Source organism: Aminobacter sp. AP02, assembly GCF_003148805.1.
Classification (GTDB): Bacteria; Pseudomonadota; Alphaproteobacteria; order Rhizobiales; family Rhizobiaceae; genus Aminobacter.
Window position 1 is genome coordinate 1 of sequence record NZ_QGGX01000016.1, and the last position, 115,343, is coordinate 115,343.

At 61.9% G+C, this 115,343-nt stretch carries 99 protein-coding genes, 1 tRNA gene, 1 rRNA gene, 1 pseudogene and 1 riboswitch (1 of these 103 running past the window's edge); of the genes and pseudogenes, 56 read left to right on the top strand and 46 right to left on the bottom strand.

All coding sequences use genetic code 11. The features are described from left to right. A 5S ribosomal RNA gene (rrf, locus tag C8K44_RS19535) occupies nt 1–88 on the top strand; the annotation flags it as partial. Between the two features lie 337 nt (nt 89–425). Beyond that, nucleotides 426–502 (top strand) — tRNA-Met (locus C8K44_RS19540). A 464-nt stretch (nt 503–966) separates the two neighbouring features. Here C8K44_RS19540 and C8K44_RS19545 read toward each other — a convergent pair. The 6 genes from C8K44_RS19545 to C8K44_RS19575 all read right to left on the bottom strand — a co-directional run bounded on the left by C8K44_RS19545 (nt 967) and on the right by C8K44_RS19575 (nt 9,336). Continuing rightward, the gene (locus tag C8K44_RS19545; protein ID WP_158282765.1) at nt 967–1,743 is read right to left on the bottom strand and encodes a class I SAM-dependent methyltransferase; all 777 of its coding nucleotides are present in this window, start codon (nt 1,741–1,743) and stop codon (nt 967–969) included. Between the two features lie 94 nt (nt 1,744–1,837). Continuing rightward, the gene (locus C8K44_RS19550; protein ID WP_109577456.1) at nt 1,838–3,637 is read right to left on the bottom strand and encodes a glycosyltransferase family 4 protein; all 1,800 of its coding nucleotides are present in this window, start codon (nt 3,635–3,637) and stop codon (nt 1,838–1,840) included. Beyond that, a complete protein-coding gene (locus C8K44_RS19555) occupies nt 3,634–5,766 on the bottom strand; it encodes a glycosyltransferase (protein WP_158282766.1) in 2,133 nt (710 codons plus the stop codon). Before C8K44_RS19555 ends, C8K44_RS19550 begins: the two co-directional genes overlap by 4 nt. A 656-nt stretch (nt 5,767–6,422) precedes the next feature. Further along, entirely contained in the window at nt 6,423–6,803 is a 381-nt protein-coding gene (locus C8K44_RS19565) for a response regulator (RefSeq protein ID WP_245417555.1), read from the bottom strand. A gap of 62 nt (nt 6,804–6,865) precedes the next feature. Next, complete coding sequence (locus C8K44_RS19570) at nt 6,866–7,477, bottom strand: response regulator (protein ID WP_109577459.1); 612 nt, start codon at nt 7,475–7,477, stop codon at nt 6,866–6,868. A gap of 8 nt (nt 7,478–7,485) precedes the next feature. Continuing rightward, nucleotides 7,486–9,336 carry an ATP-binding protein gene (locus C8K44_RS19575; RefSeq protein ID WP_245417556.1) on the bottom strand — a complete coding sequence of 617 codons (1,851 nt, stop codon included), beginning with the start codon at nt 9,334–9,336 and terminating at the stop codon, nt 7,486–7,488. Between the two features lie 322 nt (nt 9,337–9,658). Here C8K44_RS19575 and C8K44_RS19580 point away from each other — a divergent pair, with 322 nt between their 5' ends. From C8K44_RS19580 to C8K44_RS27975, 5 genes are all read left to right on the top strand, one after another. Next, on the top strand, nt 9,659–11,002 hold the full coding sequence (locus C8K44_RS19580; protein WP_158282767.1) for a DUF1254 domain-containing protein: 1,344 nt from the start codon (nt 9,659–9,661) through the stop codon (nt 11,000–11,002). A 30-nt stretch (nt 11,003–11,032) separates the two neighbouring features. Next, on the top strand, nt 11,033–12,496 hold the full coding sequence (locus C8K44_RS19585; RefSeq protein ID WP_109577461.1) for a DUF1254 domain-containing protein: 1,464 nt from the start codon (nt 11,033–11,035) through the stop codon (nt 12,494–12,496). A gap of 357 nt (nt 12,497–12,853) precedes the next feature. Beyond that, on the top strand, nt 12,854–14,488 hold the full coding sequence (locus C8K44_RS19590) for an arylsulfatase (protein ID WP_109577552.1): 1,635 nt from the start codon (nt 12,854–12,856) through the stop codon (nt 14,486–14,488). 273 nt (nt 14,489–14,761) lie between these two features. Beyond that, a complete protein-coding gene (locus tag C8K44_RS19595) occupies nt 14,762–16,954 on the top strand; it encodes an autotransporter outer membrane beta-barrel domain-containing protein (RefSeq protein WP_146203973.1) in 2,193 nt (730 codons plus the stop codon). A gap of 1,033 nt (nt 16,955–17,987) precedes the next feature. Continuing rightward, nucleotides 17,988–18,185: a transposase gene (locus C8K44_RS27975; RefSeq protein WP_245417557.1), complete on the top strand. Its 198-nt coding sequence runs from the start codon at nt 17,988–17,990 to the stop codon at nt 18,183–18,185. Between the two features lie 270 nt (nt 18,186–18,455). Here the strand turns inward: C8K44_RS27975 and C8K44_RS19620 are convergent. The 5 genes and pseudogenes from C8K44_RS19620 to C8K44_RS19640 form a co-directional block, all read right to left on the bottom strand. Continuing rightward, nucleotides 18,456–19,129, bottom strand: a pseudogene (locus C8K44_RS19620) (IS5 family transposase). A gap of 174 nt (nt 19,130–19,303) precedes the next feature. Beyond that, nucleotides 19,304–20,227 carry a branched-chain amino acid transaminase gene (locus tag C8K44_RS19625; RefSeq protein ID WP_245417558.1) on the bottom strand — a complete coding sequence of 308 codons (924 nt, stop codon included), beginning with the start codon at nt 20,225–20,227 and terminating at the stop codon, nt 19,304–19,306. 199 nt (nt 20,228–20,426) lie between these two features. Further along, complete coding sequence (locus C8K44_RS19630) at nt 20,427–21,455, bottom strand: ABC transporter substrate-binding protein (RefSeq protein WP_245417559.1); 1,029 nt, start codon at nt 21,453–21,455, stop codon at nt 20,427–20,429. A 626-nt stretch (nt 21,456–22,081) separates the two neighbouring features. After that, nucleotides 22,082–23,146 (bottom strand): beta-eliminating lyase-related protein, encoded by a 1,065-nt coding sequence (locus C8K44_RS19635; protein WP_109577464.1) that lies wholly within the window; start codon nt 23,144–23,146, stop codon nt 22,082–22,084. A gap of 103 nt (nt 23,147–23,249) precedes the next feature. After that, nucleotides 23,250–23,966, bottom strand: a complete 717-nt coding sequence (locus C8K44_RS19640) for a GntR family transcriptional regulator (RefSeq protein ID WP_245417560.1) — start codon at nt 23,964–23,966, stop codon at nt 23,250–23,252. A gap of 205 nt (nt 23,967–24,171) precedes the next feature. Here C8K44_RS19640 and C8K44_RS19645 point away from each other — a divergent pair, with 205 nt between their 5' ends. From C8K44_RS19645 to C8K44_RS19660, 4 genes are all read left to right on the top strand, one after another. Next, entirely contained in the window at nt 24,172–25,092 is a 921-nt protein-coding gene (locus tag C8K44_RS19645; protein ID WP_109577465.1) for a 3-hydroxyacyl-CoA dehydrogenase, read from the top strand. Between the two features lie 5 nt (nt 25,093–25,097). Beyond that, entirely contained in the window at nt 25,098–26,030 is a 933-nt protein-coding gene (locus C8K44_RS19650) for a 3-keto-5-aminohexanoate cleavage protein (RefSeq protein WP_108606935.1), read from the top strand. Nucleotides 26,031–26,184: 154 nt separating this feature from the next. Further along, on the top strand, nt 26,185–26,568 hold the full coding sequence (locus C8K44_RS19655) for a carboxymuconolactone decarboxylase family protein (protein WP_199227151.1): 384 nt from the start codon (nt 26,185–26,187) through the stop codon (nt 26,566–26,568). Nucleotides 26,569–26,615: 47 nt separating this feature from the next. After that, complete coding sequence (locus C8K44_RS19660; RefSeq protein ID WP_109577467.1) at nt 26,616–27,392, top strand: SDR family oxidoreductase; 777 nt, start codon at nt 26,616–26,618, stop codon at nt 27,390–27,392. 146 nt (nt 27,393–27,538) lie between these two features. On the opposite strand, the gene C8K44_RS19665 is transcribed toward C8K44_RS19660, so the two are convergent. Beyond that, on the bottom strand, nt 27,539–28,900 hold the full coding sequence (locus C8K44_RS19665) for a cytosine deaminase (protein WP_109577555.1): 1,362 nt from the start codon (nt 28,898–28,900) through the stop codon (nt 27,539–27,541). A 246-nt stretch (nt 28,901–29,146) separates the two neighbouring features. Here C8K44_RS19665 and C8K44_RS19670 point away from each other — a divergent pair, with 246 nt between their 5' ends. From C8K44_RS19670 to C8K44_RS19685, 4 genes are all read left to right on the top strand, one after another. Next, nucleotides 29,147–31,105: an acetoacetate--CoA ligase gene (locus C8K44_RS19670; RefSeq protein ID WP_109577556.1), complete on the top strand. Its 1,959-nt coding sequence runs from the start codon at nt 29,147–29,149 to the stop codon at nt 31,103–31,105. Next, nucleotides 31,102–32,136, top strand: coding sequence for an NADPH:quinone oxidoreductase family protein (locus tag C8K44_RS19675; RefSeq protein WP_245417561.1), 1,035 nt, complete (start codon nt 31,102–31,104; stop codon nt 32,134–32,136). Before C8K44_RS19670 ends, C8K44_RS19675 begins: the two co-directional genes overlap by 4 nt. A gap of 48 nt (nt 32,137–32,184) precedes the next feature. Beyond that, the gene (locus C8K44_RS19680) at nt 32,185–33,801 is read left to right on the top strand and encodes an AMP-binding protein (protein ID WP_109577469.1); all 1,617 of its coding nucleotides are present in this window, start codon (nt 32,185–32,187) and stop codon (nt 33,799–33,801) included. A 116-nt stretch (nt 33,802–33,917) separates the two neighbouring features. Further along, entirely contained in the window at nt 33,918–34,682 is a 765-nt protein-coding gene (locus C8K44_RS19685) for a glucose 1-dehydrogenase (protein WP_109577470.1), read from the top strand. Nucleotides 34,683–34,909: 227 nt separating this feature from the next. Here C8K44_RS19685 and C8K44_RS19690 read toward each other — a convergent pair whose 3' ends face one another. Together C8K44_RS19690 and C8K44_RS19695 are read right to left on the bottom strand one after the other, a co-directional pair. Then, complete coding sequence (locus C8K44_RS19690; protein ID WP_245417563.1) at nt 34,910–35,893, bottom strand: ABC transporter substrate-binding protein; 984 nt, start codon at nt 35,891–35,893, stop codon at nt 34,910–34,912. Nucleotides 35,894–36,485: 592 nt separating this feature from the next. After that, a complete protein-coding gene (locus C8K44_RS19695) occupies nt 36,486–37,484 on the bottom strand; it encodes a LysR family transcriptional regulator (protein ID WP_158282768.1) in 999 nt (332 codons plus the stop codon). A gap of 444 nt (nt 37,485–37,928) precedes the next feature. On the opposite strand from C8K44_RS19695, the gene C8K44_RS19700 reads away from it, so the two are divergent. From C8K44_RS19700 to C8K44_RS19765, 14 genes are all read left to right on the top strand, one after another. Then, on the top strand, nt 37,929–38,729 hold the full coding sequence (locus tag C8K44_RS19700) for a creatininase family protein (protein ID WP_108606943.1): 801 nt from the start codon (nt 37,929–37,931) through the stop codon (nt 38,727–38,729). Between the two features lie 23 nt (nt 38,730–38,752). Beyond that, nucleotides 38,753–39,541 carry an ABC transporter ATP-binding protein gene (locus C8K44_RS19705; RefSeq protein ID WP_245417564.1) on the top strand — a complete coding sequence of 263 codons (789 nt, stop codon included), beginning with the start codon at nt 38,753–38,755 and terminating at the stop codon, nt 39,539–39,541. Beyond that, on the top strand, nt 39,528–40,367 hold the full coding sequence (locus C8K44_RS19710; RefSeq protein WP_109577557.1) for an ABC transporter permease: 840 nt from the start codon (nt 39,528–39,530) through the stop codon (nt 40,365–40,367). The genes C8K44_RS19705 and C8K44_RS19710 overlap by 14 nt, the downstream gene beginning before the upstream one ends. Nucleotides 40,368–40,382: 15 nt before the next feature. Next, nucleotides 40,383–41,741, top strand: coding sequence for an FAD-binding oxidoreductase (locus C8K44_RS19715; protein ID WP_109577474.1), 1,359 nt, complete (start codon nt 40,383–40,385; stop codon nt 41,739–41,741). 39 nt (nt 41,742–41,780) lie between these two features. Continuing rightward, nucleotides 41,781–42,815: an ABC transporter substrate-binding protein gene (locus C8K44_RS19720; protein ID WP_245417565.1), complete on the top strand. Its 1,035-nt coding sequence runs from the start codon at nt 41,781–41,783 to the stop codon at nt 42,813–42,815. Between the two features lie 37 nt (nt 42,816–42,852). Then, on the top strand, nt 42,853–43,812 hold the full coding sequence (locus C8K44_RS19725) for a PDR/VanB family oxidoreductase (protein WP_109577476.1): 960 nt from the start codon (nt 42,853–42,855) through the stop codon (nt 43,810–43,812). 3 nt (nt 43,813–43,815) lie between these two features. Further along, the gene (locus C8K44_RS19730) at nt 43,816–44,475 is read left to right on the top strand and encodes a TetR family transcriptional regulator C-terminal domain-containing protein (protein WP_109577477.1); all 660 of its coding nucleotides are present in this window, start codon (nt 43,816–43,818) and stop codon (nt 44,473–44,475) included. 61 nt (nt 44,476–44,536) lie between these two features. Further along, nucleotides 44,537–44,920, top strand: coding sequence for a carboxymuconolactone decarboxylase family protein (locus tag C8K44_RS19735; protein ID WP_109577478.1), 384 nt, complete (start codon nt 44,537–44,539; stop codon nt 44,918–44,920). 106 nt (nt 44,921–45,026) lie between these two features. After that, nucleotides 45,027–45,446 carry a RidA family protein gene (locus C8K44_RS19740; protein ID WP_109577479.1) on the top strand — a complete coding sequence of 140 codons (420 nt, stop codon included), beginning with the start codon at nt 45,027–45,029 and terminating at the stop codon, nt 45,444–45,446. Nucleotides 45,447–45,468: 22 nt separating this feature from the next. Continuing rightward, complete coding sequence (locus C8K44_RS19745; RefSeq protein WP_109577480.1) at nt 45,469–46,431, top strand: D-2-hydroxyacid dehydrogenase family protein; 963 nt, start codon at nt 45,469–45,471, stop codon at nt 46,429–46,431. Between the two features lie 964 nt (nt 46,432–47,395). After that, nucleotides 47,396–48,184, top strand: a complete 789-nt coding sequence (locus tag C8K44_RS19750; protein WP_109577481.1) for a citryl-CoA lyase — start codon at nt 47,396–47,398, stop codon at nt 48,182–48,184. Nucleotide 48,185: 1 nt separating this feature from the next. Beyond that, nucleotides 48,186–49,487, top strand: coding sequence for an AMP-binding protein (locus tag C8K44_RS19755; RefSeq protein ID WP_109577482.1), 1,302 nt, complete (start codon nt 48,186–48,188; stop codon nt 49,485–49,487). A gap of 64 nt (nt 49,488–49,551) precedes the next feature. After that, nucleotides 49,552–50,142 (top strand): VOC family protein, encoded by a 591-nt coding sequence (locus C8K44_RS19760; RefSeq protein WP_109577483.1) that lies wholly within the window; start codon nt 49,552–49,554, stop codon nt 50,140–50,142. A 19-nt stretch (nt 50,143–50,161) separates the two neighbouring features. Then, on the top strand, nt 50,162–50,854 hold the full coding sequence (locus tag C8K44_RS19765) for a glutathione S-transferase family protein (RefSeq protein ID WP_109577484.1): 693 nt from the start codon (nt 50,162–50,164) through the stop codon (nt 50,852–50,854). A 45-nt stretch (nt 50,855–50,899) separates the two neighbouring features. Here the strand turns inward: C8K44_RS19765 and C8K44_RS19770 are convergent, their stop codons facing one another. From C8K44_RS19770 to C8K44_RS19810, 9 genes are all read right to left on the bottom strand, one after another. Next, nucleotides 50,900–52,525 (bottom strand): GMC family oxidoreductase, encoded by a 1,626-nt coding sequence (locus tag C8K44_RS19770; protein ID WP_109577485.1) that lies wholly within the window; start codon nt 52,523–52,525, stop codon nt 50,900–50,902. Beyond that, nucleotides 52,522–54,048: an FGGY-family carbohydrate kinase gene (locus tag C8K44_RS19775; protein WP_109577486.1), complete on the bottom strand. Its 1,527-nt coding sequence runs from the start codon at nt 54,046–54,048 to the stop codon at nt 52,522–52,524. The genes C8K44_RS19770 and C8K44_RS19775 overlap by 4 nt, the downstream gene beginning before the upstream one ends. A gap of 22 nt (nt 54,049–54,070) precedes the next feature. After that, nucleotides 54,071–54,913 carry a class I fructose-bisphosphate aldolase gene (locus C8K44_RS19780; protein WP_109577487.1) on the bottom strand — a complete coding sequence of 281 codons (843 nt, stop codon included), beginning with the start codon at nt 54,911–54,913 and terminating at the stop codon, nt 54,071–54,073. Then, entirely contained in the window at nt 54,904–56,616 is a 1,713-nt protein-coding gene (locus C8K44_RS19785; RefSeq protein ID WP_109577558.1) for a glycerol-3-phosphate dehydrogenase/oxidase, read from the bottom strand. The genes C8K44_RS19780 and C8K44_RS19785 overlap by 10 nt, the downstream gene beginning before the upstream one ends. 19 nt (nt 56,617–56,635) lie before the next feature. Then, nucleotides 56,636–57,631 (bottom strand): aldo/keto reductase, encoded by a 996-nt coding sequence (locus tag C8K44_RS19790; protein ID WP_109577488.1) that lies wholly within the window; start codon nt 57,629–57,631, stop codon nt 56,636–56,638. Next, nucleotides 57,628–58,608, bottom strand: coding sequence for a sugar-binding transcriptional regulator (locus tag C8K44_RS19795; protein ID WP_109577489.1), 981 nt, complete (start codon nt 58,606–58,608; stop codon nt 57,628–57,630). Before C8K44_RS19795 ends, C8K44_RS19790 begins: the two co-directional genes overlap by 4 nt. Nucleotides 58,609–58,628: 20 nt before the next feature. Then, nucleotides 58,629–59,612 (bottom strand): ABC transporter permease, encoded by a 984-nt coding sequence (locus tag C8K44_RS19800; protein WP_109577490.1) that lies wholly within the window; start codon nt 59,610–59,612, stop codon nt 58,629–58,631. Between the two features lie 19 nt (nt 59,613–59,631). After that, nucleotides 59,632–61,170: a sugar ABC transporter ATP-binding protein gene (locus C8K44_RS19805; protein WP_109577559.1), complete on the bottom strand. Its 1,539-nt coding sequence runs from the start codon at nt 61,168–61,170 to the stop codon at nt 59,632–59,634. Nucleotides 61,171–61,256: 86 nt separating this feature from the next. Beyond that, entirely contained in the window at nt 61,257–62,288 is a 1,032-nt protein-coding gene (locus tag C8K44_RS19810) for a substrate-binding domain-containing protein (RefSeq protein WP_109577560.1), read from the bottom strand. 383 nt (nt 62,289–62,671) lie between these two features. Continuing rightward, a riboswitch (cobalamin riboswitch) is annotated at nt 62,672–62,868 on the top strand. Nucleotides 62,869–63,168: 300 nt separating this feature from the next. Here C8K44_RS19810 and C8K44_RS19815 point away from each other — a divergent pair. The 4 genes from C8K44_RS19815 (at nt 63,169) to C8K44_RS19830 (ending at nt 67,173) form a co-directional block, all read left to right on the top strand. Continuing rightward, the gene (locus C8K44_RS19815) at nt 63,169–64,212 is read left to right on the top strand and encodes an ABC transporter substrate-binding protein (RefSeq protein WP_109577491.1); all 1,044 of its coding nucleotides are present in this window, start codon (nt 63,169–63,171) and stop codon (nt 64,210–64,212) included. Between the two features lie 74 nt (nt 64,213–64,286). After that, the gene (locus tag C8K44_RS19820) at nt 64,287–65,393 is read left to right on the top strand and encodes an iron ABC transporter permease (protein WP_109577492.1); all 1,107 of its coding nucleotides are present in this window, start codon (nt 64,287–64,289) and stop codon (nt 65,391–65,393) included. Continuing rightward, nucleotides 65,390–66,163 (top strand): ABC transporter ATP-binding protein, encoded by a 774-nt coding sequence (locus tag C8K44_RS19825; protein WP_109577493.1) that lies wholly within the window; start codon nt 65,390–65,392, stop codon nt 66,161–66,163. Before C8K44_RS19820 ends, C8K44_RS19825 begins: the two co-directional genes overlap by 4 nt. After that, nucleotides 66,163–67,173, top strand: a complete 1,011-nt coding sequence (locus C8K44_RS19830; RefSeq protein ID WP_109577494.1) for an LLM class flavin-dependent oxidoreductase — start codon at nt 66,163–66,165, stop codon at nt 67,171–67,173. Before C8K44_RS19825 ends, C8K44_RS19830 begins: the two co-directional genes overlap by 1 nt. Before the next feature lie 6 nt (nt 67,174–67,179). Here the strand turns inward: C8K44_RS19830 and C8K44_RS19835 are convergent, their stop codons facing one another. After that, on the bottom strand, nt 67,180–68,424 hold the full coding sequence (locus C8K44_RS19835) for a TCR/Tet family MFS transporter (RefSeq protein ID WP_109577495.1): 1,245 nt from the start codon (nt 68,422–68,424) through the stop codon (nt 67,180–67,182). 216 nt (nt 68,425–68,640) lie between these two features. Here C8K44_RS19835 and C8K44_RS19840 point away from each other — a divergent pair, with 216 nt between their 5' ends. Further along, nucleotides 68,641–70,089, top strand: a complete 1,449-nt coding sequence (locus tag C8K44_RS19840) for an aldehyde dehydrogenase family protein (RefSeq protein WP_109577561.1) — start codon at nt 68,641–68,643, stop codon at nt 70,087–70,089. Between the two features lie 103 nt (nt 70,090–70,192). Here C8K44_RS19840 and C8K44_RS19845 read toward each other — a convergent pair whose 3' ends face one another. The 3 genes from C8K44_RS19845 to C8K44_RS19855 form a co-directional block, all read right to left on the bottom strand. Then, nucleotides 70,193–70,864, bottom strand: coding sequence for an MBL fold metallo-hydrolase (locus C8K44_RS19845; RefSeq protein WP_109577562.1), 672 nt, complete (start codon nt 70,862–70,864; stop codon nt 70,193–70,195). Nucleotides 70,865–70,914: 50 nt separating this feature from the next. Continuing rightward, nucleotides 70,915–72,081 carry a diphosphate--fructose-6-phosphate 1-phosphotransferase gene (locus tag C8K44_RS19850; RefSeq protein ID WP_109577496.1) on the bottom strand — a complete coding sequence of 389 codons (1,167 nt, stop codon included), beginning with the start codon at nt 72,079–72,081 and terminating at the stop codon, nt 70,915–70,917. A 107-nt stretch (nt 72,082–72,188) separates the two neighbouring features. Then, on the bottom strand, nt 72,189–72,935 hold the full coding sequence (locus C8K44_RS19855; protein ID WP_245417566.1) for a L,D-transpeptidase: 747 nt from the start codon (nt 72,933–72,935) through the stop codon (nt 72,189–72,191). Nucleotides 72,936–73,109: 174 nt separating this feature from the next. Here C8K44_RS19855 and C8K44_RS19860 point away from each other — a divergent pair, with 174 nt between their 5' ends. The 3 genes from C8K44_RS19860 to xylB all read left to right on the top strand — a co-directional run bounded on the left by C8K44_RS19860 (nt 73,110) and on the right by xylB (nt 76,734). Continuing rightward, nucleotides 73,110–73,733, top strand: a complete 624-nt coding sequence (locus C8K44_RS19860; protein WP_109577498.1) for a LysE family translocator — start codon at nt 73,110–73,112, stop codon at nt 73,731–73,733. Nucleotides 73,734–73,746: 13 nt separating this feature from the next. Next, the gene (locus tag C8K44_RS19865; protein WP_109577563.1) at nt 73,747–75,066 is read left to right on the top strand and encodes a tetratricopeptide repeat protein; all 1,320 of its coding nucleotides are present in this window, start codon (nt 73,747–73,749) and stop codon (nt 75,064–75,066) included. A gap of 204 nt (nt 75,067–75,270) precedes the next feature. Next, nucleotides 75,271–76,734 carry a xylulokinase gene (gene xylB, locus C8K44_RS19870; protein WP_109577499.1) on the top strand — a complete coding sequence of 488 codons (1,464 nt, stop codon included), beginning with the start codon at nt 75,271–75,273 and terminating at the stop codon, nt 76,732–76,734. A gap of 22 nt (nt 76,735–76,756) precedes the next feature. Here xylB and C8K44_RS19875 read toward each other — a convergent pair whose 3' ends face one another. Continuing rightward, a complete protein-coding gene (locus C8K44_RS19875; protein ID WP_109577500.1) occupies nt 76,757–77,116 on the bottom strand; it encodes a nuclear transport factor 2 family protein in 360 nt (119 codons plus the stop codon). Between the two features lie 151 nt (nt 77,117–77,267). On the opposite strand from C8K44_RS19875, the gene xylA reads away from it, so the two are divergent. The 3 genes from xylA (at nt 77,268) to C8K44_RS19890 (ending at nt 79,732) form a co-directional block, all read left to right on the top strand. Then, entirely contained in the window at nt 77,268–78,578 is a 1,311-nt protein-coding gene (gene xylA / locus C8K44_RS19880) for a xylose isomerase (RefSeq protein ID WP_109577501.1), read from the top strand. 102 nt (nt 78,579–78,680) lie between these two features. After that, nucleotides 78,681–78,911 carry a hypothetical protein gene (locus C8K44_RS19885; RefSeq protein WP_109577502.1) on the top strand — a complete coding sequence of 77 codons (231 nt, stop codon included), beginning with the start codon at nt 78,681–78,683 and terminating at the stop codon, nt 78,909–78,911. 29 nt (nt 78,912–78,940) lie between these two features. Further along, on the top strand, nt 78,941–79,732 hold the full coding sequence (locus C8K44_RS19890) for a TIGR01458 family HAD-type hydrolase (RefSeq protein ID WP_348626339.1): 792 nt from the start codon (nt 78,941–78,943) through the stop codon (nt 79,730–79,732). Here C8K44_RS19890 and C8K44_RS19895 read toward each other — a convergent pair. Continuing rightward, entirely contained in the window at nt 79,729–80,709 is a 981-nt protein-coding gene (locus tag C8K44_RS19895; RefSeq protein ID WP_109577504.1) for a GlxA family transcriptional regulator, read from the bottom strand. The genes C8K44_RS19890 and C8K44_RS19895 overlap by 4 nt on opposite strands. 76 nt (nt 80,710–80,785) lie before the next feature. Here C8K44_RS19895 and C8K44_RS19900 point away from each other — a divergent pair, with 76 nt between their 5' ends. From C8K44_RS19900 to C8K44_RS19925, 6 genes are all read left to right on the top strand, one after another. After that, nucleotides 80,786–81,703 (top strand): 3-keto-5-aminohexanoate cleavage protein, encoded by a 918-nt coding sequence (locus C8K44_RS19900; RefSeq protein ID WP_109577505.1) that lies wholly within the window; start codon nt 80,786–80,788, stop codon nt 81,701–81,703. A gap of 180 nt (nt 81,704–81,883) precedes the next feature. Further along, nucleotides 81,884–82,969, top strand: a complete 1,086-nt coding sequence (locus tag C8K44_RS19905) for a carnitine 3-dehydrogenase (protein ID WP_109577506.1) — start codon at nt 81,884–81,886, stop codon at nt 82,967–82,969. Nucleotides 82,970–82,973: 4 nt separating this feature from the next. Beyond that, nucleotides 82,974–84,137, top strand: coding sequence for an acyl-CoA dehydrogenase (locus C8K44_RS19910; RefSeq protein ID WP_109577507.1), 1,164 nt, complete (start codon nt 82,974–82,976; stop codon nt 84,135–84,137). A 76-nt stretch (nt 84,138–84,213) separates the two neighbouring features. Then, entirely contained in the window at nt 84,214–86,508 is a 2,295-nt protein-coding gene (locus C8K44_RS19915; RefSeq protein ID WP_109577508.1) for an acetate--CoA ligase family protein, read from the top strand. Between the two features lie 101 nt (nt 86,509–86,609). Further along, complete coding sequence (locus C8K44_RS19920) at nt 86,610–87,392, top strand: carnitinyl-CoA dehydratase (RefSeq protein ID WP_109577564.1); 783 nt, start codon at nt 86,610–86,612, stop codon at nt 87,390–87,392. A 15-nt stretch (nt 87,393–87,407) separates the two neighbouring features. Continuing rightward, a complete protein-coding gene (locus C8K44_RS19925) occupies nt 87,408–88,349 on the top strand; it encodes an alpha/beta hydrolase (RefSeq protein ID WP_109577509.1) in 942 nt (313 codons plus the stop codon). A 9-nt stretch (nt 88,350–88,358) separates the two neighbouring features. On the opposite strand, the gene C8K44_RS28230 is transcribed toward C8K44_RS19925, so the two are convergent. The 12 genes from C8K44_RS28230 to puuE form a co-directional block, all read right to left on the bottom strand. Then, complete coding sequence (locus tag C8K44_RS28230) at nt 88,359–88,466, bottom strand: type II toxin-antitoxin system RelE/ParE family toxin (protein ID WP_348626340.1); 108 nt, start codon at nt 88,464–88,466, stop codon at nt 88,359–88,361. A gap of 2 nt (nt 88,467–88,468) precedes the next feature. Continuing rightward, a complete protein-coding gene (locus C8K44_RS28235; protein WP_348626341.1) occupies nt 88,469–88,660 on the bottom strand; it encodes a type II toxin-antitoxin system RelE/ParE family toxin in 192 nt (63 codons plus the stop codon). Further along, nucleotides 88,650–88,895 (bottom strand): type II toxin-antitoxin system ParD family antitoxin, encoded by a 246-nt coding sequence (locus C8K44_RS19935; protein WP_109577510.1) that lies wholly within the window; start codon nt 88,893–88,895, stop codon nt 88,650–88,652. Before C8K44_RS19935 ends, C8K44_RS28235 begins: the two co-directional genes overlap by 11 nt. A gap of 37 nt (nt 88,896–88,932) precedes the next feature. Further along, nucleotides 88,933–90,591: an ABC transporter ATP-binding protein gene (locus C8K44_RS19940; protein ID WP_109577511.1), complete on the bottom strand. Its 1,659-nt coding sequence runs from the start codon at nt 90,589–90,591 to the stop codon at nt 88,933–88,935. Beyond that, nucleotides 90,584–91,414, bottom strand: coding sequence for an ABC transporter permease (locus tag C8K44_RS19945; protein WP_109577512.1), 831 nt, complete (start codon nt 91,412–91,414; stop codon nt 90,584–90,586). The genes C8K44_RS19940 and C8K44_RS19945 overlap by 8 nt, the downstream gene beginning before the upstream one ends. Before the next feature lie 10 nt (nt 91,415–91,424). Further along, nucleotides 91,425–92,384 carry an ABC transporter permease gene (locus C8K44_RS19950; protein ID WP_109577513.1) on the bottom strand — a complete coding sequence of 320 codons (960 nt, stop codon included), beginning with the start codon at nt 92,382–92,384 and terminating at the stop codon, nt 91,425–91,427. 16 nt (nt 92,385–92,400) lie between these two features. Then, complete coding sequence (locus C8K44_RS19955) at nt 92,401–93,984, bottom strand: ABC transporter substrate-binding protein (RefSeq protein WP_109577514.1); 1,584 nt, start codon at nt 93,982–93,984, stop codon at nt 92,401–92,403. Between the two features lie 142 nt (nt 93,985–94,126). After that, complete coding sequence (locus C8K44_RS19960) at nt 94,127–96,133, bottom strand: CocE/NonD family hydrolase (protein WP_109577565.1); 2,007 nt, start codon at nt 96,131–96,133, stop codon at nt 94,127–94,129. A 90-nt stretch (nt 96,134–96,223) separates the two neighbouring features. After that, a complete protein-coding gene (locus tag C8K44_RS19965) occupies nt 96,224–96,817 on the bottom strand; it encodes a nucleoside deaminase (protein WP_109577515.1) in 594 nt (197 codons plus the stop codon). A 4-nt stretch (nt 96,818–96,821) separates the two neighbouring features. Further along, nucleotides 96,822–97,322 (bottom strand): ureidoglycolate lyase, encoded by a 501-nt coding sequence (locus tag C8K44_RS19970; protein WP_109577566.1) that lies wholly within the window; start codon nt 97,320–97,322, stop codon nt 96,822–96,824. 21 nt (nt 97,323–97,343) lie between these two features. Further along, on the bottom strand, nt 97,344–98,186 hold the full coding sequence (locus tag C8K44_RS19975) for a bifunctional allantoicase/(S)-ureidoglycine aminohydrolase (protein ID WP_109577516.1): 843 nt from the start codon (nt 98,184–98,186) through the stop codon (nt 97,344–97,346). A 6-nt stretch (nt 98,187–98,192) separates the two neighbouring features. Further along, complete coding sequence (puuE, locus tag C8K44_RS19980; protein ID WP_109577517.1) at nt 98,193–99,626, bottom strand: allantoinase PuuE; 1,434 nt, start codon at nt 99,624–99,626, stop codon at nt 98,193–98,195. Between the two features lie 180 nt (nt 99,627–99,806). Here puuE and uraH point away from each other — a divergent pair, with 180 nt between their 5' ends. Genes uraH through xdhC form a run of 4 tightly spaced genes read left to right on the top strand, consistent with a single transcriptional unit; the run spans nt 99,807 to nt 104,957 of the window. Further along, on the top strand, nt 99,807–100,172 hold the full coding sequence (uraH, locus tag C8K44_RS19985; protein WP_109577518.1) for a hydroxyisourate hydrolase: 366 nt from the start codon (nt 99,807–99,809) through the stop codon (nt 100,170–100,172). 3 nt (nt 100,173–100,175) lie between these two features. Beyond that, complete coding sequence (gene xdhA, locus C8K44_RS19990; RefSeq protein WP_109577519.1) at nt 100,176–101,657, top strand: xanthine dehydrogenase small subunit; 1,482 nt, start codon at nt 100,176–100,178, stop codon at nt 101,655–101,657. 1 nt (nt 101,658) lies between these two features. Next, nucleotides 101,659–104,019 carry a xanthine dehydrogenase molybdopterin binding subunit gene (xdhB, locus tag C8K44_RS19995; protein ID WP_109577520.1) on the top strand — a complete coding sequence of 787 codons (2,361 nt, stop codon included), beginning with the start codon at nt 101,659–101,661 and terminating at the stop codon, nt 104,017–104,019. Next, nucleotides 104,016–104,957 (top strand): xanthine dehydrogenase accessory protein XdhC, encoded by a 942-nt coding sequence (xdhC, locus tag C8K44_RS20000; protein WP_109577521.1) that lies wholly within the window; start codon nt 104,016–104,018, stop codon nt 104,955–104,957. Before xdhB ends, xdhC begins: the two co-directional genes overlap by 4 nt. Nucleotides 104,958–104,970: 13 nt before the next feature. On the opposite strand, the gene dps is transcribed toward xdhC, so the two are convergent. Beyond that, entirely contained in the window at nt 104,971–105,456 is a 486-nt protein-coding gene (dps, locus tag C8K44_RS20005; RefSeq protein ID WP_109577522.1) for a DNA starvation/stationary phase protection protein Dps, read from the bottom strand. 111 nt (nt 105,457–105,567) lie between these two features. Beyond that, a complete protein-coding gene (locus tag C8K44_RS20010; protein WP_109577523.1) occupies nt 105,568–106,080 on the bottom strand; it encodes a helix-turn-helix domain-containing protein in 513 nt (170 codons plus the stop codon). A gap of 123 nt (nt 106,081–106,203) precedes the next feature. Between C8K44_RS20010 and C8K44_RS20015 the strand changes: the two genes are divergently transcribed. Together C8K44_RS20015 and C8K44_RS20020 are read left to right on the top strand one after the other, a co-directional pair. Beyond that, nucleotides 106,204–106,680 (top strand): SRPBCC family protein, encoded by a 477-nt coding sequence (locus C8K44_RS20015; RefSeq protein ID WP_109577524.1) that lies wholly within the window; start codon nt 106,204–106,206, stop codon nt 106,678–106,680. Between the two features lie 33 nt (nt 106,681–106,713). Further along, nucleotides 106,714–108,060: a serine hydrolase domain-containing protein gene (locus C8K44_RS20020; RefSeq protein ID WP_245417567.1), complete on the top strand. Its 1,347-nt coding sequence runs from the start codon at nt 106,714–106,716 to the stop codon at nt 108,058–108,060. Between the two features lie 27 nt (nt 108,061–108,087). Here the strand turns inward: C8K44_RS20020 and C8K44_RS20025 are convergent, their stop codons facing one another. Beyond that, nucleotides 108,088–109,008, bottom strand: coding sequence for a LysR family transcriptional regulator (locus tag C8K44_RS20025; RefSeq protein WP_109577526.1), 921 nt, complete (start codon nt 109,006–109,008; stop codon nt 108,088–108,090). Nucleotides 109,009–109,156: 148 nt separating this feature from the next. Between C8K44_RS20025 and C8K44_RS20030 the strand changes: the two genes are divergently transcribed. From C8K44_RS20030 to C8K44_RS20045, 4 genes are all read left to right on the top strand, one after another. Beyond that, nucleotides 109,157–110,377, top strand: coding sequence for a urate hydroxylase PuuD (locus C8K44_RS20030; RefSeq protein ID WP_109577527.1), 1,221 nt, complete (start codon nt 109,157–109,159; stop codon nt 110,375–110,377). A gap of 115 nt (nt 110,378–110,492) precedes the next feature. After that, entirely contained in the window at nt 110,493–111,812 is a 1,320-nt protein-coding gene (gene guaD, locus C8K44_RS20035) for a guanine deaminase (RefSeq protein ID WP_109577528.1), read from the top strand. A gap of 60 nt (nt 111,813–111,872) precedes the next feature. After that, nucleotides 111,873–112,379, top strand: coding sequence for a heme-degrading domain-containing protein (locus tag C8K44_RS20040; protein WP_109577529.1), 507 nt, complete (start codon nt 111,873–111,875; stop codon nt 112,377–112,379). Nucleotides 112,380–112,397: 18 nt separating this feature from the next. Then, complete coding sequence (locus tag C8K44_RS20045) at nt 112,398–113,663, top strand: glycerate kinase (protein ID WP_109577530.1); 1,266 nt, start codon at nt 112,398–112,400, stop codon at nt 113,661–113,663. 12 nt (nt 113,664–113,675) lie between these two features. Here C8K44_RS20045 and C8K44_RS20050 read toward each other — a convergent pair whose 3' ends face one another. Beyond that, a complete protein-coding gene (locus C8K44_RS20050; RefSeq protein WP_109577531.1) occupies nt 113,676–115,064 on the bottom strand; it encodes a glutamine synthetase family protein in 1,389 nt (462 codons plus the stop codon). A gap of 30 nt (nt 115,065–115,094) precedes the next feature. Then, nucleotides 115,095–115,343 carry the end of an aspartate aminotransferase family protein gene (locus tag C8K44_RS20055; protein ID WP_109577567.1) on the bottom strand. 1,134 nt of this gene lie beyond the right edge of the window, so the window shows 249 of its 1,383 coding nt (coding positions 1,135–1,383); its start codon lies off the right edge, out of view; it ends in the stop codon at nt 115,095–115,097.

Consider the following 115,343-nt stretch of genomic DNA (forward strand, 5'->3'; position numbering starts at 1 on the left):
CCCGATCCCATTCCGAACTCGGCCGTGAAACGCTCCAGCGCTGATGGTACTTCGTCTCAAGACGCGGGAGAGTAAGTCGCTGCCAGGTCTGCCAAGCGCACGTTTATCAAAACATCGCAAACCAGCGATGCGAAATCTTCTCGATACGATAAAGGCCCAAAAGCCTTCAAGGGCCGCCAGTCATTACCGATTGGGCGGTCCGTTGCTTTGGACCAAACAGAAATCGACATCTTGCCAACGCAAATGTCCGGAGTAAGTGGACATTTTGCCTGCGGCAAAAGTCTGGGAATAAGGGACATCTTGCTTCCGCAAATGTCCGGTGGCGCGGGGTGGAGCAGCACCCTTCCGACGCAGAAGCCAAAGGCTTCGACGACGGAAAACGACAAAAGTCCGGGCTGCCCGGCCGACGAAAGTCGATAGGTTGACGCGGGGTGGAGCAGCCCGGTAGCTCGTCAGGCTCATAACCTGAAGGTCACAGGTTCAAATCCTGTCCCCGCAACCAATCCTTACAAACAAACGGGCTCTATCGCTGGCGGGAAGCTCCGCTTCCCTGGCGATGGTAGCTCCTCGTCCTCACGGACCATAACCTGAAGGTCACAGGTTCAAATCCTGTCCCACCAACCAATCCTTACAAACAAACGAGCTCTATCGCTGGCGGGAAGCTCCGCTTCCCTGGCGATGGTAGCTCCTCGTCCTCACGGACCATAACCTGAAGGTCACTGCCGATCGCATTCCGAAGTGTGGACGTCGTCTTTGGGTCATTAGGGACCCTCAATCCCACCGGGTTCAATGTCCGCAATCACCATTTCGGATTCCGAAAGCTGCTAGTCAGCTTGCGGCCCCAAAACAGGACGGTTCGGCACCAATTTTGCGGCATTAGGAAGCACAGAGTTTTTTGGTAATGCCGGATAACTCTGCCCAATCGACCGTGTCGGTATGCTTCTGCCTTGCCAATGTTCAGCATGCTCACATCTTCACCAGACGCGCAAATACGGCGTCTACGTGAAAGTCATCCAGGGTGTACCGACCAGAATGAGTAGCCAAAGCGACATTGGCCTGGGATTCATCGAAGTCTTTATCCAGCCGTTCATCCCACGTGTCGATGACGAAACTTGATGACAGCGCTATCCGCTTCGACTCGGATGAAGACAAACGTGACAGATCGGGACGTGCGTAGATCATGCGAACGCAGTCCTCGATATCAAAGGGCAGATCTTGAACCGTTTTCAGGTAGGCCCGCATCTCGTCTGCATCAAAACGAATATGTTCATACGAATTAAGCACGTTGCGAACCGCCGGATCACTGTGTCTGAAATGATGCCCGGTCTTGGATGACCAGAATGGCGCTTGGAAAAAAGCGTAGGTGCCGCGTGGCGCGAGCAAAGCATGAACCACCGAAAGAAATCTTTCGAGTTGCGGAATGTGCTCCATCAGCGCGATCGAGAAGACGAAATCGAATAGCTCGTCGGCAAAAAATCTGTCGAGGGCGTTGATCTTGATGAAGTTGACATTTGGCAGCGCCGCAGCGAGCGAGACATTTGCGATCGCCTTGGCTTCGTATCGAAAATCCACCGACACAAATTGCTTGTTTGGGTGTCTTATCGCGAGTGAAATCACTCTTGAGAAGTCTCCCCCGCCGATCTCCAAGATGCGTTCCGCACGCATGAATTCGCCCTGCCGCTCCATCAGGCGACAGCCCCAGTCAGGTGGAAAGTCGAGCGCTACCACTTCATTGGATGCCATGCTCCCTCGCATTGGCGAACGCTGAGTGTGACGGCATCTGCCAATCTAGAATGGATGTCCAATATGCAGGCGTCCACAATATGGTCATCCGCGCTTAGGTTGGCACCGAGGCGCGCAGCCTTCGGGACCTTTTCGACTTGGCTTTGGGTGTGGTGACAGGCGTTGGCGGGGCAACCCTTTGACCGTCCACGTTTGCTTGCCGTCCGGCGATTTCGTGCGGACCGGCACGGTCCGGCCAATCGCATTGCGCAAACATTTGCCGAACGGCGGCGGAAAAGGCCTCAGGTGGACGGAACGCCGCGGTTGCCGCGGCCGACTGCCCCATCGCCTCGCGCATCCATTTTGGCGAGTGCAACGCCCGCTCGATGGCCTGCTCGAGCCCCTGCGCTTCAAGTGGCTGATACAGAAAGCCCTGGCTGCCGTCGCGGACCAGGCTGATTACACCCTGATGCGCCGGTGCTATGACCGGCACGCCAAACGACAGCGCGAGCAAAAGGCTCCCGGACGTAGTCATCTGCTCGAAGGGCATGACGGCGAAATCGGCCGCGGAATAGAGCAAGCTGAGCTTCTCGTCATCGATGTGACCATCGATGCAATAGCAGTTCTCCGGCGGAGCCCCGCGGGGGTCATAGCTGCCGGATCGCCCAGCTATTACGAACGTGGCACGGCCAGCAACGCTCGGCGCTAGGTTCAACAGCTTGTCGATACCCTTGTATCGGCGAATGTTGCCGAAGCAGAGGAATATCGTCTGTTCGTCGTCCAGGCCTAAGCTCGCCCGCGCGGTAGAGCAGCTTGCCTTTTCGGGATAGCAGTTCGCGTAGGACGGATGCTCGATTGTCACGATCTTCGCGTCGGTTGGTGCAACATGCGCTATTCTGCGAGCGATCCAGTCATCATGCACGTGGATGCAGTTCGCACGCATCACCAGTTGCTTGGTGAACTCCAGGCTCAGGTCCTGATCGACGCTATCGTGTGGAGTCAGATTGTGCACCGTCCAGAAAAATCTACCGCCATATGCCTTCAGCCGGTCAAGACAGGCGATGAAATTCGCCATGACGTCAGGGACATCTTCGCTGCGCACCCCGCGCACGATCGCATCTTCCCAATGCAGGTGGAGTGTGACCGGTTCGTGCCGCGCCAGAGCTGCCGCTTGCTCCACAGATCCGAAAGAGCAGTCGTAGTCATCTTGCAGATCCCCATACATCATCTTGATGTATGGATTTGCCTCGGCGTAGTCGGGGTAGATGATCAACCGGGACTTTTGGCCGAAACCGGGGAACGCGTCAGCCTGAGGCATCAGGCCGCTGTCAACGAAATGCGCTATTCCCCATTTCGCGGCGATGAACTCGATCCTCTTTTGTCGCCACGTTTTGTAAGCGTGGGAATCGCCGGAAAATTTGTCCGGCGGAACAAGATATTCGAAGATGTAGCCATGCCGCAGGAACGGCGCAAAATGGGTCGAGGTTGTGATGAAAATCGGAGCAAAGTTGCGTTTGGAACGCTGGGCGAGAAACACCGAACGTACCAGGAGGCCGATCTTCTCCGGCTCTCCTCCGTCGACAATATATCCAACCGTGACATGTGGCTGGACCTGTAGGAGAGCCGAGCCATGCCCGGGGTAGACGGGCAAGCTGGATTTCCCGGCTGCGATGTCCCGGTTTGCCCAATCTGCCTTTGGCAGTAATGAATAAGTCGGCGAGAAGTAGGCTTGCGCGCGCCGCAATGAACCGAAACCTCTTCGCAAAGGCGCTGGCAAGCCATCTCGCTTTGCAGCGGAGTCAGCCTGTTCGTCCGCGTTGAACAAGGCTTGCGCATTCGCCTCGAGGTCGCGGAGCGCACGCACCAGCATCCGTTGCGCGCTCGGGGACATTCCAAAGGTTTGATCGGCGGTCATCTCGCCAACTCCGCTATGACATCTGCGACCTCTCTGGCACCGTTTGATGAGCCCAGTCGGCTGCAATTCTGCCTCATGGTTTCACGGGTCAGCGGAGACATCATCTGCTCAACGAGATCTGGCAGCGGTGACAGGTCATCGTCCTTGAGCGCGAATCCACAACCCATCGCCTTTGCGTAGGTGGCTCTGCCATATTGATCATCGAGTTCCGAAGTCATGCTGACGACGAAGATCGTCGGCAGCGCGCTCGTCATCAACTCGTGGAAGCTGTTGTAGCCAGCGGCCGAAACAGCAAAATCAAAGGCGCGCAGATATCGGGCCACAGGATAGGCCGCAACATCGTTCACGCGATTGAAGCGGTTCACCGGGTAGCGGCTGATTGGTCCATTCAGATTGACGATCTGCAGATCAGGCTTGCTCGCCAACGTCGAGAGGATCCGACCCATCGTAATGGTTGAGTCTCGCCGGTTGCCTGTCCCCAACTGGATTAGCGCGGCCGGGCGATCAGGCAACAGCTCAAGTTCGGATCGTGCCTCTTCGCGCGAGAGCTGCTCGCTGGGGTCGATCAGACAGATTGGCTCCACAAGCAAGACGTCGCCCCGCCGGCTTGCGGTAGCTCCGACGTCATTTGCTCCAGCCAGATCGGATGGTTCGACGATCACATCGAAAAACTTTTCCTTCGCTATGACAGGAGCGTTGTCCTGCTCCTTTTGCCACATGCCACGCCGAAGCCAGACATAGGCTGTCGTCCGGCGGGTCGCGACAATGTCTGTCATGAAGCCATACGGGTTGCCACCGTCGAAAACGAAGACGCTCGGCTCGTGGCGAGCAAGGATCTCGGCCAGTTCTTCGGCCATCCATGGATATGCAAGGCGCTCTTCGAGGTTTGCATAGCGGTGCGACGCAATCATTTCGACATGATAGCCGGCGTCTTCGACAACGCCGATTCCAGCGCTGAGCGACGCAAAAACCGGGGTCACGTCTCCGGGCAGCTTGCGGGCTATGGCAAGAAGGCGCGTGAGGTGTCCCAGGCCGTCACCATTGGAGGAGAAGAAAAGAACAGGACGATTGCCGCGAGGACGAAAAGGCTGCCGTGATCCGTTCAGCCAGAAGCGCATGCGTCTTCTATGTGCCTCCGTTGCATTAAACCTCGGCGTGGAACGGCGGGGGTCTCCATGGATTTCGGCATGTAGCACCTGTGCCAGGTTCCCGATGCTCGTGTAGTTCGGGCCCTTGCCGAGCACGGGCTTGAGGTGCTCTGGAAGAAAAACCGGGATGTCGCGTGCAAGGCAGCTGCCAATCGCTGTCACCGGAATTTCTGCTGGCCGCTCATCGGGATAATAGAGGAATGCGTCGAGGCCGCAGGCAAACCGCACATGCGAACGTTCGTTTGGAGACAGCACTTCCCAGTCGCGTGTCACATCGGCATTGGGAGGCTGCCCGATCACTCTGACGCGGTAACGTTCACTGTCCCATATCTGCTGCAGCTGCTCGTGCCTGGATGGCCAGTGCTCGATGGATTCGTCCGTCGCAACCCCGATGATGGGCCGCCGTCCTTGGGCATGGAGATTGCGATATAGAACGTGCCCGGCATGCCCGAATGCTTGCCAGATAGTGCCGAGAGTTGGCATGCCGCTTTCGCGCAGTTGATCGAGTGCATCGTAGGTCGTCGCCGTCCATGAGACGACATCCCCAAAGTATTGGATCAGCTGCTCGTTCTTGACCGTCAGCCTCTGTTTGGAGGACGGGCTATCTACAATTGCCAGCACCCTATCAGCAAAGAGGCGCACGGGCAGCCGAGGGCGCTTGTCAAGGAGCGTGGTGGGACCGACTAGGATTGCCAAGGCGGCCTCGGTCACGGTGCTGTAGTCGAGCGACAATGCCAGTTCGCTTGTGACAACCTCCATGATGCCACTGTCGATCACGCCGTCGGTATCGTCTGCAGCTATGTGAACGAGGCCGGTGCGCCAACCGATTTCGGCATTCAGCAGTACCTCTTCGACAACGCGCCGCACGGCGTCGCATCGTTTTCGAAAGTCGCCGACATAGACCACGTCGAACCTGTTTGCCTCGCCACCAGCGAACATCTTTGACGCTGCAGTCGACATCCCGTTGGCCAGTCCGTCCATCGCCATCCCTCAATATATTGGATTGGGTCCGCCGATGAGATTTCCGGGCAATGGTACGGGTATGGCCAGCGGAGGTGAGGGCGTAGGCGACACAGGCGTGGGCGTTGGAGAGACAGGCGACGGCGTGGGCGAGACTGGCGTGGGCGAGGTAGGATTTGGCTCTTGGTCCCGCCCCTGATACTCGCCCTGTCCGCGCAGGCCTCCGCCGCTCACCATGGCAGCGTCGACTGCTCGACACATGACATCCGGCGCGAGCGTGCTATCTGGGTACATGCGTAGAAATGCAGCATACGCGGCTTCATTCGGCTGCTGCTGACAAAGCCTGTATAACTCAGCCTCGGAAGGTTGTTGCGCCGATGCCGGATTGACAAGGGCGACTGATGCCCTGGCCAACGCCAGGGCTGCGAAGAATCGTGCTCTCTGGTCCATTCAAAGCCTCCAGCAAATGCATGACAGTTTGCTATTGGCCCAACCCACCGCAGGAATTATTGGCGGTCCCACTGGTGAAGTTATCCCAGTTGTTCCTATCGTTGATAGTTGGCCTTTGGCCCAACTGGTGGAGCCCTCCAAATCATGCATTAGGCATAGCTAATTCTATTCGTCGCTCAATCGATGCATTCTCTGAGAGCATTGGGCGAACGACCAGATTTCCCGGCCTAGCCTGCGATCGCTGCCTCGATCACGGTCGAAAGCACAGATGACTCCAGCGGCTTGACCAAATAAGCGGCAGCGCCAGCCTTGATACACTTTGCACGCATGCCTGGCTGGTCGAGTCCGGTGATGATGATAACAGGCATAGCCAGCCCTTCACTTCGCATGCGTCCCAATACATCCAGGCCATTCAGGTTTGGCATATGCTGATCCAAGATGACGCAGGACGGCACCATGTCGAGCAGGCTGGCCAGAAACTCTTCGCCGGAAGCATAACCAACAGACTGGTAGGAAAGCGACAGGACAAGCCGGCGCAATGCGCGACGCACTGCGCCATCATCATCCACAATGGCTACGACAATTGGTGCAATTCCCATCTTCGACATGTACTGCAACGCATCGCGCTGACGTAGTTGGACTTGGGTCCAATGTGCCGGTGAGATGTGTGTCAGCCCTGTTGCCGCGCGACAAGACGGACGAGATCGGCTACCGTACGCACGCCCATCTTGTTCATCATTCGCCCACGATGGACCTTGATCGTCTTCTCGACGGTCCCCAGTTCGCCGGCGATTTGCTTATTCAAACGGCCCGCCACGACCAAGGTGAGCACTTCACGTTCGCGGGGCGTGAGCTTGGACAGGCGCTGTTCCAGCGAGCTGCGTTGTTCCCCATTCTGCCTCATTTCTTTATCGCGGACCAGCGCCTGCGCGACAGCGGCAAGAAGTGCCGACCGCTCGACAGGCTTGGTCAGGAAGTCGACCGCGCCGGCCTTCATCGCTCTGACACTGGCAGGAATGTCACCGCGTCCGGTAAGAAAAATCAACGGTCTCTGCGCTGTTCCTGATGCTAGTGCGTCTTGAATGCCAAAACCGTCCATTCCAGGGAGCCCGAGGTCAAGAACAGCGCAGCCGGGGACCTCGGGATCATGGTGGAGCAGGAATTCTTCGGCGTTGGAATAGCAGGCGACGGAGTGCCCATCAGACGATAGAAGTCTCTTCAACGCGCGGAGCACCCGGTCGTCGTCGTCGACCAGATAGACTGTCGGAGCGGGACCGGCCATGCCCACCTCTATAAAGGTGGCAGCGCAAGAATTACCCGCGCGCCATCGTGCTTATGCTCGTCAAACCGTAGCGTACCCCCATGAGCCTGAACAATCGAGCGGCAAATCGCGAGCCCCAGCCCAAGCCCTTTGGCCTTGGTGCTGACGAATGGCTTGAAGGCGTTTTCCCGCATTTCGGCCGTCAGGCCGGGGCCACGGTCGGCGACCATCAATTCGCAAAATCCATCCTCGCACTTGCGGGTTCTGATGGAGATGCGACGTTCCGCAGGCCCCAGGTTGGACATGGCCTCGGCCGCATTCAGGATCAGATTGAGAACGACCTGCTGCAACTGGGCAAGGTTGCCTCGCACGGCGAGTTCCGAATGGTCGGAATGGAAGTCCAACCTTGTCTGCCGGGCCACAAGCTCACTGCTTGCGAGCGCTACCGTTGCTGCCACAGCGTCGTTCAGATCCATTTGATCGAGTTGTGTTTCACCTTTCACCATCAACTGGCGCAGCTGGGCGATGATCCTCGCCGCGCGCTTGTCGTCCGCTACGATGTCCGAAAAGATTTCCCTGAGTTCAACCGTGTCGACTGGCTTCGTATCAACTAGCCGCGCCCCGGCCTCTGCATTTGCGAGTATCGATGTGAGAGGCTGGTTTAGCTCATGCGCGAACGCGCCCGACAACTCGCCAAGCTGGGACGTCCGGGAAAGATGGGCCAGTTCGAGTCTTTCCTGGTCTAGGGCCAGCTCAATGCGCCTGCGCCGCCGACCCTGAACGATCAGGGCCCCGATGGTTGCCGTCTGGAGGGCGATGACTCCCATCATCGCAAGTATCTGCAGCCGATATTTCTCCCAAACCGTAGGTTCGAAAAACCGAAGATCGGCATCGGCGGGAAGCAGCTCAACATCAATGCCCCATCGCTTCATCTGTCGCCAGTCGACAAGGAATTGACCTGTGGAACGAATGAGCTGGGGCGTCGCCGAATCGTTGGTCGCCTGCTCAGCCAAAGTCGCCATATCTTCGCCGATCGACTGGAACGTCTCGACATATCCACCCAACACACCGATGCCGATATATGTGCTGTAGACGCCATATGACGGGGCACTCGATGCCACCGCTATTTCAGCGGCGGCATTGCGGGGAATGAAGCGTCTGCCATCGGCATCCTGAAACACAGACAGGATAAGCAGGATGGTGTCGGGGGGTAGCCTTTGCACTCTTTCCTTGAAGCCTTCGAGCGTAAGGCCTGTCAGATGCTCCACCCTTAGCTTGGGCCGATAGGCCTCAAGCAATTTACTCGAGATCTTTGCCCACCCGCGGTCGAATTCGCTCGATCCTGTTAGGACAACCACTGTCTTGGCGTTGGGCTGAAGCTGCCTTGCCAGATCGATCGTTTTCGGCACGTCGAAATGGCTGACCACGCCTCCAACGCCTGGCGGCAGCTGTTCGTCCTTCAGTCTTGCGTCGTTTATCGCGCCGAAGATCAAGGGTACCCCGGGCGCGATCCTGCTGCGATTGTCGAGCAAGAACTTCAGCGCGCCCGGGCCTACGGCCATCACCACATCGAAGGTGACATCGGCATATTTGGCCTCGAGATCAGTTGCCAGTCTCAGCATATGTTCCGGCGCAGGAAAGCGAACGATATCGAGATACTCGGCGTAGATGTCGATCCCTGTCGGGAAACGCTGGTCGAGGCCGATGCGTAGCCCCTGCGCCACCTCCATTGCGGCGGGCAAGGTGCTCTCGTTCTCATAGAAGACCAATACGCGCTTGATCGGATGGGCGTCAGCATCGCCTGCCGCAATTGCAACCGACGTGGCGGTGATCCACCACGTGAAGCACACCATCGCAAGCATAAACCGAAGCTTCACCATCAGCGGACTTGTCCAACCAGCAACGGCGAACTGCCAATAACGTCATTTCTTCCATGCTGGACCGTGCAAAGCAACCACCAGGAGGGTGCAACCTGAGGTTCGGCACGCGGTGTGCTGTAGGCCCTTGGTCCAACTATTCCGTCACGTCACTTGGGTCAAAAATCAGGCGCGATGCCTTGCATTGTGAGCTTGTCTTGCACGCCCACCGTTAAGGCTGGCGGCAACTATTGTCCGACATGGCCCGCAGCGTCGGCCTGACAGTCAATGTTCGGATCGGCTCACGGGAGGAGTCGAGATGAGGCAGATTTTAACGACGGTTCTGATGGCCGTCGGTCTTGCATCCGGTGTGTGCGCGGATTTGGCGGAGGCTCAGTCGCTCGCACCTACGGAAATCACGAAGATCGCAGAAGATGCCTACATCTTCGCCTATCCCATGCTCTACGGTTACCAGACGCTCTATACTCAGACGCAGGATACAACATTCCCCGGTTATATCGGTGGGTTCGGGCAGTATCGTCACTATGCCCGAGCAGCGACACCTGCTGATCTCGACATCGTCACCCCCAACAACGACACCACCTATTCGTGGGCCTGGCTGGATCTGCGCCGCGAGCCGATCGTTTTTGAAACGCCTGACATCGACGAGGGGCGCTACAACGTTTTCCAATGGGTCGACCTCTACACCCACATTTTCGCTAGTCCAGGATCACGGCTGAGCGGGACCAAGGGCGGGACGTACATGTTCGCCGGGCCCGACTGGATCGGCGAGCCGCCCGAGGGCATCGATGAGGTCTTCCATTCGGAAACAGATTTTGTCGGCACTCTTACGCGCACAAGCCTCAATGGCGCGACGGACATTCCCAAAGTCCGGGAAATCCAGCGCGGCTACCGTTTCACGCCGCTGAGCGTCTATTTGGCCGAGAAACCGCCCGCACCTGCTCCCGAGATCAATTTCCCAGTCTGGCACGAAGACCTGGCGAAAAGCCCTGCCTTCATCGGATATATGAACTTCCTGCTTGGCCATGCAAAGCCAAACTCGGCAGACGCGGATGCGCTGAAGCGCTTTGCTGCCCTTGGCATAGGCCCCGGCAAGCCTTTCGATGCTGTGAAGCTGAACAAGGAAACAGCGGCGGCAATTCAGGCTGGTATCGATGCCGCGCTCAAGAAACTCAACGACCGAGCAGCGACGAACAAGGACAATATCGGTCTGTTCGGCTCGCGCGAGTATCTCAAGGGTGACTATGAGGCTCGCGCGCTCGGCGCAATGATGGGTATCTACGGCCAGAACGAACAGGATGCCGTCTACTTCTCTTACCAAGCCGACAAGGACGGCGAACCGCTGGACGGCACGAAGACCTATGAGCTTGCGTTCAAGGAGGCCCCCCCGGTTTCGCAATTCTGGTCCCTCACGATGTACAATCTGCCGCAGCGCCTTTTGGTCGACAACGGCGTCAACCGCTACTCCATCGGCGACCGCACCGACGGTCTAGTGAAGAACACTAATGGCGGTGTCACCATCACGCTCAGCAAGACAGACCCCGGCAAGGGCAAGAACTGGCTGCCGACGCCTGACGGTCCCTTCTTTATGGTGATGCGCATGTACGGCCCAGGGGAAGGTATCGTCAAAGGCACATGGCCGCGTCCAGAGCCTGAGATCGTGAATTGATCAAGGCCAAAGCAATCGGGAGTGAAAATCATGAGACACACGTCAATCGCGGCATCCGTTGTGGCCACCTTGATAACAGGAGCGGCCTATGCCCAGACCAGTCCACAGGTGCCGTTCGCGAAGACTCCCGCCGAAGTGACCCAGCCGCACAACGGTGTCCTGATGCATCCCGAATATGCCAAGGCGATCGGCCGCACGGCCTATGTCTGGGGCTGGCCGATGGTCAACATGATCAATCGCCGCGCCGCGATCACCCAGGCCCCGCATCCGGGTCGATTGAATGGCGTGCTTCCGGCCGCACCTCGCGGCCAGATCGCGATGCTGAGCGGCTACATCGATCCTGGCCAGAACTTCGTGACCTGCCCCAACCAGGACGTCGCCTATGGTCTCGGCTTCTTTTCGCTCGATGAGGAACCGGTGGTCATCCAGGTGCCGGACTTTGGCGGTCGTTTCTGGATCTATGCGCTCTATGATGCCCGCACAGATCAATTCGCGCAGGTCGGCAAGCCTTATGAGACAAAGCCGGGCTTCTATCTTCTCGCGGGCCCGAACTGGCGGGGTGAGGTGCCTGCAGGCATCGAAGCTATCATTCGCAGTTCGACCGAACTTGCGAATATCATCCCGCGTGTCTTCCTTGACGACACGGACGAAGACCGCAACGCAATCCAGCCTGTCCTGGATCAGATCGTCGCTTATCCGCTGAAGGATTTCGACGGCAAGATGAAGATCATCGATTGGAGCGAAGCGCCCGAAATTCCGGGGCCCGCGTCCGAAGGCAGCGGCGAGACCGCTTGGGTCGTGCCAGAGAAGTTCTTCGACCAACTCGGCACGGTTCTGGACACGGTGGAGCCGCTTCCCGGAGAAGAGGCAATGTACGCCCAGTTCCGGGCAATGCTCGCGGCCGCAGCCAAGGACCCGATGGTCAAGCAGGCACTGGTTGAGGCAGCCGTCGAGACCGAACGCGATGTGATCGCACCCTTCTTCGCATGGAATCGCAATGGCCGACCGGCGGGCAACGGCTGGAACCGTTCGACTAACAACGCCCAGTTCGGCGTCGATTATTTCGATCGGACAGGTACAGCGAAGTCGAACATGTTCGACAACAAGCCGACCGAGACGCAGTATTTCTACACCGACAACGATTCTTCCGGCGCGACGCTGAAAGGCGTCACTGCGTACGACGTAACATTTGCTCCGGGCCAGGAACCTCCGGTCAACGGGTTCTGGTCGCTGACGCTCTACAACGAGCATCATTTCTTCCATCCGAACGATCTTGGCCGTTATTCTCTGGGAACAAAGAACAAGAAGCTGGCCCGCAATGCCGATGGCTCGCTGACGATTCATGTCAGTGCGAAATTGCCGGGTGCAGACAAGGAAACGAACTGGCTTCCTGCGCCCGATGGAGCGTTTTCGCTCTACATCCGAGCGTACTGGGGTCAGCAGTCTATCCTGGACGGCTCATGGCAGCCTCCGAAGATTGTTGCGGCGAAATAGGCGCGATCAGGCAGCCGGCTCGATAGGCAGCATCCCCACTTCCACTCGGGCGGCCGCATTGTTCGTACAGTGTTTGGCAGAAACACCATTGAAACGTTGACGCATCCGTCGCCTGACAATTGTCGGCCAGCGACAATGACTAGATGATCGAAAACTTCGGAACAGGAAGGAACTGGGCTCCGGTGCACAAGTGTTGGTTTGGGCATGACCGTAGGCCCTTGGTCCAACTATTCCGCTACGTCACTTAGGTTAAAAATTGAGGCGCGGGGACGATCCGCGACGCCATTGCATCTGCTCATCGGCGGCTCGCTCGCACGCGCCGATATCGATGGCAGCCAACTGAAACAGGAGACAACGATGACGGACAAGACCGAGCATTCAGATCCGACGTCGGGCGTCGACGTCACACGACGCAGACTGCTGGCTGGAACAGCGGTTGCGGCCGTGTCGGCACTGGCCGCGACGTCGTTTGAACTTGCTCGGACAGCGCCGGCGCGAGCCCAGGCAACGCCGTCCGGCAAACCGCCCAACATCCTTGTCATCTGGGGCGACGACATCGGCACCTGGAACATCAGTCACAATAGCCGCGGCATGATGGGCTACCAGACGCCGAACATCGACCGCATTGCCCAGGAAGGCGTCTCCTTTACTGACTACTACGGCCAGCAGAGCTGCACCGCAGGCCGCGCCGCATTCATCGGCGGTATTGTGCCAGTGCGAGCCGGTATGACGAAGGTTGGTCTGCCCGGCGCGAAGGAAGGCTGGCAGGCGAGCGACCCGACCATAGCGGCGCTGTTGAAGGACAAGGGGTATGCTACCGGCCAGTTCGGCAAGAACCACTTTGGCGATCGCGACGAACACCTGCCGACCATGCATGGCTTCGACGAGTATTTCGGCAGCCTCTACCACCTGAATGCCTCCGAAGAGCCGGAAAATCTCGACTATCCGAAGGATCCCGAATTCCTCAAGAAGTTTGGGCCGCGCGGTGTGTTGAAGACCAGGGCCGACGGCAAGGGCGGCCAGTCGATCGAAGATACCGGTCCGCTAACCAAGAAGCGCATGCAAACCATTGACGAAGAAACCCTCGCTGCCGCGAAGGATTTCATCACTCGGCAGAAAACTGCTGGCACGCCATTCTTCTGTTGGTGGAACGCCACGCGCATGCATTTCCGCACTCACGTCAAGGCGGAACACCGCGGCATTTCGGGTCAGGACGAGTATTCCGACGGCATGGTCGAACACGACGCGATGGTCGGCGACATGCTCAAGCTGATTGACGATCTCGGCCTGGCCGAAGACACCATCGTCTTTTACTCGACCGACAATGGCCCGCACTACAACGCCTGGCCGGATGCCGGCACTACACCTTTCCGCAGCGAAAAGAACTCCAACTGGGAAGGCGCTTATCGCGTACCGGCCTTCGTGCGCTGGCCCGGCCATTTCACCGCCGGAGCCACGCTCAACGGTCTCGTGGCACATGAAGACTGGATGGTGACGTTCCTGACGGCAGCCGGCATGCCCGACGTCAAGGAGAGGCTGATGAAAGGCGATACTTTTGCTGGGCGAAAGTATCGCACCCATCCCGACGGCTACAACATGCTCGACTACCTGAGCGGCAAGGCCAAGGAATCGCCGCGCAAGGAGTTCTGGTATGTCAGCGACGATGGCCAGGTTGTCGCCGCCCGCTGGCAAGATTGGAAGGTCGTCTTCCTGGAGAATCGCGGCGAGGCCTTCGGCGTCTGGCGCGAGCCGTATGTCGAACTGCGGGTACCGTTGCTGTTCAATCTGCGCCGGGATCCATTTGAAAAGGCCCAGCACAATTCGAACACCTACAATGATTGGTTCCTAGACCGGGCCTTCGTCCTTGTCCCGATCCAGACACTGGCATCACAGTTCCTGTTGACCATGAAGGATTATCCGCCCAGCCAGACGCCAGGGTCCTTCAACCTGAGCAAGATCGAAGCGCAGCTCAGGGGCAGCGGTGGAGGCTGATTTAGTCCAATGCGAGGTCGTCGTTGAAGCCGCGACGGCCTCCCACTGCCTTGTGGATCCGAACTGCGTCCATTCATACAGGGCGGATACATGGCCGCACCAACCAGCAATTGAAGAATACTCAGATAAACTCTTGCGAACGGAGAGCCGTCTATACACCGCTCCAAACAGGACGTTCGGCAGATTGACGCCTGCTGTCGGTTTCTGCCACTCTTTGCGACGGTGGCTCTGAATCCATGCATATTTTGGCCGGCAGCGGATCCTCGGTGGCACATGAAAGCGGTCGAAGATCGTTGCGGCAAAGTAGGCGCGCCCCGGGGCTGCGTTGCGGGTCCGCAACATGGCCAGCAGAAACACCTTGCAAGCGTTGATGTTAATTGCCGTTTACCGCCTCTGGTGCATTCTAATCGCCAAGAAGTGTCAGATGCCTCTCATTCTCGAATCCGTGGAGCGGGGATTGCCATGACCAGACTTCGCGCAACACCGCTCTTCGCATTTGCTGTCATTGTAGCCAGTCCCATCCCCGCACTCGCCGCCAACTGCAAGTCGAGCGGGGGGCTCACTTATCTTGGCAACACCAGGGACGCTTCCCGGTCTGTCTGGCTTTCGCGCACGGATCAAGGTTCGTTCGCGCTTGAGTCTGCTCAGGGCAGCCAGACAGTGGACACCTGGGGAGTTCCGCCCGACCGACGGCTGCATATCTCGACTTCACCCGAGGTGTCCAACGGCAACGGCGGCACCCATAAACTCTACGAGACAAGCGACAACAAGCCGTGCCTGATCGATACGCAAAATCAGAAGCGTGACTGGAACATTCCGCCTAATATCCAACTCCCCAACCTGAATTTGCCCGACCGACCGCCGATCGGAAATTTCTTCCCGGATTTCAAACCGCCAACACTGACACCAGGTCTTCCGATACGGCCACAGTCGCCAATCGCCACGCTACCACCTAGCGGCTTGACGCCCGGTCGCCCGGCGCGGCCGCCCAGCGGTGTGATGCCGGGAATGCCTGGAGGCGTGCAGCAGCCGATCGCGACGCTGCCGCCGGGCGGCTTAACGCCGGGTCGTCCGACAAGGCCGCCAAGCGGTGTGATGCCGGGAATGCCTGGAGGCGTGCAGTCGCCAATCGCGACGTTGCCGCCTGGCGGCTTAACGCCGGGCCGTCCCACGCGGCCGCCCAGCGGTGTGATGCCGGGAATGCCTGGAGGCGTGCAGCAGCCGATCGCGACGCTGCCGCCGGGCGGCTTAACGCCGGGTCGTCCGACAAGGCCGCCAAGCGGTGTGATGCCGGGAATGCCTGGAGGCGTGCAGTCGCCAATCGCGACGTTGCCGCCTGGCGGCTTAACGCCGGGTCGTCCGACAAGGCCGCCAAGCGGTGTGATGCCGGGAATGCCTGGAGGCGTGCAGCCGCCGATCGCGACGCTGCCGCCTGGTGGCGTCACAGTGCCGGGAAGCCCAGGCCTGGTGCGACTCCCCGACGGAACGCTGACAAGAACAACGGTAGCGGGCATACAGGAGCGATGCATCGATCCGCGCTCTGCCACTACAGACGCACAAACGAAGTGGCCGATCTGTCCGGACGAACTCCTCGCCGAAGCTGCCCGAAGCGGCGCAAATCCCGGCGAGGTGCCTTTGACAGAGGGGCGCGATCTAGGCGCGCCGACCTTGTGGAACGCCTGGGGGCAACCTCTTTTCGTCCAGGTTTCCGACCAGCGTTTTGGTCTCGACATGGACACACAGCTGGGCAGCATCACCCTTGGCTTGGACCGGCGCATTGGCGAGGATTGGGTGCTGGGAGCATCGCTTGCCGTGCAGCACAGTTCGACCGAAGGCTTCGGCGACCTGTTGCAGGCAGACAGCACCGGGTTTGCCATCGGCCCCTATCTCGCCGTCCGTCTGTCGCCCCACTGGGCGATCGATACGTCGCTCACATATGGCCAATACGACAACGATCTTGAACTGAGCGTCCTGGAGGGTAGCTACCAATCCCGGCAATGGTCGGGAAACGTCACAGCACATGGGCAGTATACGCTTGGCGAGTATTTCGTGCGTCCAAAGGCGTCCATCACCTACTCCCACATCCAAAGCGACGGATATGACCTTGAAGGGAATGTGCTCAACCTTCCGGTCAACGTCAGCTTCCCAGAGGACAGCTTCAATTTTGGCGTCATCGAAGCTTCGACGGAGTTCAGCCGAATTTTCCTTTTCGAAAACGGAACAAGCATAATGCCCTATGCCGAAATCGGGGCGACCTACGAGTTCGAACGGCCGAATGGCGGCCAGATCCTTACGGCGGATCTGGAGCTGGCAACTCCCTCGGCTTGGGCTGGGACAGTGCGAGCGGGCGCGCGCATGCTGTTCAACAATTCCGTTCAGGTCGAGGCCAGCGGTGGCTATCTCAGTTTCGGCCAAAATGGACTTGATGTGTGGGAGGGCAAGCTTCAGGTCTCCTTCGGCTTCTGAAACATGCATTTGCCGCTTGACCGACAACTGCCGCTTCTGGGAACCTTCGTTCCAATCGGCTAAGCGGATGGCACTTAACGTGGACAAGAAGATCCATGCTGGACAGTGTCTTGGGAATTCGCACCCATCAAAGACATTTCGTGACGTGAGACCTACTGTAAGTTGCTGTCCCTGCCGATGATCCAAGAAGCGACGCCGAGCGGTCAGCAGATCGTCTTCTCCGATGTCGGCATTGAGGTGACCATAAGAACTACGCTCATGACCGACTTCGGGTTGGATGCAGTTTGGCAGCTTTTGCCTCCTGTGCTCCAACAACTGACGGTCTCGAACCGTGAAGAGTTTCGGGCGCCGGGAGGCGTACGAAAGTCCCCGAGGAAGGAACCCGCGGGCCACAGTCAACGGCTATGGAAATTTCGATCTGCGGCCGATGTCGGCGTTGGCGCGGCCGCCGATGGGAAGCGCGAGGTGGATGCGGGCAGGCCGCTTCGTTGCTCCATCGCGCGGTGTTGGCGGCCCGGCCCTGGTCCGGCCACTCGCCTGTCGACGCCAGCAATCATCATGGACACGCGTGGGTCCGTTGCCGGAGGCTGAGTGCCCGCGGCTGAAGGCTGGATCATCCCATGCCGGGTCATGGGGCGCTCTCCCGGTTCCTCGCCGCTCTGCCTCGCGGTCCGCGCGGCTGGCTCCAGCGTTCGAACACCTCGATGACCACCGCATCCGCCATTGCGGTCTGCTCGCCGGCTCCTCGCGCAAGGCCAGCCTCGTGCTTGCCCGCCAGTTGCTCGCGGTCGCGCCTCCCGTCCTGAACGATCCATCGGTGGAATTGGACGACTTTCGCCCGCCCTGCGCGTGAGCGGCATGGGTGTAAGTGAATACGCCGCCGCACTGCATCTGTCTCGCTATTCGCTGCGCAAATGGCGCGACCGGCTGGATGATGGCGAGGTCGAGATCGACTGGCGCGCGCATCTTCATCCCTCTGACCGCGCTGCCGTTAGCACTAGTGCTATCGGAGCGACGCCCGCCCGAAAGCGGATTGACAGATCCGCCAAAGGACAGTCCGGCCGCATCTAGCCAACCAGCCCGGCGCTTATTCAGCGACGATGACAAACGTGCCATTGCGCTGGAAACCAAGCAGCCAGATGCCACTGTCTCGCGCGTTGCGCGCAAGCATGGGATCGTCACCGGCATCGTGTTTCGCTGGCGCGCGGAATTCGGCGTGACGCAGAAGTAAGCGAAACTGGCATCCGTGACGCTGGCAACGGACGCGCCAGCGGCACTCGCGCTGCAGAACCTTGTGCAGCCGCCTGACGGGATGATGGCAATCGAACTGCCCGATGGGCGGCGTGTCTTTGCACCTGCAGGCAGGGATCCTGTTGCAGTACGGGCGTTCGTCGCGAGGGGAGGGACTGCATCATAATGATCGTTGCGGCGGGAGTGAAGGTGCACCTGGCATTGGCTCACACCGACATGAGGAAGGGGCTGGACGGACTCGCCCTGCTGGTCAGGCAACGCTGAAGCAGATGGCGGAGAAGAAGGTGTGAGCGCAGCGGTTGTAACGTGTGGCGATGCGGCGCCAGTCCTTGAGCCTGGCAAAGAGGTTCTCGACCTTGTGACGCTGACGATAGAGCGCCTTGTCGTAGGGATAGGGGATGTTCCGGCTTCGGCTCGACGGGATCCAAGGCTCGATGCCTTTGGCGACAAGGGCCTGGCGGAACGCGGCACTGTCGTAGCCTTTGTCGGCGATGAGCTTTTTTTTCGCCGGCGGCAACGTGTCAAGCACAAGGATCGCGCCCTTGTGGTCGCTCATCTGGCCTTCCGAAAGCAGCATGATGATCGGGCGACCCTCGCCATCGCAGACAGTGTGGAGCTTGGAGTTCAGCCCGCCCTTGGTTCGCCCGATACGGCGGGGAACATCCCCTTTTTGAGCTGGCTCGCTGCCGTGCAGTGCGCCCTTAGATGGGTGGCGTCGATCATGATGCACTCAGGTCTCGGCCCTTCGTCTTGTGCGGGGCATAACTTTTGGGCGCATCCTTCCACTGCAAGCCTTTGCGGATGACGTAGACGATCCCACTCACCACCCGCCGATCATCGACCCGCGGCACACCATGCGACAACGGAAAAATGCGGAGAGATCCGCGCCATCTGGCGCGCAGTCAGCAAAAACAAGTCACCCATCAAAGCCTCTCCTGCAGGGACCAAGGATCACAATTCAAACGGATTTAATAGGTCCTGACCCTAGCTATGTCGCTGGTTTGGGCGGGCTGAATGGTCACTACCAGGATGTTGGCGAGATCAACGCTTTCAAGGTTCCCACCTGGACAAGCTGGAAAGGGTGTCACCAAATCCGTGTCAGGTCTGATGCACACGGGTCAACCAACCTTGCTCCGAAGCGGTCTGGCCGATCACCGCATTGAAGTAGTCGCGCTGTAGGTTTGCTGTCATTGGCCCCCGCGAGCCATCTCCGATCGATATGCCGTCGACGTTGACCACTGGCAGCACCTCTGCTGCCGATCCGACCAGGAAAATCTCCCGGGCGGTGTAAAGCTCTGTCTTGTCGACGGGCCTTTCGGTCACCTGAATTCCCGCTTCCCGCGCCAGATGCAAGATCGTGTCACGTGTGATGCTTTCGAGAATGCCGCTCGTCACATCGGGTGTGATGAGTTCGTCGCGGCGGCGCAGGAAGATACAGGCTCCCGGCGACTCTGCGACGGTGCCAGCGTTGTTGAGGAGAATCGCGTCGTCATAGCCGTCATGCCTGGCCTGAAGCCTGGCAAGACGGCTGTTGACGTAATTGCCGCTCGTTTTGATGCGGGGCGGCATGGAACTGTCGGAAATGCGCGTCCATGCACTGACCTGACAGCGGATGCCGGTCTGGGTCTTGCTGCTGCGCTGCAGAGGCAGTGCAGAAATCGCGTAGCTGACAGGACCAGGAACAATGTGTTCGCCCTTGCCGTCGAGATAGGCGATCGCGCGAATGTGCACGCTCCCGCGGACGTTGTTTCGCCGCAACAGCTCAATTGTCTGGTCGTGGATCTCGTTGGAATCGAACGTCGGTTCGAATCTTAGCAGCTTCATCGATTGAAACAGCCGTTCGGTGTGTTCCTGGAGACGAAAAGCAAACAGCTCCTGTTCGCTATCGCTCCAATACGCGCACAGCCCTTCAAAGGCAGCCAGACCGTACTTGACGGCAGGCGACATCACATGGGTGACGGCCTCCTCGTACCCAATGAGCTTGCCATTCTGGACGATATAATCTGGAAGCGGCTCGGGCACTTTTCTCTCCGAAATTGTAGGTCAGTTCGATGGTCGCCGGTGAGGCTCCCTGGCGACGGGGCCAAACGCGCTGCGTCGCCCTTCAAATCGGGAGCAGACCAGGTCGTCGACTGCTCCCAAGACGTCATTGTGGGCCTTGGCGTGGCGGCACATGGGCCCGGTGGAATGCCTCCGGGCCGGGCGGCCGGTCTGCGCCAGCCTATTGCGATTCGAGCCGCTTGCGGACGTCGAGGCCGACACCTTTGTTGACGAACTGGTCGGTGACGACCGTCTCAAGGTCGACTTCACCGGGCTTGTAGAGGCCGACTTCCATCAGGTCGTCAAACCAGCTGGCAAAGCGCTTCAGGTCGATCGCGCCGAGGCCCACTTTCAGCGTGTCGCCGCCGTCAACGAGGCCGAGACGCTGGATCTCGGCGATTTCCGCCTCGAGCTTTACGTCCGTCATTTCCGGATTGTCTTTCTTGATCAGTGCATTGGCCTGCTTGCGATCGCCATAGAGATAGTTGTTCCATCCGATGATCGAAGCATCGATGAAGCGTTGCACCAGATCGGGGTTCTTTTCGATGATTTCCCGACGCGTCTCGATGATGTTCGAATAGCCGGACCAGCCATAGTCGGCGAGCAGGAATACGTCCGGCTTGAATGTGTCGATGTAGAGAGGTTCCGCAGTGGCATAGGCTTGCTGGACGGCTTCCGGGTCGGCAAGGAATGGCGCCAGCGTGAAGCTATACGCCTTCACCTGGTCGTCGCTGAGACCAAACTTGTGCTTCACCCATGGCCAGTACGTGAACTGGGCAGCTCGGGCCACATAGATCGTCCGGGCCCGGCGCATATCGGCGAGATCCTTGTACTTGCCCGGATGAGCCATCAGGGTCGTCGGATCTCTTTGGAAGAAGGCCGCCACCATGGCCGTCGGTATCTTCTGGCGGCTGTTTTCCAGTGCCAACTGCGGCACCGAAAGCAGAAAGTCGACCTTGCCGGCAGACAGCAGGCTACGCGTGTTTATCTGCGGCCCGCCCTGCACGATCCTGACATCGAGACCGTACTGCTTGTATGTGCCGTCGGCGAGCGCCTGATAGAAACCGGCGTGGCCACCCTGAGCTTTCCAGTTGGTTGCGAAGGCGACCTCTTCCTGCGCTTCGGCCTCCAGGCTCGATCCCATCACGCCGACTGCAAGCGTTAAGGCAAGCCCCAGTTGCTTCAGCGCAACCTTGATCCTTGATTTCACGTCATTTCCTCCCATTGGATTTGGCACGACTGGGCAGCCTTGCCGGACAGGTTTCTTCAGTTTTCGGCTTCGGTATTTGTGAAGCAGCAGCCCGCTCCGCCGCGGTCATCGAGCTGTTGCGAGCAAGCGGCCCACATTCGGCGCCCCAACCGCGACGGCGGAAGCGAACCGTTCAGCCGATTGACGATTCCGGCAGGATCGCGCTCTCCCCTCCTGCCCGCATTGCGAAAGCGTCATGCCTCCTCGATGACCTTTCCAATCGTAAAGTATCTTGCCATGCGATCAGTTCGTGAGTCAATGCATGCGTGATCTGTGATCATAACTACGCAGAAGTGAGCTCGGGAATAAGCCATATGCACGAACGAGCTTGCTTTGCCGTGGCGCAAACCTTGATTTCAAAAGGCATTAATGAGAGAGGTGCCGGTGATGCCGGGCTTTCGGGCTCGGGAGGTCGCGGAGCTCTGTCGTCTCACGCTATTTTGGCGCCATGTCCAATCGAGTTCGCCGCACGGCATGCATTGCGTCTCGCCTGCGCGCGCGCGGGCCGGCGATTTTTCATAGCGGCAGTATCCAGCCTCTATCCGAGGCTGGTTCAGGCTAGCGCTGTCTCGATCAGGCCGCCCGTGTTAGGCGCTGTATTGCCTGATCAGATCCGTAAGCCTGTCAATTTCGGCATCGGCGGTCCCGAATGAACAAATGAAGCGCACGAGCACTTCGTCATCAGCCGGCCGGTCGGCAGGGAGCAGGCATTTCCCATCCCAGAGATGATAGCGGGCACCCGCTGCACGAAGCGCCGCGTCCATTCCCCGTGGGAGGGTTGCGAAAACGACATTCGCCTCTGTCGCCCAAGGGAGCCGGATAGTGGGCATCTCGGCCAGCCGCGCGGCTAGACGCCCCGCAGCGCGATTGGCATGACGGGCAAGGTCGAGCCAATGGTCGTCGGCGAGATAGGCGGCCATCTGCGCGCCAAAGAAACGGCCTTTTGACAGCGTCTGGCCGCCCTTCTTGCGGCGATACGCAAAATCGGCAGCCTTGGACATGCCGAAGAACACGATGGCTTCGCAGGCGAGGGCGCCGTTTTTCGTCGCCCCCAGGGAAAGAACGTCGATGCCGGCTTTCCACGTAATCTCTGCCGGTGCCATATCGAGCGCTGCGACGGCGTTGGCGAACCGCGCTCCGTCCATGTGGACACTCATTCCGGCACCATGGGCTAGATCGACGATCGAACGTATCTCGCTCGGACTGTAGACGGTTCCGGATTCCGTCGCCTGCGAGATCGACAGCGCACCCGGCTGTACCTGCCTGGCGACATCTGGCGGGAACTGCTGCAGTCTGGATGCGAGCGCTTGAGGGTCCATCTTGCCGGCTGGTCCGGCAATGCCGACCAGCTTGCCGCCGTTGGTGAAGAATTCCGGCGCGCCGCACTCGCTATCGATCAGGTGAGCATTGTCGTGACAAAAAACAGCTCTCGAAGGCGGAGAAATAGCAGACACCGCTAGTGCATTGCTGGCGGTGCCGGTCGTGACAAAAAAGACAGCCACGTCGCATCCAAAAACATCTGCTATGGCGGCTTCGGCTCGTTTCGTCCAGATGTCACCGCCGTACGGGGACTGATCGCCATCATTGCTTTCGACGATCGCCTTCAGAATATTGGGACTGGCCCCAGAGATGTTGTCGCTAAGAAAATTCATCAATTGAGAATCCGGAATGGTCGAGATTGGGTGTTCGACAACAGGTCGTTTCGCGCAGGTCCGCGCACATCTATTGACCAAAATACGCGTGTCTTTGTCAGCGTCAGGCCGGCTCTGGCAAGTTTGTCCAAAGTTGATTTGAACCAAGTATAAACTCGCCGGATGACCTGATGTCGGCAACCACGGCGGCACGCGCGGCGTTCCCGTCCTGATTGATGATCGCTTCGACGAGGCGGGCGTGATGCGTCTCCGCGTTTCCGCTCGCGAGCCGCTGGGACGCCCGCAGGTCCAGGTTGATCACCGGTCCCACCTTGAGCCACAGCCCTTCGATGATTGAGACGAGGATTGGCGAGCCGGCGGCTTCATAGACGGCAAAATGCAGTTCCTTGTTCAACTGCAGCGAACTGTCCACTTCGGAATCGCCTTTGCCAACGGCGTCGCGGAAATCCTTGTCGTAGTCCAGTATCAGTTTGAGATCGCGGCTGGTTCGATGCACGGCAGCTTCGGCCGCGGCAAACCCCTCGATCTCGGTCCGGATGCGCAGCAGTTCCTCGAACTTTGCCCTTGTCATCAACGGAACGCTTATGGCCCTGTTGGGCAGCAGGGAGAGGGCGCCTTCGGCGACCAGGCGCGTGACCGCTTCCCGCACCGGCATGATGGACACGCCCAATGCCTCGGCCACGGACCTCAGTGAAAGCTTCTCGTTCGGTGCAAGCTTTCCCGACATGATGAGTTGTCTAAGCTTGAGATAGGCACGCTCGCCGAGCGTTACGCGCTCCAGTTGCCCCATCTGGGTCAGGGCGGTGTCGGTCTGTTCCAAAATCGGTACTCGCAGGTTTTTGGGCGGGGCAATCCTTGCAACGATATCCGTAATCACCTGATCACAGCAAGTGGGCGTCGCGCACCGCCCTGCCATGTTCAGGCCGCACACGTGTCGCGATTTGTCTAGACAGAGCGTCGACGATGCGCTAGTCGTGATCTGTGATCACATATTAACTCAGATGTGTCCAGGAAAAGGGCGATTCATGCGGTCAGTTGGCATAGTCGGGGCGGGGCTTATCGGCCGATCCTGGGCCGTCGTGTTCGCCAGGGCCGGCTGGTCGGTGAACCTGTTCGACAGCGACCGACGCAGTCTCGATGCGGCGGCAGGCGCCATCGGCAAGATCATCGAGGAGGCCGGGCTCTCCGAGGTGTCCGGCGTTGTTCGGCTGTCGGCTGCGCTTGAAGATGCGGTCGATGGTGTTTGCCTTGTCCAGGAATGTGGACCCGAGGCAGTCGACAAGAAGAGGGAGCTGTTTGCGAAGATCGACGCGGTCGCTTCGAGCGATGTCATTCTCGCGTCGTCGACCTCGACGATCATGCCCTCGGCATTTGCCAGCGGCTTGCCGGGCCGTCATCGATGCCTTGTCGCGCACCCGGTCAATCCTCCGCACCTGATCCCGGTGGTCGAGCTCTGTGGTGGCGAATGGACGGATTTCGAGGTTGTTTCTCGGGCGGGCGAGTTCTACCGGGATGTCGGTCAGGTTCCAGTTGTCGTCAGGCGCGAAGTGCAGGGATTTGTCCTCAACCGTCTTCAGGCAGTGCTGCTGGCCGAAGCGCTGCAGCTTGTCGGCGATGGTGTGATCAGCGCCCACGATCTCGACAGGACGGTTTCTGACGGTTTGGGCCTTCGCTGGTCGTTCATGGGGCCGCTGGCGACGATCGAGCTCAACGCGCCCGGTGGCATCGGCGATTACCTGCAGCGCTACGGCGGCATATTCCGGGAAATCACCGCCGCGCCGGCGCCTTCGTCGGTATGGGATCCCGGCAACGTCGAGCATGTCGTCGAAAGCTGGGGCCCGCCGCCCACCCCCGACATGATTGCTGCCAAGAGCGAGTGGCGCGACCGCCGCCTGCAGGCCCTTGGCGATCACAAGAAGCAGCAAGATCTGACAACCAATCGTTGAGAGCCATGGCAATTTCCAACAAAGTCATCATCACCTGTGCCGTGACCGGCGCTATTCACACACCTTCGATGTCGCCGCACCTTCCGGTGTCGCCCGAGGAGATCGCGGAAGCCGCGATCGGCGCCGCGGAAGCCGGCGCTGCGATCGTGCATCTGCATGCCCGCGATCCGATAACCGGAAAGCCGGATCAGACGCCCGAAGGATTCGAGCCCTTCCTGAAAGTGGTCAAGCAGCGTTCGGACTGCGTGATCAACATCACCACCGGCGGTGCACCGTGGATGAAGGTGGAAGAGCGGATCAAGCCGGCAGCGGTATACAAGCCGGAGGTTGCTTCGCTGAACATGGGCTCGTTCAATTTCGGGCTGTTCCCGATGCTTGATCGTTTCAAGGAGTTCAAGCACGACTGGGAACGAGAGGCGCTGGAATCCTCCCGGGACCTGATTTTCCGAAATACCTTCAAGGACATCGAGTACGCGCTCCGCTCCCTGGGCGAGGCCGAAACCCGCTTCGAATTCGAGTGCTACGACACCGGCCACCTCTACAACCTGCATTACTTCCTGCAGCGCGGCCTGGTGAAGCCGCCGCTGTTCATCCAGACGGTGTTTGGCATCTTGGGTGGGATCGGCCCCCATCCGGAAGATGTGCTGCATATGAAGCGCACGGCCGATCGGTTGTTTGGCGACCAGTACAAATGGTCGGTGCTGGGCGCTGGACGCAACCAGATGCCCATCGCTGCGATGGCAGCCGCGATGGGCGGAAACGTCCGTGTCGGCCTGGAGGATTCGCTGTGGATCGGCCCCGGCCAGTTGGCCAAGACGAATGCACAGCAGGTTTCGCGTGCGCGCCAGATCATCGAGGGGCTCGGCCTCGAGATCGCGACGGCGCAGGAGGCGCGCGAGATACTGGCGCTGAAGGGCGGAGACAAGGTCGCCTTCTAGTCTAGCCGCAGAAGGCGGCCGGAAGCGCGAGGAGGCGCGGCAGGGCGATGTTGGCCATAGACCAGCGGGCCGATGCCGGTCTGACAAGCATGAACTGAATTCTGCCGGGGCTGAGATTCGCCCCAACGACTTTGCTGCATGGAGGAAGACAATGATTGACAACAACCTGTTCGAACGTGGTGTGGCCAAACGAAAGGCAACGCTAGGCGAACGCTACGTGGCTGCCAATTTGACGGACGCCGACGACTTCACCCGGCCATTTCAGGAAGCGATGACGGCATGGGCTTGGGGGTTTGGCTGGAGCGACGACGCCATCGACGTGAAAACCCGCAGCCTGATGAATCTGGCCATGATCGGAGCCCTCGGACAGATGCATGAATGGGAAGTCCATTGCCGGGCGGCCCTCAAGGCCAATGGCGTAACGAAGGAACAGGTGAGGGCGGCGATCCATGTCGTGGCTATCTATTGCGGCGTTCCGCGAGCTCTCGAGTGCTTCCGCGTTGCCCAGCAGGTACTCGCCGAACAAGCGGCGGATTGAGATGCCGCACACGTGAAATGTCGAGCTGACCAATACGGAGAGCGACGATGGATCTCGGGCTGAAGGGACTGCGTGTCGTAGTTACCGCAGGCGCTGGCGGGATAGGACTGAAGATCGCCAAGGCCTTCCTCGACGAGGGCGCCCTTGTGCACATCTGCGACGTCGATCGCGACGGCTTGGCGAATGTGAGGCAGCTGCATCGCCGGCTGACGGCATCCTATTGCGATGTTTCCGACCGGGCCTCTGTTGCCGAATTCTTCGCCGATGCGGTCAAGCAGCTCGGCGGCATAGATTGCCTGGTCAACAATGCCGGCATCGCCGGCCCGGTGGGGCGCGTCGACGAGATCCCGCCCGAGGAATGGGACAGGACCCTGGACGTCAACTCGACCGGTCAGTTCAATTGCGTTCGTCTTGCCGTCCCGCATTTGAAGTCGAGCGAGAACCCGAGCATCGTCAACATGTCCTCTGCGGCGGGCAGGCTGGGGTTTCAATTGAGGACACCCTATGCCGCGTCGAAATGGGCGGTCGTGGGGTTTACGAAGTCCCTCGCAATGGAACTCGGTAGCCTGGGGATTCGCGTCAACGCGATCCTGCCCGGCATTGTTTCCGGCGAAAGACAGGATGCGGTTCTCGCCCAGAAGGCAGAGCTTCGCGGCATCAGTTTCGAGGAAATGAAGCAAGACGCCCTGAAGTGCGCGTCGATCGCGGAATTCGTTTCACCCCGGCAGATTGCGGACACCATTGTCTGCCTGGCGTCGCTGCGGTTTCGAACAACAACGGGCCAAGCCATAGCCGTGGATGGCGACCTTCAGATGCTCAGCTAGAGGTGCGGGCATTTTGGTCGCGGCAGACCAGACCGAGTGCACCTGGCGCATTCCATAGGCATCCATCATCGATGCTTGTCCAACTGCCGCAGCCCATGCCCCATATCGGCGGCCGGAAGGACCGGCCGCCGATATGCTTTGACTGCTCATTGCAGTGCCAGGCCTGGAAGGTCGTCAAGATCCGCGTAGGATGGCAGCGGCGCGTCGATGGGTGCGCCGCGCCGAACAACGATGCGGTTGCCTTCAGGGCGTGACAGCAATTCTGACCACGTGCGGCCCTCGAACAAGGTGAAATCGGCGGGCTGCCCTTCGGCGATCACGCCGTTGCCGTCGAGACGCATGATTGCAGCCGGCGTAGCCGATACCGCCCTCGGCCAGTCTCCCACCTGGTGATCGAGGTGCAGGATCCGGGTCCCCATCCGATAGGTTTCCATCATGTCGAGGTCGCCATAGGCATAGAACGGATCGCGCGTATTGTCGGAGGCCAGTGCCACGGCAATGCCGCGCTGCTTCATTTCATGCAACAGCGTGACGCCGCGCCAGCGTGGCGTGGTGCCGTCTTGGCGACGGTCCTGCAGATAGAGATTGCACATCGGCAGTGAAACCACTGCCACTCCAGCCAATGCGACCTTGTCGAGCGTTTCATCGACCGCTGCATGGTCTTGTCTCGCCAGCGAGCAGCAATGCCCAACAAGTACCTTTCCGGAAAAGCGAGACCGAAGCGCGGTCTCAGCGATGCGACGTAGGGCGTCTGCTGAGGGATCGGCAGTTTCGTCGGCATGGAAATCGAGGTCCATTCCGAAGCGGGCGGCCGTGGCAAACATCCGGTCGAGCAGCAAATCGAGGTCCGGCGTTGGGAATGCCACAGCGCCGAGAATGCCGCCGGCGGCGGCTACGCGCCGGGCGATGCTTTCGAGGGCGACCGGATCGCGTGCCAGGTCGATGCCAAACAGGCAAGCGGCCTGCAGTTCGATGCGTCCGCGCCATTGGTCGCGCAATTCCTGGAACACCGGCCACGAGATCGCATCCTGTGGCGGCTTTGAATCGAGATGCGTGCGGATTGCAATGGTGCCGTAGTGGTAAGCACATCGGAGCGCGAAATCCATGCGCCGTGCTACATCTTCATGCGACCAATTTTGCGTGCGGTCGGAAATGGTGGCGGTCATGGCGCCGGCGAATGAGCCATCCGCCTCAGGCGTTCGCGGCAGGATATGGCCCTTGTCGAGATGCGTGTGGCAGTCGACGAATGCGGGCAAGGCAATCCTTCCGCCGGCATCGATCGAAAGGGTGCCAGCGTCGGCAGTGACAAGGCCCGCAGGGGTTGTCGCTGCGATCTCGCCATTGTCTATCGTTACATCGGTGAGCATGAATTCCGCATCAGCCGCCGCGGATGCCGTGGTCGTCAGGGCCGAACAAAGCCGCAAGTTGCGAAGTACATAGCGCCCATGGCGTGCACCGTCGGTGAGCGCCTCGCGCAACGATTGGCGATCTGGGGTGGGGCGGGTCATCAAGTCATCCATTCGCTGGGGGTGGTCATTCGTGAGGGGCGCGAACGGCCGCCGCGCCTTGCTGGCCTGCAAAAAGGGCATACGCGGCAACATTTCACGGCTCGGTTGTTTGCAGTTTGCAATAGAATCGAGTAGGTAGATATCTGTGATCACAGATATCTGTTTAAGCTGGCGAAGAGTCAATGCAACCATGCGGATCTGACGCAAGAGGCGGTTTGTCGCATGCCTAAATCGGGAGAGATGCCGATGTCCGTTGAAACGCCGCTGTGGGTGCCTTCCGCCGAGCAGGTCGCGGAAGCGCCGTTGACGGCGTTCATGGCCGAGGCGTCCAGGCGCGCGGGGCGGGCATTCTCCAGCTATGCCGAGTTGGACGCCTGGTCGGTCGACGAGCGCGAGGGCTTCTGGGACCTGGTCTGGGATTTCTGCGGGATCGTCGGCGAAAAGGGCGGCCGCGTGCTGATTGACGGCGACAAGATGCCGGGGGCTGCCTTCTTCCCTGATGCGCGGCTGAACTTCGCCGAGAACCTGTTGCGCGGATCGGGCTCAGGCGAGGCGATCGTCTTTCGCGGCGAAGACAAGGTCGAGCGGCGGCTGTCCTGGGATGAGCTGGCGGCCCTGGTGTCGAAGCTGCAGCAACTGTTCGTCTCGCTCGGCGTCACAACGGGCGACCGCATCGCTGCGATGATGCCCAACATGCCCGAGACGGTTGCGGCGATGCTGGCAGCCGCCTCGATCGGGGCGGTGTGGTCGTCATGCTCTCCCGATTTCGGCGCACAGGGTGTGCTCGACCGCTTCGGCCAGATCGAACCGAAGGTCTTCATCGTGCCCGACGGGTACTGGTATGCCGGCAAGCACATCGAGGTCGGCGAGAAGGTCGCGGCGGTGGCCGAAAAGCTGACCACCGTGAGCAAGGTGCTGGTGGTCGACTATCTCGGCACATCCGGGGATGTGGCCTCCGGCATAGCCAAGGCCGAGACCCTCGACGATGCCCTAGCGCCGTTCGCGGCAAGGCCGGTGGGCTTCGAACAGCTGCCGTTTTCGCATCCGCTCTACATCCTGTTTTCCTCGGGCACGACCGGCATTCCCAAATGCATCGTCCATTCGGCCGGCGGCACGCTGATCCAGCATCTCAAGGAACTGCGCCTGCATGCGTCCCTCAAGCCCGGCGACCGCTTGTTCTACTTCACCACCTGCGGCTGGATGATGTGGAATTGGCTGGTCTCGGGGCTGGCCGCGGAGGCGGCGCTTCTGCTTTATGACGGCTCGCCGTTCCATCCCAACGGCAACGTTTTGTTCGACTTCGCCCAGGCCGAGAAGATGACCTATTTCGGCACCTCGGCGAAATTCATCGATTCTGTGCGCAAGGCCGGCCTGCGTCCCATCGACAGCCACGATCTCACCTCCGTCCGCACCATATCGTCGACCGGCTCGCCTTTGTCGCCGGAGTGCTTTGCCTTCGTCTATGACGGCATCAAGAAGGATTTGCACCTCGCCTCGATCTCCGGCGGCACCGACATCGTCTCATGCTTCGTGCTCGGCGTGCCGACCGAGCCGGTGTGGAGCGGCGAGATCCAGGGCGCGGGCCTCGGCCTTGCCGTCGAGGTCTGGAACGACGACGGCAAGCCGGTGCGCGAGGAAAAGGGCGAACTCGTCTGCGCCAGGGCGTTTCCGGCGATGCCGATCGGCTTCTGGAACGATCCGGACGGCGCCAAATACCACGCCGCCTATTTCGAACGCTTCGACAATGTCTGGTGCCATGGCGACTTCGCCGAATGGACAGCCCATGGCGGCATGATCATCCATGGCCGCTCGGATGCGACGCTCAATCCGGGCGGGGTGCGCATCGGCACCGCCGAGATCTACAACCAGGTCGAGCAGATGCCCGAGATCGTCGAGGCGATCTGCATTGGCCAGGACTGGCAGGACGACGTGCGCGTGGTGCTGTTCGTCCGCCTCGCCCCGGGCGTTTCGCTGGACGCGGAGCTGGAAAAGCGCATTCGCAGCAAGATCCGCACCGGCGCCAGCCCGCGCCACGTGCCGGCGCGCATCGTCGCGGTCGCCGACATCCCGCGCACCAAGTCGGGCAAGATCACCGAACTCGCCGTCCGCGACATCATCCATGGCCGACCCGTCAAGAACCAGGAAGCGCTGGCAAATCCGGAAGCGCTGGAGCTCTTCGTTGGGCTGGGAGCGCTCGCAAGATGACGCAGTTGTCAGAGCCTCAAGATACAATGGCGGCGGTCCTCAGCGAGAAGGCGGGCGGGCCAGAAACGCTCGTCCTGAGATACGTGCCTATACCCGAGCCCGCGCCCGGCCAGGTACGCATCCGGGTTCGGGCCGTCGGGATCAACTATCCGGATTTGCTGATTATCGACGACCGCTATCAATACAGGCCCGAGCGTCCATTCTCGCCGGGTGCCGAAGTCTCAGGAATTGTCGATGCGGTCGGCGAAGCTGTGAGTTGGCCTTGCGTGGGCGACCGGGTCATGGCGATGCTCGGCTGGGGCGGCATGGCAGAATATGTCTGCGTCGACGCCGCTCGTTGTTCGCCCATTCCCGACAGCATGCCATACGACGACGCCGCAGCCTTCCTGATGGCCTACTGCACGGCCTATCACGCCTTGGGCGACCGCTCGGCACTTGGGCAGGGCGAAACCCTGCTGGTGCTGGGAGCCGGCGGGGGCGTGGGGCTGGCGGCGGTCGAACTCGGCAAGGCCCTGGGCGCTAAAGTCGTCGCGGCTGCCTCAGCCGAGGAGAAGCTGGCGATCGCCCGGTCGCTTGGGGCGGATGAGACCGTGCTCTATCCGCGCGGCGCACTGGGACGCGAGGGCCAGAAACGCCTGGCCGGCTTGTTCAAGGCTGCCTGCGGCCGGGATGGTGCGTCGGTCGTATACGATGCCGTCGGGGGAGAATACGCCGAGCCGGCCATGCGGTCGATTGGCTGGCAGGGCCGTTACCTGGTTGTTGGCTTTGCGGCGGGTGTGCCAAGTCTTCCCCTCAATCTGCCGCTGCTGAAAGGTTGCGACGTGAGGGGCGTGTTTTGGGGCGCGGCAATGGAGCGTGATCCGCAGCGCCATCATGCATCGGTCGCGGAACTGACTGATCTTTATGTCCGCAAGAAGATCAAGCCCTCGATTCAGAGGAGGTTCCGCCTCGAAGAAGCCGGGCTCGCCCTGAAGGCGCTCGCGGCGCGGGAAGTGTCGGGAAAAATCGTTTTGTCGATGTCATTGGGGTGACGCTGGTGATCGTGCCAAGGCGCCGGCCCGAGAGGAGGGAGAGTATCAATGCGTCTGGAACCACATCTGTCGGCGCGCCCTGCGAACTACGTTGCGCTTACGCCGGTGGATTTCCTGTTGCGATCGGTCGAAGTTTTTCCGACGCGTCCGGCGGTTGCCTGGCGCGACAGACGTTGGACTTATCGTGAATTCGCCCGGATGGTCGGCCGGCTTTGCCGTTTCTTGAAAGAGCGAGGCGTGCAGGCAGGAGACGTCGTCTCCATCATGGCCGGCAACCGGCCCGAGATGCTTGCCGCGCATTATGCCGTGCCGATGATCGGGGCGGTTCTCAACACCGTCAACACGCGGCTCGATGCCGACGCCGTCGGCTTCATTCTCAACCATGCCGAAAGCCGAATGGTTCTCAGCGATGCCGCGAGCCGTGACGTTGCCAGCCTGGCCGCGAAGGCCGCCGGAGTCCAATGCGTCGCCTTTGCAGACGGCGGCGAACAGCTTGCCAGCCTGGACGTGCTCGATCTTCTCGCAGACGACGGCATCGACATAGCGCTCGAGAACTCGGCCGTCGTCGACGAATGGCAGCCCATCAGCCTGAACTACACGTCCGGAACCACGGGCGACCCGAAGGGTGTGGTTTGCCATCACCGCGGCGCCTACCTCAATTCGATCGGCAATGTCCTGGCCCTCGGGCTCAATTCGCGTTCCGCCTATCTGTGGACGCTGCCGATGTTCCATTGCAACGGGTGGTGCCACACCTGGGCCGTCACTGCGGCCGGTGCGCTGCATGTCTGCCTCGACAAGGTCGACCCGGGCGTCGTCTTTGCCGAGATTGCAAGACATGGCGTCACGCACATGTCCTGCGCGCCGGTTGTGCTTTACATGCTTCTCAATCACCCGGCGCGAGAAGGTCACGACCCGGCCCGGCGCGTCAACGTCGCCATGGGTGGGGCGGCCCCGACCAGCACCTTGATCAAGGAACTCGATGCGTTGGGTCTTGACCTCACGCACCTCTATGGCCTCACTGAATCGTTCGGGCCGGTGACCATGCAGACACTCGCCGAAAACCAGAACTCGCTCGATGCGGCGGGGAAAGCCGTCGAACTGTCGAAACAAGGGGTAAGGCACATTTCGGCCAGTCGCGTTCGCGTCCTCGACGACGCGGCGAAGGAAGTGCCGGCGGACGGAGTGACGCTCGGCGAGATCGTGCTGGCGGGCAACACCGTGATGGCCGGCTATTATCGCGATGCCGAGGCGACTTCCGCAGCCTTCCTCAACGACGTATTCCATACGGGAGACATGGCGGTCCGTCATTCGGACGGCAGCGTCGAGATCAAGGACCGCTCGAAAGACATCATCATTTCTGGTGGCGAGAACATTTCGAGCATCGAGATCGAGAACGCGCTGCATCAGCATCCGGCCGTCCTGCTTGCTGCAGTGGTCGCCGCACCCGATGCCAAATGGGGCGAAACGCCCTATGCATTCATCGAGGTGAGGCCGAATGCCGGGGTCAGTACCGAAGAGTTGAAGGCATATTGCCGGGAAAGATTGGCGCCGTACAAAACGCCGCGTTACTTCAGTTTCGGTGAACTGCCAAAGACCGGCACGGGAAAAGTGCAGAAGTTCATGCTTCGCGCGCGCGCCAGGGAACTTGCAACCGGCGCGGAATAGCGGCGCTGAGAGTGGCGTGAATCCGCCAGCAGCCTTTGGCTGGCAACCCGCTGTCACTGGGCGCGGCTTCGCGCGGCGGGGTTTTCTGCAACGAATTCAAAACCTAGGAAAAACGAGTGGACCTTTTCAAACTTGATGGACGAGTGGCAGTCGTAACTGGCGGGAATGGCGGGATGGGGCTTGAGATGGCTCGAGGACTTGCGGCTGCGGGGGCAACTCCGGTGCTTGTCGGACGTAACCGGGACAAGGGAAAGAACGCAGTCGCCGCATTGAAGGCAGACGGATTTGAAGCGCTGTTTTTCGAGGCTGATGTAACCTCTGAGAGCGAATGCAGGAAACTTGTCGCTTCCATTGTCGAAAAATGCGGCGGCGTCGACATTCTCATCAACAACGCCGGGATCGCTATCCGCAAGTCGCCTGAGGACTATTCCGAGGCAGACTGGAAGGATGTCATCGACACCAATCTGTCGAGCGCATTTTACCTGTCCCAGGCGGTATTCGACAGCATGAAGGCCAGGGGTGGCGGCAAGATCATCAACATCGCGTCAATTCTCGCGGTGTTCGGAGCGCCGTTTTCGGTGGCCTATTCGGCGAGCAAGGGTGGACTTGTGCAATTCACCAGGGCTTTGGCCACCGCCTGGGCATCTTCCAATATCCAGGTAAATGCCATCCTGCCAGGGTGGATCGATACCGACCTGACGGTTTCGGCGCGCAGCGAGGTTGCGGGACTCGCGCAGCATGTGATCGACAGGACCCCGGCAAAACGCTGGGGTCGGCCAGAAGAACTTGCCGGTCCAGTCGTGTTCCTGGCGAGCTCGGCGTCCGACTTCGTGACGGGCGCATCCCTGACCGTGGATGGTGGCTTCTCCGTGCAGGCGTGAACGGAGAGAGGCGAGGCACTCTCTTGTGCCAGCCTTTGACGTGTGGGCGTTTGACGGGCGCAAGACACGCAATTGGCTTCTGGAGCATACGAGCCCGAGGCGGTGGCTGCTCACAGCACTTTCGGATCGGCTTGTCTAAGTGGCAGAAGTGACCCGCGAGTAAAAAGGCAACTTTCGGTTCATGGCTAAAAGTTGCCTTTTTCACGCGATGGCCCGAACCGCTGCTGCTAGTTGCCTTGAGCCCGCTTGCGGATATCGACGCCGACAGCCTTGTTTACGAACTTGTCGGTGACGACCTTGGCGAGGTCAATCTCGCCGGGCTTGTAGAGCCCGACGTCCACCATGTCGTCATAGAACTTGGAGAAACGCTTGAGATCGACAGCGCCGATACCACGTTCCACGGCGTCACCGCCGTCGATGAGGCCCAGGCGGAGGATCTCGTTGACCTCGGCGTCCAGCTTTTCAACCGTCATTTCGGGATTGTCTTTTCGAATCAAGTCGTATGCTGGGGTGCGGTCGCCATAGAGGAAATTGCTGTAGCCGATCATGGTCGCGTCGATGAAACGGCTGACCAGGTCCGGGTTGTCGTCAACCAGTTCGGTGCGCGTTTCAATGACGCTGGAGTAGGCGGACCAGCCATAATCTGCGAGCAGGAACACGTCCGGCTTGAACGCGTCGATGTAGAGGGGTTCCGACGTGGCGTAGGCCTGCTGGACCGACTCCGGATTGGCGAGGAACGGCGCCATGGTGTAGTTGTATGCCTTCACCTGGTCATCGCTGAGATCAAACGCACGTTTTGCCCACGGCCACCAACTGAACTGGGCAGGGCGAGCGACGTAGATTGTTTGCGCGCGACGCATATCGGCGATGTCCTTGAATTTTCCCGGATGCGCCATCACCGCTATCGGGTCTTTCTGGAGCAGGGCCGCCACCATGACCGTTGGTATGTTCGCCCGGTAATTCTCCAGAACATTCTGTGGCACCGACAAAAGGAAGTCGACTTTTGCTGCGGACAGCAGAGCGCGAGTGTTGATCTGCGGGCCGCCCTGGACGATCTCGACGTCGAGGCCAAACTTCTTGTAGGTGCCGTCGGCGACTGCCTGGTAGAAGCCGCCATGGCTGCCTTGAGCCTTCCAATTGGTTGCGAATGCGACCTTGTCTTGCGCCTGGACGGTCACGACCGACCCAACCAGACCAACCACTAGCGACATCGCACAGCTCAATCGCTTTAGGCTCGTTACTATCATTCCGTTCATTTTGTCTCCTCCCAGAGTTGCTTGCAGATAACGGTCACGTAGGCCCCGCCTGACGTCTTCTTTGATCTACTCCTGTTGGTGGTTTGCCCGATCGGAGGTCCCGTCGAGGTCGTGACGGGGCTGCCTTTGTGCGGCGCGAGGTCAGGTTGCGATGTATCGCGGCTGGTCGCGCCGACCCTCAAATGCGCGGTGCATTCTTTTGTTGTCGGGACCACTGTGCTGCAGATACCCAGTGGGTTCCATGCGCCTGCGGGGAACAGAAGATATGCTGGCTGGGTATAGCTGGCTAAGTCGCATGGCCGACGGCCCTACTCTCACAAAACACAGACAAGCGATCGCCGGTCGTGTCGGGCCGTCGTCCGTTGGCTGTTGCACAGATGGCCAGAAAAGGAAGATCGTGACACGCGAGGCGGATTTGATCCGTGGCGCGGGCGGGCCTATCGGCTCGTGTCGCCGGGGGCATGGCTACATGCTTCGACGCGAACGCAATGCTGGGCGCCGTGCGCCCGGCCGGTGATGCCTGCTGGTTATGCGAATGCAGTCCTGATCAGAGAACGCCAGACAGCGCGGCCTGGAGCCTTTCGGCGCAATCGCCAATCCTGGCCGTCGTGCGCTGCTCGACGTGACCTACCAACCGGCCGTCGTTCAAGGCCAGGCTGACTTCCGTACGAACCAGTTTAGCCAGTTCCCGCATGGCGCGTGTGGTTTGTGTCTGAAGCGAGAACGCAATCATGAAGTCTTGGCGCAGCCCAGGTTCGACGAGGCGGCGGAAGCCGAAATCGCGGTTGCCGACCTCTGGCAGGATCAGGCCGTGTGGAAGAACGGTGAAGCCATGGCCGCCGCGCACGAGGTTTTTTAGCGCAACCAACGCATCGACCTCCGCTTTGACATTGAGCTCAAGGCCAAGCTTGCGCATCGCACCGTCCAACTCGCGCCTCAAGCCGTGATGGCGGCCAACCAGCAAAAGAGGAAGCTTGGTCAAGTCGCTGGTCGGAAAGACATCGGAATTGGGGGAAATTGCATCGATGTCATCACGCGGACCGAAGAGAAACAAATCGACGGACATCAGGTAGTCCATCCGCATGTACGGAGAGCGCCTGGCGTGATTGATGACAGCCATGTCGATCCGCCCCGCGGTCAGCCATTCATTGATGAAGCCGGACAGCCCGTCGACCAGGTGTACTTTCACCTGGGGAAACCGTCGCGAAAACTTGGCAACGATCTCCGCGCCGATGGCGGCACTTATGGACGGAGGCACACCGAAGCTGATCTTTCCGGTAGGCACGACGGAACTTTCCCTGAGCTCAGATCGAACCTGCTCCAGATCGCGGATGATCGGTGCAACTACGCTCTGAAGCTGCTTTCCTTCGCTGGTCAGCCGGATGCCGCGCCCATGGCGGTAGAACAGCTGAACGTTGAGTTCCTCTTCCAACTGGCGCATTCGCCTGCTTAGGGCTGGCTGGGCTATGCCCACCACCGTGGCCGCCTTAGAGAGGGACCCGCCCTCGATAATGGCGAGGAAATATTCCAGCTGACGAAACTCCAATGCACCTGCCTCCACCAAGTTGGGTACCGCGGCATGCCAGCCGGCATGCGTGTTGCTCTCGAAACAGACGTCTGATCTTTCGTACAGTATTTTTACATGTGGAAAGTACGCTTTGGAGGCGCACCGTGTCAAACGGTGTGATTGGGCACTTTCGTGCCGCAAATACCGCGGATTGGGCGTTTCATAGCAGCGCGGTTTGGATCACGCCCGGCCTGATTGGAGGGCGGTCGGGGCGAAATGGGTGAATTCCGAAACCCCGTTCACTCCGCCGGTTGTGCTGCAGGATGCGGCTTTCTGCGGTCCGGAGGCAAAAACGGAGTGAGATCAGGCGACGGTTCGATCCGTGTTCAGTGTGATGGCAAGTGGCTTGACACGAGGTTTGAACCAACGCAAAGTATTTTTACAAATGGTAAGGATGCCTGAAACCTGGGAGGTTAGGACACGATGCTGCGATACTGGGCCGACTATACAAGTGCCGCTTTCGCCAAACTCAAACGCGACGAGCTGATCGCTGTTTTGCCTGTATCGGCAATCGAACAGCACGGCCCGCATCTGCCTGTTTCCGTGGATACGACCATCAGCGAGGGCGTGGTCGCGGAGACTATCAAGCGGCTGCCGGACGATCTGCCGGTGGTCTTTCTTCCCGGTCAGCGCGTTGGAAAGAGCAATGAACACAGCCGCTTCCCCGGCACGCTGACGCTCTCGGCCGACACGCTGCTTCGCGTGCTGATGGATATCGGCGAAAGCGTTGCGGCTTCGGGCGTGCGTAAGCTGGTGCTTCTGAACAGCCATGGCGGGCAAACCGCTGTGCTGGACATCGTCGCGCGGGATCTTCGTGTGCGACATGGCCTTTTCACGGTGGCGACCGCCACGCATGCATTCGGCATGCCGTCCGGCCTCTTCAGCGCTGCCGAGTCGAGGTTCGGCATCCACGCGGGAGACAAGGAAACATCGATGATGCTGGCGCTGCGTCCAGACCTCGTCGACATGAGCAAGGCGGAGCGGTTCGTGGGGCTGCATGAGCGCCTGGCCGAGACGAATACGCATTTGTCCATCGGCCCGCTGACAAAGCTGGGCTGGCAGATTCAGGATCTGCATCCGTGCGGGGCCTGTGGGGATGCTGCCGCAGCAACTGCCGACAAGGGCAAGCAAGGGCTTGAGTTCGTGGCCGAGCGATTCGTCGAACTGCTGCGGGAGATCCATGAGGCGCCCCTCACATGGCTCACCAACGAGCCGGCGTGGTGACCGCAATGGGAATTGTACCTACCATGACGAAAGCCGACAGCCTGATCCGTATCAGCGGCGTCGACAAGCGCTTCGCCAACGGGACCGTCGCCTTGCGCGATCTGTCGTTGGATATCGGGCAGCGGCAGTTCATCAGCTTTCTTGGGCCATCGGGCTGCGGCAAGAGCACGGCTCTGCGCATGATCGCCGGACTTACTGCGCCATCGACGGGTTCGATCGAGTGGAGCAAGGAGTCAGGCGCAGCCAGCAAGCACGTCCATGACATCGGTTTCGTTTTCCAGGAGCCGACGCTGATGCCCTGGGCGACGGTGTTCGAGAATGTCTATCTGCCCCTCAAGCTCGTCGGAACCAGTCGCAAGGCGGCGCAGCCGCTCGTCGAGGAAGCGCTTGAGCAGGTCGGTTTGGCGAACTTCGCTGCCGTCTATCCGCGTGAATTGTCGGGTGGAATGAAAATGCGCGTCTCCATTGCCAGGGCGATGGTGACGCGGCCGCGCGTCCTGCTTATGGACGAGCCGTTTGCGGCGCTCGACGAGATGACGCGCATCAAGCTCAACAACGACGTGTTGAGGCTCTGGTCGGAGCACGATCTGACGGTGATCTTCGTCACGCACAGCGTCTGGGAATCCGTCTATCTGTCCAATCGCATCATCGTCATGGCTGCGCGTCCCGGGCGCGTTGTCGACGATATCACCATATCGGCTCCCTATCCGCGCGACGAGGAATTCCGAGTATCGGCCGAGTACGCCGAGTACTGCAAGCACGTGAGCAAGGCACTGAGGAGCACGCTGGATGGAAACGATGTCGACCACTGAAAGTCAAAAGCCCCGCGTCGTACAGGCGGCTGTGACCGGCAAGGGCGAGCGATTGTTGCGGCTCGCATTGCCCTTGGCAACCATGTTCGCCTGGTTGGCAGCCTGGGAGTTTTACGTGTGGCAGCAGGCAGTGCCACCGTACATCCTGCCTGCGCCATCCCTTATCCTTCAGACCCTGGTGGAGAATTTTTCCTCCCTTGAATCCTCGCTTTGGTTCACGCTCAGGCTGACTTTGATGGCCCTGGCTCTTGCCGTCCTAAGTGGAGCGTTGATCGGCACCATCTTCGCCCTATCGCCGCTGATTGAACTTAGCTTCTTTCCCTTCGCCATCATGCTGCAAGTGACGCCGATCATCGCCATCGCGCCGCTGATCATGATCTACGTGGACAGCACCTTTGCTGCGCTGCTGATCTGCGCCTGGATCGTCGCCTTCTTTCCCATGCTGTCGAACACCGTGATCGGCCTGCGCAGCGCGGATCACAATCTCAAGGCCTTGTTCCGACTCTACCGGGCCACACCCTGGCAGACGTTCCGCTACCTGCTTGCCCCTTCGGCTCTGCCCTTCTTCATGGCAGGTCTCAAGATTGCCGGCGGGCTGGCGCTGATCGGCGCTGTCGTTGCCGAGTTCGTTGCCGGTGCCTCCGGTCGGGATACCGGCCTCGCCTCCCGCATTCTGGAAGCGAGCTTCCGAAACGAGATACCACGCATGTTCTCGTCCCTGGTGCTCGTCTCGATGTGCGGCATGGCGATCTTCATGATCAACATCTGGCTGTCGAAGCGGCTCCTCGGCTACTGGCACGAGAGCGAAATCAAGAGCGAAGGCTAGGTCGGGGAAATTCTGATGATACATACCCAAGCATCCTTTGACCTCAAGGCACTGCAGGCCGATCTCCCTGGCATTACCCAGTCCACGGACCCGCAGCAGCTTAGGCTCAAATCTCGTGACTTCTACTGGTACTCACCGATCCTGGACGCCCGTCTGAAGGAATGTCGCGCCGACGTCGTGCTGCAGCCTCGCGATGAAGCAGAGATCGTGGCGATCGCCGCTGCGGCGGCCCGTCATCAGGTGCCGCTCACCCTGCGCGGTGGCGGCACCGGCAATTACGGCCAGAGCGTGCCGCTGGCCGGCGGTGCGGTCATCGACATGACGAAGCTCGACCGCGTCATCGAGGTTGGCGACGGTTATGTCCGAGTCCAGGCCGGTTGCCGCATCTCGGTTATCCAGGAAGCGGTGGAGCAACACGGCCAACAACTCATGATGTTTCCGTCGACGCAACGCATCGCGACGATCGGGGGCTTCATTGCCGGCGGCCTCGCCGGCATCGGGTCGATACGGCACGGGATCATTCAGGAATCTCACTTCGTCCGCTCCGTACGGGTCCTCACGGTCGAGGAGGAGCCACGTATCATCACGCTCGCCGGCGACGAGGTAGATGCGATTCTCCACGCATGGGGAACAAACGGCATCCTGCTGGAATTCGAACTCGGGCTGGTGGCTGCGGAGGACTGGATTCACTGCATCACCCAGTTTGCCAGCTATGAGGATGTGCTTCGGTTCGGCAGCGCCGTCCACGCCACCCCAGATCTGGATGTTTTCCAGTTGAGTGCGGTGGAGGGACGTTTCGCTCCGTATTACGAGTCGCTTGGGTCCCATTTCGATGCGGCCCGCCATGCGATGTTTGGAGTCGTTAATCGGAGTCATCTTGAAGCGTTTCGTGAACTTGCCGCTTCGTTCGGTGGTGAAATCACCCTCGCCATGGACGAAGATGAACTTGAGCATGCGGAACTGCCTCCGATGCACGAATGCGCGTTCAATCACACGACGTTGCAAGTGCTCAAGAAGGATAGAGGCTGGACCTACCTGCAATTTGTGATGGCCCAGCCATTCGATCCGGAGCTCGTGACGCGCCAGATGGCACGCTACGGCGACGAGGTCCTGATGCACCATGAATTCACCAGGGTAGGGGGCGCCCCGCGCGTCTCCTGCCTGCCGCTCGTCCGTTACAGCTCGCAGGAGCGGCTTGCGGAACTGGCGCAGGAATTTGCCGCCGACGGCTGCCTGGTTCGCAATGCCCATGCCTTCACGCTTGAGGAGTGTGGCCGGGTCGCGGATCAGGAGCAGATAGCCATGAAGGGCGTCGCCGATCCGCTGGATCTTTTGAACAGAGGAAAGTCGGCCACGATCGTCGGGCGGGAGTGACGGTCACAATCGGCTACAGCTACTTGGGAGGAAAACACCATGAATGGGATGATTGAAACTAAACTCAAGCGTATGGGCTTGGCTCTAGCCGCTCTGGCTGGAGGTCTGATCGGATCGGGCATGGCGGCCCATGCGCAAGACAAGGTCGGCTTCGCCACCAACTGGAAGGCCCAGGGCAGTCAGGGTGGGTTCTACCAGGCGATTGCCGACGGCACCTACAAGAAGTACGGCCTCGACGTCGAGATCGTGCAGGGGGGGCCGCAGGTCAACACCCGCGCGCTGTTGCCGGCCGGCAAGGTCGACTTCCTGTTGTCTCCGTCGCCTCAGAATGCGTTGGAAAACAACCGGGCCAAGATACCCACCACGATCGTGGCAGCCTTCTTCCAGAAGGACCCGCAGGCACTGATGGCGCATCCTGGCCGTTATAAGACTCTCGGCGACATGAAGGCGGCTCCGATGGTCTTCATCGGCAAGCCGGCGCAGTTCACCTGGTGGCCATGGCTGAAGCTGAAGTTCGGCTTCAGCGACGACCAGGTGAAGCCATACAACTACACGCTTGCGCCGTTCTTGACCAAGACCGATTCGGTGCAGCAAGCCTACGCCACCGCGGAAGCGCTATACGTCGACACGTTCAAGCCGGACGTGTTCATGCTGGCCGACTACGGCTGGACTGCTTACTCGAACATCATCGAGACGCGCAGTGAACTCGTCCAAGACAACCCAGACCTCGTGCAGCGCTTCGTCGATGCCTCGATCATCGGCTGGAACAACTACCTCTACGGCGACCGCAAGCAAGCCTATGCCCTGATCCGCGAAGACAATCCGGAAATGACTGAAGATAAGCTTGAGGCGGAAGTCGCGGAAATCCAACGGCGAGGCCTCGCCGATACGGGCGACGCCGTAGACAAGGGCCTCGGAGCCATCGATCTCAAGCGCCTTGCCGGTTTTCACGACGAGATGGTGGAAGTCGGGCTTTACAAGCCGGGCGAGATCGACCTCAAGACGGCCGTCACGGATCAGTTCGTCAACAAGGGCGTCGGGCTCGAGGTGCGGAAGCGGCTTGAGACCAAATAACGCCAGCAAGCATGCATGTGCCTAATACGAGGATAGAATGACAACTCCTTCCCGGCTCCAGGTCGTGGTCCAAGAGATCATTGACGAGACGCAAGACATTCGCAGCTTCGACCTGCGGGCAGCCGACGGTCAAAGTCTGCCTGCATTCGATGCGGGAGCGCATGTCGACGTCTATGCGCCGGGGGGGTACGTTCGGCAATATTCGCTCTGCAACGATCCGACCGAGACCGGGCGTTATGTGATCGCCGTCAAACGGGAGCCCAACGGGCGAGGCGGTTCAGCGGCGATGCACGGCAGCGTCAAAGCTGGCGATCTGCTTGAGATCAGCGCCCCGCGCAATCATTTCGCGTTGGAGCCGGGCTCGGCCCCTGTCCTGCTCGTCGGCGGTGGCATCGGCATGACGCCGCTGATGGCCATGGTAGAAACCCTGCTTGCGAGGGGCATCGACTTTGATCTTGCGTTGTTTGTGCGCGGACGGGCTTTTCTGCCTTTCGCCGAACGGCTGGGGCGTCCCCAACTTGCATCGCATATGCGGCTGCATTTCGATGACGCTGACGAGCCTGAGAAGATCGACCTCGCCCAATTGCTGGGTGAGGTAGATGGTCGACATCTCTATCTCTGCGGCCCGGACGGCTTCATGAAGGCAGTGCGATCGCATTCGGCACACTGGCCTACAGACCAGGTACATGTTGAACATTTCGCGGCCTCCAGGGAAGAAGCGTCGGAAGGCGAAATCCGGCAGTTTGCGGTAATTCTTGCGCAATCAGGCAAAGAATTAGTAGTGCCTGCCGACAAGAGCATCTTGGATGTCTTGCGCGTCCACGGTATTGAAGTTCCGACCTCGTGCGAGGAAGGTGTATGTGGTACCTGCGTGACTAATTATTCAGATGGCGAGCCCGACCACCGTGATTTTTGCCTGAGCCCTCGTGAGCGTAAGAACAAGCTTGCCCTGTGCTGCAGCCGTGCGTTCAGCTCCTCTCTTCGCATCGATTTGTGATTCATGAAAACAGCTGATGCACCACGCACGCCGTATTCCGCTGCCAAGCGCAAGCAGGTGCTCGACGCAATCTATGATGCGGCCATCGTGGAATTCTCGCTTCATGGGCCGAAGGGAGCGTCGACTCAAGGGATCGCCGAGCGCGCCGGCATCTCCAAGCAGCATCTCCACTATTACATCGACAGCAAGGAAGCGCTTTATGCCGAGGTGATGCGCCGGGCCATCACGCGATGGGGCAAGGGCATCACGCTTGCCGGCAAGCATGCCGATCCGGTCGAGGCGATCTCGGCGCTTATCCGCAGCAAGCTCGACTTCGCGCTTGATTTTCCCCAGGAATCCCGGCTTCTGACAAATGACGTCTTGAGTGGCGGTACATTCATGGCGCCGCTGTGGAAACAGTGGACGGCGCGCCGCCGCAAGGCTGCGCTCGTCGTCGAGCGCTGGATCAGCACCGGGTTCATCCAGCCCCTCGACCCCATCCTGTTCATGTTCCACGTTTGGGCACTGACGCAATATTACGCCGACTATGAATCGCAAGTTCGCGCCATCATGGGTGTCAAGGAGGGGCAACCCCTGGACCGAGAGCGCATCGTTGCCGAGGTGACGACTTTTGTGCTCCGTGGCTGCGGCCTGGATCCAGCGAGCGTGAAAGTTGAGGGCTGACGTTTTATCGCCGGCGCTGCGCCATGCGAACGAACGCCAAGGACAAATCAAGGTAGAAATCGTGGACAATAACCTGTTCGAACGCGGCGTGGCGAAGCGAAGCGTGACGCTCGGCGAAGAGTATGTCGCCGTCAACCTCACCGAAGCCGATGATTTCACGCGGCCATTTCAGGAAGCGATGACTGCCTGGGCATGGGGCTTCGGCTGGAGCGACGAAGCCATCGACGTAAAAACCCGAAGCCTGATGAACCTCACAATGATCGGCGCCCTTGGGCAGATGCACGAGTGGAAAATACACTGCCGGGCCGCGATGAATGCGAACGGAGTGACCAAGGAACAGGTCAGGGCGGCCATTCATGTGGTTGCCATCTACTGCGGCGTTCCACGGGCGCTCGAGTGCTTTCGCGTGGCGCAGGAAGTGATGGCGGAGCAGGCCGCCAAATGAGCCGCGGGATTTCCTGAAACCACCATTGAAACACGTCGCTCGCACGTCTCCTGCGTTCGCGAGACCAGGGAGCTGCGGCTTCGCATCCAGTGATTTGAGGCATGAGATGAATGACACCAAGAGCGCGCTGAAGCACCTTTTGCCCCAATCGATCCAGCCCCCGCTCGCGGCCTATAGCCATGGTGTCGCGGTGGCTGCCGATTGCGAAATGATCTTCTGTTCTGGGCAATTGGGGATATCGTCCGATGGCGAGATCTCGCCTGATGTCGCCGAGCAAGCAGAACGCTGCTTCGACAACATCCGCGTCATTCTCGCCGAAGGCGGAATGTCCCTGGCGGACGTCGTCCGGATCAACGCCTTCGTCACCGACAGGGCCTACATGAAACCGTACATGTCGGTGAGGGATCGGCTTTTTCCCGACCCGGCACCGGCATCAACCCTGATGATCGTCAGCGGATTTACCCGCGAGGAATTCAAGGTCGAGATCGAAGTAGTCGCGGCCCGTTCCCGCATGACGCATGACTAATAGCTCATTTCGGGTGGGTCCTATGTTGAACTGCGTGGTGCTTGATGATTATCAGGATGCAGCGAGAAAATGCGCTGACTGGGACAGTCTTCAGGGCAAGGTCGAGCTGACTTTTAGTCATCTTCCGATGGATATCGTGAAAACGCTGGCGACGATTGCCGATGCCGACATCATTGTTGCGATGCGCGAGCGGACGCGCTTCGATGCAGGCCTGCTGTCGAAGCTGCCGCGGCTGAAGTTGCTGATCACGACGGGCATGGTCAATGCCGCAATCGACTTGGCGGCAGCGGCGCAACAAGGCATCACGGTTTGCGGCACCCGCAGCATTTCCACGCCGACGCCCGAACTCACCTGGGGTCTGCTTCTGGCGCTGGCCAGGCACATTCCGCAGGAACATCAGGCGATACGGACCAATGCTCGCTGGCAAGGCACGGTCGGGGTCGATCTCGCAGGCAAGACCATCGGCATCGTAGGGCTCGGCCGCATCGGACAGGTGATTGCGCGCTATGCGAAAGCCTTCCAGATGGAGGCATTGGCCTGGAGTCCCAACCTGACCAACGACCGTTGTCTCGATGCCGGCGTCACCCTGGCCCCGTCTCTGGAGCATCTGCTGGAAACCGCCGATGTCGTCAGCCTGCATATGGTCCTCTCCGAGACCACAAGGCATATGATCGGTGCCAATGAGCTGCAAAAAATGAAACCCACAGCGTTGCTGATCAATACCTCGCGCGGTGGCCTCATAGATACCGAGGCACTGGTCGCTGCACTCGATGCCGGGGCCATCGGGGGAGCGGCACTCGATGTGTTCGATGCCGAGCCGTTGCCTGCTGATCACGCGCTCCGTCGCTCAGCCCGGCTGATCACGACGCCTCATATTGGCTATGTGTCTGAAAACAATTACCGCGGCTACTATGGGGACGCGCTCGAGAATATCGGTGCGTGGCTGGGTGGAGCGCCGCTTCGTGCGTTGGCTGAACCCGTGTAAACACGATGCAAGTCGGAGCGACACGCGGGCGGTTGTTGCAGGCTTTCTCACATTCGCGCTGGACTTCTGCGTCTCGATGGGGGGCTCTTTCTATTCGTCCTCACGTCTGGGCTCTCTGCGGGATGGCGCGCTGGGAACATGGTTGCCATTCCACCTTGGCGGGAGGACACCGTCTGGCTGGCGGCAATCGACGGTATCTTTGCCCGCCGATTGCCGCTTTCGCGCGGCCGAATGTATTGAACAAGATGGTGACCACGTCCGAAACAATGAGCACTTAACTCGATTACATGTTCGTCGCACAAAACGCAGCAATCTTGTTCTTTGATTTTCTGCACTTTGAAAAAGAGAGCCGGATGTTGAACTCTAGATGTCGCCCTCTCTCGGGCATATCTATCTACGGTCGCTGATGCGGGCGTAGACCTACATACGTTGTTGTCTGATCAGTTTCCGAGCATAGGCAGCTTCTATGCTCCAGTTCGAAACAGCCCTCGGTGGCCCGCTGCGGCCATTTGTTCCAGCGCACGGCGGTAAATTGAGGGGGAACGCAGGTTGAGAAGGTTGCGCGTCCCCGCAACCAAATACACCAAAGCCCGCCTCGTGCGGGCTTTGGTGTATTTGGACGCTGGCGACGGTCGATCTGAAACTGTATCAGGGGCCCGCTAGCAGGCAAAGCCGACCACGCCGGACAAAAAAGACAAAGCCTGCCCCACCAACCAATCCTTACAAACAAAAGCCCGCATCAAGCGGGCTTTTTTGTCTCCAACACCCCGTCCTCAGGGCGATCTCAGGCAATTGGCCGGGATGCGCCCGAAGCCGTACAGGACAGCAAGGGCCAGGACATCCGGATATCGGCCGCGTCGGTTTCTGGTAGGGCGACCAGATTTGAACTAGTATCGGCACCAGTCGGTGCTGTTGCATGTCGGGCGCTACCTGTCCGGGCAGACAGCATGGCCATGGGTGACACATGCAGGGCGCCAAACCAGGGGCGGGGATCACCAGGATCTGTATTGCCAGGCCCGACGCCGTCGAGGTGCGCGGACGCGATCTGACCGGCGAGCTGATGGGCCGGCTCAGTTTCACCGAGTATTTCTATCTGCTGGTGACGGGTTCGGAGCCGAGCGCGCAGCAGCGGTATTTTCTCGACCTCCTGCTAGTTGCGATAGCCGAGCACGGACTGACGCCGACCGTGCAGGCGGCACGCATGACGCTTGCGGCGGCACCTGAATCCTTGCAGGGCGCGCTTGCGGCGGGCCTTCTGGGCTGCGGCTCTGTGCTGCTCGGTACGTCGGAGATGTGCGGCAGGCTCTTGACGACGGCGCAAGCTCGCGTGGCTGCTGGAGCAGCGCCGCAAGCGGTCGCGCTCGGGATCGTCGAGGAATTGCGCGGTACCGGTGCCAGGATGCCGGGGTTCGGTCATCCGACACATCGCCCGGTCGATCCCCGCGCCGAGCGCATTTTCGAGCTTGCCGACGAGCGCGGTATCAGCGGCCCGCATGTCGATCTTGCGCGGCATTTTCGCGAAGCTGTCGCCGCTGCACGGGGCAAGCCGCTGGTCATGAACGTTTCGATGCCGATTGCCGCCGTGCTGCTCGATCTCGAATTTCCTGCCTCGATGATCAAGGCGATACCGCTTCTGGCGCGGACCGGCGGGATACTTGCCCATCTCGCCGAAGAGCAGCAGAACCCGCTGGGATTCGTGATGGCGGCGAACGCGGAGGCAGCGGTCGCCTACCACCTGGACGAGGGGGACTGAGATGCTGGCGCCCGAGGTCGAGACGCTGGCATGGGCAGAGCAGCTTCGCCTGGACGACGCGGCGTATCAAAGGCAAATCGCGTATCTTCTGGCGCAATCACGGTTTTACCGCTCCAAGCTCGAGCGCGCGGGGTTCGCGAGGCCCAATGAAATTGGCGGGCTTGAGGCGATCGGCGATCTGCCGCTGACCGAGAAGAGTGAAATCAGGGCCAGTTGCAGCGATGCCGATCCGATGGGCACTCATGTCGCCGTGCGCAGGGATGAGATCGTACGCGTCTACTCGACCAGCGGGACGACAGGCACGCCGAGCTACATTCCACTGACGGCGCAAGATCTCGACAATTGGGTGACGGCATCGGCCCGCAGCTATTCGGCATCGGGCGTCGAGCGCGGCGAGATGATCGTGTCGACCTACAACGCCGGCCCATTTGCCGCGGGCGCCGCGCTCGGCGCTTTCGACCGGCTCGGGCTGTGCCACGTCCCGGTGGGTACCGGAAACACCGAGCGGCTGATGACGACCATCCGCATGCTGGAACCGACGGCGGCGGTGATGACGCCGTCTTATGCAAGTTATCTCGCCGAGTGGGCGAGCGATCGTGCCTTTGACCTGAAAGGTTCCAGCGTCAGGCGCCTGCTCGTTGCTGGCGAGCCCGGCGGCGGCGAAGCGTCGATGCGGGCGCGACTGGAAGAGGCCTGGGGAGCGCGGGTCACCGAGGCGATGGGGATCGGCGATATCGGGGTTTCGCTGTGGGGCGAATGCGAAGAGCGAAACGGCATGCATCTGGGGGCGCGAGGTTTTGTCCATGCCGAACTGATCGACCCGGAAAGTGGCGCGCACTTGGGCATGGAAGACGGCGCCAAGGGCGAATTGGTGCTTACCCATCTCAGGCACCAGGCTGCGCCGCTGCTGAGATTCCGCACGCGCGATCATGTCGAAATCTACACCTCGCCCTGCCGTTGCGGGCGTACCGCGCCGAGGCTGCGCTGCATCGGCCGGACCGACGACATGCTGATCGTGCGGGGGGTGAACGTCTTTCCCTCGGCCATCCGCGAAATCGTGAACGAATTCGCGCCCGATATTGGGGGGCAGATCATGGTCAAGCCCGACGCCGTGGGTGTCAAGCAAGCGCCGCCGCTTCCGGTCCTGGTGGAACTGGCGAAAGGCAAGTACGAGGAAAGCGGACTGGCCGAGAAGATCGAAAAGCGCATTCGCGACGCCCTGGTCGTTTCGACCCGCATCGATCTGGTGCCGTGGGGAACGCTCCAGCGCAGTGAATACAAGTCGAAACTCGTGCAACACTGACGCGCAATTCAAAGGCGCCGCAAGGCGTTCATTCGAACGCACGGCGCTCTAGCGGAGGATGGTAATGCGAAAACTTCAATCGCAGGGCGTTCATCACATCACGCTGGTCGGCGCCGACAGGAAAACCTCGATCGATTTCTGGGAAGGTGTGCTCGGCATGCCGTTCATCTTCGAACAGCCCAATCTCGACAAAGCCAGCGAAAGCCACCTTTATTTCGATCCTGGAGACGGGCGGCTCATCACCATTTTTACCGACGAAAATCGAAAGGCCGATCCGCAAAGGACACCAACGGACATCGGCTGCGTCCATCACATCGCATTCGCGGTGTCCCGCGTGACGTTCCTGCAGGCGGTTTCACGGCTCGATGAGCGCGGGATCAGGCACAGCGGCGTCAAGGATCGCGGTTTCATGGATTCGATCTATTTCGAAGATCCCCTCGGCCTGTTGATCGAACTCGCTTCCTATCGTTTCGAGCCGCCGCTCGGCCATACGCATGCCGATGTGTTGATGGAGGCGCACAAGGTCAGGGTCGCCCGGGGCGACTACAACATCGCCGAGGTGCATCTGGCCGATGCCATCGAGGCGCTGATCGAAAGAACGCGGCCGACTTTGTCGGAGGAGCGGGCGCCGAAGAACCCTTATGAAAAGCGCTGAGGAAGCAGGGAGAAGAAACATGCCTGACATCAAGCTCAACGTCATCAAGCCCAGCGTCAACAACATGACCGCGCGCGTGTTTCTGCGTGCCGCGGGTCTGGGGTTCACCGAAAATGACGTGTTTGGCCAGACCAGGACACCTGAGTATCTGGCGATTTGCCCAGCGCATCTGACGCCGATGATCGAGACAGCGGAGCTGCCGAATGGGGCACTTTGGGAGAGCTGCGCGATCATGCAGTATCTCAGCAACAAGCACGGGTTGGAGGAGTTCTATCCGAAGGATCCGGAAAAGCGCGCGATGATCGACAGCGCCATGTTCTACCTGATTGGCACGTTCTATCCATATCTCGCGCGAGCCACCTATCCTGCACTGAACTTTCCGCAGTATCCCGGCGAGGTCGGCCACAGCGATGCGGATCCCGCGACCAAGGAAAAGGCTCGCAAGGCGGCCGTCGACGCGCTTGCCGAGCCTTTGCAGGTGTTCCGCACATTCTACATCGGCGACAAGGCGTTCATTGGCGGAGACAAGCCGTCCATTGCGGATATCAGGCTTGCGGCAACCTTGGAGTTCCTAGCGGTAATCGACTATCCGCTGCCGGCATGGGCCAAGGCCTATGTCGCGGCGATGGAGAAGACGCTCGGCGACGCCTACGCCGAACCGGCCGCAGATGTCCGCGGGTACATCGGTTATGTAAGGTCGCAGAGCCAATAGGCGCGAACGGTCGCTTGGGTGTCCTGCAGCAAAAGGCGGGCGGCGTCAGCCTTTCGCCGATGCATCCTGCAGGATCATCTCGGCCGCCCGCTCGGCGATCATGATGACCGGCGAGTTGGTGTTGCCGGAAACGATCGTCGGCATGATCGAGGCATCGACCACTCGCAGCCCCTCAAGGCCGTGCACGCGCAGCCGGTCGTCGACGACGGCCATGCTGTCTGCGCCCATCTTGCAGGTGCCGACCGGGTGAAAGATCGTCGTGCCGATATCGCCGGCCTTGCGGAGCAGATCGGCGTCGCTGTCATATTGCGTTCCGGGCAGCATTTCTTCCGGCGCAAAGCGGGCAACCGCCCTGGCCTTCATCAGGCGGCGGACATGACGCAACGAGGCAACGGCCGTGTTGCGGTCGCCTTCGGTGGAGAGGTAGTTCGGCTGGATCTTCGTCGCATCGCGTGGGTCGGCCGAGGCCATATGCACTGTGCCACGGCTTTCGGGGCGTAGATTGCAGACCGACACGGTCACTGCAGGGAAACGATGCAGCGGTTCGCCGAGCCGGTCGGTGCTGAGCGGCTGGACGTGATACTCGAGATCGGGTGTTTCGAGACGCGGATCGCTCTTGGCGAAGATTCCGAGCTGGCTCGGGGCCATGGATAGTGGGCCGCTGCGCTTCAGCGCGTATTCGAGACCCATTGCTGCCCGGCTCAAAAGGTTGTGGTAGCGCTGGTTGAGTGTCGCTGCATTCGACACCTTGAAAACGGTGCGGATCTGCAGATGGTCCTGCAGGTTTTCACCGACGCCCGGCAAGGCGTGGCGGACTTCGATGCCCAGGCGCGACAGCAGCGCCGGCTGGCCGATGCCGGAGAGCTCGAGGATCTTCGGCGAGTTGATGGCGCCGGCGGCGAGGATGGTCTGGCCTGACTTGACCCGATGCAGCTGACCGTCCTTGCGGAAGATCAGCCCTGTGACGCGGAGGCCGTCGAATTCAAGCCGCTCGGTCTCGGCGCCGGTGACGACGCGGAGGTTCTGGCGGTCTTTGATGCCACGCAGGAATGCCTTGGAGGTGTTCCAGCGCACGCCGCTTTTCTGATTGACCTCGAAATAGCCGGAGCCCTCGTTGGTGCCGGTGTTGAAGTCGTTCGTGCGCGGTATGCCAAGTTCTTCGGCTGCGTCGCGGAAGGCGTCGAGGATCGGCCAGGACAGGCGCTGCTTTTCGATGCGCCATTCACCGCCTGAACCATGCATGGTGCTCTTGCCGCCGTGATAGTCCTCCGACTTCAGGAAGTGGGGCAGCACGTCGTCCCAGCCCCAGCCGACATTGCCGGCCTGGCGCCAGCCATCATAGTCGGCGGCCTGGCCGCGCATGTAGATCATGCCATTGATCGACGAGCAGCCGCCCAAGACCTTGCCCCGGGGATAGTTGAGGCTGCGCCCGTTGAGGCCCGCTTCCGGCTCGGTCTTCATCAGCCAATCGGTGCGCGGATTGCCCATGCAGTAGAGGTAGCCGATCGGGATGTTGACCCAGTGATAACGGTCGCTGCCGCCCGCTTCGAGCAGGAGCACCCGGTTGCGCGGGTTGTCGGAAAGCCTGTTGGCAAGCACGCAACCGGCGGAGCCTGCGCCGACAACGATGTAGTCGTATTCGCCAAATGATGAGGGAGAAACTTCGGTCACGGTTGCGCCTGCTCGGATGCCTGCTCAGCGGCGATGCGCTGCCAGATCGGCGTCATCGCCTGGTTGATCTCGCCATACAGGCGATAGCGCCTGGAATAAACAGGGGCAATCGCGCCGTTGGGCTTATAGTGCCGGGCGGCCGAGGTCATGGCGGTAGCACCAGCGCCGTAGTTCTCAAAGATGCCCACGCCGGTGCCTGCCGCGATCGCCGCACCCAGAGCACCGGTCTCGCGGCTGCGTGCCACGATGACGGGAACACCAAGCACGTCGGCGAAGATCTGCGGCCAGACAGCACTGCGCGAGCCGCCGCCCGACAGCACGACCTCGTCGAAGACGGCGCCTGCCATGCGCAAGGTCTCGACGTGGCGCCTGTGTTCGAAGGCGACGCCTTCGAACAACGCTCGCAACAGGTGGGCGCGGGTGTGCCAGCCGGCGATGCCGTAAAAGCCGGCGCGCGCGCGGCCGTTCTGCTGCGAGCCGTAGAGGAAGGGGTGGTAGATCGGGATGTCGCCGTCGGGATCGATGGAAGCGACGAGATCGCTGCAGAGCTCGAACGGCGAGGCGCCTGTGTCATGGCCGTGCTCAAGGAACTCGCGGACGATCCATTCGAGATTGGCAGCAGAGGTGGCACTCGATTCGATCGCCAGGTAGCGCCTGGGGTCGAAGGTCGAAACCATGAAGATTCTGGGATCGCGGATCGGTTCGTCTGTGATGACCTGGTTGATGCTCCAGGTGCCGGCGATGATGGAAGCCGCTCCCGTGCGGGTGACGCCCGAGCCGACGGCGCTGGCGACCACATCGAACAGGCCGGCGACAACGGGTGTTCCGGCGCGCAGGCCGGTCAGGGTCGCGACCTCCGCCGTGATGTGGCCGGCGATCTCGGCCGATTCCAGAACCGGCGGCAAAAGGTCCATGCAGTCGCCGAGCCCGTAGGCGACGAGCAGGTCCTGGTCGTAGCGGCGGCCGGGCATCTGCAGCAGGCCGCAACCTGACATATCAGTGGTGTCGGTGGAACGTCCTCCGGTCAGCCGGTTGACGACAAAATCCTTGCACAGGAACACGGTGTCGATACGAGCAAAAAGCTCGGGCGCAAAACGCTTGATCCAGGCGAGCAGCGTGGGTGTCTGCGCCGCCCACGGCTTTTGCAGGCAATGAACATAGGCGCGCTCGCCGACGTCTTGTTCGGCCCATTCGCCGACGATGCCTATGGCACGCGTGTCGAGCGACTGGATGCCGATCAGCGGCGCGCCGTCACGGTCGAGAGCGTAGAGCCCGTTGCCATGGCCGGCGCAGCCGATGGCGACGATCTCGCTGGCGTCGATGCCGGCCTGGTCGATGCACTGGCCGATGACGGTAACTGCATTGCGCCAGAGTTCGCCAAGGTCGCGTTCGACATGGCCAGGCTTGGGCATGCTGGAGCGACCATCGCACGCGGCGAGCGCGAGTTCCTGCCCCGACAGGTCGAAGATGATCGCCTTGATGACGGTGTTGCCTGCATCGAGGCCCAGAATGTACTTGCCCATTGGCTCCTCCCGATGCCGCTGCTCAGGCCTGCTTGTACAGGTCGAAGGCCGTCGCGCCATCCGCGCCGTCGTGGATGATCGCCATCAGCCCGCGCACGACAGCGCTCGGATTGGCATGCTGGTAGATATTGCGGCCATAGACCATCCCCATCGCGCCCTGTGCCATCAGCGCAGCCGACTTGTCGAACACGGCGCGCAGGTCCTCCTTGCCGCCGCCACGTACCAGCACCGGGCAGCGCGCCGCCTCGACGACGCGGTGGAAGTCGTTGGGATCGGTCGTCGGGTCGGCCTTGATGATGTCGGCGCCCATCTCGCGCGCCAGCCGCGTCAGCGTCACGATCTTTTCGGCATCGCCGTCGACCATGTAGCCGCCGTGCTGGTCGACCGGCAGCATGGCCAGCGGCTCGATCATCAGCGGCAGGCCGTATTTTTCGCAATCGGCGCGGACACGCGCGATGTTCTGGACGCATTGCCGGAACAGGTCGGGTTCGTCGGGCAGCATGAACAGGTTGACGACGACGCAGGCCGCATCCATCTCGATGGCGCCGAGCAGCGGCTCGGCCTCGTTCTGCAGCACCGCCCACATCGAGCGGTGGCGGACCTTGTTGTAGGGATTGCCCATGTCGATGCGCATGACCAGCGCCGGCTTGTCCTTGCCCGGCACCGCCTGCAGCAGGTCGGCCTGGCCGTAGTTCATCTGGATTGCATCCGGACGGGCCTTGACCAGCTGGCCGACGACGCCCGCCATGTCCTCCAGCCCGTTGAGGAAGCTCGGCTCGTTGCAGACACCATGGTCGACAGCGACGTCGAGGCAGCGGCCACCGCCGAAGAGCCGGTTCATGCGGACTTTGTGGTTCATGCGCATAGGGCGCTCCTTTTGTCGTTCGTCTGGGAGAGGTCTGAAAGGTCGATGCCGTGCTGGTGGGCGAGCAAGCCGAGGAAGGCGCTGCGCTCGGCGGCGGCCTGCGCTGCGTCCCAGCCTTTGCTGGCAGCGAGGATGTCGAGGACGGCGTCGATGAGAGCGAGGTTGAGGCCGCCCGAGATGGCGATGGTGGTGCGGCGCAGGAAGATGTCGGCCAGGGACTCGACCTGCTCGCGCTCGATGATGCGGCGGATTTCGCCGGAGGAATAGTCCGACTGCGGCAGCATCTCGTCCGCTGCGAGGGGTACGGCGAAATCCACAGCCGAGGTGCCGTAGCGCTCGAAAAGCTGTTGCGCACGTTCGACCGCAAGGCGGTGTTTCGTCGCGAGCGCGGTGCACCAGATTGCCGGATCGGCGGGAAAATTCCTGCCGCCGCCGATGGCGAGGTCCTCGGTGCTTTTGTTCCGCTTCATGCCAAGCCGTTCCAGCGCCATATCGGCGGCCATCTCGCCAAAAGAACGGAAGGTCGTCCATTTGCCGCCGATCATGCAGAGCGTGGCCGGCAGATTGCCGCTCGCTTCGACGAATTCGCAGAAATGGTCGCGCGGGATACGCCCGGTGAAGCTGTCATCGCTGGCGGGCAAGGGGCGCACGCCGGCGAAGCGGAAGACGATCTCGTCGTCGGCGATCACGATAGAGGGGAACACGAAGGCGAGCGATTGCAGGATGTAGCTACGTTCGTCGTCCTCGCAGCGGACCTGGTCGGGGTCGTCGACGCGGATGTCGGTCGAGCCGATCAGCACCTTGCCGAGATAGGGAAACAGGATGCAGATGCGGCCGTCCTCGTTCTCGTAATAGACCATGTGGCCGCCGAGCGCGTCGTGGAGCTCGGCATTGTCGACGATGAGGTGCGAGCCCTTGGTGCCGCCCATCATGCGAGGCGCATCGGCGCCGATCGCCTTGTTGGTCAGGTCGATCCAGCCGCCGGTGGCGTTGATGATCAGCTTCGGACGGACCGGTAGCGCCTCGCCGGTTAACGTGTCGGTGAGGGCAAGGCCGTCGTCCGATGCCGCGACGGCAGTGTAGTTCAGGGCGCGCGCGGTGTGGCCAGATGCGATGGCGTCGAACAGCATTTCCAGGCCGAGGCGCTCGGGCCGGCTGACCCAGGCGTCGTAATAGGTGGCGGAGCTACGGATATCGGGGTTGATCGCAGGCCATGTCTTCAAGGTTTCGGCGCGCCCCCTGAAGCGGTGCGTCGGCATCAGCCGCCTCGCCCTGGTGAACAGGTCGTACATGGTGAGCCCCGCCTTGATCACCAGCGCGCCGCGCCGGCTCGGCCGCCGTGTCAGGCCGAGGAAACGGACAGCACCATTGGCGATGCCGGAGAAGGTGTCGAAGATCGGCACCGTGGTCGGCAGCGGCGCGACGTAATGCGGCGCGTTCTTGAGCAGGCGGTCGCGTTCGACCAGCGACTCGCGCACCAGCTTGAACTCGCCGTTTTCGAGATAGCGCAGGCCACCATGCACCATGCGCGACAAGGCAGCACTCGCGCCTGAGCAATAGTCGCCCTTGTCGACCAGCAGGACGTCGACGCCTTGCAGGGCAAGCTCGCGGAACACCGAGATGCCGTTGATGCCGCCTCCTATCACGAGCACGGCAATATCGGGCCGCTCTCGCAGAGCGGCGAGTGTGTCGTTGCGGTTCATGTGGGCTATGCCTTTTCGCTCAGGCATCCATGGAGGTGAGATGCGTGGCGATTGCCGTGTCGATGGTTGTCAGTTCGTCCGTACCAAGGGTGATCTCGCCGGCACGGGCATTGTCGAGCGCCTGCTGGGCGTTGCGTGCGCCGCAAAGCGCGAAGGTGATGCCGGGCTGCGCCAGCGTCCAGGCGATGACGACCTGGGCCATCGACGCCTTGTGCCGTTCGGCGACAGGGGCGATGGCCTGCTTCAGGTTCGCCACCTTCTGCCGATTGGCGGACGAGAAGCGCGGGTTGCCCTTGCGCTGGTCGTCGCCGGTGAATTCGCGCGACGGGTCGATCATCCCGGTCAGCAGGCCGAGCGCCAGCGACGAATAGCTGAGCGTCGCGACCTCGTTGCGGCGGGTGATCCGCAAAAGGCTCGCCTCGATCGATCGATCGATCATCGAATAGCGTTCCTGGATCGCATCGATCTGGCCAGCGGCGACATATTGCTCGAGGTCATCGGTGCTGACGTTGGAAGCGCCGATGGCACGGATTTTCCCTTCCGCCTTGAGCTTTTCGAGCGCTGCCATGGTGTCGGCGATCGGCGTCGTCGGGTCCTGCCAGTGGGTGATGTAGAGGTCGATGTAGTCGGTGCCGAGGCGGCGCAGGCTCTGCTCGATCTCATGGGCGATGCCGTCGGCGCCGAGATAGCGGTGCACTGGCTTGCCATCCTGGTCGAAGAAGTGGTTGCCTTTGCCGGAGTGCCAATTGAGCCCGCATTTGGTGGCAATCACCACCTTGTCACGCTTGCCCTTGATCGCCTTGCCGACAATCTCCTCGCTGCGGCCAAGGCCGTAGGCGGGAGCTGTGTCGATCAGGCTGACGCCTGCCTCGATGGAAGCTTCGATGGCTCGGATGGAGGCCTGCTCGTCGGTGCCGCCCCACATCCATCCGCCTATCGCCCAGGTGCCGAGGCCTACGGCCGATGCGGAGACGCCGGAACGGCCGATTAAGCGTTGGATGTGTCGGGAGCTCATGCTGCCTCCTGTTCGGCAAGGTCGAAAATCTGGAGGCTGGTCGCCTCGTCGGTGACGATGGTGTCGAGATGGTTGCCGCGCATCGCACTCAGGATCGGTGCTGCCTTGCTCGGGCCGCTGGCGATGCCGATCGAACGCGGGATGGTGGCGAATTCGTCGAGCGTCAGCGACACCAGCGAGCGGTTAAGCGCGTAGCTGCAAAGCTTGCCGTTGCGGTCGATCAAGTGGGCGAGCAATTCGCCCGAGGCGCCTGACTGCTCGATGGCCCGGCGGTCGGCGCTCGATGAGGGATGCAGGTCATAATAGCTGGAGTCGTCGCTCAGGATCGAACCGATGCCGACAACCGCGACATCGGCCTCGCGCGCCTTGCGGAAGACGTCGGCGACCGAGCGTACGCCCATCAGCATTTCGCGCTGCTCGGGCGTGTCGGCAAACAGCGGCGCATGCACCTGGTAGGCGCGGCCGCCGAGCTTGTCGGCCATCAGCGATGCGACGTGGTTGACGTCGGTGTAGTGCTTGCCCTGGACCAGGCCGGTCGCCGGGATGACCTCGACGTCGTAGCGGCGATCAGGCCTCAACCCTGCGACAAGCGCGCTGACGCCCTTGCCGCCGGTGATCGAAATGGTGTCGCCGTCCTTGATGGTATCGAGCAGCAAGCGGGCTGCCGCTTCGCCGACCCGCTGCAAGGCGGTCTGCGGATTGTCCGACACCGAAGGCACGACGACGGCGCGCTCGATGCCGCCGAGTGCGACGAGACGCGTCTCGATGTCGACGAGATGGTCGATCGGCGACTTGATCTTGATCTCGACGAGGCCGAGCTGGTGGCCGCGCTTGATCAGGCGGTTGACGGTGGCGTGCGAGATGCCAAGTTCCCTTGCGATCTCGGCCTGGGTCTTGCCCTCGACATAATGGAGCACAAGGGCCTGATGCATCTGGCGGACGGTCGCAATGTCGTCGCGGGTGTTCGGGGGTGCCATGATGTTGTCTCGTCTTATGCTCAGGACTTCTTGCGGTGCAGGAAGTGGTCGATGGAGACGGCGGCAAGCAGTATGCAACCCTTGATCATGTCCTGCCAGTAAACAGACACGTCGAGCAGGATCAGCGAACTGGTGACCACCGAGAGCAGGGCCATGCCGAGGATGGCGCCGAAGATGGTGCCGGAGCCGCCATTGAGCGAGGCGCCGCCGATCACGGCAGCCGCGATGATGTTGAGCTCCATGCCGGCGCCGAAGGTGGGCGTCGCGGCTCCAAATCTCGCCATGTAGATGACGCCGGCAAAGCCAGCGAGGGTCGAGCACAGCACCGTCACCCAGAACTTCACCTGCTTGGTCTTGATGCCCGAGAACTGCGCCGCCTTCTCGTTGGAGCCGGTGTAGAACACCTTGCGGAAGGCGGTGGCGCGGCGCAGCAGGAAGTCGAAGATCGCAACCACGACGACGAAGATGATGATGACATAGGGCAGGCCATGGAAGCTGCCCTGGCCGACCGCCTTGAAGGCCGGCGGCAGAGTGAACAACGACAGCGGCGTGCCCTTGGTGATGACCAGGCACAGGCCGCGCACGATGACCATCGCGGCAAGCGAGGTGATGAAGTGGTTGAGCCCGACCACGGTGACGAAGAAGCCCATGGCAGCGCCGATCAGGGCGCTGACGCCGATACCGATCAGGCTCGCGGTCCAAGGGTCGAGCCCGGCCAAGAACAGAGCGCCCGAGACCACCATCGAGAAGCACACCACCGAGCCGACCGATAGATCGATGCCGCCGACGATGAGCAGGATGGTCATGCCGACGACGACGATGCCCTCGATCGAGAAGCTCATCAGCATGGCGCGGAAATTGCCCCATGTCAGGAAATGCGGCGAGGCGAAGCTCATGGCTATGCACAGTGCCAGGATGATGACGATCAGGCCGGCTTCGCGCATCGAGGCGAGACGGGCGAAGTTGATGCGCCGCGCGCCATCCGCCTTGATTTCGGCATGCATCAGGGTTTCTCCCGCTTCCCTAGGCGACATTTTGGGCCTGCTTTTCTTGATTTGAAGAATTCCGGACGCCCGAGGCGAGCATGATGATGGCTTCCTCGCCAAGCTCGTCGGCGCCGAGTTCACCGGCGATCTTGCCTTCGCGCACCACCATGACGCGGTCGCACAGGCCGATCAGTTCCGGCAGCTCCGACGAGATGACGATGATGCCCGTGCTTTTGGCGGCAAGCTGGCGCAGCAGGCGATGGATCTCGACCTTGGCGCCGACGTCGATGCCGCGCGTCGGCTCGTCCATGATGATGACTTTCGGGTCGATCGAGAGCTGCTTGGCGATCGCCACCTTCTGCTGGTTGCCGCCGCTGAGCGTCGACACCCTCGCGTCGATGCCGGCCATACGCACGCCGAGCTGCCTGGTGAGGTCGCTCGCCTGGCGGTCCTCCGCCTTGCGGTCGAGCATGCCGAGCGAACCGGTCAGCTTGCCGAGGTCGAGTGCGGAGACATTCGCCGCGATCGGCATGTCGAGGAACACGCCCGAACCCTTGCGGTCTTCCGAGAGGTAGACGAGGCCGGCCTTGACGGCATCGCTGTAGCTGCGGATGTGAAGTGCCTTACCGTCGAGCGTGACTGTGCCCGACGCTGCTGGCCTCAGGCCGCAGATGGTTTGCGCTATTTCGCTGCGGCCGGCCCCGATCAGGCCGCCGATGCCGAGGATTTCGCCGGCGTGCAGCTCGAGATTGACACCGCTGAAGCGATCACCGTCCGAAAGGCCTTCGACCGAGAGCAGCAGGCGACCGGGTTCCTGCGGCGCCAGCTTGTCGGGATAGAGCTGGGTGATCTCGCGGCCGACCATCTTGCGCACGACGTCGTCGGGTGAACTCTGGGCGATGGGGTCGGTGGCGACGTAGTGGCCGTCGCGGAAGACGGTGACGCGGTCGCAGAGCGAAAAGATCTCGGCCATGCGATGGCTGATATAGACCACCGAAATGCCGCGATCCCTTAGGCCGCGGACGATGGCAAACAGCCGCTGCGCTTCGCTCTCGGTCAGGGCTGCAGTGGGTTCGTCGAGCATCAGCACCTTGCAGTCGAGCGTCAGCGCCTTGGCGATCTCGACGAGCTGCTGGTTGGAAATGGACAGGTCGGCGACCCTGGTGCGCACCGGAATGGGCGCGAGCAGGTCCATGACTTTCTGCGCTTCGGCATAGAGCCGGTTGAAATTCATCAGTGGCGCGCGTCGGGCATTGATCGCCGCCATGTAGATGTTTTCGGCCACCGTCGCGTCCTGGCACAGCGCGATCTCCTGGTGGACGAGCGCGATACCGAGGCGCTGGGCTGCCGAAGGCGAGGGGATCGAAACGCGGGTGCCATCGATCAGGATTTCACCGTGGTCTGGCTGCAGCACGCCGGCGATCATGTTCATGAGCGTCGACTTGCCAGCACCATTTTCGCCGCACAGCGCATGGATTTCGCCGCGCTTGAGCTCGAAACGCACGTCGCTCAGCGCCTTGACCGGGCCGAAGGCCTTGGACAGGCCGCGTATTTCAAGAATGGGCGTCTCGGTCACGCCATGCTCCTGCGATGGGCGCTGCGAATGGGAAGGGGACATGATGCCCCCTTCCGGGGTTTGTGCCGCGAGGGCAGGGTTCGAGCTTATTCTTCGATGCCCTTGGTGCCACGACGCTTGAGATACTTGTCCCAATAGAAGTCGTCGGCGTTTTCGGCAGTCACGATGGAAAAGCCGTTGTCGACGAAGGGCACGCTCATGCCGTTGGCGCCCGAACGCTTGGTGTCGTTCATCGGGTCGATGAGCTCGGGATGCTTGGCCAGCCACAGGAGCATGAAGCCCATATAGCCCTGCATGCCCTGGTTGGGGTTGACCGAGCCGTAGATCTCGCCGGCCTTGATCATGTCGAGGATCTTGGCGTTGACGTCGGCCAGCATGACCTTGATCTTGCCGCCGCCTTCCTTTGCTGCCTGGGCAGCACCGATCGCCGAATTGGCTTCCGGCATGAACACGGCACCGAGGTCGGGATGCGCCTGGGCGAGGGAGAGCACGGCCTGGTAGGCCTTGGTCGGGTCCTGGTTCGAGGCGGCGCGACCGACCAGCTTCATGTCGGGCCACTTGGCTTCCATGCGGGCGATGAAGGCCGAGATGCGCTTGTCGTGATTGTCCTGGCCGGGGTTTTCCAGCACGGCATACTCGCCCTTGCCGTCCATCGCCTTGGCGACCGCGTCGGCGGCGTAGGTGCCTTCGGCGAGATTGTCCGAAGTGATGAAAGAGACGCGCTTGGAGTTGGGCGAGTCTGCCGCGAAGGTGACGACGGCGGTGCCCTGCTCGATGGCGCGGTTGATCGGCTCGATGAACGGATCGGAGTTCATCGGGTGGACAAGGATGCCGGCCGGCTTCTGCGCGAGCGCCTGGTCAAAGGTGGCGATCTGCTTGTTGACGTCGTATTCGGGCGTGCCGGTGTATTCAGTCTCGCAACCGAACTGCTGCCCGGCCTGCTTGAACATCTCGTAGACCGGGAACCAGTATTCGACGCCCGAGACCATGACGTTCATGACGTATTTCTCACCCGGCTCGCACTTGAACGGGTTGGCGGTTTCGGCAAGCGCCTGGGTCGAAGCCAAACAGGTCGACGCAGCCGCCGCGATTGCGAGCGTGCTCAGAAATTTGCGCAAGTTTCCTCCCTTGGCCGAAGCCATCCTCAATGACCGTCGCGGCCGCCCAAAGCGCCGCTATGTGGATTGATTGCCGCCGAACTTCCTCCCGAAGCCGACGATCTGGAGATTACAGGCTTACAATCATGAGTCAATAAAATTCATATAGTGAAATATATTTCAGCCAGGACGTCAACTGGTGGTCCGTCACGACGAGGGGACGAAGTGGATCAGAAGGCCGGCGTCGATGCCTCCATCTGCGAGCGATCAGCAATTGAAGTCGGATCGTCATGCCGGTGAGGCCGAATGCTGGGTATTTCGAAGTGTTTCGTGAAGCTCAGAACTTTTTCTGCTGCAAGATTTTTTGAGATTTACATATCGACTTGACATCAGCTTTGACGGCGATAGTTTGCCGCCGTCATGGTCTTCCATCCCCAGGGGTGGAAGCTAAGAGGGAATCCGGTGTGAAACCGGAGCTGACCCGCAACTGTAAGCGGTGAGCCGATCGCCCCTATGTCACTGGCATTTACGTGCCGGGAAGACGGGCGAATAGGGCTACGACCCGCGAGCCAGGAGACCTGCCTGACAGAGTGAGATTCCGTGGTCGGGGTGTGCCACAGGAGTGACGGTCCCAGTTCGAAAGTCCGCATGCGGCTTTCGTCGGGCCGCATTTCCGCAGCCTCGTCCCTTGCAGGTGGAGGTTTGGCAGGATGCGCGGCGATGCTGGGAAGATCAGGTTCCCCAACAAGATTTCTGACCAAAGCAGAGACGCCTTCTGCGTGCTCGGCCTTGGCCAATTCGCCTCGTCGGCGCGGCAGCCGTTGAGAAACTGATCTCCCCCAGACGCGCCCTGACCTCGGGATTTCTGGTTATCGGCACCCACATCACATATGGAGAGACCATGAAAATCAGACAGTTAGCCTTCTGGCTCGTGCTGGCCGTCGCGGCGGCGATAGGTATCGTGCCGTCAGCGGCCGAAACCTTCACCGACGATGCCGGTCGCAAGGTAGAGCTGGAGCTTCCGATCGATCGGGCGGTCATCTTCAACCGCTATGCCGTCGAGTTTGCCCGCGCTGTCGGTGCCATCGACAAGGTTGTCGGCGTTGACGCGAGCACGATGCGCGACCCGGCCTACTGGCCCCAGTTCAAGGAGAGCGACATCGTCGGGCAGGGCCAGACCCAGCCCAACTATGAAGCGATCGTGGCGCTCAAGCCCGATGTGGTGATCATTCCGCGCAACGGCGTCTACGAGGAAGCGGCGCGCCAGCTCGAGGCTTTTGGCATTCCCGTCCTGGTGGTCACGGCCTGGGATACGCTCCAGCACGTGCAGAACGTAACGCTGTTTGGGCAGCTTTTCGGCAAGAAGGAAAAGGCCGATGCGCTGAACGCTTACTACACGCGTTACATGGATCTACTGGCGGAGCGCCTGAAGGGCGTCGAGCGAAAGAAGATCTATCTTGAAGAGGTTCGTGACCTGGTGACGGTCACACCCGGCTCCGGCTGGCACGACATGATCGAGGCAGGCGGCGGCATCAATGTCTTCGGCGATATCGATATCAAGAAGGAGCCGTCTTCGCGCGGCAACGAAAACAGCTTCACCATCGATCCTGAAGAGATCATCGCGCGCAAGCCGGATCTGGTCATCAAGCTGCAGCCGGGTTCCTACCAGACGATCCCCGAAGCCAAGTTCGTGGAAGGCTGGAAAGGCATCGTCGCCCGCGAGGAGATTTCAGGTACGCCAGCGGGGCAGGCCGGCAACGTTCGCCTGATCAACTACTACCTTGCCGGCGGCTCGTCCAAGGTCACCGGTGCCCTGCAGGTCGCCAAATGGCTCTACCCCGAGCTGTTTGCCGACGTCGACCCGGAAGCGGCGATGAAGGAATGGATCGAAACCTTCCAGGGACTGCCGTTCGAAGGACGCATGACCTACCAGGCACCGCTGTGAACTGACGATCGACGCGCCGCTGCCTGTATCTTCGGCGGCGGCGTACCCGGCACCAAAAACTGAGGTGAGCCTCCATGGAAGTCGCGACAACTGCCGGCGTGCCAAATGGCCATGCCGTGCAAGGCACCGCTCGGCGATACCTGCAAGCCGGGCGCTGGCGGCTGGCGATTGTCTTGTTGTCTCTGCTAGGGCTTTTCGTCCTGGCGGGGGCGGTGGCTGTCATGGGCATATCGCAAACGGGCATGGCGACCTTGCTCGCGGTCGTCGTGGAGAAAATCTCCTTCGGCCTCGTTCCAGCCAACGCCGATCCCCAACAGGCCCGGGTGCTGCTCCATCTGCGCTTGCCGCGCGTTGTCATGGCGATCGTCGCCGGCGGTTCGTTGGCCTTTGCCGGCGTTCTGATGCAGGCGATCACGCGCAATCCGCTGGTCAGCCCCTACACGATCGGCGTCTCATCGGCGGCGGCATTTGGCGCTTCGGTCGCCATCATGTTCGGCGTCGGGTTCAGCGCAGCCGGGCTGTATTTCGTGCCGTTGACCGCTTTCCTGTTCGCGCTCGGCTGTGCCGCCCTGGTGTTTTCCATGGCCTGGCTGCGCGGCATGGGCGCCCAGACCATGGTGCTCACCGGCATTGCGCTGATGTACCTGTTCAGCGCGATGACAGCCGCCGTGCAGTTCGTCGCCACGCAGGAGCAACTGGCGCGCGTCGTCCACTGGACCTTCGGCAGCCTCAACGGCATCGGTTGGGACGCGGTGGTAGTTGCCGGCCTTGCGCTGCTCGTCGCTCTGCCGCTCGCCCAGGCCAAAGCCTGGCAGTTCAACGCGCTGACGAGCGCCGGCGACGATGTTTCCCGGTCGCTCGGCATCAACGTCGCGATGCTACGAGGTCTCGCCGTCGTTCTCTCGGTGGTGGTTTCTGCCGTCGTCATCAGCTTCACCGGGGTCATCGGTTTTGTCGGCCTTATTGGACCGCATGTCGGACGCCTGATCATCGGCAGCGACCACCGCTATCTCATACCGTTCGCCTCGATTTGCGGTGCGGCCCTGCTGCTGCTCGCCGACACTGTCGGGCGGATGGTTTTCAGCCCAACGGTCATTCCCGTAGGCATTGTTGTCGCCTTCGTCGGCGTACCGCTTTTCCTCCACCTCATCTTGTCGCGCCGCTCGGAGTATTTTTCATGAGCGCCCACCTTTCGATCGAAAATGTCTGCTTCGGCTACGGTGCGCGACAGGTTTTGCGCAACGTCTCCGTCGAACTGAAGAAGGGAGACATTCTCGGCCTGATCGGGCCGAACGGTGCCGGCAAGTCGACACTGATCCGGATCGTGCTTGGGCTTTCCACGCCCTCGTCAGGCCGCACGCTTCTGGACGGCGTCAATATCGGGACAATGATGCCGAAACTACGCGCGCGCCGGATCGCCTATGTGCCGCAATCGTCGCCGCTCAGTTTTCCGGCCACTGTTTTCGAGACCTGCCTTCTCGGCCGCACGCCACATATGGGTTCGACCCCGAGCCGTAAGGACCTCAGCCTCGTAGAGGAGATGCTGGCAAGGTTGAGGCTTGAGGATTTCGCGTTTCGCCCGATGTCGGAACTCAGCGGCGGCGAGCGCCAGCGGGTGATGCTGGCACGCGCCCTGGCGCAGGAAACCGATGTGCTGGTGCTCGATGAACCGACAAGTGCGCTGGACATAGGCAACCAGCTTTTCACGCTTCGGGTGGTGGCCGAGATCGCCCGGGAGAGGGGCGTGACGGCCCTTGTCGCAATACACGACCTGTCGCTTGCCGCCCGGTTTTCAGACAGCTTGCTGCTGCTCGACAAGGGCGTGGTGGTGAGCCACGGCGACTGGAAAAGTACGCTCACGGAAGAAGTCGTTCGCAAGGTCTATGGTGTGGATGTCGAAGTTGGCCTTTTAAGGGGTGTCCCCGTGTTCTCACCGCACGAGTTGGCCTGATGCGGCTGGACATTGCGGGGTTTGCCCGGGCAAGCCGCACAGATAGCCATGAGCTCATGCTTGGCCTTTGCGAAAAGATCGACCGCCTGGGCTTTGACGGTATCTGGTTCAACGAGTTTCACTTCCAGAATCCGCCACAGGCTTATCCATCGACACTGATGCTTGCGTCGGCGATATTTGCCCGCACGCGCCGCCTGCGGGTGGGGACCTCAATCGTGGTCACGCCGCTCTATCATCCATACCTGCTCGCTGAAGAGGTTGCGCAACTGCACTGGCAGAGCGCTGGCCGTTTCGATCTCGGCATTGGCCGCGGCACGCATCCGGCGACGCTCAATTCATTGGGTATCGCCGCCGAAACCACCCGGGATCGCTTCGAGCAGTCCTACCGGATCATGAGCGAAGCCTGGTCCACAGGTGCCATCATCAATGGAGGTTCGTGCTGGCCGGCATCGGACATTCCAGTGGGGCCATTGCTCGGCGACGAGAGCGTGCCTGTCTATGTCGCGGGAACCTCGCGCGACACGCTGGGCTTTGCCGCGCGTGAAGGATTGCCGCTGCTGCTTAGCCTCGATCCACCGGAGGCGGCGCAGATCGCTACCTATCGCGGAATCATCGAGGAGGAAGGCCACGGCTGCAGACTGCAGGCCTCGTCGCTGTCCCGCTACGTCTGCATCGCGCGAACGACTGCGCTCGCCATGGCCAAGCTCGACGAGCTCATCCCGCGCCTGCACGAACGCCGTCTGAAGTCGGCGCGGGCTGCCGGGCGCCCGACAGATCAGATATTGTTGCCCGACCGGCAGACCGCCATGTCCCGGCAGATTATCGCCGGCTCGCCCGAGGATTGCGTCGCGCAATTGAACGCGCTTGCCGAAAGCACTGGTATCGAAGCCGTGCGGCTGGTCTTCAACGGCAATGGCATCTTGGACATGCAGGCGGCCATCGCCGACATGGAACTCTTCGCCGGTGAGGTGCTGCCGGTGCTGGTGCGCCGCCCTGTGGCAACTGCCTGAAATTGCTCAGGCGGCCTTTTCGGCTTCGTCGGCCCGGCCGGCCTTGCGCGCGACCGCCCAGCCAAGACAGGCCGCGGCAAGCAGCACGAGCGCTGCGAGGTAGAAGGCGAGGCCGGGGTAAGGCATGGGTGTGCCTTCGCTCAGCGTCCAGGCGTAGACCGCACCGAAGAACAGCGGCGAGGCGACGCCGGCAATGCTGGCCACGCTCATGTTGGCGCCTTGCAACTGGCCCTGCTCGGATTCCGAGACACGCTGGGTCATCAGCGACTGGGTCGTGGGCATGGCAAGGCCCCACAAGGCGTTGGGGATCATGGCCAGCGTGAACCAGAGGCCGGTAGGCGCCCAGCCCATGCAGGCGATGCCGACAGCACCGCCGAACAGGCCGAACACCATGGTGGCGCGGTCGCCGAAGCGCTTGACGACAGGGCCGACGATCAGGCCCTGCACGATCATGTCGAGCACGCCCACCAATGCCAGCAAGGTGCCGACCTCCCAGGCGTGCCAGTTGTAACGGTAGGCGGCATAAAGCACGAATACCGCCGAGAAGACGTGATGGGCGAAATGCAGCAGGAAGGTCACTGCGGCCAGCCCGGTCAGTTCGGGGTGCGAGCGCAACAGCATCATCGCGCCAAAAGGGTTTGCCCGGCGCCAGGAGAACTCCATGCGCTTTTCGCGTGGCAGCGATTCCGGCAGCACGAAGGCGCCATAGAGAAAGGCGAGCGTGCTCATTGCCGCAGCGACCCAGAACGGTGCGCGCGGCGAAATTTCGCCGAGGAAGCCGCCCATCAGCGGGCCAGCGACAAAGCCGGCGCTGAAGGCAGCGCCGATGAGGCCATAGGCGCGGGCGCGACCTTCCGGCGGGGTGATGTCGGCCATGTAGGCAAAGACGGTGGTGAAGCTCGACGAGGTTATGCCGGCAACGATGCGCCCGAGCGCCAGCCACCACAGGTTGGGCGCCAGCGCCATCAGCACGTAGTCGGCGGCAAGGCCTGCGGTAGACAAAAGGATCACCGGCCGGCGGCCATAGCGATCCGAAAGCGAGCCGATGATCGGCGAGCAGACGAACTGCATGAAGGCCCAGAGGGCGACGAAGACACCGTTGATCCAGCCGGCATCGGCGTTCGACCCGGCGAACTCTTCGATCAGCGAAGGCAGAACGGGAATGATGATGCCCATCGCCACGATGTCGAGAACGGCGGTGACAAAAATGAAGGCGATCGCCGCCTGGCGACGCGAACCTGATATCGACATGATGCTGGCCTCGGTGGAAGAGCCTTATAAAACAAGGCGGCATGCGATCCACTCGCTATCGGCTATATTACCAAAACCTACTGACATTGTGTCACAGGCAGGCAAGCAGTGACCCAAGCCTTCCCGCTCCGGGGCCGTCGGCCTACAAATACGGTCGGATTCAAGACATGGGCGCCGCGCGCCAAGTACTACAAGACGCTGAACAAGGAGCCCGCCATGCTGCGCAAGACGAATTTCTTCATCGACGGAAAATGGGTCGCGCCGACGGCGACGAGGGAGCTCGAGGTGATCAACCCGGCTGACGAGCAGCCCTTTGCCGTCATCTCGCTGGGCTCGGCCGCGGATGTCGACAAGGCGGTAGCGGCAGCACAGCGCGCTTTTCCGGCATGGAGCGTGACCAGCCGCGAAGAGCGCCTGGCGCTGCTTGAAAAACTGCTCGCCGCCTACAACGGACGCATGCGCGACATGGCCAATGCAATCTCGTGGGAAATGGGCGCCCCGATGAAGCTCGCGCTCGAATCCCAGGCTGCTTGCGGCGCCGGCCATATCGAAAGCTTCATCGAGGTGCTGAAGGGCTTCGAATTCGAGGAGCCGCTCAACAAGCAAAATCCGCAGGAGCGTATCGTGCGCGAGCCGATTGGCGTCTGCGGGCTGATCACGCCGTGGAACTGGCCGATGAACCAGGTGACGCTGAAGGTGGTGCCGGCGCTAGCCGCCGGCTGTACAGTCGTGCTCAAGCCATCCGAGATCGCGCCGATATCCTCGGTCGTCTTTGCCGAGATGATGGAAGAGGCAGGCTTCCCGGCCGGGGTGTTCAACATGGTCAATGGCGACGGGCCGACCGTGGGCGAGGCCATGTCGCGCCATCCCGGCATCGACATGATGTCGTTCACCGGTTCGACGAGGGCCGGCGTGGCAGTGACCAAGGCGGCATCGGAGACGGTCAAGCGCGTGGCGCTGGAGCTCGGCGGCAAGTCGCCCAACATCGTCTTCGACGACGTTGACCTTGCCGACGCGGTGACGCGCGGGCTGGCGCATTGTTTCGAGAACACCGGCCAGTCCTGCAACGCGCCGACACGCATGCTGGTGCAGCGGCCTGTCTACGACAAGGCCGTCGACATCGCAGCGAAGTACGCTGCCGGCGTCAAGGTCGGCAATCCGGCCGAGGTGGGGGATCATATCGGCCCGCTGTCGTCCGACGTGCAGTTCGACAAGGTCCAGGGCTTGATCGATGTTGCGATCAAGGAGGGCGCGCGCGTCGTTGCAGGCGGGCTTGGCCGTCCCGAGGGTTTCAACCGTGGCTATTATGTCAGGCCAACGGTCTTTGCCGACGTCAACAACGGCATGCGCATTGCGCGCGAGGAGGTGTTCGGACCGGTGCTGGCGATGATCCCGTTCGAGACCGAGGAAGAGGCGATCGCGATTGCCAACGACACGCCTTACGGCCTGTCGGCCTATGTCCAGTCGGGAGACAAGGCGCGCGCCCAGCGCGTGGCGCGCAGGCTGCGTGCCGGCATGGTGCAGATCAACGGTGCCGACCGTCCCTATGGCAGCCCCTTCGGCGGCTACAAGCAGTCGGGCCTCGGTCGCGAAGGCGGCAAGTGGGGGCTCGAGGACTTCTTGGAGGTCAAGGCGATCAGCGGCTTCGGGGAAGGGCTTGGCTGATCTTCTGCGCCAATCCGTTGCAGTAAGCCCCTCTCCGACACGGTGGAGCCGTGATGGAGAGGGGGCTGTTTCCGCGCGGTGAGGGGACCAGGCGCCGACGCTGCTATCCCTCGTTCCGCCTCAGGTAATCCTCAGCGATCTCACGCATCCTTGGCCCGTCGATGCTGTCGGCATGGCCGCCATGGGTGACCCGCACGGGCAACTTCAGGAGCCGTCGCATCGTTGCGCAGTAGGGTATGCGGTCGGAATCGGGCATGTCGTCGATGAGCACACCGCCGTGGATGGCGTCGCCGCTGAACAGCGTTCCGTCCTGCCCGTCAAAAAGGCCAATCGAGCCTGGCGAATGGCCTGGCAGATGCAGCACATGGAACGCCCTGTCGCCAAGGTCGATCACGTCGCCCTCATCGAGCAGGCGGTGAAGCGGCGCGGGTTCGATCGCGTAGTCCATCGATTTCCAACCGGGATAGGGCAGCTCGGATACCGCGCCTGGAAGATCGCGGAACATGTAAGCGTAGGTCGCAGCATCGGGCATGGTTGCGAAGGCTTCCGCCTCGATGCGCGGGCCGGCGCGCCAGGAAAATTCATGCAGCGAGCCGACATGGTCGAGATGGACGTGCGTTGCCACTGCAAGCAGCGGCTTACCGGGCGTCGTTTCAATTTCGGGCGCGAGCGGGCAGATGCCCATGCCGGTGTCGACCAGCAGATCGTGATCGCGCCCGCGCACCAGCCACATGTTCGCGCGGCAGTAGTCGGTGACGAAGGGCTCGGTCAGCATCGTCGTGCGACCATCGACGGTGGTCTTGCTAAACCAGCCGGGACGGGGCTTCAAACGAAGGGCCTGCCGATCTTGAAGCGGCCCGGCACCAGTCGCCTTAGGTAGTCCATGCCCTTTTCCGACAGATGATTGACGTCGGGCAGCATGAAATCATCGGGCATGTGCCGGGTCTTGCCAGCGACATTGGCGAGCGGCACGAGCTTGAGCACCGTCTTGCCGCCTTCATACTTCAGCGCCACCGAGCCACCGCCCTTGTCGGCCGCATCGATCGCGAAGACGCCGGCGTCGAAGGCTTCCTGCGCATCGACCGCGTTGACCGCGCCGATATAGCCACGTGGCATGTAGCCTAGCGCGTCTACGCGAGCGCGCTTGCCCGGCAGCCCTTCGGCCAGTGCGTTTTCGAAAGCGCGGCTCAGGTCGCTGCCTGACAGCTTGATGTTGCCATGCGCGTCGCGTTCGAGCTTGTCGGCGGGCACGATGCTCTCGACCAGCGCCTTGCCGTCGGCGGTAGTGACGCCTTCGGAGACGGCGACGACGCAACGGCGATGACGCGCCAGGGTGGCCTTCACCTCATCGATGAAACGCGGCACCGAAAAGGCGCGCTCGGGCACGTAGATCAGGTGCGGCCCGTCGGTGTCGTCGTCGCGCCAGGCGGCGGCTGCGGCGGTCAGGAAGCCGGCGTGGCGGCCCATGACGATGCCGACATAAATGCCCGGCAAGGCGCGGAAATCGAGGTCGACGCTGAGAAAGGCGCCGGCGACGAATTCGGCGGCGGAGATGAAGCCCGGCGTGTGGTCGTTTTCCTCGAGATCGTTGTCGATGGTCTTGGGCGCGTGCACGAAGGCCATGGCGCCCTTGGCGGCGTCGGTCAGGATTTGCTGGGTGCCGGCGGTGTCGTTGCCGCCAATATAGATGAAGGCCTGCGCGTCGGCTTTCTTCAGGCCTTCCAGGATGACGTCGCAATAGGCGGCGTCGGGCTTGTCGCGCGTGCTGCCGAGTGCTGCTCCGGGCGTCGCGGCGACACGCAAAAGCTGTTCTTCCGGGATATCGGTCAGGTCGACATAGTCGCCGTCACGAATGCCGCGCACGCCGTGGCGCGAGCCGAGAATGCGGGCCTTGGGATGGCGCCGGCGGATTTCGAGCACGGCACCCGCCATCGTCTGGTTGATCACGGCGGTGGGTCCGCCGCCTTGCGCGATCACGAATGTAGAAGGCATGGATGGTGTCCTCCCGGTGCCATTTTCTAGAACATGCGCCCTTGAGGGGAGCGGACGCAATGGGAGATTCTTGGTCTTCGGCCGGAGCCGGAGTTCGCGCCAGCCGGTTAGCTGACGACGATGGGCGTCTTGCCGTTGACGCGGCTGTACAGGTCGATGACGTCCTGGTTGATCATGCGCACGCAACCCGACGACATGGCCTGTCCGATGGTCCACCATTCGGGCGAACCGTGGACGCGATAACCGGTGTCCTGGCCGTCCTTGTAGATGTAGAGCGCACGCGCGCCGAGCGGGTTGTCGAGGCCACCGGGCTGGCCACCGGCCCACTTCACGAGTTCCGGCTTGCGTGCGATCATTACGCGTGGTGGCGTCCATGTCGGCCACTTCTTGCCGTACTGGATGTTGGCGCGGCCATTCCACAAGAAGCCGTCTCGGCCGATGCCGACGCCGTAGCGGATGGCGTCGCCGCCCGGCTGCACGAGGTAGAGATAGCGCTCCTGCAAGCGCACCACGATTGTTCCGGGCGCTTCACCGGTCGGATCGACGACGATCTGGCGGCGGAACTTCGGATCGACCTTGGCGAACGGGATCTCGGGCAACTGGTAGCCTTCGTCGGTGAAGGAGGCATACATCAGTTCGGGACGGGTGACCTGCTTGTCGACGCTGATCTGCGGCCGGATCGAGCCTGTCGTGGTGGTGTCGAGCCCCATCGCCGGCATGTCGAACTCCATGCTGCGGCTGCAGCCGGCCACGAGGCCGACAGCCCCCAGGCCAAAAAGCACGTTGCGGCGCGAGGCGAGTTTCGGGGCGCGATCAGTCAGGTCGAGCTTGGAGGGGGCAGGCGATTTCGACACGGCACAATTCCACTGTAAACGCGGGGCGGCCAGATACCGGGTTGGCCCGGCTGGATAGCTCGCATTTTCGCCATTCATGGTTGAAAAAGCATGAATGCCGACTGCGCTGCGTTAAGGGCTTTACTTCGGCACGGCGGCGGAGCTTGATCCCTTTTCCAACGAGGGAGAGTTTGCATGTCGTTTGAAAGCTGGGCCGCCTTTGCCGCTGCGTCCGCGGTGCTGCTTGTCATTCCGGGGCCGACCATTCTGCTGGTTGTATCCTACGCGCTCGGCCAAGGCTGGCGCACGGCGCTGCCGATGGCGGTTGGCGTGGCGCTCGGCGATTTCACCGCAATGACCTTGTCCATGCTCGGCATCGGCGCGTTGCTTGCAGCTTCGGCTACTGTGTTCACCATTCTGAAGTGGATCGGCGCCGCCTACCTCATCTATCTCGGCGTCAAGCTTTTCCGGGCCGGCGGGGCGCTTGACGCCAAGCCGCGGACGGATGCCGCCTCGGCAGCGAAGATGATGGCGCATGCCTGGATCGTGACCGCGCTTAACCCCAAGAGCATCACGTTCTTCGTCGCCTTCCTGCCGCAATTCCTCGACCGCAACGGCGATTTCTGGACCCAGATGCTGGTCTTCGAACTGACCTTCCTGACGCTCGCCTTCGCCAATGCCTTCGGTTATGCGCTGGTCGCAGCGAGGGCCCGCAGCGTGGTCGCCAATCCACGCGCCATCCGCATCTTCAACCGTACCGGCGGCACTTTGCTGGTCGGTGCCGGTATTGCCGCCGCCGCAGTTCGCACCGGGCACTGAGGTTGATGCGGTGGTGAGGGATCGGCTCGGTCTCGCGCTTTCAGGCACTGGCGATGATGCCTTGGTGCATTTCGAACGCGGCGTGAGCGAACTGCAGCGCTTCGTCGGAGATCCGGTCGGCTCGGCCAATGCCGCGATTGCAGCCGAGCCCGATTTCGTCATGGCGCATGTGCTGAAAGGCTGGCTCTATGGCCTTTCGACCGAGCGCGAGGCAATGGGCGTGGCCCGAGAGTGCCACGCCACGGCGGCGGGGCTGGCAGCGACCCCGAGGGAAAAGGCCCATGTCGAAGCTCTTGGCCGCCTCGCCAATGGCCATTGGCATGACGCGGGCCGCGTCCTTGCAGAACTGACCATCGAATACCCCCGCGATGCGCTGGCGCTGCAGGCCGGCCACCAGATCGACTTCTTCACCGGCGATGCGCGCATGCTGCGCGACCGCGTGGCCCGCGCGCTGCCGGCGTGGAGTGCCGCCATGCCGGGGTATCACGCGATCCTGGGCATGCAGGCCTTCGGCTTCGAGGAAATGGGCGAGTATGCCCGTGCCGAGGCGCTGGGACGCGAGGCGGTCGGCCTGGAGCCGCGCGACGGCTGGGCCCAGCATGCGGTGGCGCATGTCATGGAGATGCAAAGCCGCCAGAGCGACGGCATCGCCTGGATGCGCGCCAATACCGATGCCTGGACGAAGGAAAGCTTTCTCCAGGTCCACAACTGGTGGCACCTGGCGCTGTTTCACTACGATCTGGGCGAGACCGAAGAGGTGCTCGCACTGTTCGACGGGCCTATCTACGGGGCGCGCTCGACCGTGGCGCTCAACATGGTCGATGCCTCGGCAATCCTTTGGCGGCTGCATCTCGGGGGCGTCGATGTCGGTGACCGCTGGGCCAGCCTGGCAGCGAACTGGGCGCCGAAAGCCACCGCCGGCAACTACGCCTTCAACGATGCGCATGCGATGATGGCCTTCGTCGGCACCGGGCTCCAAGTGCCGGCCAGTGAATTGCTCGACGTGCAGCGCGAGGCGATTGACCGCGACGACGACAATGCCACCTTCACGCGCGACGTCGGCCATCCGGTTTCGCTGGCGATCAAGGCATTCGGCGAGGGGTGCTATGGCGAGACAGTGCGGCTGCTCCAACCGGTGCGCGCCATTGCCCATCGCTTCGGCGGCAGTCATGCCCAACGCGACGTCATCGACTTGACGCTGATCGAGGCGGCATTGCGCTCGGGCGACGACGCACTGGCGGTGCGACTTGCGACCGAACGCTATCATGCGCGTCCGGCAAGCCCGCTATCGGCTCTGTTCGTCGAGCGCTCGGCAATTCTCGCCCATGGCTAGATCGAGATCGCAGGACGACGGTACGGGGCTGGATTTATTTTTTGCGAGTTCCGAAATAAATATCGACCCGGCACCGGAATGTTTGCTAAGAAGCGACGTCCGTCGGAGGAACGGGCCAATGGCCTTGCAGTTTTCAGGTCGTTGCCAGTGAATTGAGAGGAGGGGCGCGCATTGCGTCCGCGTCGCTCGTTCGGGAGGAATGGCATGTATCTCGGGCTCGATCTCGGCACGTCAGGCGTCAAGGCGCTGTTGATCGACGCCGACCAGAATGTCATCGGCTCCGGCCACGGCGCGCTCGACGTTTCGAGGCCGCATCCTGGCTGGTCCGAGCAGGACCCGGCCGAGTGGATCCGCGCCACTGAAGACGCCATTGCCGAGCTCAAGGTTGCTAAACCCAGGGAACTCGCTGCCGTTCGTGGCATCGGCCTGTCGGGCCAGATGCATGGCGCGACGCTGCTCGACGCGGGTGGCAATGTGTTGCGCCCCTGCATCTTGTGGAACGACACGCGCAGCCATGCCGAGGCCGCAAGGCTCGACGCCGATCCGCGCTTCCGCAAGATCACCGGCAATATCGTCTTTCCCGGGTTCACCGCGCCCAAGCTCGCCTGGGTGAAGGCCAACGAGCCGGCGATCTTCGCCAAGGTCGCCAAAGTGCTCCTGCCAAAGGACTTTCTCCGGTTCTGGCTGAGCGGCGAGCATATCTCCGAAATGTCGGACTCGGCCGGCACGGCATGGCTCGACGTTGCGGCGCGGCGCTGGTCGCCGGAGCTTTTGGCCGCGACCGATCTCGATGAAAGTCATATGCCGCAGCTGGTCGAAGGCACCGACCGTGGCGGGCAATTGCGCGATGAACTGGCGGCCAAATGGGGAATGGCACCTTCAGTCGTGATCGCGGGCGGAGCAGGCGACAACGCCGCTTCGGCTTGCGGCATGGGTACTGTCCGGCCCGGCTCCGCCTTCGTTTCGCTCGGCACGTCAGGCGTGCTGTTTGCCGCCAACGGTGCGTATCTGCCGAATCCTGAAAGTGCCGTACACACCTTCTGTCACGCGCTGCCCAATGCCTGGCACCAGATGGGCGTGATCCTGTCGGCGACGGATTCGCTCAACTGGCTGAGCAACATCACCGGCAAGAGTGCCGTCGAACTGACCGGTGAGCTTGGTGGCGAACTGCGCGCGCCCTCCGGTGTCAGCTTCCTGCCTTATCTCTCTGGCGAGCGGACGCCTTACAATGATGCGGCGATCCGTGGTTCGTTCACCGGTCTTGCCCACGAAATCGAACGTGCCGGGCTAACGCAAGCAGTTCTCGAAGGCGTGGCCTTCGCCTTCCGCGACAGCCTTGAGGCGCTTGCCAAGGCTGGCACCAAGCTGGAACGCGTCACTGCAATCGGCGGTGGCTCGCGCTCGCGCTACTGGCTGAAGGCGATTGCCACCGCGTTGGGCGTACCCGTCGACATTCCGGCCGACGGCGACTTTGGCGCGGCTTTCGGTGCTGCGCGCCTTGGCCTGATCGCGGCGGAGGGCGGCGACCCCTACGATGTCTGCACTCCGCCCATGACCGCCGAAACCATTGAGCCCGTTACGGCGCTCTCCGGTGCCTATGATGAGGCCTATCGGCGCTATCGCAGGCTTTACCCCGCCATCAAAGGCGCGACAGATGATGCGGCCTGAGCCCATTGGAAGGGATGCCGGCCTATGCCGGCACCTTGTCGAGGAAGCCGGTCACCCGGCCCAACCTGCCATTTTCGATGATGCCGAAATCGGAGCCTTCGATCACTGCTTCGGCACCTTCGGGACCAAGGCCCCAGGAAAAGCGGACATGATCGCCAAATCCGTCGGCTTTGCCCTTGAGCGTGAAGCGGAAGCCGGGGAACTGGCTGTGGACGCCTGCTATCAGCGCGTCGATTCCGCCATGGCCGTCGCCCTGCATGATCGGGTCGCGATAGGTTATGCCGGACGTGAAGGCGGCCTCGATGCGTGCCTTGCGGACGCCGGCGTCGGTTTCGTTCCAGGCTGCGATGTAGGCTTCGGCGATGGCGTTGTGGTCGGTCATTTCTGCTCTCCGTCGGGTTGGTCTTTGTTGACGCGATCCTTGTCGCAGCAGTCCCGACTGGAACCAATTACCGCTGAGGTAATCGAATTCGGAATTTCGCACGCCGCCCCTGAATGGGCGATTATCGGCACTCACTGAAAGGAGTTCCCCTATGAGCACCGGCTATTTCGGCGACATCAAGCCCGTCAAATATGAAGGCCCCAGCAGCACCAACCCGCTGGCCTACCGGCACTACAATGCCGACGAGGTGGTGCTCGGCAAGCGCCTCGAAGATCATCTGCGATTTGCCGTCGCCTACTGGCACACCTTCGCATGGCCGGGTGGCGACCCTTTCGGCGGCCAGACATTCGAACGGCCCTGGTTCGGGGAAACGATGGAGAACGCCAAGCTGAAGGCCGACGTCGCCTTCGAGCTGTTTTCGCTGCTAGGTGTTCCCTACTACTGCTTCCACGACGCCGATGTGCGGCCCGAGGGTGCCAACTTCTCCGAGAGTGCCAAGCGCCTGGACGAGATCGCGGACTATTTCGAAGCCAAGATGGCCAAGACCGGCGTCAAGCTGCTTTGGGGAACGGCGAACCTGTTCTCCAACCGCCGCTTCATGGCAGGTGCCGCCACCAATCCCGATCCGGATGTCTTCGCCTACGCGGCAGCGACGGTGAAGCACTGCATCGACGTCACCAAGCGGCTGAACGGCGAGAACTACGTGCTGTGGGGCGGCCGCGAGGGCTACGAGACGCTGCTCAACACCGACATGGGCCGCGAACTCGACCAGATGGGCCGCTTCCTCAATCTGGTCGTCGACTACAAGCACCGCATCGGATTCACCGGTACGATCCTGATCGAGCCCAAGCCGCAGGAGCCGACCAAGCACCAGTATGACTACGACGTCGCCACCGTCTACGGCTTCCTCCGCAAGTACGGGCTGGAGAACGAGGTGAAGGTCAATATCGAGCAGGGTCACGCCATCCTTGCCGGCCACTCCTTCGAGCACGAACTGGCGACCGCCAATGCGCTCGGTATCTTCGGGTCGATCGACATGAACCGCAACGACTACCAGTCGGGCTGGGATACCGACCAGTTCCCCAACAATGTGCCTGAGATGGCGCTGGCCTATTATCAGGTTTTGCTCGGCGGCGGCTTCAAGACGGGCGGCACCAATTTCGATGCCAAGCTGCGCCGCCAGTCGCTCGACCCCGAGGATCTGCTGATCGCTCATGTCGGGGGCATGGATGCCTGCGCGCGCGGCCTCAAGGCGGCGGCGAAGATGATCGAGGACAAGGCGCTGTCGGGCCCGCTGGACGCTCGCTATGCCGGCTGGAATTCGGCCGAAGCCAAGGCGATGCTGGCGGGCGAGCGCACGCTGGAAGACATCTCCGCCCGCGTCATCAAGGACAAGATCGAGCCGCAGCCGAAGTCGGGCCGGCAGGAGTATCTGGAGAACGTCGTCAACCGCTACGTCTGATGCCTCAACCAGCCGGCGAGGGGGAATCAGCAGTTCCCCCTTGCCGTCGTATTGCCTCTTTCTCGCCCTCAAGACGCCCGTCGAATCAGTGACTTACGGCGCATGAGACGGGAACAAAAGACTTTCACCAAAGATACACATGACCCTGCGATCGATGCCCTGCTGAACAAGGCTGAGGCGGTTTCGTTCGTCGACAGGCTGATGGCGCTGCCGCCGCCGCTGGAGCCGGAGCTGTCCGACGAGTGGACCCGCGCGGTCGCATCACGCCTTGAAGCGGTACTGGCGCAGAGCATGCGGACGCATATCGACCACGACAGCCGCGATGCGGCCTGATACCCATAGCGTGGTTTGACGCGCGGAGCGTGGTCCGCCATGCTCGCGCGATGATACGCGCGGTGCTGCTCGATCTTTCGGGCGTCGTCTATGACGGCGATACGCCGATACCAGGCGCGGTAGAGGCTGTGGAGCGATTGCGGTCGCAAGGCCTGGCCGTTCGCTTCGTCAGCAACACGACGCGCTCGCCGCACCGGGCGATCGTCGCGCAACTGGCTGGCCTTGGCGTTACCGTCGGTCGCGATGAGTTGTTCACGCCGGCGCGCGCCGCGGCCGACTGGCTCACTCGCGAGGGCTGCGTGCCCGACCTTCTGGTGCATCCAGATCTCGTGCCCGAATTCGCCGGCAACAAGTTCGGCGCCAGGAGGGCTGTTGTGGTCGGCGATGCCGCCGACGCCTTCACCTATGCCGCCATGAACGCTGCATTCCGGCAACTTATCGACGGCGCCGCGTTTCTCGCGCTTGCGGTCAACCGCACCTTCAAGGATGCCGATGGCGGGCTCAGCCTCGATGCGGGCGCCTTCGTTGCGGCACTCGAATTCGCTGCCGGCAAGCAGGCGACGGTGCTGGGCAAACCGTCGCGCGACTTCTTCCATGCGGCATTGTCCGGTGTGGACTGCGCGCCGGGGCAGGCGGTCATGGTCGGCGACGATGCGGAAAGCGATGTGGCCGGGGCGTTACGCGCAGGCATCGGATCGGCCCTCCTGGTGAGAACCGGCAAGTATCGCGCCGGCGACGAAAGCCGGTTCGCGCCGCATCCGACTGCGATCGTAAACGACCTGGCGGCAGCGGTTGACTGGATCCTTGACCATCGTGGCTAACTCCGGCGCATCCTGACCGGAGCGGTTCCGAAGGCGCGGGAAAAGCTGCGCGAGAAGGCTGCCGCGGAGGAAAAGCCGGTGCGCTCGGCGACTTCGGCCATGCTGACCTTGGTGTCGATCACCAGACGGCGCGCAGCACTCAGGCGCAGGCGAAGATAATAGGCGCCAGGCGTCTCGCCGATCGAGGCACGAAAGATGCTTTCCAGTGTGCGCGAGGTGACGCCCGAGCGCCTGGCGATCGCGGCTATGGTCAGCGGCTGGTCGACATGGGCTTCCATCAGGCGGATCGACTGGGCGAGGCGCGGGTCGTAGCCGTCGAGCCGCCCCAGTGAAACCAGCGGCTGGGAGTCGGTCGCCGCGCGCGACTGGTCGTAGATGAAAACGCTGGCGACATCGAGAGCCACCGCCATGCCGAGCCGCGACCGCACCAGATGCAGCATCAGGTCGAAGGTTGGCGCCGCACCGCCGCAGGTGAATACGGGCCCGTCGATGATGTAGCGATCAGGCCGCACGTCGATTTCGGGAAAGGCGGTGGAAAAATCCTCCATGTCTTCCCAATGGGTTGTCGCGGAGCGGCCTTCGAGCAATCCCGCCCGGGCCACGAGCCAGGTGCCGGCTTCGACGCCGCCCACCGCACGGGCGTTGCGGGCCGCACGCCGCAGTCCGCCGAGCAGCTTCGAGGTGGCGTAGCCTTGCGTGCCGAAACCGGCGATCACAACGATCACGTCGCTTGTCTCGTCGGCATCGAAGGCACCGCTAACCGCCACAGGCAAGCCGCATGTGGTGATTGCCGGTTCGCCCGACGTCGAGACCAGCCGGAAATCGAATAGCGTCTCGCCGGCTATGCGGTTGGCCGCGCGCAGCGGGTCGATGGCCGAAGCCACACACATGATCGACGCACCGGAGAAAACCAGCATCGTCACCTTGAGCGGTGCGCGTTCGATGCGAAAGATTGTCAGCTTTTCGCTTTTTGCCATTTTGGATTCGTAAAATGCAAATCAGACTTCTGCAAGTCAGGCATGCTCACGGCGGATCTGATTGGGAGGAAGTCCGATGCCACTCGCCATGAACCAGGAAGTGTTCATCACCTGTGCCGTGACTGGCTCCGGCGGAACGCAGGACCGCAGCCCACATGTGCCGCGCTCGCCCAAGCAGATCGCCGAATCCGCCATCGATGCCGCCAAGGCGGGTGCTGCGATCGTTCATTGCCATGTCCGCGACCCCGAAACCGGCAAGCCGCGCCGCGATGTCCATCTCTACCGCGAAGTGACCGAGCGCATTCGCGAGGCAAATGTCGACGTCGTGCTCAACCTCACTGCCGGCATGGGCGGCGACATGGTGTTCGGCTCTCCGGAGGCGCCTTTGCCGCTCAAGCAAGCCGGCACCGACATGGGCGGCGCGTCCGATCGCGTCGAGCATGTGCGCCAGTGCCTGCCGGAAATCTGCACGCTCGATTGCGGTACGATGAACTTCGCCGAAGCCGATTACGTCATGACCAACACACCGGGCATGCTGCGCGCTATGGGTGGCATGATGACGGCTCTGGGGGTCAAACCGGAGATCGAGGCGTTCGATACCGGCCATCTGTGGTTTGCCAAGCAGCTGGTCGAGGAAGGCGTGCTCAAGCCCGATGCGCTGGTGCAGCTGTGCATGGGCGTGCCGTGGGGCGCGCCCGACGACCTCAACACATTCATGGCCATGGTCAACAACGTGCCCTCGAGCTGGAACTGGTCGGCCTTTTCGCTGGGCCGCAACCAGATGGCCTATGCGGCAGCCGCAGTGATCGCCGGTGGCAATGTGCGTGTCGGCCTCGAAGACAATCTCTGGCTCGGCAAGGGCGTTCTCGCCACCAATGCGCAACTGGTCGAGCGCGCAGTGAGCATTGTCGAAAATCTGGGCGCGCGGGTCATCGGGCCTGAGGAGGTGCGCAAGAAGCTCAACCTCGTGAAGCGCGCGCCGCTGGCGGCGTAACCTCTTGGCGATGAAGACAATCGCCCCCACTCCGGCTCGCTGCGCTCGCCACCTCTCCCCCTGCCCAGGGGAGAGGAAAGTCGCCAAGACTGCGGCCGTCCTTCCTCTCCCCCAGCGATCGGGAGAGAGGTGGTTTGCGCAGCAAACCGGAGTGGGGGCCGAAATGGGGGAACTGGAACCATGACAATTTCCAAAGCGGCCGCCATCGGCGGTGGGGTCATCGGCGCCGGCTGGGTGGCGCGGCTGCTGCTCAACGGCATCGACGTATCGATCTTCGATCCCGATCCTGAGGCCTCGCGCAAGGTCGGTGAAGTGATGAAAGGCGCGCGGCGCGCCTACAAGCAGATGCTGCCCGGCGGCCTGCCCAAGGAGGGCAGACTGACCTTCGCCAAGACCATTGCGGAAGCCGTGGCCGACGCCGATTTCATCCAGGAAAGCGTACCCGAGCGGCTCGACCTCAAGCACAAGGTGCTGGCCGAGATCGACGCCCATGCGCCAGCCAACGCCATCGTCGGCTCGTCGACCTCTGGCATCAAGCCGTCCGACATGCAGGTGGCGATGAAGAAGCATCCCGAGCGGCTGGTCGTCGGCCATCCGTTCAACCCTGTCTATCTGCTGCCGATCGTCGAGATCGTCGGCGGCGAGCAGACTTTTCCCGAGGCCATCGAGGTTGCCAAGGAAATCTATGCCTCGATCGGCATGAAGCCCGTCGTCATCCGCAAGGAGATCGAAGCCTTCGTCGGCGACCGCCTGCTCGAAGCCGCCTGGCGCGAGGCGCTGTGGCTGATCAAGGACGGCATCTGCACGGTTGAGGAACTCGACGACATCATGCGCTACGGCTTCGGCCTGCGCTGGGCGCAGATGGGCATGTTCCAGGTCTATCGCGTTGCAGGCGGCGAGGCCGGCATGCGCCACTTCATGGCGCAGTTCGGGCCGTGCCTGAAATGGCCGTGGACCAAGCTGATGGACGTGCCGGAGTTCAACGATGAACTGGTCGACCTGATCGCGACCCAATCCGACGACCAGTCCGACCGTTGGTCGATCCGCGAGCTGGAAAGGATCCGCGACGACAATCTGGTCGCGATCATGGATGCGCTGTCGAAGCAGAACAAGGGCAAGGGCTGGGGTGCTGGCGCGCTCTACAGGGACTACACCCAGCAGCTTTCCAAGCTTGCTGCCAGCAAGGTGTCTAAGGCCGCCGAGAAGGCGCGGGTCGAAAAGCCGAAAAAGAAGGCCGACAAGAAGCCGGCGAAAAAGAGAGGCTGAGGCGATGCATTTCGGTCTGTCCGAGGAACAGCAGCTTATTGTCGACACCACCCGCGCTTTTGTCGAAAACGAGCTCTATGCGCATGAGCGTGAGGTCGAGCGCACGGGCCATCTCCGGCGCGAGCTGATTGAGGAGATCAAGCAAAAGGCGATTGCCGCCGGGCTCTATGCCGCCAACATGCCGGCGGATGTCGGCGGCGCTGGTCTCGATACGCTGACCTGGCTTCTCTACGAAAAGGAGCTCGGCCGGGCCAATTATGCGCTGCACTGGACCTGCGTGGCGCGGCCGTCCAACATCCTGCTCGCGGGCACGCCGGAGCAGCGGGATAAGTACCTATTTCCGTGCATTCGTGGCGAGAAGTCGGATTGCCTGGCGATGACCGAGCCAGGCGCCGGCTCCGACCTGCGCGGCATGAAGGCGAGTGCTGTCCAGGACGGCAGTGACTGGGTGCTGAACGGCACCAAGCACTTCATCTCGCATGCCGACGTCGCCGATTTTGCCATCGTCTTCATGGCTTCGGGCGAGGAGGACAGTGCGCGCGGAAAACGCAAGAAGATCACCGCCTTCTTCGTCGACAAGGGCACGCCCGGCTTCACCGTTCGCGACGGCTACCGCAACGTTTCGCATCGTGGCTACACCAATTCGGTGCTGGAGTTCGACGACTGCCGCCTGCCGGCGAGCCAGGTTCTGGGTGAGGTGCACAAGGGTTTCGAGGTCGCGAACAGCTGGCTCGGCGCGACGCGCCTGCAGGTGGGCGCCACCTGCCTCGGCCGGGCGGAGCGCGCGCTTGGCCACGCCATTGAATATGCCGCGCAACGCGAGCAGTTCGGCCAGCAGATCGGCAAGTTCCAGGGCGTGTCGTTCAAGCTCGCCGACATGGCGACCGAGCTCAAGGCGGCCGAGTTGATGGTGATGGAGGCGGGCTGGAAATACGACCAGGGCACGGTTTCCGACCAGGACATGGCGATGGCCAAACTCAAGGCCACCGAGATGCTGGCCTTTGTCGCCGATGAGGCGATCCAGATACATGGCGGCATGGGCCTGATGGACGACCTGCCGCTGGAGCGCATCTGGCGCGACGCGCGCGTCGAGCGCATCTGGGAGGGCACGTCGGAAATCCAGCGGCACATCATCTCGCGTGCACTGCTCAGGGCGGTGGGCGGGTGATGCGGCTGTTGAAGCAGGCAAGTTTGACCTTGCTCCTCGGGGCAAGGTGGCCCGCAGGGCCAGCTAGGGGGTGAAAATGAGTAGCTCGACTTTGACCGCCTCCACCCCGAAGCTTGCAGGGCGAACGCGGCTCGAGCGCCTGCTGCGGCCGAAGTCGATTGCCGTGTTTGGCGGCTCGCAGGCGGCCGCCGTCGTCAAGCAATGCCTCAAGATGGGTTTTTCAGGCGACATCTGGCCGGTGCACCCGACGAAGGAGGACGTTGAGGGCATCAGGTCCTTCCGTTCGGTGGCCGACCTGCCCGCAGCGCCCGACGCTGCCTTTATCGGCGTCAACCGCTTCCTGACCATCGAAGTGATCGCGCAACTGGCCGCGCAGGGCGCGGGCGGGGCGATCTGCTTTGCCTCCGGCTTCCTCGAGGCCGGCAACGACGATGCCGACGGCGAGAGGCTGCAGGCGGAACTGGTGGCGGCGGCGGGATCGATGCCGGTTATCGGGCCCAATTGCTACGGCCTGATCAACTATGCCGACGGCGCGCTGTTGTGGCCCGACCAGCATGGGGGCCAGCGGCTGGCGCCTGGTGGGCGTGGGGCGGCGATGATCACGCAGTCTTCCAACATCGCCTGCAACCTGACCATGCAGAAGCGCGGCCTGCCGGTGGCCTTCCTGATGACGGCGGGAAACCAGGCGCAAACAGGTCTCTCCGAAATGGCGCTGGGGCTGATCGAGGACGAGCGCGTCTCCTGCCTCGGCCTGCACATCGAGGGCTTCGACAAGGTCGAGGGCTTCGAGCGGCTGGCGGCGCGGGCACGCGAACTGAAAAAGCCGATCGTCGCGATGAAGGTCGGCCGCTCCGAGCAGGCGCGCAAGGCGACGATCTCGCACACGGCCTCGCTGGCCGGTTCCGATGCTACCTCCGAGGCCTTCCTAAAACGCCTCGGCATCGCCCGCGTCGACACCATCCCGTCATTCCTCGAAACTCTGAAGCTGCTGCACGCCTTCGGCCCGCTGCCCGGTTTTTCGCTGTCGTCGATGAGCTGTTCGGGCGGCGAGGCATCGGTCATGGCCGACAGCGCCGAGGGCAGGCGGCTCAGCTTCCCGGCACTGACGCCTGAGCACTATGCAAGGGTCAAGTCGACGCTCGGCGCCTTCGTGGCGGTCGCCAATCCGCTCGACTACCACACCTTCATCTGGAACGACGAACCGGCGATGACGGCGACCTTTTCGGCGATGGCGTCAGGCGGGTTCGACCTCAACATGCTGGTGCTCGATTTCCCGCGCAACGACCGCTGCTCGGATGCCGACTGGTGGCCAACGGTGCGCGCCTTCGAGGCGGCGCTGAAGGCCAATGGCACACGCGGCGCGGTGGTGGCGTCGATGACGGAGAACCTGACCGAGGAGCACGCAGCCGACCTGTTTCAACGCGGGATCGTGCCGTTGCAGGGCATTGCAGAAGCGATGGATGCGGCCGAGGCCGCGGCGATGATTGGCGAGGCGTGGCGGCGGGAACCCTCCTCCTTGAGGGGAGGGTCGATCGGCGTAGCCGATCGGGGTGGGGTCGTGCGCGGCGTGTCGGCGGGGCCATCTGAGGCTACCCCCTCCGCCCGCTTCGCGGGCACCTCCTCCTTGAGGGGGGAGGATACCCAACTCGACGAAGCCGCCGCCAAATCGCTGTTGCGCGACGCTGGCCTAGCCGTTCCCGCAGGCCAACGTGCGGCGAGTGTTGCCGAGGCTATCGCAGTGGCCGAAACGCTAGGCTATCCCGTCGCGCTCAAGGCTCTCGGCGTTGCCCACAAGAGCGAACTCGGCGCTGTCCGCCTCAACGTGCGGACCGGTGAGGATGTCGGTGCTGCGGCTGGGGCGCTGCTGCCGCTCGGCTCAGGCCTCTATGTCGAGAAAATGGTGTCGGGCGGCGTGGCCGAGCTGATCGTTGGCGTCGTCAGCGATCCGCTGTTCGGACCTGTCATGACCATCGGCACCGGCGGCGTGCTGGTCGAACTCATCAAGGACAGCGCCACGCTGCTTTTGCCGGCGTCGCGGGGCGAGGTCGAGCAGGCACTGAGGGGGCTCAAGATGTACCCGCTGCTCGACGGCTATCGTGGCCGCGCGCGGGCGGACGTCGATGCCGCCATCGATGCGATCATGGCCATATCGGGTTTCGTGCTGGAGCACGCGGATAAAATCGAGGAACTCGACATCAACCCGCTGATCGTCTGCGGCGAAGGGCAGGGCGCTTGGATCGCGGACGCGCTGTTGGTGATATCAAATGGCCCCTCATCCCCTGCCGGACCTTCTCCCCGTAAGGACGGGGAGAAGGAGGTTGGCCGCGACGTTGACGCCTCCCTCTCCCCGTCATTCACGGGGAGAGGGTAAGGGTGAGAGGCAGCTTTGGCCAACGGTCGAAAAGCGCGAGCCGCTCCGAAGGTCGTGGGGCCACACAGGCCATCGGTGCGTAAGGGGCAATGGAGGAAAAAATGTCCGACGTCGTGAAAACCCGCAGGGAAGGCGCTATCCTCGAAGTCACGCTCGACCGGCCCAAGGCCAATGCCATCGACCTCGCCACCTCGCGGCTGCTCGGCGAAACCTTCAAGGCCTTCCGCGACGATGACAGCCTGCGCATCGCCATCGTGAAGACGGCAGGGGAAAGATTCTTTTCGGCCGGCTGGGACCTGAAGGCGGCGGCCAACGGCGATGCGGTCGACGGCGACTATGGTGTCGGAGGTTTTGGCGGGCTGCAGGAGCTGCGCGACCTCAACAAGCCTGTTATCGCCTGCGTCAACGGCATGGCCGTGGGTGGGGGCTTCGAGCTGGCGCTGTCCTGCGACCTGATCTACGCCTCCGAACATTCGAGCTTTGCTTTGCCGGAAATCCGCGCCGGCACGCTTGCTGATGCGGCAACCATCAAACTGCCGAAGCGCATCCCCTACCACGTGGCGATGGACCTTCTGCTCACCGGCCGCTGGATGGACGTCGCCGAGGCGCATCGTTGGGGACTGGTCAACGAAGTGCTGCCGGCGGACAAGCTCGAGGATCGCGTATGGGAGATCGCGCGGCTGCTGGCCGGTGGGCCGCCCCTGGTGTTTGCCGCGATCAAGGAAGTGGCCCGAGCGGCCGAGGTGATGGGCTTCCAGGAGACCATGAACCGCATCACCAAACGCCAGTTCCGGACTGTCGACGAACTTTACGCTTCCGGCGACAACCTCGAAGGATTTCGCGCGTTTGCCGAGAAGCGCGATCCTGTGTGGAAGGGAAAGTGAGGCCAGGTTCGTTCCATGACCGACTACACAAAACTCATCGACGCCGAGACCTGGGCCTTCATCGAGCGGACCAATTCCTACTATCCGCCCGACACGATCGACTACACGATTGGCCAGCAGCGCGAGATCTACGATCGGATGTGCCGGGAGTTCTTCGCCGGTTACCCCGAAGGCGTCGTGCCGGAAACGACGGCCATTGCCACGCCGACACATAAGATCCAGATCCGCATCTATCGCCTCGCTGGCAAGGAGCCCGGAGTGGTCCTGCTCTATTTCCACGGTGGCGGCTTCATCCTTGGCGGGCTCGACAGCCATGACGATGTCTGCGCTGAACTGTGCGGCAGGACCGGCTACGAGGTGGTTTCGGTCGACTATCGCCTGGCGCCCGAGCATCGCCACCCCGCTGCCTTCGACGATGCGATGCGCGCCTTCGAATGGGCGGCTGGCAACTACGATCTGCCCATCGTGCTCGCCGGTGACAGCGCTGGCGGCAACCTCGCCGCCGCGGTCAGCCATGCCACGCGGGGGCATATGCAAAAGCCTGTCGGGCAAGTGTTGATCTATCCCGGCCTTGGCGGCGACCAATCGCGAGGCTCCTACGTGAAGCATGCCGAGGCGCCGATGCTGACCATGCGCGACCTTCATTTCTACAAGGACATCCGCACCGGCGGCGAAGACCGCACCGGCGACATCACCATGACGCCACTCGCCGATGGCGATTTCGCCAATTTGCCACCGACTGTCATCATCACAGCCGAATGCGACCCGCTGTCATCGGACGGCGAGGCTTATGGAGAGCGCGTCGTTGCCGCCGAGGGTCATGCCTTCTGGCATGAAGAGCCTGGGTTGGTGCACGGCTACCTTCGTGCCCGCCATACGGTCGCAAGAGCGCGTGAGAGCTTCGACAGGATTGTCGATGCGGTGGCGGTTCTTGGGCGGGAGCAATGGGTGTGGTGAGCACCCTGCCTACAGGTTGAGCCGTGCGCTGATGTCCATGCGCCGGTGCAGAACACGTATCACATCGATTGTTTCGTCCACCACGCGATAAACGATCAAATGTGAGCCGACGCTCACTTTCAGATAGCCAGCCCGAACCTCAGCAAGCGACCGTCCCTTGCGTTGCCTCTTGCGATGTCAAGGCCGCAGCGATGGATCTGAAGAACGTACTGGTTGGCCTGTTCCGGGCTCCAGGTGTCAGCGGTGTAGTGCCAGATCTGTTCGAGATCCGCTTCGGCTGCCGGAGAGAAAAGCAGCCGTTTATCGGCCATGGCCGGCGCGCATTCGGCCAAGGAAGTTCTCGATGTCGAGAGGCTTGGACGAACCGCTTTCCTCACCTTCGATGATGGCCGCGCGCAGCTGTGCCACTTGCAATTCGTGCTCTTCGAGCAATCTCAATCCAGCGCGTACGACCTCGCTGGCCGAGCTGTAGCGGCCATCCTCGACCTGCCTCTCGACGAAATCCGAGAAGTGGTGGCCGAGGGAAATGGACGTGTTTTTGTTCATAGTGCAATAATACCAAAAATTGGTATTATTGCCAAGCTCAGTTCCCAGCGCTTTCCATGCGCCGGCCCTTGATCGCTTTTTCCAGCCAGCCGATTTCCATCTCTGGAACGGACGACAAAAGCAGGTCGGTGTAGGCGTCGAAGGGGGGCTTGAGCACCTCCGACTTCGGCCCGTAGCGCACCACTTCGCCGCGATACATCACCGCGATGGAATCGGCGATCGACTTAACGGTCGCCAGATCGTGTGTGATGAAGAGATAGGCGACGCCTTCCTCGGCCTGCAGTTCGAGCAAAAGCTTGAGTATGCCGTTGGCGACCAGCGGGTCGAGCGCGCTCGTCACCTCGTCGCAGATGATCAGCCTTGGTTTGGCGGCAAGCGCCCGGGCGATGCAAACGCGCTGCTTCTGCCCGCCCGAGAGTTCAGCCGGATAACGGTCGGCAAAGGCGCGCCCCATCTCGATCTTGTCGAGCAGTTCGGCGATGCGCTTGTCGCGCTCGGTGCCGCCCATGCCGAAATAGAACTCAAGCGGCCTGCCGATGATGGTGCCCACCGTCTGGCGCGGGTTCATCGCCACGTCGGCCATCTGGTAGATCATCTGCAGTTCGCGCAGATCGTCGCGGCTACGGTCGGCGAGACGATTGGATAGGGTGCGACCAGCGAAGGTGATGCTGCCCTGCTCGGGCGGCAAAAGCCCGGTGATGGCGCGTGCCAGCGTCGATTTGCCGGAGCCGGATTCGCCGACGACGGCGAGCGTCTGGCCGGGCAAGATGTCGACCGAGACGTTCTCCAGCACCTTAATCTTGCCGCCGCCATAGGCGGCCGTGATGTTCCTGACCGACAGGAAGGGGGTGGCGCCCGGTTTTTTTTCCACGTGCTCGATCTCGTGCACCGAGACGAGCGCTGAGGTGTATTCCTGCCTCGGCTCCTTGATGATCTGGCGCGTGCCCCCCCATTCCACCAGCTTGCCGTGCCTGAGCACCATGATCTCGTCGGAGACCTGGGCGACCACGGCGAGGTCGTGGCTGATGTAGAGGGCGGCAACGCCGGTGTCGCGGATGGCCTCCTTGATGGCGGCAAGCACGTCGATCTGGGTGGTCACGTCGAGCGCGGTCGTGGGCTCGTCGAAAACGATCAGATCGGGCTCGGAGCACAGCGCCATTGCCGTCATGACACGCTGGAGCTGGCCTCCCGACACCTGGTGGGGAAAACGCTGGCCGATGTTTTCGGGGTCGGGCAGGCTGAGCTTCTTGAACAGCGCGACCGCGCGTTTTTCCGCCTCGGCCCTGGTAGCCACGCCGTGCAGGATCGAGGCTTCCACCACCTGATCCATCAGCCTGTGCGCCGGGTTGAAGGCTGCCGCAGCCGATTGGGCGACATAGCAGACTTCGCGCCCGCGCAAGGCGCGGATGCCCTGGGTGCCGCCCTTGCGGATGTCGCGGCCGTTGAGAATGATCTCGCCGCCGGTGATCTTCACGCCACCGCGTCCATACGCCATCGACGACAGGCCGATTGTCGACTTGCCGGCCCCGGATTCGCCGATCAGGCCAAGCACCTTGCCCTTCTGCAGCGACAGCGACACATCGTGTACCAGCGTGATCGTGCGCGGCGCTTCGCCGGGCGGATAGATTTTTGCCTCGATCCTGAGGTTGCGGATGTCGAGTAGGGGGCCGGAGCCATCAGATGGTGCCTTAGCCATTGCCACGCCCTCCCTTGAGATCGGTGGTGCGATTGAGCACCCAGTCGGCGACGAGGTTGACGGAGATGGCAAGGGCTGCGATTGCCGCCGCCGGGATCAAGGCCGCCGGAATGCCGAAGACGATGCCGTCCTTGTTCTCCTTGACCATGCCGCCCCAGTCGGCGTCCGGCGGCTGTACGCCGAGGCCGAGGAAGGACAGTGCCGAGAGAAACAGCACGGCATAGATGAAGCGCAGGCCGAGTTCCGAGACCAGCGGCGACAGCGCGTTGGGCAGGATCTCGCGGAAGATGATCCAGCCCTTGCCTTCGCCGCGTAGCTTGGCAGCCTCGACAAAGTCCATAACGTTGATGTCGACGGCGACCGCGCGCGACAGGCGGTAGACGCGGGTGGCGTCGAGGATGCCCATGACCAGGATCAGTGTCACCCGCGTCGAAGGCAGCACCGATAGCACCACGAGCGCGAAGATCAGCGTCGGGATCGCCATCAAAAGGTCGACGAAACGCGACATGCTTGTGTCGAACCAGCCACCGACGACAGCTGCTGTGAAGCCGAGGATCGCGCCGAGCGAAAACGACAGCGCGGTAGCCAGCACGGCGATGAAGATGGTCGTGCGCGCGCCATAGATCATGCGCGATAGCAGGTCTCGGCCGAGATTGTCCGTGCCGAGCAGGAACTTGCTCGACATCGGCGCCCAGACATCGCCGACGATTTCGCCAAGGCCATAGGGTGCGATCAATGGCGCGAAGATCGCCGCGATCAGGAAAAGCGTCGTCAGGATCAGGCCGATCCAGGCCGCGATGGGGATGCGTTTCAGATCAAGCATGGCGCGCCCCTCATTTCGGATGCCTGAGGCGTGGATTGGCGATGATTGCGGCAATGTCGGCGATGATGTTGAGGCCGATGTAGACCGCAGCGAAGATCAGCCCGACGGCTTGCACCACCGGCACGTCGCGCTTGGCGACATGGTCGACCAGATATTGCCCCATGCCGGGATAGACGAAGATCACCTCGATGACGACGACCCCGACGATGAGGAAGGCGAGGTTGAGCATGACGACGTTGATGATTGGCGCAATGGCGTTGGGAAATGCATGCTTGCGTATGATTTCGAAGGGCGAAAGGCCCTTGAGTTCGGCTGTCTCGATATAGGCTGACTGCATGACGTTGAGGATCGCCGCACGCGTCATGCGCATCATGTGGGCGAGCACGACGAGGGTCAGTGCCGTTGCCGGCAAGGCGATCGCCTTCATGCGTTCGAGGAAGGGCATGCCGTCATAGACGGTGGAGATGCCGGGAAAGATCTGCCACTTCACGGCAAAGAAGTAGACGAGCAGGTAGCCGACGAAGAATTCGGGCAGCGACGTCGAGGCGAGCGCCAGCCCCGAGATGGTCTTGTCGATCCAGCCATTGCGGTAACGCACCGCAAGCAGGCCGAGGATGATGGCCAGCGGGATGGAAACAATTGCGGCCCAGAATGCGAGGAACAGCGTGTTCCACAGCCGCCCGCCGATAGCGTGCGCGATATCCTGCCGGCTCGACAGGGCGGTGCCGAGATCGCCGGTCAAAACACCGCCGAGCCACCTGAAATACCTGATGTAGGCCGGGTCATTGAGGCCGAGTTCCTGGCGCAGATTGGCGAGTGCCTGCGGCGTTGCCGACTGGCCAAGAATGGATTGGGCAACGTCGCCGGGCAGGATTTGCGTACCGGCGAAGATCAGGACCGAAACGGCCAGAAGCAGCAGCAGGCCCAGCGCGATGCGCTGGGCTATCAATTTCAGGATTGGATTGGCCATGCGGACAACGCCGTTGTCACGCGTTGAGCCAGCACTTGGACAGCGCGTAGCCGCCCATCATCTCCTGGTTGCCATCAGGGACCCAGCCGCCGACCTTGGCGCTGGTGGCGTCGATGAAGTCGTTGAACATCGGGGTGATGACGCCGCCTTCGTCGCGTACGATCTGGCCCATGTCGGCGTAGATCTTCTTGCGCTTGTCCTTGTCGAGTTCGGAACGCGCCGCAAACAGCATCTTGTCGAAATCGTCGCGGAAGAAGCGCGTGTCGTTCCAGTCCGCCTTCGAATAGTAGGCGGTCGAGTACATCTGGTCCTGGGTCGGCCGACCACCCCAGTAGGACGCCGAGAAAGGCTGCTTGTTCCAGACTTCCGACCAGTAGCCGTCGCCCGGCTCACGCTTGACCTCAAGGGTGATGCCAGCCTTGGCGGCACTCTGCTGGTACAGCTGGGCGGCATCTACGGCGCCCGGGAAGGCCACGTCCGAGGTGCGCAGCAGAACCGAGCCGGAGTGTCCCGATTTTTTGTAGTGGAACGCTGCCTTGTCTGGATCGTACTTGCGCTGCTCCATTTCGGTGAACAGCGGATAGGCCTTATTGATCGGCGTGTCGTTGCCGACCGAGCCGTAGCCCATCAGGATCTTCTGCAGCATCTCGTCGCGATCGAGCGCGTATTTCAACGCGAGCCTGAGATCGTTGTTGTCGAAGGGAGCGGTGTTGCAATGGGCGATGAAAACGTAATGACCGCGACCGGCGACGTTTTGGATGACCACGCCTGGCACGCGCTTGATCAATTCGACGATCTTGGGCTCGACGCGGTTGATGATGTCGACCTGTCCGCCTTGCAGCGCCGATGTGCGCGCGGTCGCGTCGTTGATGACGATGATTTCGATCTGGTCAGCGAAGCCGCGGTCGTCGCGCCAGTAATTGGCGAACTTCTCGCCGCCGAGCCGCACGCCGGCTTCGTTGACGGTGATCTTGTAGGGGCCGGTGCCGATGCCCGCATCAGGCTTGTCCTTGCCGCCATTGGGCTGGATCATCAGGTGATAGTCGTCGAGCAGGAAGGGCAGGTCGGCGTTGGCGTCCTTGAGCGTGAAGACGACGTTCTGGCCATCGGCCTTGACCGAGGCGATGCCGCCCATCAGGCCAAGCGCGCCCGATTTCGCCTTTTCGTCGGAATGGCGTTCCATTGTCGCCACGACGTCGGCGGGGGTCATCTCCTGGCCGTTGTGGAACTGCACGCCCTTGCGGATCTTGAAGGTCCAGGTCTTGGCATCGTCGGATGCGCCCCATTCTTCGGCAAGGGCCGGCTTCGGCTCACCGTCGGCCGAAATCTGCACCAGCTGCTCGGCCCACTGGCGGCCGAAGAAATAGGGAACCTGGCTCGACCATGACGCTGGGTCGAGGCTGTCCGTGGCAGCGCCACCTTGCATGCCGGCGCGCAGGATGCCGCCTTTGACCGGCCCCTCGGCCTTTGCCGCGCTTGCCAGCAAGGAGTTGGCAAAGGTTGCCGCGACACCCAGGGCCGCGGCGCGGCCGAGGAAATCGCGGCGGCTCAACTTGCCCGCAGCTACGCTACGGCTCAGGAATTCCAGTTCATTGGACATTGGAAGGCTCCTCACTCTGGCGGTCGTTATTGTTCGACTTCTGTCAGCAATATTGACCGTAACGTAAGGGCATCAGCAAGGCCGAATGCGACATGATGTGGCGCAATCGGCGTGTCGCATCTGGGCCAACGGCACGAGGGCGTCAGATGTGGTTGCGCGGAATCTTTTCGTCGAAATCACGCTCAAAAATCAGTTTCTCGCCCTCATATGCCTCGATCCGGCCAGTGAGATGGAAATTTTGCCCGTCAGAGTGCATCGCGGTGAACGCTTCGGTTCTGATCGCCCAGTCGTTTCTGGACAAAGCCTGAGTCCAATGGGTTTCGCCGTGTGCCGAGAGCGGGTTTTTCGGGTCGATGGTCCACAGCTCGCGGGCGATCTCGCCGATGACCAGTCCGTGGTCCATGTCGCGGATTTCGCCGAAGTCATCGACGATGCGCAGGCTGGTCGAGCCTGTCGCCTCGTCGCGCTCGACCGTACGGCTATTCGAACTCTCGCGCAGCGTTTCGATCTGCCACGGTGTTGCCGCTTCCGGCTCGGCGAAGGTCCATTCGTCGTAGCTGCCCGAAGGGCGCACCGGCAGGTCGATGCCGCCTTCATGCAGCGTGAGCGTCACCTCTTCCGGCGACGGCCAGACCAGCGGCCAGTAGGTCGACGACACAGCCACACGCAGCTTGTTGCCCTTGGCCACGCGGTAGGCGATGTCGTCGAGCTTGAAGACAATCTCCATCGTCTCGCCGGGGCGCACGTTCTCAGGGTGTTCATGACCATTGCGATGGCAGAGGTTGAGCACGCCATAGGTGATGCGGGTCGAGGCACCGTCCGGCTGGACATCGCACAGGCGCACCGCCACCATGCCTTGCCGGCGGTCGGCCGAAAGCTTGAGGCGGATGACCGGGCCACCTACGATATCGAGCGGAGCGTCGAGCGGGGCGCTGTCGAAGCAGGCTGATCTTGCGTCGTCGACGCGCTGGTCGCCCGGCAATTCGGGTCCGAGCCAGATGGCGCAATATTCACCGCCTGCCATGCCGCAATCTTGCGGCGAGTTGATCGCGACAGGTGTTGTGAGACTACCGGCTTCTGCCAGCTTGCCGCCCGCGCCGAGTGAAAGGCGCTTCGCAGCGATGTTCGGCGACGGCCATTGTTGCTCGGCGATCCACCGTCCCTTGCGTTCCAGATACCAGTCGCGCGGCGGCTCGGAATCCATGACGTAGAGCCGCAGCGCCGGATCGTTCTCGACGCCGGTCTCGATGCCCTTCAGCCAGCGGTCCCACCAGCGCAAAGCCTCCTGCAGGAAGCCGATGGCGGGCTTTGGTACGGCGAAATGCGGGTATTTGTGCACCCACGGTCCGACGATGCCCTTGACCGGCGCATGCACGCCTTGGACAAGGCGCGACACGGTGTTCTTGTACGCGTCTCCCCAGCCGCCGACAGCCAGCACGGCCGCCTTGATCGCCGGAAAGTCCTCGCAGACCGAGCCGCGTTTCCAATAGGCGTCACGGGTCTGGTGCCGGAGCCAGAGCGCAGGCAGGAACGGCTCATTTCCGAGCCGGTCGAGCCACATGTCGCGCCATTTGTCGCCGACCAACGCGGGGTCCGGCGGCCTGGAGGAGTAGGACAGCATCGTCGCGCCCCAGCCCATGTTCTCGTTGAGCAAAAGGCCGCCCTTGTAGTGAATGTCGTCGGCATAGCGATCGTCGGTCGAGCACAGCGTGATGACCGCCTTGAGCGCCGGCGGCTGCTTTGCCGCCACCTGCAGGCCGTTGAAGCCGCCCCAGGAAATGCCCATCATGCCGACATTACCGTTGCACCAGGGTTGGCTTGCTGCCCATGCGATCACGTCGCATGCGTCCTGCCATTCCTGCTCGGAGTACTCGTCCTTCATCAAGCCTTCAGAATCGCCATTGCCGCGCATGTCGACGCGAATGCAGGCATAGCCATGACCGGCAAAATAGGGATGAGTGAGGTTGTCGCGCGCCGTGGTTCCGTCGCGCTTGCGGTAGGGCAGGTGCTCCAGGATGACAGGCACCGGGTCCTGATCCGCGTCGACGGGCATCCAAACCCGCGCCGACAGGCGGCAGCCATCGGGCATGAGAATGCCCATGTCCGCAAACTCGACGATGTCTCGGGGAAACTCGGTGATGGTTTTCATGCTGGGCTCCTGCGCCATCAGTAGAGCGCAGGTTGGCCGAAGCAAGGGCGACCCGTGGGCCGGCGAACGGAATTCACTGGCCAGTTCGCGTCAATTCAGCGGAATGTCGTTGTCGGCCTTGCTGGCCTGGTAGGCACCGGACATCTCGTCGTAAAGCGCCGAGATTTTCGCAATGCGCGCTTCCAGCCGCTTGCGGTCGGCTTCGGGCAGTTCGCGCACCAGCTTGCGCAGCGAATAGCTCTTCCAATAGGCGTTTTCGGCGTTGTAGCCGCCCGGCTCGAGCGTGAAGACCTCTTTCAATATCTTCAGGTCATGCGGGATGGCGAAGCTGTCGCGCGAATCCTCGTGGCTGAACAGGTAGTAGAAGTTGTCGAAGCCGGCCCAGGTGATGGCCGACAGGCACAGCGAGCAAGGCTCGTGCGTCGACAGGAAGATGCAGTCCTTGGTCTCTGGCCGGTCAGCCTTGGGCATCTCGTAGAAGCGTTTCAGGCAGTGCATCTCGCCATGCCAGAGCGGGTTTTCGATCTCGTTGTTGGTCTCGGCCAAGACCAGCGAACGGTCGTTCTTGTTGAGCAGCGCAGCACCAAACAGCTTGTTGCCCTTGGCCACGCCTTCGGTGGTCTTGGGCACGATGTCGTCTTCGATGACGTCGAACAGGCGCTCGATCAGGGAAAGCTCGGCCATGGTGTCAGAACCCTTCGGGCAGGACGATTTCGTAAGGATGCGAGAAGTGGAATTCCTCGAGATTAGAGCCAGCGCCGCCGCGGTCGACGACGACGAAATCCTGGTTCTCGCCGATCGGCGTCAGCACCCCGTGCCACAGATTGCGCGGGTAGTTCACGCCCTGTCCGGGCGAGGTGACGAAGGCGTGCGGCTCGCCCGGGCCGTCGCCGATGTCGTGGCAGACGACGACGAGATAGGGCCGAGGCGACAGCGGAATGAAAGCCTGGCTGCCGAACGGATGACGCTCGACCATCGAAAGCCTGAGCGGGAAGTCGTAGGGCGTGCCCTTGAAGATGTTGATGATGACATGGCCGTCGGGCCCCGCAGCTTCGGCGCGGGCGAGCGCATGGTAGCGCTCGCATTTGCCGGCATTGATCGGGTAGTGGCTGTCGCAGTTGGTGTCGATCACCTCGCCGAATTCGGCGAAGTTCTCCCGCGTCAGGGGCCTGGCCACGATCCGCTTCATCTCGCCTGACATGGCATCCCCTCAGCGTCGCGAAGCGAACGGCGCGCCGAGCTTCATGTGGCGGTTGACGTCCTTGTAGAGCAGGTAGCGGAACTTGCCGGGGCCGCCAGCGTAGCAGGCCTGGGGGCAGAAGGCGCGCAGCCACATGAAGTCGCCGGCCTCGACCTCGACCCAGTCATTGTTCAGCCGGTAGACGGCCTTGCCTTCGAGCACGTAGAGGCCGTGCTCCATGACGTGGGTTTCGGGGAAGGGGATGATGCCGCCCGGCTCGAAGGTTACCACCGTCACGTGCATGTCGTGGCGCAGGTCGTTGGGATCGACAAAGCGGGTTGTCGCCCAGCGGCCATCGGTGTCCGGCATGGCGTTCGGCTCGACGTCGTTGTCGTTGAGGAACAGCGGTTCGGGCGCGTCGAGGCCGTCGACATATTCATAGGCCTTGCGGATCCAGTGGAAGCGCGCGACCTCTTTGCCGGCATTGCGGACCGTCCACTTGCTCGCCGGCGGCAGATAGGCATAGCCGCCCGGCGTCAGCACGTGGCTCTTGCCTGCCACCGACACGGTCACTTCGCCTTCGACGACGAAGAATACACCTTCGGCGCCCGCATCCGGTTCCGGACGGTCGCTGCCGCCGCCCGGCTGAACTTCCATGATGTACTGCGAGAAAGTCTCGGCAAATCCCGACAGGGGACGCGCGATGACCCACAGCCGCGTGCCGTCCCAATGCGGCAGGAAGCTGGTGACGATATCCGAGAATTCGCGCTTCGGGATCACCGCATAGGCTTCGGTGAAGACCGCGCGGTCGGTTATCAGGTCGGTCTGGGGCGGCAAGCCCCCTTTCGGTGCGTAGTAGGAGCGGTGTGCCATGTTCTCTTAGCTTGGAAGGAGGTCGTGAAGTCGATACCAGGCGATGCGTTCCACCTGCTTGCAGGCGGTCAGGAATTCCTGGTCGCGGTTGTTGGCGATGCGGGTCTCGAACGCCTTCAAAATGCTTGCCTTGTCGTTGTCGCGGACCGCGATGATGAAGGGAAAGCCGAACTTCTTGACATAGTCGGTGTTGAGCTCGGTGAAGCGGGTACGTTCGGCGTCGGTTAGCGCGTCGAGCCCGGCGGACGCCTGCTCCTTCGTCGACTCCTCTGTCAGGCGCCTGGCCTGTGCAAGCTTGCCGGCAAGGTCGGGGTGGGCGGTCAGAACGCCGAGGCGTTCGGTCTCGCTGGCCGAGCGGAAGGCGCGGCACAAGGCATTGTGCAGTCCGCCGGCACTGTCATGTGCTGGGCCGAGTTCCAGTTCGAAGGCGCGCTCGGCGATCCATGGCGAATGCTCGAAGATCGAGCCGAAGCGCTGCACGAATTCTTCACGGCCCATGCGCGAGGGCCGAAGCGCCTGCGGCTGGTAGGGGTGATGCTGCTGCCAGTGCGCGGCGATGTCCTGGCGGCGGGCGAGCCAAACCTTGTCGTGGCCCTGCACATATTCGATGAAACGGCGCAGCGCTTCGGCGCGGCCGGGGCGGCCGACGAGGCGGCAGTGCAGGCCGATGCTCATCATGCGCGGCCGGCCGGCAGCACCTTCGCGGTACAGCGTGTCGAAGCTGTCCTTGAGATAGGCGTAGAACTGGTCGCCCGAATTGAACCCTTGCGCGGTGGCAAAACGCATGTCGTTGGCGTCGAGCGTGTAGGGGATGACAAGCTGAGGGGGGATCGCGTTGCCGTGGCCATCATGGTCGAGCCAATAGGGCAACTCGTCGTCATAGGTGTCGGAAATCCACTCAAAGCCGCCTTCGGCGGCGGCGAGGCGAACCGAGTAGACCGAGGTGCGGCCGAGATAGAGGCCCTTGGGGCGTTCGCCCACGACTTCGGTGTGAAGGCGAATCGCTTCCAGCAGGTCGGCGCGTTCGACGGCTTCGTCGTGGTCGCGATAATCGATCCAACGCAGGCCGTGCGAGGCGATTTCCCAATCGGCCTCCTGCATTGCCGCGACATGGTCGGGCGAACGGGCAAGGGCGGTCGCCACGCCATAGACTGTCACCGGCACATTGGCTTCGGTGAACATGCGATGCAGCCGCCAGAAGCCGGCGCGGGCGCCGTATTCATAGATCGATTCCATGTTCCAGTGGCGCTTGCCAGGCCATGGGGCTGCGCCCATCACCTCGGACAGGAACGCTTCGGAGGCGGCATCGCCATGAAGGATGTTGTTTTCGCCGCCTTCTTCGTAGTTGACCACGAACTGCACGCAGACATTCGCATTGCCTGGCCACTGCGGGTGGGGTGGATTGGCGCCGTAGCCGCGCATATCTCTTACGTAACGCATGGTCCCTCGAAATTCGGTCTTTGCCGGGCACTTGAGCAGAATAGCGAAAGGAGCGGCAGACATTCCCTCGAAAAAATTTGAAAGTCTTTTTGTAGTGCTCTGCTCGACCACACCTTATGCAATGGCCTTAAATGGCGCAAAATCTACAGTGATGGCGCATGTCGCCAATTGGGAGAGCGAATGACAAAGGCCGAAGGCGGACGCCTTACCACCCATGTCCTTGATACTGCGACCGGAAAGCCTGCCGAAGGGCTGTCGATTTCGCTGTTCCGGATCGAAGGCGACGTGCGGACGCTGCTCAAGAAGGTTGCGACAAATTCCGACGGCCGCTGCGATGCGCCGCTGCTGATCGGCGACGAATTCCTGACCGGCGAATACGAACTGGTCTTCGCCGCCGGCGACTACCTGCGCCGACAGGGCACCGACCTGCCCAAACCGGCCTTCCTCGACATCGTGCCGATCCGCTTCGGCATGGCCGAGCGCACGCATTATCACGTGCCGCTGTTGATCTCGCCCTTCGGCTATTCCACCTATAGGGGGAGCTGAGACATGACGACGGTCAAGACACGCAATGAGATCCGCTTCATCCTCAATAGCGAGGATGTGGCGCTGGGTGATGTCGCGCCTTCCGAGACACTGCTCGACTTTCTCAGGCTGAAACGCACGCTGCGCGGCACCAAGGAAGGCTGTGCGGAGGGCGACTGCGGCGCCTGTACGGTGCTGGTTGGCCGGTTGTCGGGCGGCAAGCTGGTCTACGAAAGCGTCAATGCCTGCATCCGCTTCATGGGTTCGCTCGACGGTTGCCACGTCGTCACGGTCGAACACCTGCGCGGCGAGAACGGCAATCTGCACCCTGTCCAGCAGGCGATGGTCGATTTCCACGGTTCGCAGTGTGGCTTCTGCACGCCGGGCTTCGTCATGTCGCTTTATGGCCTGTGGATGAAGTCGCCCGAGCCGTCGGACGCCGAAATCGAAAAGGCGCTGCAGGGCAATCTATGCCGATGCACTGGCTACGAGGCGATCATGCGCGCCGCTCGCGCCATTTCCGACTATGGCAAGGTCGCCAGGGACCCGCTGTTGGCTGAACGCAGGGCAGTCACTGCGCGGCTTGAGGCGCTCAAGGATGGCTCCCGCGTCGAGATCGGCGCGGGCAAGTCGCGTCTTGTCGTGCCGGCTGATGTGGACGACCTGGCAGCGGTGCTCGAAGCCGAGCCGACCGCTACCGTGGTTGCGGGCTCGACCGATGTCGGCCTGTGGGTCACCAAGCATATGCGCGAGATCGCGCCGGCGGTCTTCATCGCCAGTATCGACGGTCTGCATGGCATGTCGGAAGACAAGGGCGTCATCACGATAGGCGCAGGCGTCACTTATACCGAAGCCTTCGCCACGTTGGCGAAGCGCATCCCGGCACTTGGGCCGCTGTTCGACCGCCTCGGCGGCGAGCAGGTCCGCAATATGGGCACCATTGGCGGCAACATCGCCAACGGCTCGCCGATCGGCGATACACCGCCACCGCTGATCGCGCTTGGGGCGACGCTCACCTTGCGCAAGGGCACGGTGCGACGGACCATTTCGCTACAGGATTTCTTCATCGCCTATGGCAAGCAGGACCGTGCGCCGGGCGAATTCGTCGAAGCTGTACATGTGCCGGTGCCGGCGAAGGGCGAAAACTTCGCCGTCTACAAGGTGACCAAGCGCCGTGACGAGGACATCACCGCCACGCTCGGCGCGTTCTGGCTGACGCTTGCCAAGGACGGAACGGTGGCTGAGGTGCGCATAGCCTATGGCGGCATGGCGGCGACGCCGAAACGCGCGTCGGCGGTAGAGGCGGCGCTTGTCGGCAAGCCGTGGACCGAAGCGACGGTGGAGGCAGCGATGGCGAAATACGCGGAAGATTTTACCCCGCTGACCGACATGCGCGCAACAGCCGAATATCGTGCGCTGGCGGCAAGGAACCTGCTTTTGCGCTTCTACATGGAAACGACCGGCACCAAGGCGCCGCTGCAAGTATCGAGATACGAGGCTGCGTGAGATGACCGAGCACACTCCAAACCTCAAGGCCGCGAAAATCACCGGCGGTGTCGCCACCGATCAGCGCCACGATTCCGCGCACAAGCACGTCGCCGGCACCGCCGTCTACATCGATGACATGCCCGAGCCAGCGGGCACGCTGCATGTCGGTCTTGGCCTTTCCAACGTGGCGCATGGCACGCTGAAGAACGTCGATCTTTCGGAGGTTCGCTCCGCTCCCGGCGTGGTCGACGTGCTCACTTATGCCGATGTGCCCGGCGAGAACGATGTTTCGCCGAGCGGGATGCATGACGACCCGGTGTTTGCCCAGGGCAAGGTGCAGTTCCATGGCCAGCCGATCTTCGCTGTCGTTGCTGAAACGCGCGAGCAGGCCCGTCGCGCCGCGCGGCTTGCCAAGATCGAATATGAAGAGCTGCCGGCGATCATCAGCATCTGGGATCTCGATACTGAGAAGGACAAGCAGGTTGCGAGCCCACTGACGTTGACACGCGGCGACGCTGCAGCTGCCATCGCTGCGGCACCCCGTCGAGTGAAGGGGCGCATGAAGCTCGGCGGCCAGGACCACTTCTATCTCGAAGGCCAGATTTCGCTGGCGGTCCCCGGTGAAGACGACGAGGTAACAGTCTATTGCTCGACGCAAGGCCCTAGCGAAACCCAGCATCTGGTCGCCCACGTGCTCGGCGTTCCGAGCCATGCCGTGACAGTCGAAGTGCGTCGCATGGGCGGCGGTTTCGGCGGCAAGGAAACCCAGGCCAACCAGTGCGCGGCGATTGCCGCCATCGCCGCCAAGAAGCACAAGCGCGCCGTGAAGGTCCGCCTCGACCGCGACGAGGACATGACCGCCACCGGCAAGCGGCATGATTTTGCCATCGACTACGAGGTCGGATTCGACGACGAAGGCAACATCCTTGGCGTCGACTACATCTTCGCGCTTAATGCAGGCTTCTCGGCCGACCTTTCAGGACCGGTTGGCGACCGCGCTCTTTTTCACTGTGACAACACCTATTTCTACCCGAACGTTCATGCCAAGTCGGCGCCGCTTTACACCAACACGGTGTCCAATACGGCGTTCCGAGGCTTCGGCGGCCCACAGGGCATGGTCGGCGCCGAACGCGTCATCGACGAGGTCGCCTTCGCTGTCGGCAAGGACTCGCTCGAAATCCGTAAGCTGAACTTCTACGATCCGATGGGCGCGCCGGGCGATCGCAACCTCACGCCTTATCACCAGAAGGTCGAGGACTGTATCATCCAACGCATCGTCGCCGAACTCGAGGAAAGCGCCGACTATGCACGGCGCCGGCGTGAGATCGCGGCGTTCAACAACAACAGCCGCTTCATCAAGCGCGGCATGGCGTTGACGCCGGTGAAGTTCGGCATCTCGTTCACCAAGACCGAGTCCAACCAGGCTGGCGCTTTGGTGCATGTCTATGCCGACGGTTCGGTGCACATGAACCACGGCGGAACCGAGATGGGGCAGGGCCTGCATCTCAAGGTGGCGCAGGTGGTGGCGGAAGAATTCCAGATCGATCTCGATCGGGTCAAGATTACCGCAACCACCACGGCCAAGGTTCCCAACACCGCGCCGACAGCGGCATCTTCCGGTGCCGACCTCAACGGCATGGCGGCACAGGACGCCGCGCGGCAGATCCGCAAGCGGCTCGCTGCCTTCGCCGCCGAGAAGTATCAGGTGCCGACCGACCAGGTGGTGTTCCTGCCCAACCGGGTGCGCGTCGGCAACCAGGAGATCAGCTTCAACGATCTCGTCAAGCAGGCCTATCTCAACCGCATCCAGCTTTCGGCCGCCGGTTTCTACAAGACGCCGAAGATCCACTGGGATCGAGCCAAGGGCCGTGGCCATGCCTTCTACTATTTTGCCTATGGCGCGGCGTGCTCGGAGGTTTCGGTCGACACGCTGACCGGAGAGTATGTGGTCGAGCGTGCGGACATCCTGCACGACACCGGGCGTTCGCTGAACCGGGCGATCGACATCGGCCAGGTCGAGGGCGGCTTCATCCAGGGCATGGGGTGGCTGACCACGGAAGAACTGTGGTGGGACGGCAAGGGTCGGCTGCGCACGCATGCGCCCTCGACCTACAAGATCCCGCTCGCATCCGACCGGCCAAAGATCTTCAATGTGGCGTTGACGGACTGGTCAGAAGCCTATGAACCGACGATCCACCGTTCGAAGGCTGTAGGCGAACCGCCTCTGCCCCATGGCATGTCGGTGCTCCATGCGCTGTCGGATGCTGTGGCGAGCGTTGCCGATCACAAGATCTGTCCGCGTCTCGATGCGCCGGCAACACCCGAGCGCGTGCTGATGGCGATCGAACGGCTCAGGGCCGAGGCGGCCCCAAAAAAGTGACCACGACGGCCAAGAGCCTCAGGGCATTTCTCGGTGCAGCGCCTTCGGTGGCGCTGGTCGAGGTGGCCGAGGCCAAGGGCTCGACGCCGCGCGAAAAGGGCGCGTGGATGCTGGTGTCGCCGCAGCGCATCTTCGGCACCATCGGCGGCGGCCAGCTGGAATTCATGGCGATCGACGCAGCACGGGCGCTGCTCAGTGCTGCCCCTCACCCTTACCCTCTCCCCGTGGATGACGGGGAGAGGGGGGCGTCGACGTTGACGCCAGCCTCCTTCTCCCCGTTCACGGGGAGAAGGTCCCGGCAGGGGGATGAGGGGCAACTCGACAGCGCCGAGCAAAACATCACCCTCGACATTCCCCTCGGGCCAGAGATCGGCCAGTGCTGCGGCGGGCGTGTCGAGATCGCCATCAGGAATGTCGATGAAAAAATGCGCGCCGATCTGCTTGCCGCATCCGAAACCTCGGACGCCGCGCGGCCGCATGTCTATGTCTTTGGCGGTGGTCACGTCGGCCATGCGCTAGCTTCGGCCTTTTCGCTTTTGCCGATCAATGTCGTGGTCGTCGAAACCCGCGCCGACGCGCTCGAAGGCATGCCCGACAACGTCGTCACGCGGCTCACGCCAATGCCTGAGGAGATGGTGCGCGAAGCGCCCGCAGGGGCTGCCTTCGTCGTTTTGACCCACGACCACGCGCTCGATTTCCTGATCGTCGGCGAGGCCTTGAAGCGCGATGACGCGGCCTATGTCGGTATGATCGGTTCGAAGACCAAGAAGGCGACGTTCAAGAGCTGGTTTCTCAAGACGACCGGCGGCAGCGAGGACGTCTTTGCCCGGCTGGTGTGTCCGATCGGCGGCGATGCGGTGAAAGACAAGCGCCCCGCCGTGATCGCCGCCCTGGCAGCTGCCGAAATCATGACCGCGCTGGTATCCAGCGCGGCCTGATTTTCGTCTGTTGTTACGCGTTTTCCTGGGTGTGCGCCTCGAGGAACCAGAGCGACTTGTCGAGCGCCCTAGAATAGGCGGTGAAGATGTCGGCGGTGTCGGCGTCGCCTGCCTCGCTCGCCTCGTCGATCGCCTGACGTACTGTCTTTGCCACTTCGGCATAGCGGTCGATCAGCGCTTCAAGGTGGTCCCTGGTCTTGAAGATGTCGGTCGGATAGGCCTTCACCTTGCTTGCTTCCGCAACCACCTGGGTGGTGCCCAACGCCGTGCCGCCAAGCTGCACTGCGCGCTCGGCGATGTTGTCGACATGAATGTCGAGTTCGGTGCGGAACCCATCCAGCATCTCATGGATGGCGATGAACTGCGGACCCTTGACGTTCCAGTGTGCCTGCTTGGTGAGCAGCGCCAGGTCGATCGCATCGGCGAGGCGTGCGTTGAGGAGTTCGATCGAAACCTTCTTGGCGTTTGACTTGAGATCGTTGCGCGTCGGGTGGGTCATCAGCTACTCCTTGATCGTATGTTCGCGCCGCCCATCAAGAACCGGCGGCGCATGCAGGCTACAACAGCCCGATGACATTATCCGTTCCGATCTGCCGGCTGCGTCAAGGTGTCATCCAGTGGCTGCGTTGAGCGCCACGACCGCGAGATAGGCTGCCTGCAGCTCGGCGCGAACCGGAATGCGCCCGGCTTTGGCGGGCAGGGCCTCGCCCAGATGCTCGGCGCGCAACTCTTCCATGAAGCGGCCCCACATTTCCGGCCCGCCCTTTTCCAGCAGCTCGGCGCGGATGCTGAGTTCCTCGCTGACCGGCAGCCATTTGCGGCCCCACGCGCCGATCTGCGCGAACACCGGCAATAGTTCGATCGCCATCTCCGTCAGGCTGTAGATCGCCTTTTGCTTGTGGCTGGGGTCGTCCGCCTTGGTGAGCAGCCCATCTTCAAGAAGGCGCTTCAGCCGGTCGGCGAGGATGTTGGAGGCGATGCCTTCCTGGGACTGGGTCAATAATTCGCGGAAATGGCGGCGGTTGCCGAACATCATGTCGCGCAAAACGATCAGGCTCCATTTGTCGCCGACGACCTCAAGCGTGAGGTTGATCGGGCAGCCCGACCGGTGAGTCTGGTTCATGCAAATGTCTCCAAAAAACCAGTTGCAATATAAAAGCAGTTTAGCTAGCGTACAACTGGTTAGTGATCGCAACCGGTTTCATTAGGCCTGACGCGGCCGGCAACCTTTCTGATGGAGTGAGAAATGACCGCAACAGCAGCAGTCCACACCAGCTTCAGCATCGACCGCTTTTACGCCGCCTCGCCCGCCGAGGTGTTCGCCGCCTTTTCCGATGCCGAGCGCAAGCGCCGGTGGTTCGCCGAAGGCGAAGGCTGGCAGGTCGACGAATTTTCAGTCGATTTCCGCGTTGGCGGCTTTGAGCGCAGCCGCTTCCGTTTCCAGGGTGGCCCCGAGATTTCCAACGACACCACCTATCTCGACATCGTTGCCAACCAGCGCATCGTCATCGCCTATGTCATGGCGCTTGCCGGGACCCGTTTTTCCGCCTCGCTCGCCACCATCGAGTTCAAGCCCGAAGGCTCCGGCACAAGGTTGGTCTATGTCGAGCAGGATTCGTTCCTCGACGGACAGGACGGCTCCGCAGACCGCGAGAGCGGCTGCAGGGAACTGCTCGAGACCTTGGCTATCGAAGTCGAGAGGGCGCCGGTCGTGGCCAATTGACGGCGGCTGGACGAAACTGCCCAGGAGGCCAAGATGTCCAAGTCTTCTGCATTGAATCGCCGCAGCCTGATGAAAGGCGCGGCAGTGTCGGCGGCCCTGCTGGCGCCGAAAAGCGTCGGCGCTCAGGAAGTGCAAGCACAGCAGGTTACAAGCAGCATTTCATCGGTAAGGAGCACAGCTGTGAGCATGGAAAATTTCGCACCTGACCGGCTCGAGCGGATGCGCCAGGTCATGGCCGGCCATGTCGAGCGTGGCGACGTGCCGGGGCTTGTCTGGGCGGTCAGCCGCAATGGTGAGACCCATGTCGACGCAGCGGGCACGCTTGCTTTCAACGGCGCAGCGCCGATGCGCCGGGACAGCATTTTCCGCATCGCGTCGCTGACCAAGCCCATTACTGCGACTACGGCGATGATCCTGGTCGAAGAGAGCCGGCTCAGGCTCGACGATCCTGTCGACCAATGGCTGCCGGAACTGGCGAACCGAAAAGTGCTGAAAGCGATCGACGGTCCGCTTACTGAAACAGTGCCTGCCAGACGGCCGATCACGCTGCGCGATCTGCTTACCCTGCGCTTCGGGCTTGGCGCCATCATGGTCTATCCGATGCGCTACCCCGTGCAGCACGCCATGGAAGAAGCGGGCATCGCCCCCAGCGCCGACATCTTCGGCGGCTCGCCCGACGACTACATGAAGCGTATTGGCAGCCTGCCGCTCATCCACCAGCCCGGCGAGGGCTGGCTCTACCATACCGGCCTTGACGTTGCCGGCGTGCTGATCTCGCGCGCTTCCGGCCAGCCGCTGTCAGTGTTCATGCAGGAGCGCATCTTCGGGCCGCTCGGCATGAAGGATACGGGGTTTTCGGTGCCGGCCGACAAGGTCGACAGGCTTGCCACTGCCTATTCCCGGGATTTCGAGTCCGGGAAATTCAATGTCCATGATGAAGCCAAGGGCGGACTGTTTGCGCGCCCAGCCGCCTTCGAATCCGGTGGCGGCGGCCTTGTCTCTACCGCCGACGACTACCTCGCCTTCCAGCACATGATGCTCGGCAAGGGCAAGCTCGGCAGCGAGCGCATCCTGTCGCGCGCGTCGGTCGAACTGATGACCACCGACCACCTGACGCCGGACCAGAAGGCTGGTGCGGAGATGTTCTTCAACGACAACACCAGTTGGGGCCTTGGCATGGCGGTCGCCATCAGGCGTGACGATCTGTGGCTGACACCTGGCCGTTTTGGTTGGGACGGCGGCTATGGAACGTCCGCCTACGCCGACCCGACCGAGGGATTGGCAGGCGTGCTTTTGACCCAGCGCATGATGGATTCGCCACATGCGCCGAAGCACTACATCGACTTCTGGACCTCCGCCTACCAGGCGCTTGAGGGGTGAGGTGCAAGACTTACGTCTGCGCCCGCCTCATTTGCCGGCCAAGATGTCCTTGATCAGCTTGTGGCAGCGGTCGGCCATGAAATCGAGCAGCAGCCTGACCTTCGGGTCCTGCAGCTTCTTGTGCGGATAGACGGCGGCGAATTGCACCGGAGTCGGCGGGGTCTGGGGTAGGATCACCTTCAGCCGCTGGTCGCGGATGAAAGGCTCGACCTCGAAGCGTGGCTTGTTGATGATGCCGCGCCCGGCCAGCGCCCAGCCGGTCAAGACGTCGCCATCGTCCGAATCGAAGGGCCCATGGACCTCGAACTTTGTCGGTCCGGCCGCAGTTTCCAGCATCCAGTAGAATTCGCGCGAGCCGGGATAGCGCAGCATCAGGCAATCATGCTTCCTGCCGATCAGATCGTTGGCGCTCTCGGGCTCGCCGCGTCGTTCGAGATATTTGGGCGAGGCGACCAGCACGCGCTCGCACTCCATGATGCCGCGCATCCTGAGGCTCGAATCCTCGATGACGCCAAGGCGGAAGGCGACGTCGATGCCTTCCTTGAGAATGTCGACATTGTGGTCCGAGAGCCTGAGCCTGACCTCGATATCGGGGTATTTGTCGTGGAATTCGGGGATTCCGGAGGCGACAAGCCGACGGCCAAGGCCAAGCGGAGCGGTGACGCGGATTGTGCCGCGCGGCTGGCCGGAAAGTGCTGAAACCGCAGCTTCCGCCTCGGTGATAGCTTCCAGCACCTGCTTGGCACCGGAATAAAACACGTTGCCATGTTCGGTTGCCATCAACTGCCGGGTGGTGCGGTTGAACAGCCGCACGCCGAGGTGCTTTTCCAGCTCCTTGATGCGGTTGGAAGCAACCGCGGGGGAAATACGCATGTCGCGGCCCGCGGCGGAAAGATTGCCGAGTTCCACGACACGAACGAAGACGGCGATGTTGTCGAGATAAGCCATGCGAAGCCGAAGGTTCCCTAGCCGGCTTTTGCCGTGCCGCGATACGGTAGTATTTTCCAGATTTTTTTGAAAGTCATCGCGAATCCTTTCACTTCCCCAAAGCATGGGGCATCGTAAGATCGGCACTGCTGCGGAAAAGGGACGGCGGATGTACGACTTGGCGTTTTTTATGGAATGGGCGAGCTTCGCCGTGCGGTGGCTGCATGTCATCACCGCAATGGCCTGGATCGGCTCGTCCTTCTATTTCATCGCGCTCGACCTTGGGCTGAGGAAGCATGCCGGCCTGCCCGTCGGCGCCCATGGCGAGGAGTGGCAAGTCCATGGTGGCGGCTTCTACCACATCCAGAAATATCTCGTGGCGCCCGCGCAGATGCCGGAGCATCTGACCTGGTTCAAATGGGAATCCTACGCCACCTGGCTGTCGGGCTTCGCGCTGCTTTGCCTCGTCTACTACGGCGGCGCCGAACTTTTCCTCATCGACCGCAACGTGCTGGACGTCTCGGCGCCTATCGCCATCGCCATTTCGCTTGCCTCGATCGGCATTGGCTGGGTCATCTACGACCAGCTTTGCAAGTCGAAGCTCGGCGACCATGACACGCTGCTGATGATCATCCTCTACGCCGTCGTCGTGTTCATGAGCTGGGGCTACACGCAGCTGTTCACCGGCCGCGCCGCCTTCCTGCATCTAGGCGCCTTCACGGCGACGATCATGTCGGCCAACGTCTTCATGACGATCATTCCGAACCAGAAGATCGTCGTCGCCGACCTCATTGCCGGCCGCAAGCCGGATCCGAAATACGGCAAGATCGCCAAGACACGCTCGACGCACAACAACTACCTGACACTGCCCGTCGTGTTCCTGATGCTGTCGAACCACTATCCGCTGGCGTTCGGCACCGAGTTCAACTGGGTCATCGCATCGCTGATCTTCATCATCGGCGTGCTGGTCCGCCACTACTTCAACACCATTCACAAGCGCGGCGGCAACCCGCACTGGACCTGGTTCGTGGCCGCCCTGCTGTTCATCGTCATCATGTGGCTGTCGACCGTGCCGAAAGTGCTGACCGGCGAAGACAAGAACGCCTCGGTTACCACGGCCCCCTTCGTCGCCTCGGCCCAGTTCCCCAAGGTGCGCGACACGGTGCTCGGCCGCTGCGCCATGTGCCATGCCAACGAGCCATCCTACGAGGGCATCTATCACGCGCCCAAGGGCGTGATGCTGGAGACCGACACCGCGATTGCCCAGCACGCCCGCGAGATCTATCTCCAGGCTGGTCGCAGCCATGCCATGCCGCCCGGCAATGTCACGCAGATCACGCCGGAGGAGCGCGCGCTGCTGGTCGCCTGGTACGAACAGGCGCGCAACTAGCGCCCGGAACGCGAAACACAGACTGAGACGTTCAGGCGCCTGGCGGCGCCCAAATCGACGCGCGGTATTCCAACCGCGATTTCGCCACGCCAGAAAAAGCTTGTAGAGTTCGATCATGACCACAACACTTCTTCGCGGCCGTACCTTGTCGTTCCTGCGCTGGCCCGACAGTGCCGACGATCACGCCTCTTACACTTATGAGGAAGACGGCGCGGTGCTTATGCGCGACGGCAAGATCGCAGCCGTAGGCGCCTACGCCCAGGTTGCCGCCCAGGCCGGCAGTGGCGTTGCGGTCATCGATCACCGCCCGCATCTCATCTTGCCAGGCTTCATCGATGCGCATGTCCACATCCCTCAGATGCAGATCATCGCCGCTTATGGCGCCGAGCTGCTGGAGTGGCTGAACAAGTACACTTTCCCCGAGGAAACACGGTTCATCGACGCCCAGCATGGCCGCCGCATCGCCCGCCTGTTCCTCGACGAGATGGTGCGGCAGGGCACAACCACGGTTGCGGCCTACTGTTCGGTCCACAAGCAGTCGGCCGAGGCCTTTTTCGCTGAATCTCACGACCGCAACATGCTCAACATCGCCGGCAAGGTGATGATGGACCGAAACGCGCCTGATGGCGTGCTGGACACGCCGCAGACGAGCTATGACGACACCAAGGCGCTGATAGCGGAATGGCGTGGCAAGGGCCGGCAGCACGTTGCCATCACCCCGCGCTTCGCAATCACCTCGACGCCGGAACAGATGGAAATGGCCGGGCAGCTGGCCCGCGAGCACCCCGACCTGCATATCCAGACGCACCTGTCGGAAAACCACGCCGAGATCGCCTTTACCCAGGAGCTTTATCCCTGGTCGCGCGACTACACAGACGTCTACGAACATTACGGCCTGCTCGGCAAACGCACGCTTTTGGGCCACTGCATCCATTTGGGCGAGCGCGAGTCCGACGTGATTTCAGAGCATGGCTCGATCGCCGTGTTCTGCCCGACTTCGAACCTGTTCCTCGGCTCCGGCCTGTTCGACTACCAGCGTTACCGGCAGCGTGCCAAGCCGCTGCGTATCGCTACCGCGACCGACGTCGGCGGCGGCACCAACTATTCAATGCTGCGTACCATGGACGAGGCCTACAAGGTCATCGCGCTCAATGGCGAGAAGCTCAATCCGCTGGCCTCCTACTGGCAGCTGACGCGCGGCAACGCCGAGGCGTTGTCGATCGCAGACAAGGTCGGCACGCTGGAAGCGGGCACCGACGCCGATATCGTCGTGCTCGACGCGCGGGCGACGCCTGGCATGCGGCTTCGCATGGAGCGTACCCAGACGCTGGCCGAAGAGCTGTTTTTGCTGCAGACGCTCGGCGACGACCGTGCCGTGGTCGAGGTCTACGTCGCGGGACGGCCGGCCAAGTCGACGCTGGATGCGGCGGCCTGACCTTGCGCCTTTACGCTGCGTCTGGCATTTGAACCGTGGACGCAGGGAGAGGAGCGGACGATGGCAGCAGCCGATGATCTCGAAAAGATCGCCGAGCAGGAGGCGCGTCTCGTCTTTGAAGGCTTCGACGAGGCCACGGCGTTCGAAATAGGATCTGCCATCCGGGCCCGTGGCTTGGCCGATAGCCTCCCCATCATCGTCGATATCCGCTTGTGGGACCGCGCGCTGTTTTACTGCGCACTGCCCGGTTCGACGGTGAACAACACCGAATGGGCGCGGCGCAAGTTCAATGTCGTCAAGATGTTCCACCGCAGCAGCTACCGCATGGTGCTGCAGAAGGCGCGTGCGGATCGCACCTTTCCGGTCGGCGATGCGCTGCCGATCGAGGACTATGTGCTGGCCGGCGGCGGGTTTCCGATCCGAGTGAAAGGTGTGGGGGTCATCGGCGTCATCGCCGTTTCGGGCCTGCCCGAGCGGCAGGATCACGAGGTGGTGGTCGGCGCGATCTGCGATCATCTCAGCATCGACCGGCAGGACCTTGCATTGCCGCCCGTTTCGAACAGCTGAAAGAGTTTTGGCCTCCCGATGACCACGACCGACCCGAAGCAATTTCTGACCAAGGTCTTCGAGGCCGCCGTCGCGGCCGCCGACCCCGAATTGACCATCCGCCGTCATCTGCCGGAAAAACCAAAGGGGCGCACCATCGTGATCGGTGCCGGCAAGGGCTCGGCGCAGATGGCCGCCGCCTTCGAAAAGGCCTGGGACGCGCCGTTGGAAGGCGTTGTCGTCACCCGCTACGGCTTCGCAGCCCCTTGCGAACGCATCAGGATCGTCGAGGCCTCGCATCCGGTACCTGACGCCAACGGTCTCGCGGCAGCGAAGCTTCTGCTCGAGACTGTGTCTGGCCTGACCGAGGATGATCTGGTCGTGGCGCTGGTCTCAGGTGGCGGCTCGGCGTTGCTGCCGTCGCCGGCGGGCAACCTGACACTGGCTGACGAGATCGCCGTCAACGAGGCGCTGCTTGCCTCAGGCGCGCCGATTTCAGCAATGAACACCATCCGCAAGCATGTCTCGACCATCAAGGGCGGCAGACTTGCGGCCGCCGCCTATCCGGCGCGGGTTGTCTCGCTGGTGGTGTCGGACATTCCAGGCGACAATCCCGCGCTCGTCGCATCCGGGCCAACGGTGCCTGACGAGGCCTCGCGCGCCGACGCTCTGCGCCTGATTGAGACTTACAGGATCGCACTGCCGGCCAATGTCATGGCGCATATCAATTCGGCTGCCGCCGATGCGCCTTCGCCAACCGATCCTCGCTTTGCCCGCAACGAGGTCCATGTCATCGCGTCTGCCACAGTGTCGCTCGATGCGGCAGCGGACGCGGCTCGTAAACTTGGCGTCGAAACCGTGATCCTGTCCGACGCCATCGAAGGCGAGGCGCGTGAGGTCGGTGCCGTTCACGCCGCGATCGCGCGTGAGGTTGCCCTGCGCGACCGTCCGTTCAAGAAGCCCGTCCTGATCCTGTCGGGCGGCGAAACGACGGTGACGCTTCGTGCCAAGGGAAAGGGCGGGCGCAACAGCGAGTTCCTGCTCGCCTTTGCCATCGGCGTCGACGGTGTTTCCGGGATCGACGCGCTGGCGGCGGATACCGATGGTATCGACGGCTCCGAAGACAATGCCGGCGCCTTCGCGGACGCCACGACCGTCGCTCGGATGCGCGCCGTTGGTGTCGATGCCAAGGCGATGCTTGCAGGCAACAATGCCTGGACGGCGTTCAATGCTGTCGGCGACCTGTTCGTGCCGGGCCCCACGGGCACCAATGTGAACGATCTCAGGGCGATCTTGGTGCGGTGAGGGCGCTCGCCCTCACACCTCGTGCAGATAGAGATGATAGTCCAGTTCGCTCACCGTGCGGGCGACGCGGAAATACTCTGCTTCCTTGATTGCCGTGAAGGTGCGGTGCAGATCGTGGCCCAGCGCCTCGCGCAGGAACTCTGACGCTTTCGCTGCTTCGATGGCGGTGCGCCAATCGGCCGGCATCACCCCGTTCGCACCAGCCGCGTGCTCGTAGCCATTGCCCGTCGTCTCGGGGCCGGGATCGAGTTGCTCATCCAGGCCCTTGGAAATGCCGGCGAGAATGGTTGCTGCCACCAGATAGGGATTGGCGTCGACGCCTGAGGGACGATGCTCGATGCGGCGGTTCTTGGAGTCGCCGGCTGGCACGCGTAGCGCCACCGAACGGTTGTTGACACCCCAGGTGGGTGCCACCGGGGCGTAAGACTGCGACACGAAACGTCGCCAGGAATTGGCGTGCGGTGCGAACACCAGCATCGATTCCGCCATGGTCGCCGCCAGACCGCCGAGCGCATGCAGCAGCGTTGGCTGCCACTCGCCTTCCTTGGCTTCCGTAAAGACGTTGTTGCCGTCCTTGTCGAGCAGCGAGGCATGGAAATGCATGCCGGAGCCGGCATATTTCTCGATCGGCTTGGCCATGAAGCAGGCGGTAACGCCGTGGCGGCGCGCCTGGGCGCGCACTATGCGCTTGAGCATGATCAGGTCGTCGGCGGCCTGCAGGACGTCCTTGCGGTAGCGCAGGGTCAGTTCATATTGCCCTGGCGCGTATTCTGAAATCACGGTCTCTGCCGGAATGCCCTGCAGCTTGGCGGCTGCATAGATGTCCGAAAATAGCGGCTCCATGCCGTGCAGATGGTCGACCGAATAGACCTCCGTCTTGCCCGAGGCGCGGCCGTCGAGCACCGCACGCGCCGGCTGCACCTTGCCGTCGCCGTCGCGTTCGTTGGAAAGCAGGAAGAATTCGAGCTCGAACGCACCGGCCGGATGCAAGCCTTTTGCGGCCAGCCTGTCGACCTGGCGTTGCAAGGCCAGCCTGGGGTCGGAGGTCATCGGTGCGCCGTCCAGATGGTACATCGACATCAACAGCTGGCCGCGCGCCGGGCTCGTGCCATGGAGCGGCTTCAACGTGCCGGGAATTGGCCATGTCCTGAGGTCGCCGTCGCCGGAATCCCAGATGAGGCCGGTTTCGTGAACGTCCTCGCCTGTGATGTCGAGGCCGAGGATGGAGATCGGCAAGTGCCGTCCGCCTTCGTAGAGGCCAATCAACTCGTGGCGGCGGATGATCTTGCCGCGGCCCACGCCATTGGCGTCGGTCAAGACGATGTCGAAGGCTTCGATGTCGGGATTGGCGTCGAGGAAGGCTCTGGCCTCGTCGATGGTCGAGCCGGAAGGAGATGTCATGATCTTACTCAATTGTCCTGATGCCTTGTCTCATGCCGAAAGCGTGGCGGCAATATCGTCGAAAGCCGCAACCAGCCTGTCGACCTGCCGTGCGGTGGTCCCCGGCGAAACCAGCATCATGTTGTGGAATGGCGCGATCAGCACGCCACGATTGACCATTGCGACATGCACCGCCGCCTCAAGCCGCGAGGCGTGCGCCGTCTCGGCCTCGCCTCCGTTGCGCAAAGGCCCCGGTGCACAGATGAACTCGACCCGCGCGCCAACCCGCATGACGTGCCA

Coding starts and splice junctions, on each gene's coding strand:
- C8K44_RS19840 (WP_109577561.1), top strand. CDS start 68,641: ATGCTGCGCAAGACGAATTTCTTCATCGACGGAAAATGGGTCGCGCCG.
- C8K44_RS19775 (WP_109577486.1), bottom strand. CDS start 54,048: ATGGGCAAGTACATTCTGGGCCTCGATGCAGGCAACACCGTCATCAAG.
- C8K44_RS20010 (WP_109577523.1), bottom strand. CDS start 106,080: ATGAACCAGACTCACCGGTCGGGCTGCCCGATCAACCTCACGCTTGAG.
- C8K44_RS19565 (WP_245417555.1), bottom strand. CDS start 6,803: ATGTCGAAGATGGGAATTGCACCAATTGTCGTAGCCATTGTGGATGAT.
- C8K44_RS19585 (WP_109577461.1), top strand. CDS start 11,033: ATGAGACACACGTCAATCGCGGCATCCGTTGTGGCCACCTTGATAACA.
- C8K44_RS20040 (WP_109577529.1), top strand. CDS start 111,873: ATGGCAGCAGCCGATGATCTCGAAAAGATCGCCGAGCAGGAGGCGCGT.
- C8K44_RS19700 (WP_108606943.1), top strand. CDS start 37,929: ATGCTGCGATACTGGGCCGACTATACAAGTGCCGCTTTCGCCAAACTC.
- C8K44_RS19795 (WP_109577489.1), bottom strand. CDS start 58,608: ATGGCACCCCCGAACACCCGCGACGACATTGCGACCGTCCGCCAGATG.
- C8K44_RS19555 (WP_158282766.1), bottom strand. CDS start 5,766: ATGGACGGACTGGCCAACGGGATGTCGACTGCAGCGTCAAAGATGTTC.
- C8K44_RS19720 (WP_245417565.1), top strand. CDS start 41,781: ATGAATGGGATGATTGAAACTAAACTCAAGCGTATGGGCTTGGCTCTA.
- C8K44_RS19575 (WP_245417556.1), bottom strand. CDS start 9,336: ATGGTGAAGCTTCGGTTTATGCTTGCGATGGTGTGCTTCACGTGGTGG.
- C8K44_RS19790 (WP_109577488.1), bottom strand. CDS start 57,631: ATGAGCTCCCGACACATCCAACGCTTAATCGGCCGTTCCGGCGTCTCC.
- C8K44_RS19925 (WP_109577509.1), top strand. CDS start 87,408: ATGACCGACTACACAAAACTCATCGACGCCGAGACCTGGGCCTTCATC.
- C8K44_RS19715 (WP_109577474.1), top strand. CDS start 40,383: ATGATACATACCCAAGCATCCTTTGACCTCAAGGCACTGCAGGCCGAT.
- C8K44_RS19675 (WP_245417561.1), top strand. CDS start 31,102: ATGACGCAGTTGTCAGAGCCTCAAGATACAATGGCGGCGGTCCTCAGC.
- C8K44_RS20015 (WP_109577524.1), top strand. CDS start 106,204: ATGACCGCAACAGCAGCAGTCCACACCAGCTTCAGCATCGACCGCTTT.
- C8K44_RS19660 (WP_109577467.1), top strand. CDS start 26,616: ATGGATCTCGGGCTGAAGGGACTGCGTGTCGTAGTTACCGCAGGCGCT.
- C8K44_RS19970 (WP_109577566.1), bottom strand. CDS start 97,322: ATGAAGCGGATCGTGGCCAGGCCCCTGACGCGGGAGAACTTCGCCGAA.
- C8K44_RS19645 (WP_109577465.1), top strand. CDS start 24,172: ATGCGGTCAGTTGGCATAGTCGGGGCGGGGCTTATCGGCCGATCCTGG.
- C8K44_RS19960 (WP_109577565.1), bottom strand. CDS start 96,133: ATGAAAACCATCACCGAGTTTCCCCGAGACATCGTCGAGTTTGCGGAC.
- C8K44_RS19945 (WP_109577512.1), bottom strand. CDS start 91,414: ATGCTTGATCTGAAACGCATCCCCATCGCGGCCTGGATCGGCCTGATC.
- C8K44_RS19785 (WP_109577558.1), bottom strand. CDS start 56,616: ATGAACCGCAACGACACACTCGCCGCTCTGCGAGAGCGGCCCGATATT.
- C8K44_RS19915 (WP_109577508.1), top strand. CDS start 84,214: ATGAGTAGCTCGACTTTGACCGCCTCCACCCCGAAGCTTGCAGGGCGA.
- C8K44_RS19820 (WP_109577492.1), top strand. CDS start 64,287: ATGGAAGTCGCGACAACTGCCGGCGTGCCAAATGGCCATGCCGTGCAA.
- C8K44_RS19955 (WP_109577514.1), bottom strand. CDS start 93,984: ATGTCCAATGAACTGGAATTCCTGAGCCGTAGCGTAGCTGCGGGCAAG.
- C8K44_RS19745 (WP_109577480.1), top strand. CDS start 45,469: ATGTTGAACTGCGTGGTGCTTGATGATTATCAGGATGCAGCGAGAAAA.
- C8K44_RS19765 (WP_109577484.1), top strand. CDS start 50,162: ATGCCTGACATCAAGCTCAACGTCATCAAGCCCAGCGTCAACAACATG.
- C8K44_RS19885 (WP_109577502.1), top strand. CDS start 78,681: ATGAGACGGGAACAAAAGACTTTCACCAAAGATACACATGACCCTGCG.
- C8K44_RS19815 (WP_109577491.1), top strand. CDS start 63,169: ATGAAAATCAGACAGTTAGCCTTCTGGCTCGTGCTGGCCGTCGCGGCG.
- C8K44_RS20050 (WP_109577531.1), bottom strand. CDS start 115,064: ATGACATCTCCTTCCGGCTCGACCATCGACGAGGCCAGAGCCTTCCTC.
- C8K44_RS19895 (WP_109577504.1), bottom strand. CDS start 80,709: ATGGCAAAAAGCGAAAAGCTGACAATCTTTCGCATCGAACGCGCACCG.
- C8K44_RS28235 (WP_348626341.1), bottom strand. CDS start 88,660: ATGGCCGATAAACGGCTGCTTTTCTCTCCGGCAGCCGAAGCGGATCTC.
- C8K44_RS19910 (WP_109577507.1), top strand. CDS start 82,974: ATGCATTTCGGTCTGTCCGAGGAACAGCAGCTTATTGTCGACACCACC.
- C8K44_RS19900 (WP_109577505.1), top strand. CDS start 80,786: ATGCCACTCGCCATGAACCAGGAAGTGTTCATCACCTGTGCCGTGACT.
- C8K44_RS19670 (WP_109577556.1), top strand. CDS start 29,147: ATGTCCGTTGAAACGCCGCTGTGGGTGCCTTCCGCCGAGCAGGTCGCG.
- C8K44_RS19580 (WP_158282767.1), top strand. CDS start 9,659: ATGGCCGTCGGTCTTGCATCCGGTGTGTGCGCGGATTTGGCGGAGGCT.
- C8K44_RS19550 (WP_109577456.1), bottom strand. CDS start 3,637: ATGACCGCCGATCAAACCTTTGGAATGTCCCCGAGCGCGCAACGGATG.
- C8K44_RS19950 (WP_109577513.1), bottom strand. CDS start 92,384: ATGGCCAATCCAATCCTGAAATTGATAGCCCAGCGCATCGCGCTGGGC.
- uraH (WP_109577518.1), top strand. CDS start 99,807: ATGACAAAGGCCGAAGGCGGACGCCTTACCACCCATGTCCTTGATACT.
- dps (WP_109577522.1), bottom strand. CDS start 105,456: ATGACCCACCCGACGCGCAACGATCTCAAGTCAAACGCCAAGAAGGTT.
- xdhB (WP_109577520.1), top strand. CDS start 101,659: ATGACCGAGCACACTCCAAACCTCAAGGCCGCGAAAATCACCGGCGGT.
- C8K44_RS19920 (WP_109577564.1), top strand. CDS start 86,610: ATGTCCGACGTCGTGAAAACCCGCAGGGAAGGCGCTATCCTCGAAGTC.
- C8K44_RS19975 (WP_109577516.1), bottom strand. CDS start 98,186: ATGGCACACCGCTCCTACTACGCACCGAAAGGGGGCTTGCCGCCCCAG.
- C8K44_RS19850 (WP_109577496.1), bottom strand. CDS start 72,081: ATGCCTTCTACATTCGTGATCGCGCAAGGCGGCGGACCCACCGCCGTG.
- C8K44_RS19875 (WP_109577500.1), bottom strand. CDS start 77,116: ATGACCGACCACAACGCCATCGCCGAAGCCTACATCGCAGCCTGGAAC.
- C8K44_RS19965 (WP_109577515.1), bottom strand. CDS start 96,817: ATGGCCGAGCTTTCCCTGATCGAGCGCCTGTTCGACGTCATCGAAGAC.
- C8K44_RS19755 (WP_109577482.1), top strand. CDS start 48,186: ATGCTGGCGCCCGAGGTCGAGACGCTGGCATGGGCAGAGCAGCTTCGC.
- C8K44_RS19780 (WP_109577487.1), bottom strand. CDS start 54,913: ATGCGCATGAACCACAAAGTCCGCATGAACCGGCTCTTCGGCGGTGGC.
- xylB (WP_109577499.1), top strand. CDS start 75,271: ATGTATCTCGGGCTCGATCTCGGCACGTCAGGCGTCAAGGCGCTGTTG.
- C8K44_RS19730 (WP_109577477.1), top strand. CDS start 43,816: ATGAAAACAGCTGATGCACCACGCACGCCGTATTCCGCTGCCAAGCGC.
- C8K44_RS19680 (WP_109577469.1), top strand. CDS start 32,185: ATGCGTCTGGAACCACATCTGTCGGCGCGCCCTGCGAACTACGTTGCG.
- C8K44_RS19590 (WP_109577552.1), top strand. CDS start 12,854: ATGACGGACAAGACCGAGCATTCAGATCCGACGTCGGGCGTCGACGTC.
- C8K44_RS19650 (WP_108606935.1), top strand. CDS start 25,098: ATGGCAATTTCCAACAAAGTCATCATCACCTGTGCCGTGACCGGCGCT.
- C8K44_RS19570 (WP_109577459.1), bottom strand. CDS start 7,477: ATGGCCGGTCCCGCTCCGACAGTCTATCTGGTCGACGACGACGACCGG.
- C8K44_RS19835 (WP_109577495.1), bottom strand. CDS start 68,424: ATGTCGATATCAGGTTCGCGTCGCCAGGCGGCGATCGCCTTCATTTTT.
- C8K44_RS19690 (WP_245417563.1), bottom strand. CDS start 35,893: ATGTCGCTAGTGGTTGGTCTGGTTGGGTCGGTCGTGACCGTCCAGGCG.
- C8K44_RS19905 (WP_109577506.1), top strand. CDS start 81,884: ATGACAATTTCCAAAGCGGCCGCCATCGGCGGTGGGGTCATCGGCGCC.
- puuE (WP_109577517.1), bottom strand. CDS start 99,626: ATGCGTTACGTAAGAGATATGCGCGGCTACGGCGCCAATCCACCCCAC.
- C8K44_RS19665 (WP_109577555.1), bottom strand. CDS start 28,900: ATGACCCGCCCCACCCCAGATCGCCAATCGTTGCGCGAGGCGCTCACC.
- C8K44_RS19545 (WP_158282765.1), bottom strand. CDS start 1,743: ATGGCATCCAATGAAGTGGTAGCGCTCGACTTTCCACCTGACTGGGGC.
- C8K44_RS19710 (WP_109577557.1), top strand. CDS start 39,528: ATGTCGACCACTGAAAGTCAAAAGCCCCGCGTCGTACAGGCGGCTGTG.
- C8K44_RS19830 (WP_109577494.1), top strand. CDS start 66,163: ATGCGGCTGGACATTGCGGGGTTTGCCCGGGCAAGCCGCACAGATAGC.
- C8K44_RS19860 (WP_109577498.1), top strand. CDS start 73,110: ATGTCGTTTGAAAGCTGGGCCGCCTTTGCCGCTGCGTCCGCGGTGCTG.
- guaD (WP_109577528.1), top strand. CDS start 110,493: ATGACCACAACACTTCTTCGCGGCCGTACCTTGTCGTTCCTGCGCTGG.
- C8K44_RS19595 (WP_146203973.1), top strand. CDS start 14,762: ATGAAAGCGGTCGAAGATCGTTGCGGCAAAGTAGGCGCGCCCCGGGGC.
- xylA (WP_109577501.1), top strand. CDS start 77,268: ATGAGCACCGGCTATTTCGGCGACATCAAGCCCGTCAAATATGAAGGC.
- C8K44_RS19935 (WP_109577510.1), bottom strand. CDS start 88,895: ATGAACAAAAACACGTCCATTTCCCTCGGCCACCACTTCTCGGATTTC.
- C8K44_RS19940 (WP_109577511.1), bottom strand. CDS start 90,591: ATGGCTAAGGCACCATCTGATGGCTCCGGCCCCCTACTCGACATCCGC.
- C8K44_RS19800 (WP_109577490.1), bottom strand. CDS start 59,612: ATGCATGCCGAAATCAAGGCGGATGGCGCGCGGCGCATCAACTTCGCC.
- C8K44_RS20020 (WP_245417567.1), top strand. CDS start 106,714: ATGTCCAAGTCTTCTGCATTGAATCGCCGCAGCCTGATGAAAGGCGCG.
- C8K44_RS19760 (WP_109577483.1), top strand. CDS start 49,552: ATGCGAAAACTTCAATCGCAGGGCGTTCATCACATCACGCTGGTCGGC.
- C8K44_RS19725 (WP_109577476.1), top strand. CDS start 42,853: ATGACAACTCCTTCCCGGCTCCAGGTCGTGGTCCAAGAGATCATTGAC.
- C8K44_RS19750 (WP_109577481.1), top strand. CDS start 47,396: ATGCAGGGCGCCAAACCAGGGGCGGGGATCACCAGGATCTGTATTGCC.
- C8K44_RS19635 (WP_109577464.1), bottom strand. CDS start 23,146: ATGAATTTTCTTAGCGACAACATCTCTGGGGCCAGTCCCAATATTCTG.
- C8K44_RS20025 (WP_109577526.1), bottom strand. CDS start 109,008: ATGGCTTATCTCGACAACATCGCCGTCTTCGTTCGTGTCGTGGAACTC.
- C8K44_RS19705 (WP_245417564.1), top strand. CDS start 38,753: ATGACGAAAGCCGACAGCCTGATCCGTATCAGCGGCGTCGACAAGCGC.
- C8K44_RS19825 (WP_109577493.1), top strand. CDS start 65,390: ATGAGCGCCCACCTTTCGATCGAAAATGTCTGCTTCGGCTACGGTGCG.
- C8K44_RS20030 (WP_109577527.1), top strand. CDS start 109,157: ATGTACGACTTGGCGTTTTTTATGGAATGGGCGAGCTTCGCCGTGCGG.
- xdhA (WP_109577519.1), top strand. CDS start 100,176: ATGACGACGGTCAAGACACGCAATGAGATCCGCTTCATCCTCAATAGC.
- C8K44_RS20045 (WP_109577530.1), top strand. CDS start 112,398: ATGACCACGACCGACCCGAAGCAATTTCTGACCAAGGTCTTCGAGGCC.
- C8K44_RS19845 (WP_109577562.1), bottom strand. CDS start 70,864: ATGCTGACCGAGCCCTTCGTCACCGACTACTGCCGCGCGAACATGTGG.
- C8K44_RS19740 (WP_109577479.1), top strand. CDS start 45,027: ATGAATGACACCAAGAGCGCGCTGAAGCACCTTTTGCCCCAATCGATC.